The following is a 113,927-nucleotide window of genomic DNA, read 5'->3' on the forward strand; positions in this document are numbered from 1 at the left end:
ACGTTGTAACAACCCGGCCGGATCTCATCGAGCCCCTGGGGCTCCAAACCGTATTCCTCCTTGGGCCGGCCCGCCACCGCGTTCAACGCGACGTTAGGGATCACCACATCGCGGAACTGCCAGGTGTCGCTGCCATCGGGGTTGTGCACCAGCCGCGGAGCGTCATCGAGATACTTCTTGGCCAGGTGATTGGTGAACATGTCAGGCGGCTCGACGATATGGTCATCGACACTGACCAGGATCATGTCTTTCTTATTCATGGGTTTCCTTCCGAGCGGTTTCTGTTGTGGGCGTGAAGACGGGGACGAGGAAGCCGTCGTCGTCTCGAAATGTGAGCGTGAGTTCCATGTCCGCTTTCAAGGCGTCGACCGGACAATTCTGTATTTCCGTCATGAGCCGCGGTCCTTCCTCGAGGTCGACCATCGCAACGATGTACGGGGTCCGATCAGCGAAAGGCGCTGTGTTCTGGTGGATCACCGTCCAGGTGTAGAGTCGGGCCCGGCCGCTGGCCTGGCTCAGCGCGACGTCGGGGCTCCAGCAATGGGGGCAGAACGGGCGCGCGTAGAGCGAGTTGCGTCGGCAGGATCCGCAGGCGTTGACCATCAGGCGGCGGTCTTGCACCGCGTCCCACCAGGCCGCACTGTCCAAGTCGATGGTCGGCTTGTCCGGGCCGGTCGGCACAGTCATCAGTTCGCACCCAGAACCATGGTGGCGCTGTGGGTGAAGAACCCGCCCATCGCGTGCACACAAGCAAGGCGAGCGTCGTCCACTTGGCGTGTTCCGCACTCGCCCCGGAGTTGGCGCACCGCCTCGACCATCAGGAACATCCCCCGCATGCCGGGATGGCAGGATGCCAGACCGCCCCCGTCGGTGTTGGTGGGCAGCGCTCCGCCCGGTCGCAGCACCCCCGACTCGATAAACGGTCCGCCTTCACCCTTGGCGCAGAAGCCCAGGTCCTCTACGGTCAGCAACACCGTCGAGGTAAACGAGTCGTAGAGCTGGCACACATCGATGTCGGCCGGGCTGACTCCGGCCCGGGCGAAGGCGCGAGGTCCCGACTGCGCCGCCGCTGTGGTGGTGAAGTCGTCCCATTCGCTCATGCTCACGTGCGAGGCCGCGTCGGCGGCACCCAGGATCCAGACCGGCTCCTTGGCGCAGTTCTTGGCCACCTTCTCGCTGGCGAGCACGACGGCTCCGCCCCCGTCGGTGCGCAGACAGACGTGTTTTGACGTAAACGGCTCGGCCAGCATCGGCGCGGCGGCGACATCGGCGGCGGTGATGCGTTCGCGCTCAAATGCTTTCTCGTTCATCGCAGCCCACTCATGCGCCGCCACCGCGACCTCAGCCAGTTGCTCCACCGTTGTGCCGTATTCGATCATGTGTCGCCGGGCCGCCATTGCGTACTTCGCGATCAGCGTTGCGCCGTAAGGGGCTTCGTACTGCATCGCGCCCGCGGTACTCATGGCGGCAGCTGACGTCCGCACTCGGCGCTTCACATCGGAACGGGCCGTCGATCCGTACGACAGGAGTACGACGTCGACGTCACCTCTCGCGATCGCGTCAGCAGCGTGGCGGGCCATGACCTCCCACGACGACCCGCCGACGTTGGTGGCGTCGACCCACGTCGGTCGAAGGCCGAGGTACTCGCTCACTTCGACGGGGGGCAGTAGAGCGCCGTGTCCGCCGAATCCGTCGATGTCGTCCTTGGTCAGGCCGGCGTCGGCGAGGGCACGTTGCGACGATTGAGCCATTAGGGCCACGGCGGTCTTGTCGGGCACCCGCCCGCAGTCGGACAAGGCCGCGCCGACGATCGCGACACGGTGCGCTGACATACGTCATGGTTACCACATCGATAATGGCGTTAACGACTTGATGGAATGAACGTTCTCAGTCAGTTACCGTAGGCGTGTGCAGGGATCGCTGCGGGAGGCGTTACGTGGTGACGGACTGGTGCTGTGCCTGGCGTTGATGAACGCGCGAACGCCTGACGTGCCTGCCATTGCAGCGGCCTGCGGGTACGACGCCGTCTATGTCGACCTCGAACACACATCGACCTCGTTGGAGACTGCGTCGATGCTGTGTGCAGGCGCAGTAGGCGCCGGCATATCGGGGCTGGTGCGGGTGCCGTCGCACGACCCCAGCGTCATCGCGCGCGTGCTGGACGGTGGTGCAGTGGGAGTCATTGTGCCGCATGTGAACTCGGTGGGTGAAGCCGATGCGATCGTCGACGCGACGCGTTTTCCGCCGCTGGGCCGTCGCTCGATTTCGGGTCCCAACGCGGTGAGCGGCTACGGGCAGCGGTCGGCGACCGATCTCACCGAGTTTCTCGACGCGCGCACCGTGGTGGCAGTGATGATCGAGACCCCTGAAGCGGTGGCCGACTGCGAGGGCATTTCGGCGGTGGCCGGGGTCGACATCGTCCTCATCGGCGCCAGCGACCTGACAGCCGAAATGGGTATTCATGGGCAGTATGAGAATGCTCATTTCCACCATGCAGTAGAATCGGTCGCAGCGGCTTGTCGCACCCACGGCGTGGCGCTGGGAATGGCCGGGATCAAGTCCCTTGACCTGCTCGAACGGTTCGTAGGCGAAGGTCTGCGATTCATTTCGGCAGGCACGGATGTCGGGATGATGACCGAGGCGGCCACCACCCGCGCACGCGCATTGCGGGGGCTCGAGCCGTAGCACCAAACGATAGCCTCTCCACCGAAACAGGAGGACGGATGCCCACCGCGATCTACACTGAACAAGTCACCGATCCGATGGCGTGGACGGGCGCCGACTTCACCAGCAAGGAAGATTTCGCGTTCGACCTGTCCTCCCGCAATGTTGCTGCGCTGGAATCGATTCTGGCGAAAACCGCTGGCAAGGACCGCGACGAGATCACACCAGAGGATGCGCGGCATCCGGATCTGGACGACGATTTGTCGCGGCTGTACCGGGACTTGATGTTCGGCAAGGGTTTGGCGTGCGTCCGCGGGTTTCCCGTCGAACAGCATTCGATCGAGGACCTCGAGCGCATCTACTGGGCGTTCTGCACCCATCTGGGATACCTGGTGTCGAACAACTCGTTCGGTCACCGGATGGTGCGGGTGCAGGAGGAGATCCTGCCCAACGGCGTGCAACCTGCCAGGGGCACCAAATCACGGGCCGAGCTCGCCATGCACAACGACGCCGCGGACATCTTGTCTCTGCTGTGCGTTTATCCGGCGGCGCAGGGCGGCGAGAGCCAGTTCGCCAGCGGCCCCGCGGCGCACAACCGCATACTGGCCGAACGGCCCGATCTGCTCGATGTGCTGTACCAGGGGTTCCCACATCACCGTCGCAGTGAGCAGCCCGATGATCAACCGGACGTCACGCCCTACGACGTGCCGGTTTTCTCGCAGATCGACGGACGCATCTGCATCAACTTCACGTACAGCAGCATCCTGCCCGCGATGAAGACCATCGGTCGCGAATTCACGCCGAAGGAGGAGGAAGCAGTCGAATTGCTGCGCACCATCCTCGTGGAACAGCAGGTCGAGTTCCGTCTGGAGTCGGGCGAAGCCGCCGTGGCCAACAACTTCGCGATGTGCCACTCGCGATCGGATTTCGTCAGCAGCAACGACCCCAAGAAGGCTCGTTGCTTCCTGCGCGCGTGGATGGAGGTGCCTCGCGAAGACCGGCGACTGCCGATCGGCCGGGAGTACTTCCACATGGAGAACAAGGATCTGCGGCTCGGGTACGACATCGTGGAGGGCAGAGACGGCGCCATTGCCCGCAACGACTACAAGAACGTCGACGCCGCCCTCGCCGACATGTTCAAGGCAGCCCAGGCAAAACCCAAGTTGAAGAAATGACCGCTGGCACCCGCCCGCGGTTGGTCTACGAACGCTGGACCGATCCGGTCGCCGGGGACATCCTCGAGGTCTCCGATATCGACGTCGTCAGGCTCGATCTGAATGCGTCGGACGAAGAGAACTGGGCGGCGTTGAAGTCGGCGCACGGGTATCAGGTCGCGACCCGTACCGACGTTGCTCGACATGCCGGCGGTGCACAGTGGCTCGCCGGCTCGGCGCTGGTGAAGCGCTGCGAGCAGCTTCTGGCCGTGTGTTCGGCCGGTGCCGGCTACGACGTGATCGACGTCGAAGCGTGCACGCGGGCCGGCGTCGCCGTATGCAACAACTCCGGACCCGGTGCTGAAGCCGTCGCCGAGCATGCACTGGGGTTCATGCTCGACCTCGCGAAGAAGATCACAGTGTCCGACCGCGTGCTGCGCGCCGGACCCCTAGCAGATCGACTGGTGCTGCGGGGAACTCAGCTGCTGGGCAAGACGCTCGGCGTCATCGGTCTCGGCGCCATCGGAGGCCGGCTCGTCGAGCTGTGCGCACCGTTTGGAATGGAAGTCTTGGTGTTCGACCCGTACCTGGACGAGGCGACTGCCAAGGCCCGCGATGTGCGGCTGGTCGGCCTGACCGAGTTGGTCGAGCAGGCGGACTTCGTTCAGGTCACCTGCCCGCTGACCGCCGAAACACGGGGCCTGATCGGGGCTGCCCAATTCGCGGCGATGAAGCCGACGGCCTTCTTCATCACGACGGCGCGGGGCCTGGTCCACGACGAGGGGGCGCTACTCGACGCGCTCGTCAGCGGAGACATTGCCGGTGCAGGTCTGGACGTCTTCCACGAAGAGCCGCCGCGCCCGGACAACCCGCTGCTGCATCTCGACAACGTCGTGGCCACACCACACACCGCGGGGATCACCGTCGAGGCGGCCCGCGACATCGCCATTGCCACCGCCACTCAATGGCAGACCATCTTCGACGGAGGCATGCCACCGCGGCTGTTGAACCCGGATGTCTGGCCGCGCTACTGCGAGCGGTTCAACGACATTCTCGGGTTCCGTCCAGACGCCACTTCAGAATCGCTGGGGTCGGAGAACAGGAGCCACGCGACGTGACGCATTTCGACACGATCGAGGTCGAGACGAGGGGTCACACCGCGTGCGTGACGCTCAACCGCCCCGAGGTGCTCAACGCGATCAACGACGAGATGATCGCCGAACTCACGGTTGCCTACGCAGAGATCGAACGCTCCCAGGACGTCTGGACGGTCATCATCACCGGGGCCGGCCGCGCACTCTGCGTCGGGGCGGACGTGAATAAAGCCGCAGACCACGACATGGAGAACGCGCCGGGTATCGACAACCAGGGAGAGCCGATTCTGAGCTCGATGCGACAGTGGGATGCGCCGCAGGAGGCGACGCCGCCATGGTTGCAGATGACGAAGCCGATCATCTGCGCGGTGAACGGAATCGCCTGCGGCGCCGGGATGGATCTCGTGACGACGGCCGATATCACCATCGCGTCCGAGCACGCGACTCTGATGGATCCGCACGTGAGTATCGGCGTGACGTCAGGCCGCGAAGGTGTGCGACTCGCGCGGATTCTGCCGCTACCTGTCGCGATGCGGCTGATCCTGATGGGCAAACACGAGCGACTCGACGCTCAGCGCGCCTACGATCTGGGCGTCTTCACCGAAGTCGTTGCGCATGACTCGCTGATGGACCGGGCGTGGGAGGTCGCCGATGTGGTGAACTCGAATGCGCCTCTGGCGGTGCGTGGTTCGCGCATGGCGGTGCGCAAGGGACTGACACTGCCGATCTACGAGGCCGAGCTGCTCGCAGAGAACTACCGAATGAAGGTCGCGCTGACCAAGGATGCGATCGAAGGCCCCCGCGCGTTTCTAGAGAAGCGCAAACCGGACTGGAAGGCGCTGTAGCTTCCAACCGCGAGCAGACGCAAACGCACACTCTCTACGGCGTGTCGCGATGCACTTGCGTCTGCTCGCGAGGAGAAGCTACGCCAGCCCGAAGAAGTCTTTGGCGTTGGTTGACAGCACCTTGCGCTTGGTCGCCTCGTCGAGCCCCTCGGTCGCCTTATTGGCGACGTCCATGCTGTGCGGCCAGTTGGTGTCGTTGTGCGGGTAGTCAGTTTCGAACATGAGCTGGTCCTCGCCGACGAGGTCGAGAATGCGGAAGGCGACCGGGTCGCCGAACGTCGAGAACCACACGCGACCCGGCACCTGGGTGCTCGGCGGCTCGGTCAGCAGAGGGTGTATGCCGCCCCAGGCGCGCCGGTCCTCCCAAACCTCGTCCACGCGCTGCAGGTAGTAGGGAATCCAACCGGCCTGCGCCTCCGCGAACGCAATCTTGAGCTTCGGAAACTGCTTGAGCTTGGCGGAGAACAACCAGTCCACGAGCGCGATGGTGCAGTTGACCGCCATCAGCGCGCTGGTGACGACGTGCGGAGAGTCGGGCGAGGACTTGGTGAGCGACGAACTGGACCCGATGTGCAACATGATGCCGACGTCGTTGCGCTCACAGGCGGCGAAGAACGGATCCCAATAGCCGCTGTGAATCGACGGTAGGTCGAGGCGAGCCGGTAGTTCAGAGAAGCACACGGCAGGCATCCCCTTGGCTGCCACCCGATCTACTTCTTTGACGGCCAGATCGACATCCCAAAGCGGAATGATGCCAAGCGGAATCAGCCTGCCGTTGGAATCGCCGCCCCACTCGTCGATCTGGAAGTCGTTGTAGGCCTGCACACAGAGCAGCGCGAGGTCCTTGTCCTTGCCGTGCAGGAAGCGTTGGCCGCAGAAGCGGACGAGGGTATTCGGGAAACACGCCGACGCTTCGATCCCGGCGATGTCCATGTCCGCGAGCCGATCCGCGGGACGGTAGCAACCGGGTCGCATCTCGTCGTAGGTGATCGGATCGGTGGTCAGCTCGTCGATCTCGTAGCCGGCGGCCGCACTGATGAGCGGAATGGGGATTATCGAATCCTCGTAATGCCAGATGTCGGCCTCGCGACCACCTTCGTCGTCGACGAACGCAACGTCGGACGTCACCGACGGGTCCATCCGCCCGCGATGCCGGACAATGCGCGGTCCGACGTCCCGGTAGCGCTCGGGCAGCCTGCTGGTCCACAGATCGGCCGGTTCTACAAGGTGGTCGTCCGGCGAAACGATCAGGATGTCTGCACTCAACGCTGCACTCCTTCGAAGACGACTGTCACATCATCTATGTAGAACTTGAATTCCCGCTAGCGAGAATGGCCGTTTCCAGAGTAGCGCATTGCCGTGTGTCGGTGCGCGTCGGTGCTGCGGACGCCGAGCATGTCAACATACGCGCGTAGGTAGGTCCGACGGCGCAGGCGAAGAACGCGTATTCTCAGTCCATCATGACTGCCAAAAAGCGCGCCGGACAAGAACCCAACGCCGAGCTCGAGCTCGTCGAAGCCGAACTTGAGATGCCCACCAGCTGGCAGGAGCGCACGATCGAGCGGCGGCTCAGCCAGGCGCGGGCACGCGCATTGGCGCGCAGCTCGAGGTTCCTGGCCACCGCGCTCGAGCTGGTCGAGGAGTCCGGACGGGCAGACTTCACGATCCAGACGCTGATCGACCGGTCCAACCTGAGCCTGCGCGCGTTCTACCAACACTTCGCGGGCAAGGAAGAACTCTTGTTGGCGCTTTACGAGAACGCCACAAGCCAGTTCATCGAGGCCATCCGGCACGAGGTCGCCGCCGCGGACGGTCCGATGGCACAGCTCGAAGCGTTCTGTCGCGGGTTTCTCTCTCGCGCCGAGTCATCCGAGGCCATTGGCGGCCGGGTCATGACGATCTACAACTTGAGTCTGGAGATCGAACGACCGGCCGATTTCGCCAAGATCTGGGAGCCGCACCAGAAGCTGCTCACCAAGATCCTCACCTCGTGTTCACGGGCAGGGCTTGTCCGCAAGGACATGACACCGGCCCAGCTGACCACGCTACTCAATTCGACTCTCATCGCACTGGCCCAGATCGGTGTGTTCCACTTGGGCGTTAAGGGCGCCGAGCTCACCGAGGACCAATTGTGGGCGTGGTGTCTGCAGGCGCTCACCCCGCCGGCCGGCCCCACCAAGACGAAGGCGGTCGCCGCCAAGGCCGCCCCGAAGAAGGCTGCCCCGCGCAAGCCGCGCAAGCTAACGGGGTAGGCCCAACCCGCGCTGGGCGATGATCGAGCGCTGCACCTCACTGGTGCCCGCGTAGATGGTGGTTCCCAGCGAGAAGCGCATGAGGTGTTCGAAGCGGCCCTGCTCGGGCGCCCTCGGCTCGAAGTAGCTTCGCACAGCGTCGGGCCCGACGAGCTCGACGATGTCCTGGCTGGCGCGCACCAGCGCCTCGGTGCTGAACACCTTGGACATGGGCCCCTCCGCCACCGGCACCCGACCCTCGGAGATCATCCAGACGCATCGGCGTTGCAGCAGTCGCGAAACCTCGTCTTCCATTGCGACTCTGGCGATTCGACGCCGGGTATCAGTTTTAGTGAGTTGAGGCGATCCGTCGTCGGACGGGGTCTTCATGGCCCACCGCTCGGCGTGGTGCAGCAGGCGGGTGATGTGTGGGCCCCACCCGGACGCGTGCTCGTCCTGCAGCGACAGTCCGAGCACCTGCCAGCCGCCGTCGACATCGCCGACGCGCCACTCGTCACCGATGCGGACATCGCTGTAGAAAGTGATGTTCGTCCGCTCACCAGAGAGCGTCCCCACCGCCTGCGCGTCGAACCCGTCCGAGTCGAGCGGAACGAGGAACATCGTGAGGCCCTTGTGCTTGGGTTTGTCGGGATCCGTACGGGCCAGCAGGAACACATAATCGGCGATGTGCCCGTTGGTGGTGAACATCTTGGAGCCGTTGATGACCCATTGATCGCCGTCGCGCACCGCTCGCGTCGATGCCGCCGCCACGTCGGAGCCGCATTCGGGCTCGGTGAAACCGAGGGCGATGGTGAGGTCACCTTTCATGGCGCCCGGAAGGATCCGGTCCTGCATCATCTGCGTGCCGACGGTGCGGATGATGGAGGCCACCATGCGTGTGGTCTCGGACAGATACACCGGGGCGTCGGCGCGCATGAGTTCCTCTTGCAGCACCTGCTCGTCCCACGGGGTGCGGTTCTGCCCGCCGAACTCCGCAGGCCAGCCCGGTGCGAAATAGCCCGCGTCGACGAGTCCCTTCGCGAAGTCGTCGTCGTGAGCGACGCCACTGCGGTAAATCCGCTCCTCGACATCATCTGTCAGGACCGAGGCGAGATGCTCTCGCACGCCGTCACGAAACGCCTCGGTGTCGGCGTCGAGCTGAAAGTGCATGGTTGCGAACCAATCTGTCACCGGGCCCGGCGGACCGCGCGGATGAAAATGTTACTCTCAATAATGAGAGTAACCATATCCGCACGTGATCGGACTCGATAGTGGACTTGAGCCTGTCCGGCGAGCAGCGACAGCTCGTCGAATCTTTCTCGGCGATCTATGGGCGCGAGTCGACATCGGAACGGGTGCGCGCTGCGGAGCCGTCGGGGTTCGATCCCAAGCTCTGGGCTGTGTTGCTATCAACCGGCGCCGTGGAGATGGCCGTCGCCGAGGTCGCCGGTGGCTGGGGCGCAACAGAACTCGAGCTGACGTTGATCGCCGAACAGTACGGTCGGGCGGTCGCGTCCGCGCCTGTCATCGAGGCGCAGGTTGGGGCCAAGTTGCTCAGCGCATGCGGGCAACCGGGTGCAGACCTGCTGGCTGACGTGCTGGCGGGCGACGCGCTCGTCACCTTCACCCCGCGCCCGGCTCGCGGCGATGTGCTCCACGTCGTCCCGGCCGGCGCGGTCGCAGACGTTGTGGTCGCATTCGTCGATGAGGTGGTGGTCGCGGTCCCGGTGGGCGATGATCGTTACGTCATCGACAATCTCGGCTCTCTTCCGCTGGCGGATATTCAAGTGCGCGACGCCGTGGTCCTCGCCGACGGCAACGGTGGCCGACTCCTCTACTCCGCCGCCGTGGACCTGTGGCTGACCTTGACCGCGGCGGCCCTCGCCGGGGCGGCGCGCAAGGCTGTCGAGTTGGGTGTCGAGTACGCCAAGCAACGGCACGCGTTCGGAACTTCCATCGGCTCTTTTCAGGCGGTGTCACATCCGTTGGCGGACAGCGCTACTGCGGTCGACGGTGCCCAGCTGCTGGCCTTCGAGGCGGCGTGTGCGTTCGCCGATGAGCCGGCCCGCGTCACGGAGTTGGCGGCGATGGCTTTCGCCTTCGCCTACGAGACCGCGCGCGACGCCACGAGCCGCAGTCTGCACATTCACGGCGGCTATGGATTCGGCATGGAGGGCGATATCCAGCTGTACTACCGCAGGGTTCGTGGGTGGGCGATGGTCTTCGGCGACGCGGGGGTCGCGCTGGACCGCGTCGCCGATGCCCGTTATGGAACTGTCGCCGGCTGATCGGGCTCGCGCGGTGGGAGTATCGCGAAGCTCAGCGTCGCCCGCGCGGCAATGCGGCTGCGGCCCATGTCTGAAACGTCGACGGCGACCACGATCATCCGCTTTCCCGCGCGAACCAAGGTGGCGGTCGCGCGCGCGGGTCCCTCGACGATCGGTGCGAGGAAGTGAATCGACATGTCAGCGGTGCCTGCGCCCGCGCCCTCGCCGGCGTACTTGACGGCGAGTCGTCCGCCCGCCACGTCGATGAGCGTCGCGACCAAACCGCCCTGGATCGCACCCCGCAGGTTCACCAGATCAGGTCGGTTATGCAGGTCGACGACGACGGTGTCGTCGGTGTCCGTCACGTCATAGAACGGCAACTGGGCGAACAAGTGCCCTGGCAGGGTCACATCCATGGGTTGTGGCTCGGCTGTCATGCGTCCGCCCGCACTTGGTCTTTGACAGACAGCACGATGGGGGGAGCAGTGCGCCAGTTGGGGACCCCCTGCTCTTCGCCCGCGGTCGCGCGCTTGTCTTCGCGCACCCCCACCCAGTGCGAGTGATTCAACTGGTGCAGCGTGAAGCAGGACTGCAGCGCGTTGTAGAAGCCCATGTTGTCGACGGATTGGTTGACCGACTCCTTGATAAGCAGGGCGGCCATGGTCGGGACTTCGGCGATGCGGCGTGCCATGTCGATTGTGCGATCGGCCAACTCATCTCGTGTGAAGATCTTGCTGACCATGCCGAGCCGGTAGGCCTCCTCGATGCCGATGGCATCGCCGGTCAACATCAACTCCTTGGTGCGGCGCGGCCCGAACTCCCACGGGTGGCCGAAGTACTCCATGCCGCACATTCCCAACCGTGTGCCGACGACGTCTGCGAAGCGAACCTCCTCGCTGCCGACGATCAGGTCGCAGGCCCAGATGAGCATGAGCCCCGCGGAGAACACGTCGCCGTGCACTTGCGCAATGGTGATCTTGCGCAGGTTGCGCCACCGCAGGTTGTTCTGGAAGAAGTAGTGCCATTCCTGCAGCATGATCTTCTCGGCGCCCTCGCGGGTGCCGCCGTTGATTGCGGCTGTTGGGTGCTGATCCGGGCCGGGGGTGAACTCCGCACGGGCCTGTTTGGACCCGATATCGTGGCCCGAGGAGAACATCGGTCCCTCGCCGGCGAGGATCACCACGCGGACGGTGTCATCGGCCTCTGCCCTGCCGAACGCGTCGTCCAGTTCGACTAGCATGCCGCGGTTCTGCGCGTTGCGCTGCTCAGGCCTGTTGAGCGAGATGCGGACGATCGTCCCGTCGTCGAACGTCTCCCATTTCAGGAACTGGTAGTCGGTCATCTTGGCCTCCGCGGATCTTCTGAATCGGCAATGGTGTTATCAATAACTGAGAAGGTATGTTCTCACAGTGGTCGGGCGTGATCGGCTGGGAAGGTGCACATGACAGACGGCCAACATATCCCGCGGGTGATCCTCTGGGGACCCGGGCAGGTCGGCGTCGGTGCCCTGCGTGCCCTGATAGCTCATCCTGGTCTCGAACTGACCGGTGTGGTGGTGTATTCCGAGGCCAAGGAAGGCAAGGATGCGGGGGACCTCTGCGGTATGCCCTCCACAGGCGTGATCGCCAGCCGGGACATCGATGCGGCGCTCACGTCGGATGCCGACGTCGTGGCCTACTTCGCCTCCGGTGACTATCGGTACCGCGAAGCCGCCGAGGACATCGCGCGCTGTTTGCGGGCAGGCAAGGACGTCGTCTGTACCTCCCTGGTGCCGATGTGCTACCCGCCGGCGGCCGATAAGGAGACCGTCGATCTCATCGCCGCGGCGTGCAAGGAGGGCGGTAGCAGCTTCTTCAACAGTGGCGTCGACCCCGGGTGGGCGAACGATGTCATCGCGCTGACCATGACCGGTTTCAGCAGTCGAGTCGACAGCATCACCATGCTGGAGATCTTGGACTACGGCCCGATCAATCAGCCGGACATCATGTTCGACTTCATGGGGTTCGGTCATCCACCCGATCATCCGGCGCCGCTGTTCGATACCGAGCGGCTCGCCGCGCTGTGGGCGCCGACCGTCCACCTCGTGGCCGACGGCGTCGGGGTGCCGCTGGATCGCGTCGAGACGACGATCGAAAAGTGGCTGGCGCCAGAGCGATACGAGGTCGCATCCGGCTGGGTGGAGCCGGGCACCATGGGTGGAATGCGGTTCAAGCTCGCCGGCATCCTGGACGACGAAGAACGCGTCGTCCTCGAGCACGTCACCAGGATGGGTGAAGGGTCGGCCCCGGACTGGCCGCGGCACCCTTCTCCGCACGGTGGCTACCGGGTGATCGTGGACGGGTTGCCGACCTACACCGTCGACATCGAGATGCACGGGCGCGGAAGCAACATGCGCGGCCTAACGTACGCGACGGTCATGCGTGAGCTGAACGCCATACCCGCCGTGATGGCCGCGCCCCCGGGACTGTTGTCCACCCTCGACCTTCCCCTCGTCACCGGTCCAGTCCGCGGGGGGACTTGGCGCGGCGTGCTTCCGTCGACGGCCGTGTCATGACACTCGATGTCATCGAAGCGATGCGTACGTCGTCTGCTGTGCGCCGTTATCGCGACGAACCGGTTCCCGATGAGGTGTTACAGCGGTGCCTACTTGCCGCGACGTGGGCGCCGTCGGGCGGCAATCAGCAGCCATGGCGGCTCATCGTGTTGCGATCACCTGAAATCCGCAACGTGGTCACCGCCGCAGCGCAGAAGACCTGGAAGGTCATGGCCGACTTCTACAAATTTCAGCCGCCCGCCGATGACGCCACCGACCCGAAATCGCGAGTGCTGCGTGCGATGGCAGAACACATGAATGTCGGCGGCGACGCTCCGGTCTGCGTTCTGTTCTGCGTGCAACCGCAACGCGGGGCGAGCGATCTCCAGAACGGCGGATCCATCTTCCCCGCGGTGCAGAACTTCCTTCTAGCAGCGCGCGCGCAGGGATTGGGTGCGGCGATCACTCTTTGGCACGACGCGTGCGACGAAGAGTTGCGCGCCCTGATCGGGATACCAGACGATTGGCGGATCGCTACCTTGGTGACTGCGGGCTGGCCGAGGGGCAAACATCACCCGGTGCGTCGCAAGCCCCTAGCCGAAATCGCGGTGGTCGACCGCTGGGACAACCCCTGGGCAGCCGACGACGCATGACCGCGAAACCCGCCGTGATACTTCATCCTTCCGGCAAGGTCGTGGCGTTCGAAGACCTCAATGCCCGCGCCAACCGCCTCGCGCACTTTCTCGGCCGTGCCGGACTCGAGCCGGGGGACACCGTCGCGATCCTGATGGAGAACAACGAACACATCCACGAGGCAATGTGGGCGGCTCGGCGGAGCGGGCTGTACTACACGATGATCAACATCCACCTGTCTGTCTCCGAGGTGGCCTACATCGTTTCCGACAGCGGCGCCCACGCCCTCATCTCGTCGCGGGCCATGCGGGCCATCTGCGAACGACTTCCCGGCGTTCTGGCCGACGATATGCCGCCCCTCAAGTTGATCGCCGACGACCGGCTGGAGGGATGGCAGAGCTATCCTGAATGCGTACTCGGTGAACCAACGGATCCGATCCCTGACGACCGTGACGGACAGCTGCTGCAGTACTCGGCGGGTAGCACGGGACGGCCGAAAGGTATACGCAGACCGCTCAGTCCGGCTGGCGCTGGCACCAAGCTGACGACGCCGGTGTTCGAAGCACTCGGCGTCACAACCCGTTCCGTGTATCTGAGCCCGACACCTACTTACCACACCGCACCTGCGATGTGGACGATGGCGGCCCAGGCGGTAGGCGCAACCGTCGTCATGATGGAACGGTTCGATCCCGAGCAGGCGTTACAGTGCATCGAGCGCTACGGCGTCACCCATGCGCAGTTCGTTCCCACGATGTTCGTGAAGATGTTGCGGCTGCCGAACGCGGTGCGGCAGCGTTACGACCTGTCGAGCCTTCAGAGGGTCGTCCATGCAGCGGCGCCGTGTCCGCCTGCCATCAAACGCCAGATGATCGACTGGTGGGGCCCGATCGTCGACGAGTATTACGGCTCGTCGGAAGGGGCGGGGATCTCATTCATCCGAGCGGAGCAGTGGCTCGAGCACCCGGGTTCGGTCGGGAAGCCGATGTTGGGCGTACCGCATATCCTCGATGACCGCGGAGTCGAATTACCCGCGGGTGAGGTCGGCGAGATCTATTACGAGGGCGGGTATCCCTTCGAATATCACAACGATGCAGCCAAGACTGCGCAGTCGCGCACATCTGAAGGCTGGGTCACCGTCGGCGACGTTGGCTATGTGGACGGGGACGGATACCTCTACCTCACCGACCGTCGCAATCACATGATCATCTCCGGCGGTGTGAACATCTATCCGCAAGAGGTCGAGAACGAGCTGGTTGCGCATCCCCTCATCGTCGACGCGGCGGTAGTCGGTGTTCCAGATGACGTGATGGGTCAGTCGGTGATCGCAGTGGTGCAGCTCACCGATTTCATGCTGGCCTCCGGCGAACTCGCCGACGAGTTGATTGCGTGGCTACGGAATCGCCTGGCGCACTACAAGTGTCCGCGCGCCGTGTATTTCGAAAAGCAGCTACCTCGGACTGACGCCGGAAAACTCTATAAGCGGACGCTTGTGGAGCGATACGCCCGCTCAACCGGTTCTCATAAGTGACCAGTATTTCTGCTCCCGCTCGGTCCACTCGTTCGACGTGATCGCGCCGAAAGTCGCGGCGTCGCGACCGAATCGGACCGCAGCGTCGGCAAGTGCGTCGCGCCCCTGTAGCCGGAAGCAGCTCGGCGCCAGGGGACCGAACAACAGAGCGCGGCGCAGATCCGGCCAGGATTCCAGGTCCGGCTCGATACCGGAAGCTCTCGCAAACATCAACGCCACCAGGTTCATTCGCGTCTTCTGTGTCATGCCGCGTCGGGCGCGGTAGGCGTCGATAGCCTCCCGTTGTTCGTTTAGACTGGGCTGCGGGATCACACCCGACCAGGTGTAAGCAATCCAGCGCGCCTGAAGTTCCAGCGGCACAAAGTATCCGCCCGACTGGTCCCACATGCCGACGAACGCCAGACCAGGCAAATCCGGGTGAAAGGTGTAGCGGTAAGCATCGAGATGCACCGCGTCGAGCCCCAGTATGGAGCGGATGTCGTCGCTGAGGAACGGCAGGTGCAGCGTGAAGCCCGTGCCGAACAGGATCCCGTCGAAGCGGTCGGCGGACCCGTCGGCGAAGGTCACGATGTTTCTGTCAACGCCAGTTAGCCACGGCCGCACTGTGATTCGGCCCTCCGCAACCAGCGGCAGGTAGTGCTGCGCGAGTGTGATGCCCGCCGCGAACAGTGAGGGATCCGGTGCGGGTGCACCGTACTGCTCGGGGCTGCCACCCGCCTCCACCACGATCTCTTTGAGTTGTCGGTCGACCTCCCGCGGAGGTAGGCATTCGTCTGCCAAAACGCCGTACCGTGTGAAGATGCGGGAGTCCGACGGCACACCGGCGGCGAACTTCGGCAGGACGTAGCGCTGCCGCCGTTGGGTGAGGGTGACTGTCGCGCCGAGTTGTGCCAATTCCGAGGCGATTTCGAGTGCGCTGATCGCGCCGCCTGCGACGAGCACCCGTCTGCCGAGATACGGCGACGGGTCCCGGTATCGATAGGTGGACGTGACTCCCGCCGAGCCGGTGAACGTGTCGAGCCCGGCAATCGCAGGCAGATATGGCGATTGAAACCTGCCGCTGGCCACCACTACGCGTTCGAAACGTTCGGTCGAGCCGGAATGCCCAACGAGCCATCGGCCGTCGCTTCGGCTCAATAGATCGACCTGGGTGCCGAGACGGATGCGCGAGGTCAGGCCGAAGGTGTCGGCGTAGCGATGCAGGTAGGCGAGGATCTCGCGGTTGGACGGGAAGACAGCGTCGGTTTCGGGCTCCAGATCGCTGAAGGACGTGAGAATCCGGCTGGTGTTGGTGTGCATTGTGGGCCACACGCCGCTGATGCCATCCAGACCCGTCCATTGGCCGCCGAGCGTCTGGCCCTGCTCGAAGATCGTCGGCTCGAAGCCTTCGGACAACAGCCACCGCGCCGCCACCAACCCTCCGGGACCGGCTCCGATGACCGCAACGTCGTTACGGCTTCCCGTCATCTCCGAACTTTGGCACAGGAGTCAATTACGCTCAATGACGTGCCCGAAACGTCGTACGCGCCGTGCGGTGACCTGAGCCTGGCGTATCAGGTATTCGGCGACGGGCCCATCGAGCTGGTCTGGGCAGGCTCCTTCGCCAGCCATGTCGAGCTGTATTGGTCGATGCCCGAATTCGGCTCGCTGATGGAGAAGTTGAGCGCTTTTGCTCGCATTCTGCTGTTCGACAAGGCCGGCGTGGGCTTGTCGGACCCGGTGCCGGGGGTCCGCACCCTTGATGATCGCGCCGCCGAAATCGAGGCGGTCATGGATGCGGCGGGGTTCGAGCGAGCCGCGCTGCTCGGGGTGAGCGAAGGCGGACCTGCTGCCATTTTGTTTGCCGCGACGCGGCCGGAGCGGACCCGGGCGCTGATCCTCACAGGGACGACTGCTTATCACCCCGCCGTCGGCTGGGACGACATGGAGGCCGATCCGGCCGAACTCCGAGAGCGCGCTGTGAATGAGCTCGGTGAGAATTACGCGCCGTCAACCGAACAGATCGAACGGACTCAGAAGTTCGGTCGCGCAGTCGTGTCCTCATGGGGCAGTGGCGAGGCAGCCAGGTGCCTTCTGTCCTCGGTGCCGTCGACACGCCTTCTGGGTATGTTGGAGCGGATGAGTGCCAGCCCCGGAATGGCGCGGGTGGCACTCGAGGCGACATTTCGGATCGACGTCAGGCCGATCCTGTCCTCGATCAAGGTGCCTACTCTGGTGGTCCACGCCCGCGACGACCCGGGTGTCCCGGTGCAGTTCGGGCGCTACCTCGCCGACCATATTCCGGTGGCTACGATGGTCGAGCTCGACGGCGCCGACCACGCGCCCTGGTTTACCGAGCCGGACCGGATCGCCGCGGAGATCGAAAAGCTGCTTACCGGATCCCACGCTGTGCCGGTGCAGTCGCACCGGGCGCTGCGGACCGTGCTGTTCACCGACATCGTCGCGTCGACCGAACGGGCGGCAGCAACCGGGGATGAACGGTGGCGTGCGCTGCTTCAGCGCTTTGGTGAGGTCACCGAAGAGGCCACGGGTCGCTTCGGTGGCACCGTGGTCAAGAGCACCGGCGACGGCCACCTTGTGACATTCGAGGGCCCGACCCAGGCCATCCGGTGCGCGGAGACGTTGCGCGACGACGCGGAAAAGCTCGGCATCGCGATCCGCGTCGGCATACACACTGGCGAGTGTGAGCTGATGGTCGACGACATCGGCGGAATCGCCGTACACATCGCGGCCCGCATCCTCGGACAGGCAGATGCGAACGAGATCTTGGTATCCCGCACCGTTCGCGACCTCGTCGTCGGTTCAGGGACCGGCTTCGACGACCGCGGCGTCGTCGAACTGCGCGGTGTGCCGGGACGTTGGCAGTTATTGGCGGTCGATCGTCATGGTGCGCAAGCTGGTTCTGCCGAGGCGGAACTCACCTCAGTTGCCACCCCCGGACCTCGCAGCGGCATGCGTCGCGCCGATCGCGCCGTCGCGGTGATGGCCAGGCGGACACCATGGATACTTCGTGGCATGTCCCGAGTTGTTCCGGCAAGACCGGCGCCATGACGCGTAGTTCCACGCTCTCGCTGTACCTCCGCACATTCAGCGACGAGCCGACCACCGAGTGGAATTCGACGCTGCAACTGGCTCGCGCCATGGACGAGGCCGGCGTAGACCGCGTCGTCGTGTCGGATCACCTCGTATTCGGCGAGAATCTCGATGCCTACGCGGATCCGTCCATCGGCGGCACCGCCGGCGGACGTCAGCCGACGGGACCCGACGGGATCTGGCTCGAGCCGTTGATATTCCTGACCGCGGTGGCCGCCACCACGTCGCACATACGGCTAGGAACCGCTGTGCTGCTCGCCGCGCTGAGACGACCGGCCGTACTCGCCAAACAGCTGACCACTTTGGATGTGCTTTCGGGCGGACGCGTCGATCTCGGTGTCGGCGTCGGCTGGCAACGCGAAGAGTACGAGGCCGTCGGTTTGTCGTTCGAGGATCGGGGACGGCTGCTGGACCACACGTTGGAGGTCTGCCGCGCGCTGTGGACCGAACAGCGCGCCGAGTACGCCTCGCCCGAACTGACCTTCGACGGAATCCACCAAATGCCGAAACCCGTTCAACCGGGCGGAATACCGATCTGGATCAGCGGCACCGTGAACAAGCGCGTCGCTCGCCGGCTGAGCGCCTTCGGCACCCGGTGGATCCCGTGGGGGCCGGCGATCACCAACCTCGAGGAATCGATTCCAGCGATGCGTCAGGCCATCGCCGACGCGGGAGGTGACCCAAGCGGGCTGCAGGTACAGGGCACCGCGGTGCTGAAGAAGGGCGCTGACAGCGCCATCGACGTGGAAGCGTCGCTTGCTCCTGCGGCCAGACAACTCGCCGCCGGGGCCACCGACATTCGACTGGGCGGATGGCTGCCGCAGCAGCCCGAGCAGGCGGTTGAACAGCTTTCGAAGCTGGTCAACGCCTTCCGTGCCATCGCAGTCTCGGGCCCAGGGAGGTAGTCGATGCGGGTTCCTCGCGCGGTAGCGCGCTTCAATCGTCGGATCACCAATCCGCTCGCGGTGGCATTCGGCGGATGGGCGCCGACGGTTGGCTATGTCGAGCATGTCGGGCGTAAGTCGGGGAAGCGGTATCGCACGCCGTTAAACATCTTCGACACCGACGACGGGTACGTGATCCTGATTGGGTACGGGACCGAATCTCATTGGGTGAAGAACGTTTTGGCGCAGGGATCGGCGACGGTTCATAAGCACGGTAAGACCGTGCCGGTCACCGAGCCCCACATAGTGAGCAAGGCCGAAGCCGCGCCGCTCGTGACGTCGGCCAAGCTCCTGTACCGGCTGCACCCGTACAACGAGGCAGCGCTGGTGGTGACCGCCGGCTAGAAAAAAATTAGGCCTTGGTGAGGGCCAGCACCTCGGCACCAGGCAGGCCGACCAGCGCGTCCCCCGAGGCGAGCAGCTTCGAGCCCCGGATTCCGCTGCCGATGATGAGCTGCTGCTGATCCGCGACGTTCTCGTCGACCAGAATCGGCCACCCGTCGGGAAGCCCGATCGGGGTGATGCCGCCGTATTCCATCCCGGTCAGCGACACGGCCGTATCCATGGATGCGAACGAGATCTTGCGCGCATCAACGTGTTTGCGCACAATGCCGTTGATGTCGGCGCGCGTGGTCGCCAACACCATGCATGCCACGTGCCAGACCCGGTCGGCACGCTTGGCCTCGGCGACCACGCAGTTTGCCGAGATATCCAGCCCGGCGTCGTAGTGCTCACAGAACGCCTGGGTGTCAGCGAGATCCGGGTCGATCTCGCTGACCCACAGGCCGTCCCCGCCGCATCGCTCGATGTACTGGCGGACGGGTTCACCGACCAGCTCCAACGCCTCGACGACCGGAACGAACACAAGCTTTCCCAGCTGCACTGCGTCCGTGCTACCGAATCGTTGACCGACGTACTCGAGCAGCCGGGGATCGTCGGAGGTGAACCGGTCAACCTCCTCACCGCCGTCACAGCGCAACAACGCAATAGTCACCCGATGCTTGGTGCGCGAGACCAGCGACCAGACCGCTCCCGATTCCTCCCAGCGCTGCAGTTCCGCAACCCGATCGACGTTCATGCTTCTACGATTCCACTTCGATGAGCCGCAACCACCCGATCACCCTCTCGCGGGTGTACGACACCAGCCACGACGATGGCGAACGCATCCTCGTTGACCGGCTGTGGCCCCGGGGTTTCCGCAAGGGCGACCCGCGCGTCGGCCGCTGGCTGCGCGACGTCGCACCGTCGACCGACCTGCGGAAGTGGTACTCGCACAAGTCAGAGCGCTTCGAGGAGTTCGCCGCCCGCTACGAAGCCGAACTGCAGACGCCCGCCGCCGCCGCGGCGCTCGACGAGTTGCGCGACGCGGTACGCGCAGGCCCGGTCACACTCGTGACCGCCACCCGCGACCTTCACGGTAGCCACGCCGCCGTCCTCGCGAACCTGCTCACGTAGGCTGCGGCCGTGAGCCCTGAATCCGCCGTCGCCGTGGCGGCGGACTTCGTCTGGTTGGGCATGGTCGTCGCGATCTCGTTCCTTGAGACGCCGCTGAAATTCCGCGCCCCAGGCGTCACCCTCGCGATCGGTCTGGGCATCGGTCGCCTGGTGTTTCGTGCGCTCAACGCCTGCGAAGTCGTTCTCGCTGTCGTCATCGTGGTCGCGCTCGTCCTCGAGCCGCCGCCTGCGTTGGCGCGTATCGCTGCGGGTGTGGCGGTGCTCGCGCTGCTGATCCAAGTGCTGGCCGTCCGACCTCGGTTGACCAAACGGTCCAAGACGGTGCTGGCCGGCGGGGAGGGCCCGCGGTCGCACGCCCACTTCGTGTACGTCGGCTTCGAGATCGTCAAGGTGGTAGCGCTGCTCGGCGCGGGGGTCGGGCTGCTGACCCCGTGAGACGATCGCTGCATGCAGCTCGGTTTGCACGCGCTGGGTATCGGCAACGGGGCTCGACGTTCCATCATCGACGCGGTTGCGGCTGCGGCTGATAACGCCGGATTCGCCACACTGTGGTCGGGGGAGCACGTCGTGATGGTCGACGAGTCCAAGTCGCGATATCCCTACGCCGAGGACGGCCGGATCGCCGTTCCCGCGGAGGCTGATTGGATCGACCCTCTGATCGGGTTGAGTTTCGCGGCCGCCGCCACCTCCTCGATTCGCCTTGCGACGGGAGTCTTGCTGTTGCCGGAGCACAATCCGGTGCTGGTCGCCAAACAAGCCGCGACGCTGGACATGCTGAGCGGAGGCAGGCTGACATTGGGTATCGGGGTCGGGTGGTCGCGTGAGGAGTTCGATGCGCTCGGCGTGCCCTTCGAGCGGCGAGGAGTCCGCACTGCGGAGTACGTCGAGGCGATTCGCACGTTGTGGCGCGACGATGTCGCGACATTCGATGGTGAGTTCGTCCGGTTCGACGCGGTACGGGTCAATCCGAAACCTGTACTGAGTCGCCGAGTTCCGATCGTGCTCGGTGGCAACAGCGATGCTGCGCTACGGCGGGTAGCGGCTTGGGGTGACGGTTGGTACGGCTTCAATCTGGAGAGCGTCGATGAGGTCGTCGAACGCGTGGCTTTCCTTCGTGACCTGTGTCGGGAGCGGGGTCGCGATCCGGCGAAATTGCGGCTTGCGGTGGCGCTTCGGGATCTGACGCGGCGCGATGCGGTCCACCTGGCCGCTGTGGGCGTCGATGAACTGGTGCTTGTCGAAAGCCCGCCGGAGGACGCACGCATAGCCGCCGATTGGGTGGGCGCGCTCGCCGACCACTGGATGGCAACGCTGGGCTAGCGCTCAGTAGTCATACTGGGCCAACCCAGTGCCACCGCGGCGGTCCTCCCCGTCGATGGACACCGAGGCCGGAACCAGCTCGCTGGTCACCAGCCCGTGCTCGCGGGTCAGCTCGTTGATGATCTCGAAGCTGGCCGCGATGCGCTCAGGGGCGTCGACGACGATTGTCGTCACCGGCACCTGGCGGCCCAGCTGAATCCACTTGTCGCCGTGGGGTTCACGCTCACCGTCAAAACCCCAGATACCGCGTAGCACGGTGGCACCGCACGTCGTCTTCGAATGGCGCAACCGCGCGACGATGGCGCGGTGGATCGGCGCGCCGTCGTGCAGCGCCGCCTCCGAGGTATAGATCATCAGCTTCTGCCACAACGCGCGGCCGTGATCGTCGGCGGCGGGGAAGGCGTACGGGTGTGTCAGCAGCTCGCCGTCGCGTTTGCAGACCTGCGCACGCTCGACGGTAAAGATCGGTTCCCGCAGCAGGTTTTCGAGCTGCGGCAGCACGGCTGAGACCTGCTCGCCGCTTCCGACCGCGATGATCATCACCGGAACGCCCAGATTGCGGCCGAAGAAGCGGGCCCTCTTCCGCTCACCGCGGACCGTGCCGTCGACACCGAGAAACACTGACGCACCGTCGAATCCGGTCGTGTGCAGCAGCTCGCATACGGAGCGATAAGCAGGCCGTCCGTCTGCGCGGTCCTGGCGGCCGACGTACACGGTGAGCTTGGCCGTATCCGCTGGCCGTATCGACCCGCCCAGGTGGGCACGTTCCAGCGTGACGAGACCGCGGGGCACCATCGCCGCGACGCGGTCGCCAAGCCCGGCCATCTTCTCGGCGGTATCCACCGCGGCCACCACAATGGGTGAGTCCTCCGACATGCTCAGCGACTGGTCGGTGTGGAGCACATGATGCGGCCCGAAGCTGGCGATGCCGCGCAACACGACGCTGGTAGCGACGGCGTTGTGGCCGTACAAGTCGAGAATCGCGTCGGACACGAAGCGGTCGTCGCACCGAAGCCGTTCCCCGAAGTACGCGGTCAGCTTCAGGTAGTCGGTCACAGTGATGCTCCCATCGACTGGCCCAGCCAGGCCGCGGCCACGCCCAAGACCACGCTGACGACGATGTTCGCCACCGCGGAGACGACCTGGCGCTCTTCGCCGAGCCGCTGCGTCTCCAGCATCCACGTCGAGAAGGTCGTATACGACCCGGTGAACCCGACCCCAGCCAGCAGCGCCAGGTGCGGACTCAACGCGAGGCCCGCGAGGAAGCCCAGCAGCAGCGCGCCGCTGAGGTTGACGACCAGGGTGCCGAACGGAAATGGCCGTCCGATGCACCTCGACACCGACCGATCGACTAGGAAGCGCGCCACCGCGCCGGCTCCGCCGAGGATTGCCACGCCCACCCATACGGCGACGGTCATCGGCGCACCCCGACCCGCCGCGTCATGGCGGTCGCGACGTGGACCGCCAATAGCCCGACGACGATGCTGGTGACGGTATAGCCGGCGGCAAGGCCGTAATGGTGGTGCTCGAGCATTCTGATGGTCTCAACCTGCATGGTGGAAAACGTCGTCAGCCCGCCGCACAGACCAGTACCCAGCAACGGGCGGCGATAACTCGATGTCGGCAAACGCTCCAACAGCCGGGTGACAAAGTAGCCCAACAGGAATGCGCCGACGATGTTGACGATGAACGTCGGCCACGGCCAGTGACCCGGATCGGCCGCGGCTACCGCCTCGAGTCCCGCCCGCGCCAGCGTGCCCGCCGCGCCACCGGCGAAAACCGCAGCAAGCTCACGCCCGTCGAAATTGAACATGAGCCAAAGTAACGCCGTCCGGCGTGCAGACCGGCGTACGGCGCGGATTCGGGCGGGGCAGAATCGAGTTCATGGCCGCCAACCCCCGCGCCGGTCAACCGGCGCAACCAGAAGACCTCATCGATGTGGCCCAGGTGGTCACCGCGTACTACACCGTGGAGCCGGATCCCGACAACATCGACCAACAGGTGGTGTTCGGCACGTCGGGGCACCGCGGGTCGAGCATGGACGCGGCGTTCAACGAAGCACACATCCTTGCCACCACGCAGGCAATCGCGGAGTACCGCAAGGCACAGGGCACAACCGGTCCGTTGTTCATCGGTCGCGACACCCATGCGCTGTCGGAGCCGGCGTGGGCGTCGGCGCTGGAGGTCCTGGCCGCCAACGACGTCGTGACGATGATCGACTCGGCCGACCGCTATACACCGACGCCCGCGGTCAGCCACGCGATCCTGTCGTTCAACCGCGGCCGTCCGGACGCCCTGGCCGACGGCATCGTGGTCACGCCGTCGCACAATCCTCCGCGCGACGGGGGATTCAAGTACAACCCGCCCAACGGCGGCCCCGCCGATACTGATGCGACGGGCGCAATTGCCAAGCGGGCCAACGAGATTCTGCGGGACGGCCTCACGGCGGTGAAGCGGCTGCCGCTGGCCCGTGCCCTGCAGACGGCGCAGCGCCACGACTACCTCAACGCCTACGTCGACGACCTGCCCAACGTGGTGGACATTCACGCCATCAGCGCCGAGAAGATTCGCATCGGGGCCGACCCGCTCGGCGGGGCCAGCGTCGACTACTGGGGCGCGATCGGCGAGCGGCACAACCTCGAGCTGACGGTCGTGAACCCGCTCGTGGATGCCACCTGGCGGTTCATGACGCTGGACACCGACGGCAAGATCCGGATGGACTGCAGCTCGCCGAACGCAATGGCTGGGCTGATCGCCAACCGCGAGTCGTATCAAATCGCGACCGGCAACGACGCCGACTCCGACCGGCACGGCATCGTCACCCCGGACGAAGGCCTGCTCAACCCGAACCACTACCTGGCGGTTGCGATCGACTACCTCTATGCCAATCGGCCGGAGTGGCCGGCGTCGACGGCCGTCGGCAAGACGGCGGTCAGCTCGTCGATCATCGATCGGGTGGTCGCCGGGCTCGGGCGCAAGCTCGTCGAGGTGCCGGTCGGCTTCAAGTGGTTCGTCGACGGATTGATCAGCGGCACTATCGGTTTCGGGGGTGAGGAGAGCGCGGGCGCATCGTTCCTGCGTCGCGACGGATCGACGTGGACGACCGATAAGGACGGCATCATCCTGGCGCTGCTGGCATCCGAGATTCTCGCCGTGACTGGCTCGACCCCGTCGCAGCGGTACAACGAGCTTGCCGAAATATACGGTGCGCCAACCTATGCGCGCCTCGATGCGCCCGCGAACCGGGAGCAGAAGGCGAGGCTGGCCAAGCTGTCCCCGGAGCAGGTGACCGCGACCGAGCTGGCGGGAGAGCCGATCACCGCGAAGCTGACGACCGCGCCGGGAAACGGCGCACCCCTGGGTGGTCTGAAGGTGACGACGGAGAACGCGTGGTTCGCCGCGCGGCCGTCAGGCACCGAGGACGTGTACAAGATCTACGCCGAGTCCTTCAAGGGTCCGGAACATCTGGCCGAGGTGCAGGAAGCGGCCAAAGAGGTCGTGAATAAAGTCATTGCGTGAGCTCTGAAGCGGAGGCCGACTGTCCGACCGACCGACGGCTGCCGCGGGAAGTCTGGGTGCTTATCGCGGCCAACGTGGTGGTCGCGTTGGGCTACGGTGTGGTCTCCCCGGTGCTGCCGCAGTATGCCCGTCACTTCGGCGTGAGCATCAGCGCGGCGACGTTCGTGATCACCGCCTTCGCGTTGTTGCGCCTGATCGCCGCTCCACCTGCCGGGTTGTTGGTGCAGCGGGCGGGGGAGCGCCGCGTGTACATCAGCGGATTACTGATCGTGGCGTTGTCGACCGGCGCGTGCGCGTTCGCCGAAACGTATTGGCAGCTCCTACTTTTCCGGTCGCTCGGCGGCTTCGGGTCGGCAATGTTCACGGTGTCGTCGCTCGGTCTGATGATCCGCATCTCGCCGCCGGACGCGCGAGGCCGCGTCGCGGGGATGTTCTCGTCGGGCTTTCTGGTCGGCTCGGTCGGCGGCCCAGTCCTGGGCAGTCTCACCGCTGGCCTGGGACTGGCGGCGCCGTTTGTGATCTATGGGCTTGCACTGCTGGTGGCGGCGTTGGTGGTATTCGTGAGCCTGCGCAATTCGCCGGTCGCGGCACCGGAAATCAGCACCGAACCGACCGTTTCGGTGCGCACCGTACTGCGCCATCGGGCGTACCGGGCCGCGCTGTTCTCGAACTTCGCCACGGGGTGGGCGGCGTTCGGGTTGCGCATCGCTCTGGTACCGCTCTTCGTCGTCGAAGGGCTCGGGCATAGTGCGGGCTTCGCGGGCTTGGCCTTGGCGACGTTCGCGGTCGGCAACATCTCCGTCGTGATTCCCAGCGGCTATCTGTCCGACCGGTTGGGCCGGCGCAGGCTGCTGCTCGTCGGGCTCACAGTGTCTGCGGCGTCGACGGTGCTGGTGGGATTGACGACGTCGCTGCCGGTCTTCCTGGCGGCGGCGTATGTCACCGGGGCAGCGACCGGCATATTCGTCGCGCCGCAGCAAGCGGCTGTGGCTGACATCGTCGGCAACAAGGCCCGCGGCGGGACCGCGGTTGCGACGTTTCAGATGATGGCCGATTTCGGCTCGATCGTCGGGTCGCTGGCGGTCGGCCAAGTGGCCGAGCATGCGTCGTTCGCGGCGGCGTTCCTGGTCAGCGGCGGGATACTGCTGCTCGCCGCCGTCGGTTGGGTGTTCGCGCCCGAGACGCGTGGCCTGCCGCCCGCTGTGCCGACGCCGATGCGCGCGATTGGTCCGGAAGCCGGGGGGGAAGTGCCCTGAACTGTGGTTTTGAACCGTTACTGCAGGTTGGTGTAACTTCGATGGGCACAACTTCACGGGGCTATGGCGCAGCTGGTAGCGCACCACACTGGCAGTGTGGGGGTCAGGGGTTCGAGTCCCCTTAGCTCCACTTCAATATCCGCAGGCCATTGCCGTGAATGGGCATTCGCGTCGTCTCTCCGTCAACGTTCCCGTCAACATGGGCGTTAGGCTTTCTAGGTGGCTTCGCTTCGCAAGCGGACGCGGAACGACGGCTCCGAGTACTACGCCGTCCTGTACCGCCACGACGGCAAGCAGACCTCGACGCGTTCGAGGACCTCGGCGATGCTTCCCGGTTTTGCGGTCTGGCGTCCAAGTTCGGTGCAGCCGCCGCACTGGAGACTCTCTCGCCATTCTTGTTCTCGCCGTTGGGGGAGTGCGAATGGTGGCCTCGGCGACGATAATCATCGGTTCGACGACTAGCAGGCCGATTCACGACGCACTCTGGGTTGTGCAGCCATGTATGGCTTGGACAGCGCCTTAGGCCTGGTCGATTTCGGTCCGAGAGGTGAGCGCCTTTTCTAAACGAATAACTGTCTCTCGCGAGTGCTGCCAACGGCGAGCAAGAGTGATCGCTTGGCTGGCAGCCACCGTGTAGAGCCGCATGAGTCCTTCATCGAAGGGGTCGAACGCTAAGACATTGCGGCTGTAAATATTGAGGGAGCCGACTAGCTCACCGTGTTGTCTCGGGTCTGCGGAGTCGACGATTAGCGGGACCGACAAGCTGGCCCGCACGTCCTCCTCGCGAGCAACCTCGACGAACTCTGGCCAGCGCTGCTTATCCAATTTCGTAGTGACGCGGCCTTATTTGCCTTCATCGCATGGCCATGGTCGTTTTTTGCGGTATCGCAGCGTTGTGATCAAGCTAATCGTTCGCCTAAGCTACCTATCGGGGGAAATCTGTTTATCGTTGCTGGTGGGGTGGGATCATGGCGAAGCACGCGTCGAATCTTCTGCGTAACAATGGGGACTATCGCTGGTCGGACACGTTTGCCGGTTTCTCGTGGACAAGTCGACCGTTGGTACCGGTCGCTGGGCGAGGCCGCCCGACGCGTCGAGCTGCCCGCTTCCTGCTCGTTGCCCTGATAGCCGTCGCGTCTGCGTTGTCCCTGGCAGTCGGCCAGACCATGACGGCTGCCGTGGCGCTGGCTGCCACCTACATCGTCAAAGGCACCAACAGCGCCTTCAACCAGATCCCGGACAGCGCTTATCCGGCCTTTGCGCAAAGGTACGACTCCGCGGTCGGGGCACCGACGACAGAACCGATCACCCTCGTGCCGTACCCGGCCAGCTTCTGGCCAATAACACCGCCCGGCTATATCTTTTCCCCGACGTTCGACGAGTCGGTTGCCGAGGGTGTGAAGAATCTCGAGGGTCTGCGTCCAGTGAATTCACCTAACTCGGACCCGAACACACCGGACACAATTTGGGGGTACTCGCAAGGCGCGACCGTGGTCACGCAATACAAGCGCGACTACAACGCCCAACCGAACCCGCCGGCAACAGCGCCCACCTTCGTGCTAGTCGCGAACCCGAACAGGCCCAACGGGGGGATTCTCGAGCGCGGCGTGGCGTTGGGCACGATCCCGATCCTCGGTTTGACGTTCAGCGGCGCTACCCCGACCACCACGAAAGGTCAGCCCGCCGACAAAGTCACCACGTATGACATTGCCCGACAATACGATGGCATCGCCGACGCACCAGTCAATCCGCTCAACCCGGTGGCGGACCTCAACGCCATCATGGGCTTCTACTACCTGCACGGTCACTATCCGGATGCGGACCCAACGACGGCCATCTATCAAGGCCAATACGGGGACACGAATTACTATTTGATCCCGACGTATCCGTTGCCGCTGCTGATGCCGTTGGAGTCGATCCCGGTGGTCGGGTTCCCGCTGGCCGACGCGCTGGACCCCCCGCTGCGGGTCATCGTCGAGTCGGCCTACGACAGAAGCACCCCGCCCGGTGTGCCGACGCCCTTCAATCCGCTCTATTTCCCGAATCCGGCGAGTTTCGGCTCGAACCTGCTGACTGCGATTCCGACCGGACTGGACAACGGAATCAGTGACTTCACCGGGAGTCGTCCGCTCGGCACCCAGCGTCCGGGACCGTATGGCGTTGGAGGTCTCGCCACAGAGGGCATCGACGGAAAGCCGACGCCGCCGCCCAGCACTCCGACGACGGGCACAGGTTCGACCATTCCGGTTCTGTTCAGCTCGCCGAGCGGCGGTTTGCTTGCGCTGCTGATCCCGTCGAACCAGTTGGGAAGCCTCTCTGCGTTCAACAGTGGGCTGCCGGGCTTCGCACCGACCCCGAATCCACTCGATGGCTCCGCCAATCTCGAGTCCGCCGGCCCGACCCCGAGCGGAAATGCCTCGCTCGTTCCTGCCGTCGTTTCGACTGCGAGTGACGCGACCGCGTCCTCGCCGGACGTCGTGGGTCAAAATCAGGGGACGGCACCAGAAACCGTGGGGAACGGGTCACCACAGCCGACCGTGACCAACACTGAACGGCTGGCCTCGACGAATCCGGGGCCGCGGCTCAACGTGCTGCGGACCTCTCCCGTGGCGGGCTCCTCAAAGCCGGTAACCGGCTCTGCGAGCGGTTCGAAGTCCGCGAACGACCCGATCGGGTCTGCGGTCAGCGGAGTGAAAGATTCCATCGCGGGTGTGACGAAGTCGGTAAAGTCCGCCCTCGGCGGACCGTCGAAACCCGACAGCGGAGACACGAAGTAGGTGCTCGTCACGTCGGGAGCCGAGGAGGTCAGTGAGCTTCCGTCATGATGCCGACGCTACGCCCGACACCGATCGCAAAAACGGTACTCGCCGCGATATGGGTCGTGACTACGGCGTGGTCGACAGCATGCTCGAACACGATGCAGAACCAGCACATTGACATCAGCGGCATCTTCGCCGTCAAGTCGACTTTCGGGCCCGAATACAAGGTCGTCACCAACGGTCCCACCGGCATCGACCCACGGCTGTTTGCGCCCCAGAAGCTGCCTGCGAACATGACAATAGATCCCGCTGAGTGCTCGAAGTATGCACAGGGCCAAACCCTGCCCAGCGGGCTCACGGGAAGGATGGCAACCGTTACCGCCGAGGGCGACAACAACCGCTTCGTTGCCGTCGCGGTACAGACCTCCGCGCAGGTGCCCTACGAGTCGATAAGCCACGCCTGTAACCACATCGCATTCACCGGCCAAAGCGTGCGTGGGGCGATTGACGTGGTTGATGCGCCCCACATCCTCGGCGCCGAAACGCTCGCAATCCATCGGACGCTTGAAGCCACCCTCGGCGGCCTCGACCGGTCCGGTGAGTTGTACAACTACACCGCCTATCTCGGTAACAGCGTGGTACTGGTGGTAGTCAATCCGGTGAAAGTGCCCAACGGGCCCCCGGCTGTGGTGGACGTCGAGAAGGCCCGCCGGCTGCTGAGCGACTCCGTCGCGGCCGTCCGCGGGCATCGATTTTGACCCGCGGTTGGGATCACCCTGACGCGCTATGTGGCCACCGATCGATGTAAACATGGGGCCTCCAATCCGCGCGCGAGGCCTGAGCGGCAGACCGCGCAGGTGTGGCGGCAGCCGAAGCTTGCCTTTGTTTCCGCAGCCCAGAAGCTTTTTGCCACCACCGGACCAAGGATTTGGGGTCCCCTCAGCTCCCCTTAGTGAGTTCCTCGAATCACCGGCAAGCAACCGGAACGGCCTCGGGTAATCACATCCTTAAAGACCTGCTGGTCTGGGTTAGACCGGAGTCCGTCTAGCAGGGCGTTGAGCGCCTGAACGCTCTCGTTTCGCGCATCGTGCTGATTGGGTGCATTAGCGATGAACATCGCCGCTTCCTCCGCTGCGGCGAGAAGCACATGAGCGAGGGCAGCAACAGGCTGGTGAGCCGTTAGGTCCCCTTCTTCGATGGCGCGTTGGAGCATGGCGCGGATTGCTCCGAGTCCGTACACGCTTTCTAGTTCGCGCCATCTGGACCAGCCCAAGACGGCAGGACCGTCGATCAGCAGAATTTGCTGAACTTGGGGAGTAAGCGATGCATCGAGGAACCCCATGAGCCCCTGTTGCAACTGGTTGAATGCCCCGTCTGCTGGATCGGCCAGGTTCTTGGCGGCCTCCATAACAAGACCCTCTTCGACCGCTATGAACACCGCCTCGAAGAGCGCTTGCTTGTCGGGGAGAAAGCTCGCCAACCCGAACAACTTCGACGCTGACCGACCGAATGTGCGAGCGCAGATCGCCTTCATCCGCGGCGTCCACTCCTGCCCTGGCGCCCCGTTGGCCAGGGCGGAGGGGCGGATCTCAATGAACCGAATCCTCGACCGGATGGGCGACATCGTGATTTCTGAGGAGCATCACGGGCCCACCGGCCAGCGCCGGTACGATTACGAACCCACCTTCATCTTGCGAGGGATGCGCGCACTCCATGTGACTTTTACGTCGCTCGACTGAAGGCGACCTCTCTCTAGCGGGCGCATATTGTTGACCGCACTTATCCCGGTATGTAGCGGCCCGCTTCCGCAGGGATAAGTAGAAGCGACGGCGGTAGGGGGTGCTGTACCGAGAACGGAGCCACGTGAGCCTCGTGTCTCTCTCACCACGTTGACGCCGTCAACACCCCTCGCGTTCCCGCAGGTAAATCAGCGTCGTTTCGCGTACTTTCACGGCTAGGAATCGTAGATTTGCGCACCTCAGGCGACATTCTGCGTTTAGGTTCAGGATTTCGAGTCCCCTTAGCTCCACTCGTAAGGCGCAGTTCGAAGCGATTTTCAGCGAGACTCGGTGGCGAGCCGAATTATCCCGTTGCCTCGTAGGAACGGCGAGCTAGTGCTGACGCTCATCAGTCGGCGGGAACTGTCGGCCAAGACCGCCGCTCGACTCTGCAGACGCCCGCGAGACGACGAGCCATCGGCCAAGACCGCCATCTAGCTTAGCGAATATCAAAAATGCTAATAAGCGATAAGCGCTAACCGTAATTATCGCACAGTGAGAATGCTAGAGTGCGATAGAGAGAGTGGCGTTCTCATTAGAGGATGGCGGAAGGTGGTGGCCGACTTGCCGGCAAATCGGCTGGAAATTGGCTGTTGGGGCCAAGCCCGACTATGCCGATATCGTGTTTGCATGCTGTCTCTTCACCGTCATGCCGCCGACGGCGGCGCGTGCGCTGGTTCGCAGCGCTCGCTTTCAAGGCGCTTGGACGGTGGGCAGTGAAAACAGGTGAGGCTCCCAAGAATGCGCCGGATGGACGCAATGGAGCCGGAAGCACGTGGCAGGAGCGGGCCGTCGAGCGTCGACTCGGTGACGCGCGGGCACTCGCCGTCGCTCGCAGCACGCAATTCATGGCAACGGCCCTTGAGCTTCTTCAGGAATCCGGCCAGGCGAATTTCACGCTGCAGACTCTGGCCGACCGCGCCAACCTGAGCGTACGGACGTTCTACCAGCACTTCGCTGGCAAGGACGAACTTCTTCTCGCGCTGTACGAGGACGTGACCGCGCGATACACCGAGGCGATTAGGGAGAAGGTCGAGGCTGCCGATGGCCCGATGGGACAGCTGGAGGCATGGTGCCGGGGCGTGCTTTCGCGGCCGGGCGCATCGCAAGAAGTCGGCGGTCGCCTCGTTCTTCTTTACAACTTGAGCCTTGAGCTGGATAACCCGGAGGCATTCGCGAAAGTGTGGGAGCCGCACCGCAAGTTGCTGACAGAGATTTTGACCGCGTGCTCCCAAGCTGGCCTTATTCGAAACGATCTCACTCTGTCGCAATTGACCTCACTCTTGGGCTACACGCTGACGTCTTTTGGGCAGTTCAACGCGCTGCACGAGGGGATGGACGGCGCTAGCCTGACCGAAGAGGTTGTGTGGTCCTGGTGTCGTCAAGCGTTACTCCCTTCCGCGGCGGTGCACGGAGGTAATTCAAACGCTGGCGAGCGGCCACCCGACAGCTAGCTGCGCGCCGGTGGAAATGATTGTTCCACAGCCGATTTCGAGAGCCGCTTCATTGCTAATTCGCGGAGCTCGCCGGACTTGATTTTGTCGCTGCCTGTCAGCGTGATGTCGTCATCGCGGAAGAAAAGCACGTGGCGCGGCACCTTGTAGCTCGCCAGCCGTTCCCGCAAGTACTGGCGGATCTCCTCGGCTTCGAGACTCGCGCCGTCGTGCGGGACCACACACGCGACGACGACCTCCCCGAGCGTCCTATGCGGCACGCCAACGGTCTTGGTCACTTTTACACCTGGATGCTTTGCCAGTAATTCATCGATTTCGAGCGGTGACACATTCGCACCGCCCGTCTTGATGATGTCCGAGAGCCTGCCCTCCCAGAACAGTCGGCCGGCCTCGTCGAGATAGCCGTTGTCGCCGGTGGGGAAGAACCCTTCGGAATCGAGCGTCTCACTCAACGGTGTACCGATGTAGCCCAGCATGAGTGTCGGACCTTTGACGCAGATTTCTCCTCTGCCGCCGCGCGGAAGCACCACTCTGCTGAATGGATCGACAATTTTGAGTGTCACCCCAGGAAGCGGCCAACCCCAACTGTCTCCATGCATCTCGCGAGGCGTGTCGGCCTCGACCATCGTTGAGAAGGTAAATGTTTCGGTGTTTCCGTAAGCGTGATCAGGCACGAACCGTTCGACAGACACCGTGGGGTGACGCACGATCGGTGTGTTGACATCGGCGAATCGCATTGCGCTGAGGTCGACGGTTAGCCAATTGGGTGCGGCTTCGACCTGTGCCCACTGGTGTGGCCACGCAAAGGGGTAGTTGACTCGTTCGGCAGCCATCAGGTCGAGCGCCGCAGTCGCGTCAAACGTCGGCTGCAGGACGAGGCAACCTCCGGCGGCCAACGTTGCTCCCAAAGACATCACGAAATTGCCGGACCAGAAGAAGCCGTTCGCTGACCAACAACGGAGATGATCGTCGGGACTGAAGCCGCACACTCTTCGGAAGCGCCACATCTGTATGGTGACGCCGCGATGGGCGCTGAGGATGCCTTTCGGTTTGCTCGTCGAGCCTGACGAGAAGAACAACGCTCCTGCATCGCTGGGTCGAACCGACTCACCGGTCGCATGTACCAGTGCCTGCGGTTCATCGTGAGCATGGGCAAGGAATGCGTCCCACGTGTCGATGCCGGATGGCGCGTCGCCGATCGTTGCAAGGTAGCGGAGGAACGGAAACCTCTCGGATTGCAGTGTTCCGGGGACGGCTGTGTCGATCTCGGGCGCGAGTTCGGACAGCACGGCCGCGAAGTCCGTCTTGAGCACCCGCCGCTCGAACAACAGCACTGCAATGCTTGATGCATTGAGCAGGTAATCGAGCTCCGCCGGGGTTGAGAAGGTGCTAAGCGTGACGGCCACACCTCCGGCGAGCGAGATGCCGAAAAACGCCGAAAGCCATTCTGGCCGATTGGTCATCAGGATGCCGACCCGGGTGTCTTTGCCGACGCCGCGCGCGCGCAAGGCGCACGCCACCTCGACTGCCCGCTCCCACAGGTCGGCGTAGGACCAGCGGATTTCACCACCTGCCGCATGAAACACGACAGCTTCGCGGCTGCGATACATCAATGTCACTTCACGCAGAAAGCCGGGCAACGTCAGGGGGCCGAGTCCTGGCTCATCGCTCAATAACGGGCCGGAAGTGATCGAAAGCGTCTGGGCGACTTCAGAGTTCATCAACTTTTGCGACCTCGTCACATCGGTAGCTCGACCTCGGCTGTGCAGTCAACGAGTTCTTCGCCGGTCTGGTTGGTCAGACGCAACTTCACCTGGACGAGTGGCACCCCCCACGACGACTCGGCCTGCTTGCCGATGATTTCGGCGTCGAAGTAGGTCACGTCGCCTTCGAAAGCCGGACCACGGAAGTCGGCCTTGCTATGGCGGACCATTCCGTCGTGGCCGGCCCAGTAGGCCAGATAGTCAGTGCACCAGGCGCCCATCGTTGCACCGTAGCCATAGGCGCGTGCCATACCGACCTCACTAGCGCGATCGGCATCGATGTGGCCGCGCGACGGTCCCAGGTAAAGGCCGTCTCGTTTTCGTGGATCGATGAACGCGTCTTCTTCGTCGAAAGCGAAGTCCTTGCCGAAGCCCGGATCCTGGTTGATCCAAGGATCTTCGACGCCGGGTGGTGCGACCCATTCGAATCCGCCCCAGATGTTAAAGACAAACGCGCGGTACTCAGTAGTGAAGGTCGCGATGGTGTGCGGGCCGATCACACGACGTGGCAGCGTGTCGCCCACTTTGACTTCGTCGAAATGCGGTGAGACGCCAAGCCGATTCGACTCAATCCAATCGCGTCGAAGCCTGTCGACTTCCTCCAGTTCGAATTGCGTCCATTTCTTGATCTCGCCGAGTTGGTTCTCGAACATGCCCCGTTTGGTCGCTTCTTCGACCAGGTAGCGGATTCCGGTCGATCTCTCACGCGCGACAAGTACGCCATTCTGGTTGGTGTGGGTGGTGTCACCGCGCGAGAACATCGTAGGACCAGCGAACTTAGTTTCAACCACTTTGTAGTCGTGGAACCGGCGCGCCTGAAACAGCTTGTCTCCCGGCCGCACCGGGCAGCCGTAGAACCACCATTCCTCTCCGCCAAAGATGAGGTGGCTGTTCGGAATGTGCCCGACGCATGCCGGGGCTGCCCCGTGCCCGTAATCGAGAGCGACAGCGATGGACTGTGGTGCGATAAGGCCGCCGAACTTGGAAGCGCGGGCGAACCGCTCATCCCAGTGAAGCGGATTGGGGTAGTCCATCGCCATCACCCAACGGCGAATGTCGGAAGAACTGCATGGGTCCCACAGCTGGCCGCCGCCGATAGGTTTTCCCACCCGGTGATCGACGTCGGACAAATCAAGCTCGACTTGCGACGTATCGGGGACTGGCTTCCTGGCCATGGTCATCTCCTGCTCAGCGATTGACAGTGAAACTGACGACGGCGGCCGGGTTGGCGCAAGACGGACTTCCGTTTTCGGCGGTAGGGCGCTGAGGCGTGCGGGCTGTAGAACCCCCGATCGGCGGCGCATGTTGGTGCGGTTGCACCCGATTGGCGGGCGTCGGCCGCGCGTAGCGTACGTAGCGTTGTAGCAAACTGCATCTAAGCTCCTGCCTGGCTAGTGCGCCGCTACCGCGAAGACGGTGTCGATCTGCGAACGCCCTCATGTCGATCGTGATTCTCACCTTCGGAACCATGGATGTACGCAAACCGTCAATCATGGATGTTGCTATCTGTTTATGATGGTTGTCAAGAATCGCGCACGTTGACTTTCAAGAAATGAGAACGATATTCTCGTTCGACATCTTCGACGACGACGGGACTGGAGTGCTTCTAGAGCTTGACGCTGACCAGCGTCTCTGGCGCGAAACGGTCCAGGACGCCGTGACGAAACAGTGCCCACCGTCGCTCGTTCGGGCGATCGCGGAGGGCGGTTCCGATGATGGTCCCCTGTGGCGGTGGTATTGCGATCAAGGCTGGACGGAGCTCACGAGCGCGGAATGCTTCGTTGAGCTCGCCCTGGTACTCGAAGAGCTGGGGCGAGCGAGTGACCCAACGTCCTTTTTGGCGACCACCACCCAATTCGCGCCCCTGGTGGGTGACCAGTTCGACCCCAAACAGTCGGGTGCTGCGGTCTACAACGGGGTCACCGCGCATCGCGATGGCTTGGGATGGCAGCTCGACGGTGCCGCTCGGTTCGTCCTCGACGCAGACCGGGCGCAACACCTTGCGGTCATCACTGAAGCTGGGGTCTTCGTTGTCGACTCGGATCGTGTCGCATCCCGACGGGCCGCGATATTCGACCCCGGGCTGCACGTGGTCGACCTAATAGTTGATGGAGTTCGGGTAAGCGATGAGGACCGAATTGCCTGCGACACGGAGCGTGCCAAGCATGTCGCACTCACCGGCATGGCGATACACACGGTCGGTGCCTGCCAGCGGATTCTGGAGATGGCGCTCGAGCACGTAAAGGAGCGTCATCAGTTCGGGGTGGCGATCGGATGGTTTCAAGCCATTCAGCATAAAGCTGCCGATATGCACGTGTCAATCGAACGGGCGCGCGCGCTGAGTTACTTCGCCGCGTTGACCATCGCGGCCGATGACCCGAGGCGCCGGATCGCGTCCTTGATGGCGAAAGTGGCTGCAGGAGAGGCACAGTCGCGAGTAGTTAGACATGGGATGCAGTGCTTTGGCGCCATGGGACTTACATGGGAAAACGACCTGCAATTCGCCATCAAGCGCGCCAAGGCGGGGGAACTGATGCTCGGCGGCGCCGCAGAGCATCGCGCGGTCATCGCGAAGGAGTATCGTGCAGCTGACTTTTGATGAAGACGTCGAAGCCTTTCGCGCAGAGTTCTCCGCATTCCTCGACGAAAACCTGCCGACCGAGGCGCAGACGCTCGAACGTCCACAATCGGTGTCCCACATGCCGCAGTGGGCCAGGGATTGGCAACGCCTGCTGTTCGACAACGGCTGGTTGTTACCCGCCCAGTCGCCGGAGTTCGGGGGTCGCAACGCGACTGTATTGCAGCAGTTCGTGCATCTCGACGAACTATGCAGACGGAGAATCTTTCACAGCTTCAACCCGCAGGGCGTGAACATAGTCGCAACATCGCTGATCGCGTTCGGAACAGCAGATCAAAAGCAGCGCTGGGCGGTACCTGTGCTACGCGGCGAAATGACGGCCTCGTTGGGGATGAGCGAACCCAACGCCGGCTCTGACCTTGCTTCGCTCAGCACGAGGGCCGTCCGTGAAGGCGACGAGTTCGTCGTCAACGGTCAAAAAGTGTGGACTTCAGGAGCGCACCACGCCGACTTCTTGCTGACTTTCGTGCGCACCGATCCGGACGTGCCGAAACACAAGGGTATCTCCGCGCTGGTCATCCCCAGGGACACCCAGGGCCTGGTCTGTCGCCCCTTCGCCGACGTGGCAAGCCAAGACAACCTCGACTTCAACGAGGTGTTCTTCGCCGACGTTCGCGTCCCAGCGGAAAACCTTGTCGGCGAGCTCAATCAGGGCTGGCGGGTAGCCAACGCGTCGTTGGGCCACGAACGAACCATGATGTGGCTGTTGTTCGCGGATCGGCTCGACAACCTGATCGCAGACTGCCGGCCACGCACTTCTGTCCAGCGCGACCAATACGCATCGATGATCATGGATTATCACGCTTTGCGCGCTATGGGGTCAGCAGCCCTGGCCCGCGCTGCGCGCGGGGAGGCGGATACGTCGTCTGTGTCGGTGCTAAAGCTGCTCGGCTCTGAGGCTGAAAGACGAGCCGCCGATGTCTTATTGGATACGACGGGGATTCACGGTCTATTGCATCCAGTGACCGGCCGATACCAACACATGAACAACGACGAGTACTTCGCGAGCAGTTTCGAGCGCTACACCCGCGGTATCGCAGCCACCATCGCCGGAGGTACATCTGAGATCCAACGAAACATCATCGCTCAGCAAGTGCTCGGTCTTCCGCGTGGCTGAGAACGGAGCTGAGCGCCTCAGTCGATACACCTCACAGGGAGACGCGTGATGCATGAAACGCACTGGACTGAGATGGCATGTCTCAAGGTGCAACGCCAGGCGGGCATCGTCACAGTTCGCCTGAACCGACCCGAGAAGATGAATGCCATCAATAGCACTATGGAGAAGGAGTTCTACTCCGTTCTCTCAGACTGTGACCGGATGGACGACATCAAGTGCGTCGTCCTGACGGCCGAAGGCCCGAACTTCTCCTCCGGCCATGACATTCAACAGGTCGCGGCCGAAACCATCGGCGGGCAAGAGCCGGCGACGATCCAGGACAAGTACTGGGTTCACACAGGCGATCTACTTCCACCGTGGCGCTTCACAAAGGGTCTTGTAGCCGCGACCAAAGGATTCGTGGGGCCTCACGCCAACACATTCCTGCTCGCGGCCGATGTCGTTATCGCAGCGGATGATTCCCGCTTCAGCTGGGAAGAATCCCGGGTCGGCGTCGGCGCACCATACGGCCCCTATGCGTTGATGCCCTTCCACTTCCCTATCCGCGTCATGAAGCAGCTGTGGATGACCGGGGGTTGGCTGGACGCGGAGACGGCACATCGGTTGTTCTACGTGAACAGAGTCGTCGCGCTCGGCCAGGAAGAGGACGTAGCGATGCGCTTCGCAGAGCAGATAGCACGGATGGAAACCGGTGATCTCGTCGCCAATAAACGCGGAACGCACCGCCTGTACGAAGCGGCTGGCCTGTCCGCGATGGTTGATGTGGGTCGGGATCCATACGTTCCGAGTGCGGAAGCGGCAATCGCAAAGGAGCATCACCTCAGGCTGATTCACGAGAAGGGCGTGAGAGCCGCTGTACAAGAACGTGATATGGGCTGGGATGACGAAGTCAGCAAGGTGTGAACTTCTCATCTTCCGCCGACGGTACTGCTAGAAGGGAACAGAAATGCCAGACACCAACGCGATTGTCGCGGCGATCAACGCGCACTGCGAGACGCTGAGCAATCACGATAAGGATGGCTGGTTGGCTCTTTGGGCCGATGACACTGTTCTGGAAGATCCCGTTGGGGTAGATACGTACACCGGTATCGAGAGTCTGCGGACAGCCTTCTGGCAGTTGGTAACTGACCTTTCGCCGATGAAGCTGTGGCTCGAGCGCGACGTCATAGTGTGCGGTAATGAAGCGATCGCCATCCTGCAGGGCGTGGTGACACGCGAGGGCGCGATGCAGCATGTCGGCCCACTTGTCGATCACTTCACTTTCAATGATGCGGGAAAGATCTCGATGATGCGCGCTTTCTGGAAGTACGCGTGATATCGGCATCATCGGAAACGCTACCCGCCATCGTCAATCGCATGGCGGAGTCGGATCCACATCGGGTGTTCATACGCACAGTGGACGGTGCATCCGCCACCTGGGGTGAACTGAACTCATTGATAAGCACATGGGCGGCACGCTTTTTGGCGCTCGACGTCAGTCCCGGTGACGTCGTCGTCACCATCCTTGACGCAGGCCTGGACTCAATGGCTGCTTGGCTCGGTCTCGCCAGTATCGGTGCGGTCGATGCGGCGACGAACCCGGAATTCCGTGGACGCATGCTCGCCTACGCGATAAACAATTGCGCTCCGGAGTTACTTGTGTTGTCTGCACAGTACGTCGGTGTCGTCGAAACCGTCGCCGCAGACTTGCGGACGGTCAGACGAGTACTCGTACTCGACGGCGTAGACGACGATTTTGCGCAGAGCTCGTCCCTGCCTGGCGTCACCCACCCGGAAGCTCTCAGGCTGGATATGGCAGCTGCGTGCGATCGGATCAGGGTGCCGGCATTTCACGATATCGCCTGTATCACCTACACCTCCGGAACCACTGGGCCTTCCAAGGCGGTCAGGCTGCCGTGGGGCCAACTGCACGCGATCAATTCCGGCACCTTTCCGATCGAGGACCTTACACCGGCGGACATCTTCTACTGCACGACATCGCATGCCCATTTCGGTTCGAAGTCGATTCCTTACAACGCAGCTATGGTCGGCGGACAAGTGGTCATGAGGCCGCGTTTCGCTCTCTTCAGCTTTTGGAACGATGTCGTCAGCTTCGAAATCACAACCGCGATGCTCGTCGGATCGATGGCCGATGCGCTGCTGAGGTATCCGGATAGCCCGGCGGGGCCAACGACTTTGAAGAACTTATTCATGGCGCCCCTCGGCTCCAATTATCAACAGTTCAGCGAGAGATTCGGAGTCCGTATCTGCACTGTGTACAACAGTACGGAGGGCGGCGTCGCTATAAGGTCGGGTTGGAACCCAACGAATAGTCGCACCGTCGGCCGAGTTCGAGAGGGCTATCCCGGTTTCGAAGTTCGCCTGGTGGATGCGAACGACTATGAAGTCGCCGATGGCACAGCGGGCGAATGTGTGGTGCGCTCCCGCGTGCCGTGGGTGATGAACGCGGGCTACCTGAATAATGACAGTGCGACGGCGTCCGCATGGCGCAACGGCTGGTTTCATACGGGTGACGCGCTTGTTCGCACACCGCCTGGTGACTACATCTTCGTCGATCGATTGAAAGACGCCATCCGACGCAGGGGCGAGAATATTTCGTCGTTCGAGGTCGAAGCGGACGTGCTTCGCAATTCGGACATTGTTGAATGCGCCGCGGTAGCGGTACCCGCCGACGGCGTCGAAGATGAAATCCTGCTATTCGCTGTTAGGCGTCCTGAGTCCACGATCGGCCCGCAGGATCTGCATGAGGATCTTGGGACTCGGATGGCTCGGTTCATGGTTCCTCGCTATATCGAGTTCGTGGACGAACTCCCGAAAACTCAAGCGACCCTGCGCGTTATTAAAGCTGAGCTACGTCAGCGTGGCGTCGGCCCCAATACATGGGATGCGAAAGGCCAGCCGTCTTGTACGCGACCGAGTGCAGTTGCCAACAACTGATGGCAGAGGGGTGAGCTTGTGATGACAGAAGGAATGACTGCAGCCAGTGGGTGCCCGGTCGGCGCCGAGCGCCTCGATTCTCTCGACGGGGTGTCGTTCATCGATCCGGCAATTCAAGAAAGACCGTTCGCCTACTACCGCACGCTCCGATACGACGCCCCGGTCCACTTCGAAAAGGACCTCGGGATGTATCTGGTGTCACGACATGAGGATCTCGAAGCGGTGCTGCGAGATCCGGTCGTGTTCTCCCAAGAGCTCGGCTACTACCAACAGATGGCCCATGGGCACCTCGATGAGATGAAGGAGATCCTTGAACAAACGGGCGGCGGTTTCTTCCCCGACGTCGCCAACATCGACCCACCCCGCCACACTCGGGTACGCAGGCTCCTGTCTCAAGCCTTCAGCAGGAAGCGAATGAAATCCCTTGAGCCACCGTTTGAACAGCTCGTTGACGGGCTGATCGACACATTCACCGAGCGTGGCGAAGTAGACGGGTTGCACGAACTGGCGTTGCCGATGGCGATCGCGTTCAGCATGCAGCAACTACAGGTCGACGATCTGGACATGAGCACGATCAAGCGTTGGGGCAGCGCGTACTTATCGCAGTTCAGCCTCACGAATACCCGGGAAGACATGATCCGTGCGGCTCATGAGCTTGCAGAGATGCAGAACTACCTGATCGCGCTTGTTCGTAGACGAATGGACGATCCGGAAGACGACATGCTTTCGGATATCATCACCGCACGAATACCTGACGAGGAGCCTCTGAGTTTCGAGGAGTTAGTCGCAACCGCTCGAGCTCTTCTTATCAACACTCATGATTCGATGTCCACGGCGTTCTCCAACATCCTTTTTCAGGTAGCGACCAACCCGGATATCGCCACGCAGTTTTACGATGCCGCTGAAGATGACTCGCTGATGGGACGATTCGTCGAGGAACTTCTACGTCTCGAGCCGCCGGTGCGAGCGCTCTCGCGGGTGACCACTGAGCCGGTGATGTTGGGACAGAAGGCGCTACCTAAGGGCGCGCACCTACTGGTCCTGTTCGCCTCGGCTAACGACGACGAATCGGTATTTGAATGCCCGCGTCAGTTCGATCCGAGTCGATTCAACATCCGTAAGAGTATGACGTTCGGGGCAGGCGTGCATTTGTGCCTGGGTGTATCGCTTGCGCGCATGCAGCTACTTGTCGCAGCAAAGCAGACGGCGCGGCGCCTGCGCAATCTCAGTCTGGCGATACCGGTCGAGGACATCCGGTACATACCCAACGCTGCCTTGCTGGCGATGGAGAAGCTTCCCCTGACCTTCGTTCCCCGGTCCGAGGGAGGCCGCGCCGATGACATGTGAACCCACGCAGCTGCCGGATCAATCGGATGTCGACATTCCGGCCCTTCGTCAAAGGTATCGCGAAGAGCGGAGCCGCCGCCTGCGTCCCGACGGTCAGAAGCAATACACGCCGGCGGCGGAGGCAACACCAGCAATCGACTACAGCGATCCGCACATGCCGCGCTTGCCAAGGCAGGCAATTACCGACGAGATAGATGTTGCAATCCTCGGTGGTGGTTGGGCCGGCATATTGGCCGGCCATCACATGCGCAAGTTGGGTATCGACAACTTCCGGATCATTGAGCAGGCGGGCGACTTCGGAGGCGTGTGGTACTGGAACCGCTACCCGGGGCTTTCCTGTGACAACGACTCGTACTGCTATTTACCGCTTTTGGAGGAGATGGAGTTCTTCCCATCGAAGAAGTTCGCTGACGGACTCGAAATACGCGAGTACAGCCAGAGAGTCGCAACCAGATTCAACCTCTATGAAGGGGCACTTTTCCACACATGTGTCAATGCGTTGAGCTGGGATGAGTCCATCAATCGGTGGCGTATCGCGACCGATCGCGGCGATGACCTCCGGACTCGCTTCGTTGTGATGGCGCTCGGGCCGATCAACACTCCAAAGGTGCCCCGCGTCGAGGGCCTCGACGACTTCGAGGGCAAGACTTTTCATACCGCGCGATGGGACTACAACTACACCGGTGGAAGCCAAGAGGAGCCAGTCCTCGACAATCTGCGCGACAAACGCGTAGCCATCGTCGGCACAGGCGCTTCGGCTATCCAGGCGGTGCCCTACCTAGGCAGGTTCGCCAAGCAGTTGTACGTTCTCCAGCGCACTGCTTCTACCGTCGACGAGCGTCATAACACGCCTACAGATCCAGCCTGGCTCGCCACGCTGCAGCCTGGTTGGCAGCGCGAACGCCAAATGAACTTTCACCGCGCAGCGATAGACGGCTTGATGCCGGGTGAACAAGACCAGATTTGCGACATCTGGACGGAGATAAATCGCAACCTCTCTGCTGAGTTCAACGAGACAGGCTGGCCGGAGTCGCCAGAGGAATTCCTGGCGAAGCGCGAAATGATGGACTACCGAGTCATGGAGCGGCTTCGGCAACGGGTCGACGCAGTGGTGAAAGATCAAGAGACAGCAGCGATCCTGAAACCCTGGTATCGGCACATGTGCAAGCGGCCAGCTTCGAGCGACGAGTTCTACCCAACGTTTAACTTGCCGAATGTCCAGCTTCTCGACGTATCGCCGACGCGAGGTCTTGAGCGCGTTACCAGCCATGGATTCATCCACGAGTCCACGGAATATGAGATCGACTGCCTGATTTTCGCCAGCGGTTTCGAGGTGACCAGTGACCTTCAGCGGCGGTGGGGGATCGACAAGGTGTCTGGCCGTGGTGGTCGATCTCTCTATGATCAGTGGGCGCACGAGTTTCGGACTTTCCACGGCGTGATGACGCACGGATTTCCAAATCAGTTCTACATCGGGTTCTTTCAAGGTGGCTTCAACGCCTCGACGACCGAGACGTTCAACAATCAGGGCAAACACATCGCCTGGATTATCAGTCAGGCGCTCGAACGCGGTGCATCTGCTGTGGAGCCCAGTTTGAAGGCGCAGGAAACCTATGTCGACCACGTCCGCGATGTGGCTATCGATACCTCGGCGTTCATCCGAGAATGCACGCCTGGATATTTCAACAATGACGGACAGGAGATCGCCGACGAGAAAGGTGAGCTCCGGCCGCGATCATATACCGGCGAGTTGTACGGCCTTGGGTACTACGCCTTCGAGAAGCTGCTGGAAGGTTGGCGATCGAACGACGATCTGTCGGGACTGGTACTTGAAACATGACTCCAGCAATGTGCTTTGGGATATCACGTTCTCGGCTGGCGTCTCGCGCCTTGCGACCATCGAATGGCTGTCGACCAATCTCGCAGTCATCGTCGAAATCTTCTGGTGTGCAGGCTGAAACATTGTTCTCGGCGATTGCTGAACCGACAACGAGCCAGTCATATCGCGATTCGCACCCTAGGCCGTAATCCAAGATTCCTGTACGAGGAGGTTGTATGTCCTACGAGAGCACTGCAGAGCCGATAAAGGTCGGCTATTTGATGGACTTCACGCTTGCGGCGGATTTTCCGAAGGAGTTGCTGGAATCGTTCGTCCAGTCCTTCGACCTGATTTTCTCCGAGGCGGCTGACCAAGGGCTCATAGATCGTCCGGTGCAGGTGATCTACCGTGAAGTGGAGGGACTGCCAAAGGGATCAGTCAAGGCGGTGATCGATGCCTACGGTGAACTTGCTGACGAAGGCTGCCTCGTAGTTTTTGGGCCAAATATCACCGACAACGTCGTTCCGACACGCGAGGCGATCGAGGAACGCTTCAAAGTGCCTGCGATCAGTGTTACGGGGACAGACGACTGGCTGGGCGAGTGGACGTTCTCCTTCCCCCAAGGGTCTATGACCGACGAACCGATCTTCCTCGCCGATCTCATCGCGAAGAAGGGTTTGAGCACGGTCGGCGTCTTAGTTGAACAGAATTTGATTGGCGAGACTTACCTCGGCAACTTACGACGCGCCTGCGCACGCAAGGGAATTCGTATCGTGGCGGAGGCGCCGATTGCGCAGACGGCGCAGGACATCGGTGCCGCGGTGGGCACTCTGTACGAGGCGCGGGCTGAAGCCATCGTGCATCTCGGGTTCGGTTTCGGGATCGTCTTCATCAATCCGGCACTCGAGGCCGTTGGCTGGGATCCGCCGCGATTCACGACTACTGCATTTCAAAACGCGTGGATCAACCCGATCATGTGGAAAGCATTCATGGGTTGGGTCGGTGTCGATCAGTACGATGAGGCCAACCAGCTCGGGCAAAATTTTCTGGACCGCTATCAGGCGGAATACGGCAACCGACCCGAATACTGCGTTTCCGTTGTCAATCATGATGTGGCGTCGACCCTCGTGCGTGCATTCGCCGATGCGCATCCGTTAAGCCCTCGCGGCGTCAAGGAGGCGCTCGAACGGGTGAAGATGATGCCCGCCGCCTCTGGAGCGCCAGGCACTCGCGTCTCACTGGGCAAATGGACGCGCCGCGCGTGGATGGGGTCGGGGTACCTAGTGGCTCGCACGCTTGACGCCGACGGCGTCAATTCGCATCTTGTCGCGCGGTTTGGTGAGGAGTAACGCATGAGTATCGAAAGACCTACGCCGCACTTGGTTGACACCAAGGATCAGGTGCCTGGCAGCGGAGGGGTTAATCGCACTAACTGGGGCTCGTGGCTCGCCGGCATCGGCTTGCTCGCTTTAACCGGCTTGTTCATTGCGGTTTCGCGCACTGAACTGCATCCACGAGTGGCTAACCCGAACACGGAAGGTAGGCCGCGTCCGGTCGAGTTCCTCTTCGGAATCGACTGGATTACTCCGATCCAGGTCGGCACGGTCGTCGGTCTGATCGCGCTGGTTGTCATCTTCGTGCGCGGTTGGCGGCGCAACCCGGGAAGCCCCATCATGCTCATGTTCCTCTGCACCACGTTGATCGTGTGGCAGGACCCGATCATGAACTGGGCTCCGTACGCGGTGTACAACCCGGATCTGTTGCACTGGCCAGAAAACTGGTACTTGATCATGATGTCGCCGACCGTCGAACCGTTCATCGTGTTCGGCTACGTCTTGTTCTACTTCGGCCCGTATTTCCCGGCGGTCTGGATTCTTCGGAAAATGCAGGCCAAGCGCGGGCCGGAAGCATTCGTCAGTCGGCACCCGCTGATCAGTCTGGGCGTGCTGGTGCTGGTGATCGGCTTCGTGTTTGACGCCGCACTCGAGATTGGCGCGGTCCACACCGGCCTGTACATCTACGCCCAGGTGATCCCCTGGGGATCGGTCTTCACGGGAACCACCTTCCAGTTCCCGTTGATCTGGGAGTCACTCTCGGTGACGTTCGTGATGATCCCGGCCGCCATCCTCGTGTACCGCGATGACACCGGAAAGTCGGTGGCGGAGAAGCTGGCTGCCAAGGCCAAACTCTTCCCCACGAAGCCGGTACTCGGGACGTTCCTGGTGATGTTCGCGATCACCAACGTTGCGTACTTCGCATACGGAGGCTGGTTTTGGGCCATCAAGGCCAGCGGTTTGGCGACCTCGGTCGCGTGCCCGTGGCCGTATCCCGAGGCCAAAGTGTATGACCCGCAGGGGTATTACCGTGCCAACGGCGCGGAGGGGCCGTACTCGGTCGGAAAATGGGCCACCTGGCAGCAGGGGCCATTCCGCAACACCGATGTCGAGCTGGGTTCGGAGAGTGATCGCTGTACGTCCGAGAATGCGGACGGCCGATGACTGACCCGCGCACCGTCGTCATCACCGGTGCCTCTCGTGGGCTCGGGTTCGCCTCAGCCGCGCGCCTTTATCGCGAGGGGTGGCGCGTGGTCTCGGCGATGCGCACCCCTGAACGAGCAATGCCGCTGTTGCGCGAGGCGACAGGAGCCGGCGTGGATGACGACCGACTCGTCGGTGTCCAACTCGATCTGATGGACACCGCGTCGATCACCGCTGCTGCCAAGACGATCGAAGAGACCGTCGGAGCCCCATACGCGCTCGTGCACAACGCCGGAATCTCCGCTGCCGGGATGGTTGAGGAGACCGATATTGAGTTGTGGCAGAACATGTTCGCCACTCATGTGATGGGACCGGTGGTACTGACCAAGGCGCTGTTGCCGTCGATGAGGGCCGCTGGCGAGGGCCGGATCGTGTTGGTGTCCAGCGCCGGCGGCGTGCGCGGTCAGCCGGGCATCGCCCCGTATTCGGCGGCCAAGGGTGCGTTGGAACGGTGGGGCGAATCGATGGCGGGTGAGATCGCGCCGTTCGGCCTCGGCGTCACCATCTTGGTGTCGGGGGTCTACGACACGGACATCATCACTGACGCCGGCACCACCGATGATCGTGATCTCAACGGCCCGTATGCGCGGTTGCACAACACCATCAACTCGCGTGGGCGTTTCGCGGTCAGCCTCGCCCGGCCTCCGCAGAAATTCACCGATGGTCTGGTCAAGGCCTTGGAGGACCGTGCATCGTTCCGGCGGCGCGGAGTTGGTCCCGATGCGTCGATGTTGTTGGCGTCTAATCGGATTCTCCCGTCCGCGGGTATGCATCACATATCGCGGTTGGTGATGGGCATCCCTCGGCGGGGGACGATGCGGGGTGGAGCCTACCCATTGACTACGGCCCAGCGGGCGATGGTGCTGGCGATGAAAGTTATTCCGCAACCGATTATGCAGCGTCTGACCGAGCGTGCAGCCCGACGAGCGGCCGCAAAGACAAGCCCGCACGCAGGAAAGTGAGAACGATGGCTGACACAGCGACGGTCTCATTCGAGTCGGTCCGGTACTTGTGGTCATTCCCTACGAGTATGAAGAGGACGCCATCCGTATCGCCAATGACAGCGTGTACGGCCTGGCCGGAAAACGTGACGTCGACCTCGCTGGACCACTCGCTTGCGGTCGCCTGCACAGAACGGCCGCGTCGGCTCCAGCCAGTACACAGAGCGAAATCCGTCGACGGCCCGGCCACTTGAGAGGAGCCAACAATGTCTGATCTTTTCGACGACCTCGAGGACTTCGCGGCGTTCGACGACGTGGTCTCCGGCAATGTCCGCGATCCCTACCCGGAGTTGGCGCAAACAGCCCGCGATACGCCGATCCAGCGGGTCGAGACGTCCGCGATTCCCGGTGAGGAGGGCAAGCCCTTCTTCATCGTGTACCGGCACGAGGACATTCAAACGATGTTGCGCGACCATGAGACCTTCTCGTCCAACGCGGTGATCCAGATCTTCGGTGACGTACTCGGCCACGGAGTGATGCTCGGTATGGATGAACCCGTACACGGCAGGCTGCGGTCCCTTGTGACCAAAGCGTTTACCCAAAAGGCCCTCGCGCGCTGGGAAGACGAGATCGTGGGCCGCATCGGCAACGAGTTGATCGACCAGTTCGCCGCCGAAGGCAAGACGGACTTGGTCAAGACGTTCACGTTCCCGTATCCGGCGCGGATCATCGCCGCGCTGCTGGGCTTACCGGAGGAAGATTTCCCACAGTTCCAGCGATGGTCGATCTCGATGCTGAGTTTCACCATTAACCCCGAACGTGGCAAGGCGGCCTCCCAGGCACTGATCGACTACTTCAATCCAATCCTCGCCGCTCGGCGCACCGAGCCCCGCGACGATCTGATCAGCAGCCTCACCGCGGCCGAAATCGATGGAAGAAAACTCGCCGACGAGGACATCTACTCGTTCATCCGACTGCTGTTGCCCGCCGGCGTGGAGACCACCTACCGCTCGCTTGGCACTCTGCTGTTCGCGCTGTTGTCCCATCCAGACCAACTGGATGCGATTCGAGCCGATCGGTCGTTGATTCCGCAGGCGATCGAGGAGGGTGTGCGGTGGGACGCTCCATTGCTGAACATCACCCGAGTCGCGACCCGCGATACCGAACTCGCTGGGGTGCCGATCCCGCAAGGTTCATCGGTGATGCCGATGCTCGGTGCGGCCAATCGGCAGGAGGACCGGTACTCCGATCCGAACCTCTTCGACATTTTCCGGCAACCGAAGGTCCCGATCAGCTGGGGACACGGCGTACACGTGTGTCTCGGAATGCACCTCGCACGACTCGAAATGCGTACCGCGATCAACCTTCTGCTCGATCGGCTGCCCAATCTGCGCCTGGACCCCGAAGGCGACGACCCACACATCCGTGGCATGGTCTTCCGGTCGCCCACGAGTCTGCCGGTTCTGTTCGATACGAAGTGACGTTATTACCCCCGCTTCGGCCGGTACGAGCGACCCTCTGAACTGGTCGCCAACGATTCGAGACTTTGGAATAGAGGAGAGAGCATATGACCGACTTCGACACAGTTGACTTTTTCACAGATGAATCCCTTGTGTCCGACCCGTATCCATACTTCGACCATCTTCGGTCCAAATGCCCGGTGGCCCAAGCAACCCCGCTCAACGTCATGGCGGTAACGGGATACGACGAAGCGCTCGCGATATACAAGGACTCGGCATTCTCGTCATGCAACTCGCTAGCCGGTCCGTTTTCCGGGTTCCCGTTTGGCCCTGACGGCGGCGATGATGTCACCGAACTGATCGAGCAGCATCGCCACGTTGCCCCCATGGCAGAGCACATTTCGAATCAGGATCCGCCGTTACACACCCGTACCAGAAGCCTCTTGAATCGGTTGATCACACCGAAGCGCCTCAAGGAGAACGAGGAATTCATGTGGCGGCTGGCCGATCAACAACTGGATACATTTATAGAGCGAGGCAGTTGTGAATTCTTGTCGGCCTATGCAAAACCCTTCTCACTGCTCGTTATTGCCGACCTCTTGGGTGTCCCGCAGCACGACCACGAGGACTTTCGGGCAGTATTCGAAGGCCAAGTCGCGGGTGAGCTAGGGGAGGGGACGACAACCCATAATCCTCTCGAGTGGCTCAACGAGAAGTTTTATTCCTACATCGAGGACCGCAGGCGATCGCCGCGTGGAGATGTATTGACGGAGCTTGCGCAGGCGAAGCATGAGGACGGATCGACGCCGGACATCGAGGACGTCATGAATCTGTCCACGTTCCTGTTCGCAGCGGGCACAGAGACCACGACGAAACTCGTCAGCGCAGCAGTACGCGTTCTCGGCGAGAACCCGCAATTGCAAGCTTCGCTTCGCGAAGATCGCAGCAAGATACCGGCGTTCCTGGAAGAGACGTTGCGCATGGAGAGCCCTGTCAAGGCGCACTTCCGAATGGCGCGCAAGACCACAACCGTCGGAGGAGTGGAAGTGCCCGCGGGTACAACTGTCATGCTCCTACCGGGTGCATGTAACCGCGATGAACGAAAGTTCGGCAATCCCAACACCTTCGACCCCGCGCGACCGAATGTGCGAGAACAAATCGCCTTCATCCGCGGCGCCCACTCCTGCCCAGGCGCCCCATTGGCCAGGGCAGAGGGACGGATTTCAATGAACCGAATCCTTGACCGGATGGCCGACATCGTGGTGTCTGAAGAGCATCACGGGCCGGCTGGCCAGCGCCAGTTCGATTACGAACCCACGTTCATCTTGCGAGGAATGCGCGAACTTCATATCACCTTCACATCCCTCAATTGAGCGTGGCCCGAGAAGTGTTCCATCCACGAATTGCGCTAAGCAACGTCCGGACCGCCGTCTCAAAAAGCAAATGACTTAACCGGGAGAATCATGTCAAATACTGTCCTCGTTACCGGCGGCTTTGGCCTGGTGGGCTCGGCAACCGTCCGGAGGCTGGCCGAACTCGGGCGCAATGTGGTTGCCACTGATCTCGATACGCCCGCCAACCGAAAGGCGGCCGCGAAACTGCCGAGCGGCGTCCACGCCCAGTGGACCGACCTAACCGATTACGAGCAGGTGCAGAAGCTCGTCGCTGACGTCTCACCGGACGCGATTGTTCACCTCGCGGCGGTCATCGCACCGGCGATCTATCCCATACCCAAGGTTGCGCGCCGGGTGAACGTCGACGCCACCGCAAACCTGGTTCGCGTCGTTGAGGGGCTACCGAAGCAGCCGAGATTCGTTCATGCGTCCAGCATCACAGTGATGGGTCCTCGAAATCCGCACCGCACGACTCCTCCGCTGAGGGCGGAAGACCCGATGCGCCCCTACGACGTGTACAGCGGCCAGAAGTCTGAAGGCGAGGAGATCGTTCGAGCGTCGAAGTTGGAGTGGGTGGTCCTGCGACTTGGAGCAGTGCTGAGCCCGCACGTGGGGGCACTGCCGGTCACCACCGACGCAATGTACTTCCAGGCCGCACTACCAAGCGATGGTCGGGTGCAGACCGTCGACGTTCGTGACGTCGCTTGGGCTTTCGCTGCGGCGACCACTGCCGACGTCGCTCGCGAAATCCTCCTGATCGGTGGCGATGACTCCCACCGTTTGACATACGCGGAGGTCACCTCGGGCCTCATCGCGGCTCTGGGCATACCGGGCGCCGTGCCGACGGGTCGGCCCGGCGACCCGAACAGCGACGACGACTGGTTCGTCACCGACTGGATGGACACCACCCGAGCCGAAGAGGCGCTGCAGTTTCAGCACCACTCATGGCCCGATTTGAAGGCCGAACTAGCGGAGCGGTACCGACTGTTGCGCTACCCGGGCCGGCTCATCGCCCCGATGGTTCGACTGTTCATGGCGCGACGGTCACCCTATCGGAATGCGCCGGGTCGGTACGCCGACCCATGGGGTGCAATTCGCGCCAAGTTGGGCGAGCCCTTATGGGATCGGCCGAACGGCTGATGCCGACGGCATAGTGTTCGCGCCGAGCACAATGCCGTCATTAGGGGCGGCCCAGAACTGTAACCGGTGAGAAAGGACCTTCATGCGAGTGCCTCGCGCTGTCGCAAACTTCAACCGCCGTGTGACTAATCCTGTGGCCCGCTCGCTCACACCGTGGCTTCCATGCCTCGGGACGCTCGAGCACACCGGACGCAAGTCGGGCAGGCACTACCGAACGCCCCTTTTGGTATTCAAGACCCGGGACGGCTTCGTTGTTCTCATCGGCTACGGGCCTGAATCGGACTGGCTGAAGAACGTATTGGCCGGCGGGCCGACCGTACTGCACAAACTGGGCAAGGATATCGCATTGGCCAACCCGCAGATCGTCAGTAAAGCTGAGGCCGCACCCCTCATCACGCCGGTGCCCCGATTCTTCTATCGTCTTTTCCCATACAACGAAGCAGCATTGGTATTGACGAAAACCGCCTAGACCGACTGACTTTCATTACTCGTCGCGCGTTCACGCAGGACCGCAGTTACAGAGAACTGGCGGGCGATATTCTCCGAATCTCACTATCCCGCTTTGACTTTGTAGCTCTAGCTGGGATGTTACCCACCATCTCACGTTCTCTAGCGCGGTCTTGACCATTCGGTGATTTCAGCCGCAAACGTGCGGGATGGACTGTAAATCCATGGGCGGACATCGCCCTGCGAAGTTGCGCAGATGCATGAACGTGAGGCCCCGGGCCAAACAGCACGTCCCGATGAGTTCGCCGCAGTGGGAATCCGCAAGGGCTTTTCCCGGCGGGGTTTTCGGAGAAGGTCACTCCTTCTGCTCGTACACTGCGATGATGGTTGCGAACCCGCTTCACGCGATCTGGTCCTCGGTTGCACCGGCCTGGAATCAATACGCCGACTTCGTCGACGAACGTGGAGCGAAAGTCGGCGCGGCCATGCTCGCTGCCGCGGATTTGCAGCCCGGTGAGAACGTGCTCGAACTCGGTTGCGGACCCGGCGGCGTCGGGATAGCTGCAGCCGAAGTCGTTGGGGTAGACGGTCACGTGGTGTTGTCCGATGTCGTCCCCGAGATGACCGCGATCGCGGAGGCTAGGGCGCGACAGCACGGCTTGGGTAACGTCACCGTGCGCCAGCTGGACATGGAGCACATCGACGCGCCGGACTCCTCCTTCGATAAGGTACTCGGCCGCGAGGCGCTGATGCTCGTCGGTGACCCGGTCGGAGCGGCACGGGAGGCGATTCGCGTGCTTCGTCCAGGCGGTCGCGCGGTGTTCGCGGTGTGGAGTAAGCCCGCTGCGAATCCCTGGCTCAGCGCTCTGCTCGACGCAGTGAGCACCCAGCTCGGCGCGCCCGTTCCGCCGCCGGGCGTACCGGGGCCATTTTCGTTGTGCGAAGAGGGCGCCCTGGCGGGGATCCTCTCAACCGCGGGCTTCGCCGACGTTGCCATCGACGAGGTCGAAGCCCCGCTACACGCCGAGTCGTTCGACGACTGGTGGACGGTCGTGCCGTCGTTAGCCGGACCGCTTGCCGCGCTTCTGAACTCGCTGCCCGACGAAGCGACTGCGACGATCCGCGCCGACGCCCAGCAGGCGCTGACCAGATACGCCGATGGCAGTGGCTACACGATCCCCGGGGCCAGCCTCATCGGGGTGGGGCACCACAACGAGACATAGGGGTCGTGCGTCGGCCCATTGCTCGATGTAGGCGGCGACCATGAACCCGTTGTCTCGTATTCGTTTTCGTGACTGACGGCGCCACGCACCTTCGTCATACCCCGACCCAGGAGCCGACTTGCCGAACGCCGCTGGGCGGTCGCGCTCAGGCCCCTGATCGGCGCTCAGCCGGGACCATCCCTTCGCTCCCGTCCGGCGACGAGCAGGACGCGTGCCGTCATTATTGCCATCTCGTCACCCACCGTCAGGATCCAGGAGGCTCTGTCTCCGTGTTTCTGCCGGTTCTGTGGTCACTAATCGGTGCCCGTTTGCGTGGGCAAGGCGTGTGCCTGCGAGGCAAAGATGTTGGGTCCCAGTACCCGTGACAGATAGGCCGTGGCACGCTGGCCGCGTACGCTATTGCCGGCTGCGTCTAGGGGCGGTGAGAAGGTGCCGATCCCTGCCTTGCCGGGAGCGATCGTGACAAGTCCGCCGGCCACGCCGGACTTGCCGGGCAGGCCGATCTCGAAGAGCCATTCACCGGACCGTTCGTAGGCGCCGTTGGCCGCCAGGATTGCCAGCGTGTCGCGGCAGACTCCTGCTGACGCGACCCGTCGCCCAGTCACAGGGTTGACCCCGCCGTCCGCCAGCGTCGCACCCATCACCGCCAAATCTCTGGCCGTCACCCGCAGCGCACACTGCCTGGTGTAAACGTCGAGGACAGCCAGGGGATCCATCTCGATACGTCCGTAGCTTTCCAACAAACAAGCGATCGCGCGGTTACGCTGACTTGCCTGCGATTCTGACTGATACACCGTCTTGTCGACCTCTAGCGGTCGGCCCGCGAACTCCGATAGCCCGGCGTGAATCGTATCCCACTGCTCTACCGGCGTCGCACCTCGAACGAGTGCAGTGGTCGCGATCGCGCCGGCGTTGACCATTGGATTCATCGGATGACCCCCATTGAGTTCGATCGCGATCAGCGAGTTGAAAGGCAGGCCGGTGTTGTTCACGCCGATCCGGTCACCCACCACCTCATGTCCGTACTCCTCGCAGACCAAGGCATAGACGAACGCCTTGGAGATCGACTGAATGGTGAACTCGATGTCGACGTCACCCGCAGAGTGCACTGCACCGTCGACATCGGTGACACAGACGGCGAACCAGTCCGGATTGGCCTGAGCCAACACCGGAATGTAGTCGGCGACTTTGCCACCGGTGTCCGATTTGCAGCGTCGATAGGCGGCTTCGACCAGCGACTCGACTTCGGACCCATCCGGTAGGTCACCGGTGTAGGCCTGTTGGGCGACATCGCCGACCTCGACATCCATCGCCGGTCCCCCTTCCCGGCTCAGAAGGCCGCCAGGCAGCGCTGGTTCGTGCGGATATGACGAAGCCTAGGCAACCCGCGGACAAGATGCGACATCTCACTTTTGACGTTCCGCAGGTCATTCGGCGTAGTTTCGCGTAATTCCACGCCGTCACCCGAGCCGCAGCCTTCACTTAATTTTCTCGACTCGAAGGCTATTTCGCAGAGGATATGGACCAAGGATTTCGAGTCCCCTTAGATCCGCAAATACGGAACCCGCTCCGAAGATCAGCTGGGGTGGGTTTCGTCGTCTGCGGGGGATCGGTCGACGACAGGCCGGATGTCCAACTCTGTCCTACGGCTGCCGAGAACACCGCCGACGCGCTGTCGGCCGGTCGTCGGTCACGCTCCCGTAGACGGCCTGAGTCATCCGCTCGGTGTAGCCGTGCCAAGCGGCGACCACATCGGCGGCGTCGCCCGCCGCGCGCATCCGAGAAATGTTGGAGTGGCGCAGCTTTCGAGCGCCGTGCGCAGGCAGTACCGGTTAGCGACAGAATCCCGGGGTGATGAAAATTCGGCCGCCCCACCACTCTTCGGTTACGACGCCCCGATGCTTCTGTGCGGGCCGTTAATTGGACCCGGCGTCGTTGTTCATCGCTTGCGCCGCACGGCTGAGGAGAAACGGGGCGAAGAACCGGTGGCCGGTTCGAATTGCAGGCCATGCTGTTCGCATCATCAGGGCGCCAAAGCGAATTTGCGTCGCAAATACAGCTTGACCCGGCGGCGTCAGCGTGATCAGCCGCACCCCTAGCTTTCCTGCGCCGTCGAGGCCCAGAGCGAAAGCGTCCGCTCGATCAACGATGATCTTGGCGCCGAGGACGTATCCAGGCGCATTCAGCGGTCCTACCCGTGCCCGCATGATGCCCCGCCCGAGCAGATTTATCCAGGGCAGCAGAAACCATCTGGGTGCGTCCTCGATGATCGCCCGCATCCAGTGCTCAGGGGTCCAATGAACGGGTGTCTCAACCACATACGCATCCTGGTAGTCAACACGGTCAAGTAGATTTAGTTCGTTGACAATGCTCGGCACGGGGATTTCGTCTGCCCGGGGAGTCTTCAAGAAGCGCCTCCCGATTCACAATGTGGGAACGTTTTGGAATGTATGCCACGGCAGGACTGTAAGCAACGTCAGCTCGAGCGATGCGCCATCCGTCAGCTGCGAAGGATTTCGCCGCCGGCATCAACTGCACTGAACGTCGTTAGCCGACGGTGCTGGGTGATTGAAGGGTCGAAGCGAGAACAACGATTCCGGCGGTAAGTGCGCCGCCTGCCGTTGCCAAACCGATCAGTCTTTTTGTTGGCGGCATATGCGGCCATGCACCGGCGATTCCTGTGAGATCACTACCGTCCGCGAGGAGGCCAGCGACCAGCCATGGCCGTATCGAGGCGCCTGTTCGAGTGGCGACCCACAGACCGAGCCCGAGCCCTATCTCCCGACCTCCCATGCCCCGCAGAAACGCCTGCGCATCGGGTGCGCTACCCCCAGCGCCCGCCAGTGCCCGCCCTAAACGGGCGGGAAATGCCAGCGATGCGGCCCCGAAGGCGAGACGACCGATCGCATACATCCGGCCGATATTCATGCGGGCCGCCTATTGATCCAGTCGCGTGCCCGCGCGAGTACATCATCGCGGTCAAAGAGCTCGGCGGTCCACGTGGTGGAACGAACGGTTCCACGGCTGCGGTACCGGCGCATTATGTCGATGTGATGCGGCAATTGGATAAACCGATCCAAGGCTTCGGTAGTAGTCCATACCGATACTGACCCGCTACAGCCGGCAGTGGGCACTGACCATAGCCACAGGCCGACTGCACCGGGCATGGCGTACCAGCCCATCCGCATGCGGAGGCCTTTGAGTGCCACTGCGGGGATGTCGCGGCGGTGATGCGCTTGGTACTCAGTGACGCTGACCACGACGGGCGCGTCACCCGGATGCTCTGGACCGGATATCCACGGTGTCAGCAGGGGTGTCGCCTCTCTGGCGGTTGTTTCTTCGTTAAGCATGCGTCCATGCTGGCGCTAGCATTGGTGTGTGTCACGGTCCAATAGTGGGGGCTCCGAACAGACCAATTCTACGGACGTCGGCTTGCCGGCAGATATCCTTCTCAACTTCGATCGGCGCGACCGACGAAAGCTCAGCGAGCACCTCCGCCATCAATTGCGAGCGGCTATTCAGCAAGGCCGACTTTCCGCCGGTACGGTCCTTCCGCCATCGCGAACGCTAGCCAGCGATCTCGGCGTCGCTCGCAGCGTTGTCGTGGCCGCGTACGAACATCTGATCGCCGACGGATATCTTGACGCGCGACAAGGATCAGGCACCCAGGTGTTACCAATTGCACCTGCGGCCGGTCACAACTCCGCGGCTATCGGTGAAACCGGACAGAACGTTCGACTCATTGGCGGATTGCCGGACCCAAGTTTGTTCCCGCGTTCCGAATGGCTCCAGCACTACCGCACCGCGCTACATCTTGTTCCCCATCAGCAGCTGGGCTATCCCGGACCGCAAGGGGCGGCAGCGCTGCGTGAGGCGCTCGCGGACTATGTCAGCCGCGTTCGCGGCGTAGCAGGCTCTGCAGGACGCATGGTCATCACCACAGGCATGACCCAGGCGATCGTGCTGGTATGTCGAGCACTCCAGTCCCGCGGCGCCACCGCTGTGGCCATCGAGGACCCATGCTTTGGCTTTCACCGCCAGGCAATCTCGAGCACGGGCATGCGCGTGGTGCCGATCCCGGTCGATGACGACGGGCTACTGGTTGAGAAACTCTTCGAGCACGAGGTTAATGCGATTCTGCTGTCGCCGGCACACTCCTACCCAAGCGGTGCGGTGTTGAGCACATCGCGGCGAGCATCACTCATCGCGTGGGCGAAACGTCACGATGGCCTAATCATTGAGGACGATTATGACGCTGAATTCCGCTATGACCGTGCTCCCATTGGCGCCATTCAGGGTCTCGACCCCGAGCGAGTCATCTATGCCGGGTGTGCGAGCAAAATGCTAACGCCCGCACTGCGATTGGGTTGGGCGCTTCTTCCCGCCCAGTGGGTAGACCCCGTTGTTGAGCAAAAGCTCGTCGATGACATGGGAACCCCGCTTCTCGAACAGCTCGCACTCGCCCGGTTCATCGAATCGGGCGCACTAACGCGGCACCTTCGCCGCGTGCGTCCCGTATATCGACGCCGCCGCGACAGACTGCTCGACACACTGAAGACGGCGCTCCCCGGAGCCGAGATCAGCGGCGTCGCGGCCGGCCTGCACGTGTACGTGCGACTGCCCCCCTCCTGCGATGAGCGACGCTTCATCAAAGCGGCTCGAGACCGCGGTGTCTTCCTCGAAGGGGCGAGCTGGCACTGGTCTGATTCCAACTCTGCTCCACCAGCGCTTGTACTTGGATACGGCTCGATCAGCGAGTCGGCGATACAGACCGCCATTTCAACGCTCGGTTCTATCGTTGAGCCAGATTCTGTACATGGAGACGCCCCATAAGCCGCGATCTGCGCGCCTACCGGCGCTGCCCTACCACAGCCGCTGTGGTCCTCGATGTTCGGCGGAGCCCGCCGTTGCGCAGTCAGTCGATCATTCGACGACCTTTAACCGATTTGTCACACCACTGCCCTCAGTGCTGTCTGGCCATAGCAACTGATCTTTCAGTGGTGGGGGAATGAAAGCCGTGGTCTTCCTTGCGAGCCCGCCAGCTGATAACTTTTGAGCAAACGCGTGCTCGTGACGTCACCGAGAAAGGCGCATCGCTAGGGAGGTGTAGGGCGCAATGGTGAAACACATGTGGAGGAATCTGGGGGTTGCGGTTGTCGCTATGGGGTCGGCGTTGACCAGCGGGGCTGGGGCCGCAACTGCAGAAACCGACATGACTTCATTTATCAATACGACGTGCACATATTCACAGATGAAGGCAGCGCTGAATGCGATTGCGCCCGATCGAGGCGCTGAATTTGCCGCTGCCCCAATGGCGCAGACGTGGATGCATGCGTTTCTCGACTCGCCGGTTGAGCAACGCCGGCAATTGATTCAACAGGCGCCTCAGGTGATGCAATACGACGATCTTGTTGTCGCCTCTGCCAACACCTGTAAGAACTTTCCGGCTTAAAACGTCATCGGCCCGGGGGAGCAGCTGCCCCCTGTAAGTGGCTAGAGATGACTTACGACGAAGGCTGCTGCGTCGTTCGTCATCCCGTTCATGCCGTAGGTAATGTGCGCGAACCCAGGTTGGCCACCTGGGACGCCGGAGCAGATGTCATCCCCGGGAGCGCACAACTCGATGGTCTTCGGTGCATAGAGCGGGCCGATCTTGATAGGCGGAACGCCATAGCTGCTCAAGAACTGGTCCGAAGGCTTTCCGAACAGGGCAACCGCCGCGACGTGGTTGGCGACCTCCGCAGGCATTGGCTTGGGTACGTACTGGACGTACTCGGCAGGCACTTCTCTCGGTATGGAAGCCGAGGTAACGAAGCCCGCCAACGCCGCGCCTTGCGAGTATCCGCCCAGGACGATCTTCGTATTCGGACAGTTCTTCGCCATGGACTGCACATGATCTCTGGCGTCATAGATTCCATTGATGACGGTGCTGAGGAAGTTCAAACCACCTTGCAAGTCGCCGGGGGCGGGGAAATCGCCGCTGGCGGCGTAATCGACCCCGTATACGCCGATCGACCTGTTGCCGGCCTGCGCTCGCAGTGAGTCGACAAATGCTTGTCCGACGTTGCCCACACCGGGCGGCTCGTAGGTACCGCGGGCGAACACCACGTCGACGTCGGGGCAGGGCTCAGCGAAAGCCGGGCTGATCGTCGACCCCATTACCGCCGCCCAGCACGCGAGTGCGGCAGCAAGTACAGGAGCGATGTGGTGTCCGCGCGCTCGGCGCGGGAATCGGCGCGCCCACCCAGCTTGCCTTGAACCAATGACTCTCATCTGCACCCCACAGCGTCGCAGTCTCCCGACCCTGAACTGATCCAATGCTGCCATGCTTGGCGGGGGTGGGACCCGGTTCTTAGCAAACCCGCCGCACCGGTGCCCGTTCCTGCGTGGTGGCGCTAGGGGGTCAGCATCTTGACGAGCTCTGCAGCCTTGGGGATGTTCGCTATTCCAACGACGTTCGTACCGGCGTATAGCGGTCGCCAATCAACCAGCTCGTCGGGTTCGTCTGCGGTCGGCGGTTGGGCGGCGAGGAACGGCAGCCGCCTCGGCGGTTGTGCCTTGAGCGCACGCTCCTGCACGGCAGGAGGAATCACGGTAGCGAGACGCGTCATGGCCTGATTAGCCTTGCGAACCCAGCCAGGGCCTCGGTCTTCATGGCCCAGCCAGCGACGCGTTGCAGCGTTCGGAATAACCCGATGGGGTGCATCGGGCCAACCCAATCCGAACAGTTCCGTAAGCACGGTGTCATCTGCTTCGACGCAGCGCCGCTTGTACTCGGCATGTGCGCGGCTCTCTTCAGACACGAGGAAGCGAGTGCCGACGACCGCCGCAACTGCGCCAGCGTCGAGCGCGGCCTGCACACCTTCGGCATCGACAATTGCGCCGGCGAGGAGAACGGGGATATTCACCGCGGCGCGTACCCGTTCGAGCAGCTCGAACGCCGGCGTCGCTCCGCGGACGTGGCCGCCGGCCTCGACACCTTGGGCGATCACGGCATCCGCGCCTGCCTTCTCTGCGGCCCGCGCCTCTTCGACAGATCCGCATTGATGGAGCCACGGGGTAGCTGCGAGCCGGCGAGGTGGGCCCCAGAAAGTCACGATGACGTCTGCAGCGGCGGCCGCCTCCGCATCACCGGGACGAAGGAACGGCAGCAGCAGATTAACGGCGATCGGTCGCCCCGTGGACCTGCGAGCGGCGGCAATCTCGGCCGCGATGGGCGCTCGGGCACCACCGATCGTCCCAAGACCGCCCGCCTCCGATACCGCCGCCGCCAATTCGTGTCCCGCGACATAGCCCATGCCGGCTTGTACAACCGGTACTGCGAAGCTCTGCAGATCAAACGCTGCGGCCATTCGCATTAAATTACTTGCCGCATCAGCGGGTGAACCAGACAGAGTCCTCAAATCTTTTCTGTCACTTTGGTTTCGATAGTCACATTCGCAGTCGGGTTTGTCGGTGGGTCGAACTAGTGTTCGATATATGGGTTCGACCCGCGAGGACATCGAGGCGGCGTATGCCGACCTCGATGCCGCGTGGGCGGCGGTCGCCGCGCTGTCCTACGACGCGCTCACAGTCACCGAGAAGAGGGATCTTCTGGTTCGGCTCGAAACTAACCGCCGCCGCGGCCCGGCCGCCGAGCATCGGTTGATCAATCAATTGGCCGCCGAATGTGCTCCGGAGGTGCTGGGCGGCACCTCGCTGGCCGACGTGCTGGCGACGGCGTTGCGGGTCAGCACATCGGAGGCCAGGCGTCGAATCGCTGAAGCCGACGACTTGGGACCGCGCACCGCAGCGTCGGGCGAGCCATTGCAGCCGCGCCTGCCTACCACGGCGTGGGCTCAGGCAAAGGGAACTATCGGCGCTGAACACATCAACACCATCCGCACGTTCTTCCACAAGCTGCCCAACGCCGGGGATCACGCGACCGCGAACAGGCCGAGATTCAGTTGGCCACGCTGGCCGCCGGGCTGGGACCCGCCCAACTCGACAAGGCCGCCGCCCGGCTGGCCCAGCTGCTCGATCAGGACGGACCCGCTCCGACCGACGCCGACCGGGCCCGCAAGGCCTACCTGATGGTCAGCGCCCCCGGACGCGACGGCATGAGCGAGGTCCGTGGCCGGCTGGATCCTGAAGCCCGCGCCTACTGGGAAGCCATCGAAGCCAAATGGGCCGCCCCGGGCATGTGCCACCCCGACGACGACCAGCCCGCCGTCGACGCACCCGCCACCGTGACAGCCCGACAGCGCGATGGGCGCTCCCAACCGCAGCGCAACCATGACGCGTTCAAGGCGATGGCCCGCTCGCTGCTGGCTTCGGGGCAGCTGGGCCGGCACAACGGGTTACCGGTGTCGGTGATCGTGTCCACCACATTGAAAGAGCTCGAAGCCGGTGCCGGGCACGGTGTCACCGGCGGGGGCAGCGTGCTGCCGATGTCTGATCTCATCCGGATGGCCAGCCACGCCTACCACTACCTGGTCATCTTCGACGACCACACCCGCATCCCGCTTTACCTCGGCCGCACAAGGCGCTGCGCCTCACCCGGCCAACGCATCGTGCTGCACGCCCGCGACCGCGGCTGCACCTTCCCCGGCTGCACCGCACCCGGCTACCAATGCCAAGCCCACCACGGCAAAACACCCTGGGCGCGCGGCGGCAACACCAACGCCGACGAAGAGATGCTGGCCTGCCAACCGCACAACCTCCTTGTCGAAAAAGGCGGCTGGACAACACGAATACGCCACGACGGCAAAGTCGAATGGATCCCCCCACCCCACCTAGACACCGGCCAACGGCGCGTCAACGACTACCACCACCCCGAGAATTACCTCCTGCGGGAAGACGACTAGTCACGCCGTGCCGTCAGAGTGCCCGCAAGCCGCGCAGCGTCCGGGTTATCAGTTCACGCCGTTCGTCGATCGTCATCGAGTCGCCAGAAGGGGCGCGCACCCGCACGTAGCCCTTTGTCACCAGGTCACCGACCAGGAACCGCGTCGCACCCAGAGGTAAGGACAGATCAGCGGCGATCTCTGCCACCGAGCGGCCCTGCGCGCAACAGGTCAAGATCTGGTCCCGCACATCATTTCTCGGCCAAGGCGGCCGCGTCACTGACATGTTTACCGATTCGACCGGAGCCTCGAGTGGCAGCTCGACACCGGCGTCGGTACGACCCGCCGTCACTGCGTAGGGACGCACCAGCCTCGGCTCGTCGGAGGGTTTCGGTTCGGTGAACCAGTCGTTGTCCTCCGCCGGTCGGCGTAAGTCGGTGCGGCCCTGCAAGAACTTCAGGGCCTGGTCGGCGTGCACCGATGCGCGTAACTCATTGGAGATGACCTTGAGCACGGTGCGGTCGGTGTCGATGACGAACGTGGCCCGTCGTACCGGCAGCAGCCGAGCGACCAGGCCGCGGCGCCGGGAGTGCCTGCGGCGCCGGGCTGCATCACGCGCCACGACGGAGGTACGCAGTTTGGCGAGCCGGCCTCGCCGCACCCCGAACAGCTCGCACACCACGCCGTCGGCATCTGACAGCAGCGGATAGTCGAACGAGCGTTGTTGCGCGAAGTGGGCCTGCTTGTCGACGGTGTCGGTGCTGATGCCGACCCGCTGGGCGCCCACCGCGTCGAACTCACTGCGCAGGTCACGGAAATGACAAGCCTGGGCGGTGCAGATCGGCGACGACGCCAATGGAAAAAAGAACAGCACGACCGGACCGTCGGAAAGGAGAGTGGACAGTGTCCGAGGCCGACCGCTGTGGTCATACAGAGTGAAATCAGGCGCCTTGTCGCCTGCGATCATCGGCAAAGACTAACGCGGAGTCAGATAGTTCGTACACAGTCAGCTGCAAACCCAGCCGACGACCCGGCAGCCGGGACCGTATTGACTGCATGAGGCCAATGCCTTGCTCTGCGCGCCGGCGGCGGTGAAGTCCTGTCCCCACGCCCAGGACGTATTGGAAGACTGGGTGACCGCACCGCACGCCTTGGTGAAGGCCATGACTGCCCGGCAATCGCGTGCTTTGCAGAGGCCGATGGCCGCTCTTTGTGCCTCGACAGCCGAGTTCATGCCCTTCGAATAGCCCACCGTGCCGGCGCCGGGAGAGATCGCTATCGCTCCCCACCCCAGGGCGCTCGCGATCGGCGCTGTAATTCCGGTACCACCGAACAAACCGGCGGCCACCAGCAAGACCGCAAGCAGACGCCGGAGAGCCACCCGCATGAAAGCGCATCTTATTCTTCCCGGGCTTGCTGAGCGGGTGGACACGCCGCAGTGGAGGCTCGCCGGACTAAGCGGCGCACTTGGCATATCGCCACAGCGAGCGTCCCCGATCCGTCAATATGAACTTATGCGCCTCATGGCCGCGCTCGCCGTTGCTGGCGTCTGCATCCTCGCCGCGGGGTGCAGCGGTGGCACCGACGACGCCAGCAAAACGTCGACTACCACATCCACTACCACAACGAAGCCTCCGCCACCCGTGCAAGAGGCGGCGCTGAACGATTTGTTGCTGCCCCCCGAGCAGATCAACGCCGCCATGGGGGCGACAGACATGGTGGTCACGAAGACCCAAGACGCAATGTCGGACGACAGCGCGACGATGGAGCCAAAGGAGTGCCTCGCGGTCGACGGCGCGTTGCAGGCCGTGGTCTATGGCGGCAGCGATTTCAGCACCGTGCGCGGTCAGACCCTGACGGACGGCGACAACTTCGCGCACTACGCCCTTCAGGCGGTGGTGTTATTTCCAGGCGCCAAACTGGCCAACGCGTTCTTCACCGCCTCCACACAGCAGTGGCCGGCCTGCCACCAATACACCCACTTGCAGACCGGCACCCACTGGACCGTCGGGCCCGTAAACAACGCCTCCGGCATGCTGAGCAGCTCTGCGACCCAACAGGACGCCAAGGCTCCCGGCTGGGGCTGCGGACGTGCGCTGGCGATCAGAAACAATGTCGTGATCGACATCAACACCTGCAGCGCTAATCCTGGCGACTCAGCGGTCAATATGGCCAACCAGATCGCCGCCAAAGTGCCCATACGGTAAGAGAATTGGCTCGACCGCCTTGTCTAGCCGTATTCGAGGTAGTGCCGTATTTCTTCCACGGCCGCTTCCAGGGTGCGGGACGCGATCCCGCGTCCGATGAATTCGATGAACCATGCGGTCACCAAACTGGCCAGCGAGTACGTCAAAGTAAGACTCAGACGGCTACCGTCGCCATCCTCTTCAACCAGCGCCTCGAACGAATGCCGGGTTCCGCGCAGGGAATGCCACGCCAGCCGTCGCGGCTGGGTCGTCGCCAGGATTCGACCACCGAGGAAGATGGTGCCGCTTTGCATGAAGATGTCCCACAGCTCGCCGTCGCTGGTATCGCTGATGAACTGACAGCGTTTGAACGTCGAAACCTTCGGGACCAGTTCGTGCATGTCGGTGATGAACAGGCTTACATCGTCGGCATTACGGCGTATTCGTCGTGTCACCGAGACCGTTTGGGTCATGCGTCACCTGACCATCGGGACGACGGTGCGACTTGCCAGCGATGAAAGGCCGACCTGCATAACGCTTTCAACGTAGCCATAGGCGTGATCCCAGTCGGGCTCCGCTCCGAACTGCTCACGTACGTCGATCGGATCGAGCACCTGCATGCGAATTTTGGCGGGCAATGGAAAGTGCGGAAGCGGAAGCGGCGTTAATCCCCACGGCACACTCACTGACAACGGCAGGCTTTTGACTCGCAGTAACTTGTCGAGTCGCAGCGCCTTTGCGGTTCGGCGCCCATCGTTGAGGACGAACAGTGTGTCATGACCTCCGGTAGCTACGACGGGAACGATTTTGACGCCGCTGCGGTGGGCGAGCCGCAGGAATCCCTTGCGGCGGGAAAGGACGATCTTGTGCCGGTCCCGCCACGGCCGGAGCGCCTCTACGTCACCGCCCGGATAGACCAGGGCTGATCCGCCGCTGTTGAAGATTGTTTCGGCGAGTGGGTTGTCGGCGGCGACGACGCCCAGCTTGCGCGTCATCGGACCAACGAGCGGCGTCTTGGTGATGGTGTCATGTGCTAACGCATACAGCGGTCGCCCTTCCACAGTGAAGTAGGTGTTGTAGGCGAGCAGAAAGACGAACGTGTCTGGGGTCGCCCCGCCACCGCTGTGGTTACCGACGAACAGGACGGGTTCGTCAGGCACCTTCTCGAAGCCCTCCACCTCGGCGCGGAACCACACCGTCGCTGCAAACCAGAATGTGGGCAGTACGTTACGGATGAACTCGGGGTCGCGTCCGCGAAGAGCCTCCGGAAGCTGATCTTTATCCACGTCAGCACGATTAACCGGAAGGTGGTGTTCTCAACCACACCGTCAGCGATCCGGTCAAGTTGGCGCCTTTAGTGACGTCGCAACGTTTCCCAGTCGTGCTCCGTTCCAAGCTCGGCAATGAGACGCGAAGTCCGTTCGCGCATAACCAATGTCAGACCGATGCCGATTACGGCAGCCGCCACGAGCGCGATCCACGAGAACCGGGAAAGCCACCGTTCGGCGGCAATACCCGCGTAATAGACGACGGCTGTGGTGCCGCCGGCCCACACCACCGCGCCACTTGCGTTTGCGGCGAGGAAGCGCGCGTACCGCATCTTCAGGGCCCCGGCCAGTGGGCCTGCAAAGATCCGCAACAGCGCGATGAAGCGACCGAAGAACACCGCCCACACGCCCCATTTGCGGAAGAGATCCCTGGCCAGCGCCACGTGTCCTGGCCCGAAGTGCTTGGGAAAACGATTTCCGAGGCGTTCGAACAATGACATCCCAAATCGACGTCCAATCGAGTATCCGATGGTGTCGCCGATGATGGCTCCGATGGTCGCGGCTGTCGCGACTGCCAGCGCGTTGATGTCAAGAGTGTGACGCGAAGACAGCAGGGCGGCGCTGACCAGAGCTATCTCGCCCGGCAGCGGTATGCCGAGGCTCTCGAGGCCGATGACCGTCCCGACAACGAGATACACCGCCATCGGCGGGATTGTCTGTAGGAAAGCATCGACGTTCATGCGGTCAACAATGCCATTGAGCGAGGTGTCACAAGCCTGAGCGTGCCTCCAACATGGCTGCTCATTTTGGGCGCCGGACGGAATTAATTTGACACATTCGATAAATTAGCCGACTATCTGAAATGCATTCACTGAACTGCGGCCGGTGATACGTTTCCACGCGTGGACGACCCTGCCTGTCAGGATTCCGCCGCATTGGCCATTTCCAGAGAAATGCTGGCGGCGGCTGTCCAGCAACTCGCCGATATCGACGTGCAGAAACCGGTGCTCGAGTCGCTGCTAGACGCTCACATGGCAGTGATCAGAGATATCGGCGCCGGCATGGGTACGGTCACCTTTGAAGAAATGAAATTCATGGGCAAGGCCATTTGGTCGTCGACCGAACTGCAACAGCGGATAGCCGCTCAGCGCGCTGAAATTCTTTCCCCTGTCCTCGCCGACCGCCTGGGAACGTCGAAAACGGATCGACGCGTGCAATACGTCATCAAGCTGTGGTCGGCCGTCCTGGCCGCAACATATTTCGGTGTGCTCGACCGACGCGGCAACTACAAGCCGGGGATCGAGCTCGAGACGCCCACGGACTTCCACGACAGACTGGCCGAGGCCTATCGCATCGTCGTCGGCCGCCCCACGACTGACCGCGACGAATAGCACTCAGTCGCTGAGTGCGACGTCATCGTCGTCGACGAATACCAGGGTGCCGTCGGTGAGTTGGACGGCCCATCGTCGCGCCGCGTCCACAATCTTGTGGTCCCCGATAGCCACGGCCTCACCGGAAATGTCTCCGAAGTCGTCGACCACAATTCCGCGCACCTCACGGGAAGTGCCCGGGTACACCCGCACGGCCGCATCGACTTTGATCCCATCAGAATCGTCGGTCGTCGCTTCATCCGAGAATTGCGTCATCGGTCCCCATTTTCTCCCCAACCACTTTCCGTGGCGTCAATTCTTACACCGTTTTGCAGGCGAACGCGTCGTTAATCGTCGGCATCGGGTAGCCCCTCGGGCGGAGGGGTCGAATAGGCCGGAGACGCCGGCGGTACATCGGTGTCCGAGGGCGCCGGGTCGTTCGGCGCCTCGTCGGGTTCGGGTGTCGTCATGAGATCTGCAAATACCCCGTTTGACGTCGGCTAATCACATTGAGCGCGTCGTCACTGCGCGTAGGCAGGCGGTCCCTGTATATCGGGTGCCGCCGCGGCGAGCAGGGCGGCACGGTCGCCGTCGAGCGGAGGATAGATGCGCTCGCCATTGATCACCCGCTTGGTCGCCTTGGCCTCCGCGCCGCGGCTGACGACCCTGCGGTCCCAGCCCTCGGTGTACACCGCACCCGCCGGGCCGAGATCGAGCACGGTGACATACCAAGGAATCCGCAACGACATCATCGGCGTACCTAATAGGTCTGCGATCACGTTGTAGCCGGCGTATCGGCCCATTGGCCTGCCGTGCTGACACGACATCACAGAGAGGTGGTCGTCATCCATTTTCGCCGCCGCGACGTCACCCGCCGCGAACACGCCGTCGACTCCTTCGACGCGCAGGTAATCGTCGACGAACAGCCGGCCGAGTCGGTCGACGGGAACGCCGAGCCGGGCGGTGAGCGGGTTCGCGCGCATCCCCGCACACCACACGATGGTCGCCGCGGGGATGACCGCACCATCGGAGAGCGTCACGCCTTGCGCGTCGACGGATGTCACGCCCACACCGGTGATCGTCTGTACCCCGTTGTCGGCCAATGCGTGCTCGATGACGGGCCGAGCTGACGCGCCCATGTCCGACCCGATGTGCGGGTTACGGTCGACGAGGATCACCCGCGGCGTGGTGCCTGGTCCCAGCGCGTCCGACAGCCGTGTGGGTAGTTCGCAGGCGGTCTCGATGCCGGTGAGGCCCGCGCCTATGACGACGGCCGCCCCGGTCGTGGAGTCCGCCGCGCGGCTTGCCAGGTTGTGAATGTGGTTCTGCAGCTCGACCGCGGCGTCGTAAGTGTCGACGTCGAAGCCGAATTCCGCCAGACCGGGTATATCTGGCCTGACGACTGTGCTGCCGACCGCGAGAACGAGGCGGTCGTACCCATGCTTCGCTCCGTCGGCCGTCGTCACCGTCGCAGCGTCGGCATCGATCTCGGTGACATGAGCGGTGATGTGCTCAACGCCGACCGGATCGAGCAACTGTCGCAACGGGATTCGGCACGCCGTGAGGTCGGCTTCATAGTTACGGACGCGGATGTCGTGGTACGGCTGTGGACTGACGACGGTGATCCCGACATCGGTACGCGTGCCGCCGAGCTCGTCGAGCCGCCGGGCGGCGCCGAGCGCGGCCCACAGCCCGGCGAAGCCGGACCCAGCTACGAGGACGCGCTTGGCAGACGGCATCGACCTATCGTCACGCCTCGGACGCTGGCGTGACAAGCGCCATGAGTCGGTGCTAGTTGAAGTAGTCGGGGCCGCCGACGTAAACCGTGTCGCCGTTGTCGTGCGGTTCCTGCGTGGCGCCGACGATCGCATCGGCGAACTCCGCTGTGGTCGGCAGCCCGCCGCTGGCGCGCCTGCGTGCATCGATCGCCGTCGGATCCCGTCGCTCGAACAGGCGCACCATTGTGCTTCCTTCGAGCATGTCGCCCGACACGATGACCAAGGTCAGGCCCGCCGCCGTGAACGCCGGAATCATGTCGTGCAGCGCTTTCTCCCCGGCGTGCTTGCTCTCCGCTATCGGAACATAGTCGCGCGGCACGGGTTTGCGACCGTAGAAATGCGCCAGATGGCTGGTGACGAACACGATGCGACCGCCGGCCGGCATCAACGGCAGCGCCAGTCGCGCCAGCCCGACTTGCGCGTCACAGTTGAGCCGCATCGGATAGGCTGGGTCAGCGCTGAGCTCCAAGCCGCCGGATGCGTTGAGCACCAACGCATTCAGGTTACCAATTTCTTTGATGGCGTCGAGCATCGACTTCGTCGCGTCTTCGTCGGTGATGTCGGCTCCGATGGCGTCGGCCGTTCCGCCGTTCGCCCGGACGGCTTCCACGACCGCTGCAGCCCGTTTCGCCTTCTCCCGATAATTCACCAGCACGTGGTGGCGGGGGTCGGCGAGCCGCACCGCGACCTCCGCGCCGACACCGCGGGAGGCGCCCGTGACCAGGACGACCCTGGTCACGACTCGTGACGGGCCATCGTCTCGGTGAGGTCGTAGTCCACCGACACTCCGCCCCAGGCCTCACCGGCTCCATAGGCCACCAACGTCATCCGACCCGTCGCCGGGACCGACTGATCGGCGACGCATGTGCCCAGCGCCAACGGTATCGAGGCCGCCGAGGTGTTGCCGAATTGTTCGACGCTGTCGACGAATACCGCGTCACCCGCATCGACCTGCTCGCGAATCTTCTGCAGAATTCGCGAGTTGGCCTGATGGCCGACGACCACGTTCGGCTTGATCCCATTGTCGTGCAATCGATCCAAAGTCTCGGTCATCATCCGTACGGCTCGGTTGTATACCTGCATGCCGTCGAGCTGGATGCCGCCACCGATTTCTCCCCGCATCAAGTCCACCCGATCGCCGTCACAGCCGGCATGCCACGTGTGCTCCCGGAAATTCGGCCGTGACTCGAGGACGACCGCGCCCACTCCGTCGCCGAACAGGCAGCCGGTATTGCGGTCGGACTTGTCGATCAGGCGCGACATCGCTTCCGCGGCGCAGACAATCACCGCTTCGCCCGGTCTGCATAGCGCAAGCCCGGTGATCAAGCCGTAGACGAAGCCGCTGCAGGCGGCGTTCACATCGAAGGCCAGCACGTCGGTCGGCAGTCCCGACTGTGTCGCAACCCGTTGAGCGATACCGGGAACCTTGCCGCCGGTGGAGCAGCTGACTACAACCAACGCGGTGAACTTCACCCGCCCTCGGTGGCGTTCGACCAGCGGCGCGCAGACAGCCGAGGCGACATCTTCGAGCGGAACGTCGGGATCCATCCACCACCGGGCTGCGACGCCCGTGCGCCGCCGGATCCACTCATCGGTCAGGCCGATCGCGTCGAAATGGCTGTTGTCGATGTGCTTCCCGGGCGTGGCCGTTGCGAGATCGATGATGCCGACGGTCATAAACTGCCGATCAGTTTGCGGAAATAGCTGCCGATGTCGGAGGGCGTATCACAGTCGGCGACGCGGTCCAGATCGGCCTCGACGCCGAATTCCTTCTCCAGCGCCTGGCTGAGGTCGACGACATCGAGAGAATCCATGTCCAGGTCATAAATCGGCTTGTCGAAGTCACCGACGTCGGCGGTGGGCGTGCGCTTGCGAATGATCGTCAGCATGATCGCGTTCATTCGCTCCTCTATGGCCGCCATAGTGTTTTGCCTTTCATCGTCGCTCGTCGAGCTTGTAAAGGACAGCACCTGAGGTGGTGATCGAGCGTGCAGGCACGACGATCTCCACGATTGTTCCCGGCTTTTCGGCCAACAGATCAACACTGCTCTTGTCGGTTTCCAACACGGCGACGACGTCGCCGCGTTCGACGGTGTCGCCGACGGAGGCCAGCCACTCCACGACAAGAGCATCGGTCAGTCCGTGGCCGAAGTCCGGTACCAGGATGTCAATCGGAGCGCTCATGCGCACATCTCCTCGATCGCGCCGGCAATCTCGGATGTGCTTACCAGGTAATGCTTTTCGTAGTCGGCAGGGGGGTACAGCTGCCGCGGGGCGCCCAGTCGGCGCATGGGCGACCTCAGAAAATGTGACCCGTGCTCGGCAATGGTCGCAACAACTTCGGCGCCGACGCCGCCGAATGCGACGGCTTCTTGCACCACCAACAGCCGACCGGTATGAGCGACCGACCGCAACACGCTTTCGGTGTCCATGGGGGCCAGCCAGCGCAGATCGACGACCTCGACGTCGATGCCGGGGGAGAGCCGCTCGGCTGCCGCCAGCACCTCTTCGAGCACGGCACCGTATCCGACCACGGTGATATCGGAGCCTCGCCGCACTATGCGTGCGCTCAACGGCGACGCCGGCTCGGCCAATTCACGCGGCTGCTGCCGTCGCTTCCAATACAACCGTTTCGGTTCGAAGAAGATCACCGGTGATCCCAACGAACTCGAGAACTTCAGCATCGCTGCGGCGTCGACGGGATTGGACGGAATGGCCACATGCAGACCGGGCGTGTGCGCGAAATACGCCTCGTTGGACTCGCTGTGGTGCTCGACGGCGCGGATGCCTCCGCCAATCGGAACGCGGATCACGAGGTTGAGCGAGATGTCACCGTTCCAGCGGCTCGTGATTCTGGCAGCCTGGGTCACGATCTGGTTCATCCCTGGATAGATGAAACCTTCGAATTGAATCTCGCACACCGGCTTCAAGCCACTCAGCGACATTCCGATCGCCTGCCCCACAATCGACGACTCGGCCAGCACGGCGTCGCGGACACGGGCTTGCCCGAACCGTCGTTGAAGGTTTTTGGTCACGCGGAACACGCCACCCAGGCGGCCGATGTCCTGACCGATGAGCACCACCGACTCGTCGCTTTCCAGCAATTCCGTCAATGCATCGTTGAGCGATTCGGCCAGGGGACTCGATACGGTAGCGGTCACCTGGCGAACACTTCCACCAATTCGCTACGGACCTTGGCCACCTCTTCGTCGACAGAGAGCAACCAGCCGGCGTCGACAAGTTCTTCGGCAAGCAGTTTTTCGCGATACTGCGCCACCGGATCGTTTGCCTCCGCCGCGGCGAGTTCCTCTTGCTCGCGGTAGCTGGTGTGGGGGTCGGTCGTGGTGTGCCCGCCGATTCGGGTGGTCCGCAGTTCGATCAGACCCGGCGATCGGGAGGTTTCCACGTATCGCATCGCCTCGAGGCAACTCAGGTAGGTGCCGTCGGGATCATCTGCCGCGATGGACCACGATCGAATGCCGAATCCTTTGGCGCGCTCGGCTATCGAGGTCAGCATCTGTTCACGGCTGGGCTTCGAGATCGCCCAGCCGTTGTTCTGGCAGACGAATAACACCTGAGCGGACTCCACCGCTGCGAGGTTCATGGCCTCCGACATGTCGCCTTCGCTGGTGGCGCCGTCACCGACATACACCACAACCGTTTCGGGCCTGTTCTGCAGTCGCTGGCCGATGGCGTAACCCACCGCGTGCAACGTCTGCGCAGCCAACACCAAGGTGTAAGGGAAGAACCGGTGCCGTCGCGGATTCCAGCCGCAGAACGTGCGGCCCGCCCACTGCGCGGCCAACGACACACCGTCGATGCCCCGAACGACCGCAACCGCGTGCTCCCGGTAGCTGGGAAAGATCACCGCCTCTTCCCCGATGGCCATCGCCGAACCGACTTGCGCAGCTTCCTGGCCGCGGCACGACAGCCACAGGTCGAGCGCCCCTTGGTTCTCCAGTAGTCCGGCCTCGTCGTCGATTCCACGGGCGATCAGCATGTGTCGCAACATTGCACGCCGGATCTCGGCGTCGACGTGCTCGCGGTCCTCGCTCAGCTGGCCCGCGGGTGCGGACCCCCCGATGATTTCCACATCACCAAACTAATGGTAATTACGGGCTTCCCGCGCCAATTACCGTTGCGTTAATGGTTACCGGGCCACATGCTCGTCGTACTGCAGGTCCGGTCCCGGCTCGCCGGGCCTATGGGTTGCCAAGACGCAACCCACGAGGATCAGCACCAGCGCGACCACGTTGACCGCCGTAAGCGCCTCGTTCAGCACCAGCACGCCGCCCAGCAGCGCTACCGCGGGATTGACGTAGGTGAAGACCAGTGCGCGTGCGGGGCCTACCTCGCGGATCAGTGCGAAGAACACGATGAATCCCAGGGCGGTGCACACGATCGCCAACCCCGCCAGGGCCAACAACACTCGCGGAGCGGGCAGCTCGGCGGGCCAGGTCGCTGCGGCGGGGGCGGCGTAAACCACCGCAGCGAAGCCAAGGCACGCCGCCGTCATCGGTAGTGCGGGCACATCCGCCAGGTATCGTGCGGCGATCAACGGAGCGATCGCGTAACAGGTCGCCACCAGAAGTACCTCGACGATCGGCCATGCGGTGCCGCCCGTGAGATGGGGTCCCGCCAGAACCGCGACTCCGGCAAGGCCGACGCCGAGTCCCGCGACGCGCCGGACCCCGAGCTGTTGCTCACCGCCGGTGAAGCGGTCGAGGACTGCCGCGATGATCGGCGAGGCGGCGATCAGCAGGCCGGTCATCGAACTGGTCAGATGGCGTTCGGCGTCCGAGAGCAGGAACCACGCAGCGATGATCTCGAAGAACGAGAAGCCCAGCAGCGCCTTCCAATGTGTGCGGATCATCGCGGGCAGCGACCTCGACAGCGCCATCGGCAGCAACACCGCCGCGCCGACGGCGGTCCGCGCGAGCACCAGCACCGGCACCGAGACGCCTTCGACGGCGACCTTGATCATCAAATAGGGGATGCCCCAGATGACGCTCATCGCGATGAACAGCAGCCATCCGCGGGAGCCCACCTCACCAGCCTACGAAAGCCGCGAGAGGTGCTGCGGCGCTAGCTCGACCGTGACAGCTCTGCGTACCGGCTGATGTGGTGGTCGGTGGTACCGAACTCGAACTGCATGGCCGTCAACCTTTTGAAGTAGTGGCCGATCGCCAGCTCCTCGGTCATGCCCATTCCGCCGTGCAGCTGCACGGCCTGCTGGCCGATGAAGCGGGCAGCTCTGCCCACCGTCGCCTTCGCCGCCGACACCGACCGCGCGCGCACCACGGGATCATCCTGCAAATGCAGGACGGCGAGCAGCACCGCGGCGACGGCCTGTTCCAGTTCGATGTGCATGTCGACCATGCGGTGTTGCAGCACTTGGAAGCTGCCGATGGGCACTCCGAACTGCTGACGCTGTTTACAGTATTCGACGGTGTCCGCCAACACCTTTCGCATGCATCCCACCGCCTCCGAGCAAACCGCGGCGGCACCCTCGTCGCGCGCCTGCTCGATCGACGGCCATGCCTGCCCCGCTTCGCCGAGCAGCGCACCGGCAGGTAGGCGTAGCCCGTCGAGTACCACATCGGCTGCGCGGCGGTCGTCGATGGTCCGGTAGCCGGTGAGCGTGAGGCCGGCGCCTGCGGACTTCACGTCGACGATGAACAGCGACAGGCCTTCAGGGGTGGTCGCGGTGATCAGCAGGTGGGTGGCCAGCGGCGCGCTCACCGCTACGCTCTTGCGGCCGTTGAGGATCCAGCCGTCACCGTCGTGTTGCGCCGTGGTGGCGATGTCGTTCCAGCGCTCGCCGGATTGGGGCTCGCTTGCCGCGAGCGCGACGATGGCGGTGCCCGACACGATCTGCTCCAGCAGCGATGCGGCCAGCTCCCCGCCCCCGCGCTGCAGGAGTCCGCCGGCGACGACGACCGTGTCAACGAACGGCTCGACGACCAGCGCGTGGCCCAGCGCCTCGGTGATGACCATCAGTTCGACTGGGCCGCCGCCGATTCCACCCGCGTCGCCGGGCAGCGTGGCGCCGAGGATGCCGAGTTCGTCGGCGAACGCGCGCCAGATGTCGGGCTGCCAGCCGCTGCCTGTCTTGGCGGCCGAGCGGCTCTTTTCGAGGTCGTAGCGGGTTGACAGGAACTTCGTCAGCCCGTCGCGGAGCAGTTCCTGTTCCTTGCTCAGGTTGAAGTCCATCTAGAGCCCCAATGCTGCCTTGGCGAGGATATTGCGCTGGATTTCGTTGCTGCCGGCGTAGATTGAGCCGGCCCGATCGTTGAAGTAGCGCAGCGGCGCCACGGCCTGCCACGGCTCGCCGGTGACGTACCCGTCAGGTGGTGGCTCGAATTCGGTGATTGGGCCGCCCGGGCGGGTGGCGTGCGGTTGGTATGCCCGTCCCTGCGGGCCCGCGGCTTCCAGCGCCAGCTCGGTCAGCGTCTGGCTCAGCTCGGTCGCCACCACCTTGAGCATCGATGACGCCGTGCCGGGGTTCTTCCCCTCGGAAACCGCAGCCAGCACCCGGTATTCGAGTATTTCGAGTACCTCTGTGCGGATCCGGGCGTCGGCGAGTTTGCGCGCGAACGCCGGGTCGTCGATCAACCGTCCGCCGTCGGGGCCGGGCATGTCGGCGGCCTCCGTCGCGATCTCCTCGGCCATCACCTGCAGGCCCGGCGACGACGCCCCGCCGCCCCGCTCGAACTCCAACAGGTACTTCGCGACGGTCCAGCCGTCGTCGATGTCGCCGATCACATTGGCTTTCGGCACCCGGACCTCGTCGAAGAAGACCTGGTTCTGCACCTCCTCACCGGACGTCATAACCAAGGGGCGGATCTGGATTCCCGGTGAGGTCATGTCGATGAGGACGAAGGTGATGCCCTGTTGCCTTTTCGCGCCGCGAGAAGTACGCACCAGCGCGAACATCCAGTTCGCTTCCCGCGCGTGCGTGGTCCATATCTTGCTTCCGGTGCACACCAGATCGTCGCCGTCGTCGACGGCGGACATCGACAGCGACGCCAGGTCCGAACCGGCCTCGGGTTCGGAGTAGCCCTGACAGAAAAACACCTCGCCGGTCAGGATTGTCGGCAGGAAGTAGTCCTTCTGGGCGTCTGTTCCGAAAGCGATGATGGCATGCGCCACCATGCGAATTCCCATGGGGGACAGGGAAGGGGCACCGGCGAGAGTTGATTCCCGGCTGAAGATGTAGTGCTGGGTCAGGCTCCAATCGCAGCCGCCGTACTCGACGGGCCATGCCGGCGCCGCCCAACCGCGCTCGTGCAGGATCCGCTGCCATTCCATGCTTGCGTCGTGGTCGGCGTAGACGCTCGTCATGAGCCGGCCCGCCGTGCGCAGCTCCGGTGCCAGTTTTTCCCCGAGAAAGCTACGTACTTCGTCGCGAAAGGCGATGTCGGCCTCCGACCAATGCAGGTCCATGGGTTCCCCTCTGCTCGATGGGCACATAGTAAACCTAGTTACTCAACTCCAGGTAATCGGAGGGGCGCTCGCACTGAAGTTCCATCAGGTCTTCCTCGCGATGCGGCCGAAGAATCCGTAGTGGAGGTCGGCGGCCAACGCGCCGATCTCATCGGGGGAATACGCGTTGCTAAAACACGCCCGCATTTTGTTGCTTTAATGAAGACAGCAATCATTCGCATTGGTAAATATCTAATTGAAGGGTGTGTTTATTCCAATCTCTTCCCAATGGCAATTGGAAGGCTAGTTGCTACAAATTGCGATGAGGGAGTCGACATCGTTTGCGCCGCCTCGGTCGGTGGCCTCGCCACCGCGATCGCCGCAGTTGACTCCGGACTGGATGTCCTTGTAGCGAACGCGGCGGGCATCGGCGTGGCCGATGACGGGAGCGATCGCTACTTCTGGGAGCTTTTCCAGGGACGGTCACCGGAGCACCCAACCCGACAATGCCGATTCGGGTGGTCGTCGATCTGATCCCTGCGGCATCGAGCGCGCCGAAAGCACCGCGCGGAATTCTCGGCGGAATCGCTCAACGGGCTGGAGCTGCGGAGAACTGCACCGGTATCCGCCGCTGGGCAAGTAGCGACTCCATCGCAGCGCCTGCGACGGGGCGCGACAGCAGGAAGCCCTGCGCACGATGACAGCCGTGCCGCAGCAGGGTCAGCGCTGCCTCCTCGGTCTCCACGCCCTCGGCGACCAGTTCCAGACCGAACGACTCTGCCAGCGCGATGACCGCACGCACGATCGCGAGGTCGCCGGGGTTGGTCCCCAGTTCGCGGACGAAGCTCTTGTCGATCTTGAGGGTGTCGACCGGCAGCGATTTCAAATGCGACAGCACGCTGTAGCCGGTACCGAAGTCGTCGATGGCTATCTGGACGCCCACCTGCTTGAGCCCAGCCAGCGTGATGCGCGTGGTTTCGATGTCCTGAACGACCACGCTCTCGGTGATCTCCAGGCAGACCGAGCCGCCGTCGAGCCCGAACTCCTCGATGATGTCTGCGACCGCCTGAACGAACCCTTCGGTCACCAGCTGCACTGGTGACACATTCAGCCGCAAGACGGCGTCTTCGCCGATCCCTTTCGCCCGCCACGCGCTGAACTCGGCACAGGCGGCCCGCATCACCCAGCGGCCCAGCTCGCCTGCGAAATTGATCGATTCGGCCACCCCGATGAACGCGTTGGGTGACAGCAGCCCCCGGGTCGGGTGTTGCCAGCGCACGAGTGCCTCGCAGGCCAGAATCTCGCCGGTGCGCATATCGACTTCGGGTAGGTAGTGCAGGACCAGGGCGCCGTTTTCGATCGCGCTCTGCAGGTGCAGCTCGATGTCGTTTCGGAACTCGCCCTTCAGCGACATCTCATCGGAGAACACCGCGATCTTGTTCCCGCCGGCGCTTTTCGCGGCGAGAAGCGCCTGGTCGGCGCGGCGTAGAAGGTCCGAGGTGATGTCGCGCCCGGGAATGCCCAGTGCGACACCGATGCTCACCGTTCGGGTGAGATTCTCCCCGTCAATGGACACCCGCTCCCGCAGCGTCGTCTGCAGCTGGGCTGCCAGCGCTTCGGCTTCGGTGGCTGTCATGGGTTTCGCCGGGACGACGACGAACTCGTCACCGCCGAGGCGGGCAATCAGGTTCGGGCCTTCGACACCCTCGCGCAGCCGTCGGGCGAAGACCCGGATAAACCAGTCGCCTGCGGTGTGTCCCAGGTAGTCGTTGATGGCCTTGAGGCGATCAAGGTCGAGGAACAGTGCGGAGACCGGGCCGGGCTGACCAGGCGCAAGGCGCTCATGGAGGTGAGCGATCAATGCCCGCCGGTTGTTCAGGCCCGTCAGGTCGTCGTGCTCGGCGAGGAAGCGGAGCTGGTCCTCTGCTTCGATGCGCGCCTGCAGCTGTGCGAACAGCGACGCGATCGCCTTCAATGCATTCAGCTCCGCCGGGGACCACTCGCGGTCGCCGAACTTGACGAAGCCCAGGCAGCCGGTGGTGATGTCTCCGGAAAGCATGGGCACTACCGCCATCGTCACGCCGGGGATGTGGCGGGCTTCCTCGATGGTCTTCTGGTAGTCGTCGGTCGCGGGCTCGGGCCGGAAGACAAGGATTTCTTTGGCATCCTCGGCGGCCGCGAACACCGGGTCGGCGTCGGCGAAGTAGACCAGGGCAAGCGGATCGGGGTCGGGAACGTCGTGCCGAACCGGCCATTCGGCGACCAGCTTTGTCGCCCGGATGTTGTGGTCGTTGTGCCTCAGGAAGCTGACGTCGACGCCGAAATGCTCGACGAGGTTGGCCAGCACGCGCTGACTGACTTCTGGCGAGGTAGCCGCATTCACCGCCATCAATTCTGTTGCGACGGCAGTGACGACTTCGTCAAGAGAACGAGCCACATTTGCTCCGGTATCCGCTGTTATGCCAAAAGACTACTGGTAACACCGCCCCGACGCCGACTCCTGACCGACGTGGCGGGCGCGTCGGCGAATCTGAGCACCAGCGCGATCGCGTCGTCAGTCTCGATAGCTGACAGCTTCCGGAAGTCGTCTCTCAAGCGCCGCAGAGCCGACACCCGCGTCGGCGAGAGCTCTTCGAGATCTCGGTCATCGTGGGCGTAGAGAAACACCGGCGAGACCGGTTGCACGGCGATGCCGTTCTGCTGAGCCACCACCCAGACCGCTTCGACGGCCGATCCAGCCCGCGCGTAATCCGTCAGCGCCAAACCTCTGGTCGACACCACGGCCAGACACGAGCTCGCCAGCACGCGGTCGCTGGTGTCCGAACCCAGGGCAGCACCCAGATCCCAGTCAGCCAGATGAGCCATCACGTCGGAACGTCGCAAAACGTCCAGCTTGACCAGGTCGGCCGGGCTCAGCTCGAGGCTGTGGACGTCGATCCCCGAATCCTGATCCGGATCGTCGGGGAACCGGACTTCGGAGATCATGTCGCGGTGCAGCCGGGGGGTCAGGTAACGGATGCGGTCGGACTCGGCCAGAATCGCCGCCGCCTTCGCGACGTCGGCCGTCCCGGTCAGCAGGTGTATCCGCGCGCCTTGCCGCTCAGCGGCGGCGTGGAGTGACTCGACGACGTCGTCGGACAGCGAGAGCGGCTTACCCTGATGGCGGTTGGTCTCCCTGGCGAGCATCGCCGGATACAGCGCGGCGAGCTCGGGATCGGCGCCGTCGCCGAGCCGCACGATGGCCTTGAGCGGGCACGCATCATCGCCGGATTCGAACCACGCCGGTCCGAGGATGCCCTCGGCCGCCGCGGCGACCCGTGCGTTGAACATTGCAGCCCCGATCGCTACGGCGCTGGCGCGATGGCCGACGTCCATGGTTGACGTGAGCTTTGGATTGACCGCGATCGTGATCGCCGCGCCGTCGTTGGAAAGGTGCCAGGGCTGGGTGTTTCCGCCAGATGGCGCAAGAGCCGCGGCCACGAGCACCCTGCCCGCGGCATCGGCGGGAGCAGCGACGGGCGGTTCATCGAGTGTTTGTGAGGACCGCTTGCCCATCGCAGGATCGCGGATGTCGTCAAGGTGGCGGGACACGTCCAGACGCAGCCTGCCGGACGCCAACGGCTGGGCGAGGCCGATGCGCATGACCGCCTCGGCCACCAGCGCGGCGCCCTGGGTGACTTCCGACGCCACTTGCGGCCAAGTCGTCAAGGTGGTGCCGACTTCGACGAGGGAGGCCGCCATCCGTGCCGACAGTTGCGAGCCGTCCATCATGCGCAGCGCGTAGGGCACCTTGTCCTCGTTGGGCAAACCGGACAACTCCGCGAAGTCGACGTCCCCGAGTAGACCGTGCAATATCGGCCGTTCAGGCGTTTCGTCGAACCGCTCGACGTCCAGCGTGCCGCGGTCGCCGGTAGCCATCAGGACGGCAATGCCGCGGTCGCGCGCTGCCTGCCGCAGCAGAACCTTGGCGTCGAGCGAATCGCACACTTCCACGAGGATGTCGATCCCGTCGAGAAACCGGTCGACGCCCTGTGCCGTGATGCCTCTATCGAATACCTCCACCGGGAGATAGGGGTCCAGCTCGGCGATGCGTCTGGCCACCACCTTCGCCTTGTTCAGGCCCAGATCGAAGACTGTGGCCGGCACCCGGTTGAGGTTGGACAACTCGAGGTCGTCGAAGTCTGCGAGGCGGAGCCGACCGCACAGGCCTTCCTGTGCCAGCAGGTGGGCGATCGCGTGGCCGACGCTGAGACCGACGACTCCGATCCGGAGTGAAGCGAGTCGCTCCTGTTCGTCTGCGGTGATCAGGTTGTGGTTACGGTTGAACCGCACCGCGCGATAGCCACGGGGGCCCAGGATGCTGACTATCGAGCGCCGCCACGGGAAATAGGCCCACCTCGACGGTTCGGCGAGCAATTCTGTGTCTGCCGGTGGGCGGAGGCTGAGCAGTTCGTCGCGTTGTTGATCGCACCCGTCGATGCACTCGATCGAGGGGTCGGATTTCAACTCCGATATCAGTTGTCGGTCTGACGTCTGCGTGTCGACGAGGACCGTTGCGGTGAAGGCATCTCCGCCGGCTGATGTCACAGGCCGCTGCCGAGCGCCCGAGCACCCACATGGTCAAGCCGCCGGGACACGATCGCCAACTCGTTGAAGATCTTCGAAAGCTGTTTCGGTTCGGCGTCGTTGGTGAAGGTGCTGCGATCCCACCACATCACCTTCGTACGGTATCGATCGTCCGGATACGGCGTCGCGGGAACCTTCGCCGCCACCACGCCGCCCGAGGTCCGCCACCGGTTCAGCACGTGCACTCCGGCGGTGGCCAAGACGAACTGGGCGTCGAGCAGTGTCATCGCGGTGAACGGCGTGCGCGCCAGCGTGCTGGACAGCGCGCGGCTTCGGCCCGGGTCGTCGCTCATCCAGGCGGTCTTCATCTCCACCACGCCGAAGGGCAACCTGTCGCTGATCATCTTGTTAACGGTGCGCAAACCCGGGCGATCTTGCCACTCGACAAGCGCATGCGAGTCCTCGGGCGACTCCAGCGGGCCTTTGGCGCGGATTCCGCCCATGATCGTTCCGGCGTCGTTGATCACGGCATAGAAGAGCTGAGTATTTGCCTCGTCGGTAAGCGCGTGAATGTCCAGAGCCACCTCGATGCCGTGCATGTGATAGCTGCGTGCCGCGCCGTCGACGAAGGCGGCCCACAGGCCCGGGTCGACGCTCGGAGTGGAGACGACGATAGTGCAGCCTGTGTCTGAATCGAACCATTCGATTCGCTCATCGAGAAAGCTGAAATTCGGACTGTTGGCACTCAGCTGAGGAACGGCCATCTTTTTGGTCCCATCGTCTCGGGTAGCTGTGACCAGAAACGGCGTAGTCGCAGTCACCGGGAAGGTATTCACACGCGGTCTATATGAATACCCAGCATTGAGTATTGCGCTTTTTACGACCGTTATTCCAGCTACCGGCCGATCTTGAACCGGCAGAGAATCCGTTGATCAGCACGGTTGTTTGCGGGCGGTCGAGACCGGTATATCTGGGCAACTATCGCACGCGTCAATAACAGCTGATTGACCGCCTTTTTGTGGTCGGGTGGCGAATGCTGTCGTGAAACTATTGCCCGTGACTTACGTTGCCGTCAACGTCGGCGACGGATGTAGCAGAACCCCTTGGTGACACCGCAGCCGAGGGGTAAGCAGTCTTGTCCGGTGTTTTCCGCCAGTTGTGTACCCACCACCAGCAGAAATGAGAATCTGAAGGTCGGCCGGATCCGGCCGACCGCGGTGGGGAGGTTTGAGGCGATGTCCAGCGGCGACAGCGACGTGGGGGAGCACCCTTCACTCGGTGCGGCCACGCTGCCGACCAAGGACATCGGCCGTCTGCTGCTGCGGTGCGCGGACCGTCCCGGCTTGGTTGCCGCCGTGAGTAGCTTTTTGGCGCGGTCCGGGGCCAACATTGTTTCGCTGGATCAGCACGCCACCGGGCACTCCGGCGGCACGTTCATTCAGCGCACCATTTTTCACCTGCCAGGCTTGAGTGCCGCGCGCGATTCACTGGAGCGCGAATTCGCCGAGGATGTGGCCAGCCGATTCGACATGGATTTCCGGCTGACCGAGGCCGCCAAACCCAAACGCGTCGCGATCCTCGCCTCGAAGGAAGACCACTGCCTCTTGGATCTGTTGTGGCGCAACCGTCGTGGCGAGTTGGACATGTCGGTGTCGATGGTGATCGCCAACCATCCCGATCTTGCCGACGCCGTTCGTCCATTCGGCGTGCCATTCCTCTATGTCCCCTCGACGAAGGAGATTCGGGCAGAAGCCGAACAGCGTCAGCTCGACATCCTGCGAGGCAACGTCGATCTGGTGGTGCTTGCCCGTTATATGCAGATCCTCACCCACGACTTCCTGGTCAACGTGGGCTGTCCTCTGATCAACATTCATCATTCGTTCCTGCCGGCGTTCATCGGCGCCGCACCGTATCGGAGGGCCAAGGAGCGCGGTGTGAAGCTGGTCGGCGCAACCGCGCACTATGTCACCGAGGAACTGGACGACGGACCGATCATCGAGCAGGACGTGGTGCGGGTCGACCACCGGCACTCCGTTGAAGATCTGACGCGGCTGGGCGCCGATGTCGAGCGGGTGGTGCTGTCACGGGCGGTGCTGTGGCACTGCCAGGACCGGATCATTCGTTACGGCAACCAGACCGTCGTGTTCTAGTATCGGCTCGAGCCCTGATCGACCGAGATCTCTTGTGCGGTCACTAATTTCGAATCATCGCTGGCTAACCAGCAGACCGCTGCGGCGATGTCCTCGGGCTGGGCGACCCAGCTCGGCAGGAACGGCGTCAGCATGTTCATCAGCGTCTGATTACCGTAGGACTCAGCCGCTTTCGCCAGCGCAGCCACCATCTGCTCGGAGCCCATGTCGGTGACCACGGGACCGGGGTGGACGCTGTTGACCCGGATCGCATACTTGCCGAGCTCGGCGGCGAAGGCCCGCGCCATGCCGGTGACGGCGTGCTTGCTGGCCGTGTAGTGAACCATGAAGGGCTGCAGTTTGACTCCCGCGGCAGAGCCGATCAGGATGATCGACCCGCCGTTGCCGCCGTCGATGATCTTCTGGGCGCCGGCCATCACGGTGTTCCAGGTTCCCGTGACGTTGACGTCGATCACGTCCCTGAACGCCTCGGGTGTGATGTCGTTCCACGCGGCGGGGGCGGTGATGCCGGCGTTGGCAACGATGATGTCGAGCCGGCCGAAGTCCGCGACCCCGTCGTCGACGGCCTTGCGCAAACCGTCGAGGTCGCGGGTGTCCGTGATTGCGGTGACGACACGGCGGCCGGTCTTCTCGACCAGCCGGGCCGTTTCGTCCAGATCCTCCCGTGTCGCCGAGGGATACGGCGCGCACGCGGGCAGCTGCCCCGCGAGGTCGACAGCGATGATGTCGGCGCCTTCGGATGCCATCCGAACCGCGTGGGCGCGGCCCTGGCCCCGCGCTGCCCCGGTGATGAATGCGACTTTGTCCGCGAGTCTCTGGGGCGTCATGCGCTAGCGCCCTTCATGAGGTTGCCTCCGATGATCAGACGTTGGATCTCACTGGTGCCCTCGTAGAGCCGCAGCAGTCGGACGTCGCGGTAGATCCGCTCCACCGGCACCTCCCGCATATAACCGCTGCCGCCGTGCACCTGGACCGCGAGATCGGCCACTCGCCCGGCCATTTCGGTGCAGAACAGCTTGGCCGCCGACGGCGCGATCCGGCGGTCCTCGCCGCTGAGCCAGCGTTGAGCGGTGTCGCGCACCAGTGCGCGACCGGCGAGGACGCCCGTCTGCTGATCGGCCAGCATGGCCTGCACCAGTTGGAAGCTGCCGACCGGTTTGCCGCCCTGGGTGGCAGTCGCGGCGTAGGACACCGACTCGTCGAGCGCTCGTTGGGCGATGCCGACGGCCAATGCGGCGATGTGCACCCGGCCGCGGGCGAGCGAGGTCATCGCCGCGCGGTAACCGATGTCCTCGCTGCCGCCGACCAGTGCGGCGGCGGGCACCCGGACGTCGGTGAAGTTGACGTCTGCGGTCCACGCGCCTTCCTGCCCCATCTTTGCGTCCTTCACGCCGACCTGGACGCCGGGGGCGTCGGCGGGGACCAGGAAGACGGCAATGCCAGGGCCGTTGTCGTCGGCGGGTCGGCTGCGGGCGAAGACGACGAACAAATCGGCGATTGGTGCATTCGTAATGAAACGCTTGTCCCCGTTGATGATCCAATCGGCGCCGTCGCGAACGGCCTTGGTGCGCAGGCCGGACGGATTCGATCCCGCGCCCGGCTCGGTCAGTGCAAACGACGCCACCTCGCCGGTGGCCAGCCGCTCGAGCCATTGCGCCTTCTGCTCATCGGTGCCGAAGCCGACGAGCACCTGTCCGGCGATGCCGTTGTTGGTGCCGAACATCGACCGCAGGGCCAGCGACGTGTAGCCCAGTTCCATCGCCATCTCGACATCCTGAGCCAGGTTCAGCCCGAGGCCGCCCCACTCCTGGGGGATCGCGTAGCCGAACAGTCCCATTTTCGCGGCCTGTTCGCGCAGGTCGTCGGGAACCTTGTCCTCGGCGAGGATGTCCTGTTCACGGGGAAGGACCACGCTGCGAACGAAATGGCGTGTCTGCGCGAGGATTTCCTGGAAATCCTCGTCGCTGACTTCAGCGGTGCTCATGTGAGACGTGCTCCTGTTCGCCGGAGGGTGTCGCGCGGCGTCGCAAATCATATATGAAATATGATGTCGTCCTGCCGGGGCCCTCGCGGCCCGTAACAGCGGAGGATGAGGTGATCAGGTGTCATTGCTGACGGATCAGACCGCGGTCGTCACCGGCGGAGCGCAAGGCCTGGGCTATGCGATCGCCGAGCGGTTCATCGCCGAGGGAGCCCGGGTCGTGCTCGGTGACCTCGACCTCGCCGCGACTGAGGCCGCGGCCAAACAGCTCGGCTCGGACTCCGCGCTGGCGGTGCGGTGCGATGTGACCAAAGCCGATGAGGTCGAGGAGTTGGTCAGCGCGGCGGTCCAACACTGCGGCGGCTTGAACATCATGGTGAACAACGCGGGTATCACCAGGGACGCCACCATGCGGAAGATGACCGAGCAGCAGTTCGACGAGGTCATCGCCGTCCATTTGAAGGGCACCTGGAACGGCACGAAGGCGGCCGCGGCGATCATGCGCGAAAACAAGAGCGGCGCGATCGTGAACATGTCATCGATCTCGGGCAAGGTCGGCCTCGTCGGGCAGACAAACTATTCGGCGGCCAAGGCGGGCATCGTCGGCCTGACCAAGGCCGCTGCCAAGGAGCTCGCCCATCTCGGTGTGCGGGTCAATGCGATCCAGCCGGGACTGATTCGGTCGGCGATGACGGAGGCCATGCCGCAACACATTTGGGATCAGAAACTTGCCGAGGTGCCGATGGGCCGTGCCGGCGAACCTGCGGAGGTGGCCAAGGTTGCGCTGTTTCTCGCCAGCGATCTGTCGTCGTACATGACCGGCACGGTTCTCGAGGTCACCGGCGGTCGGCACATATGAGTGTCCGTGAGGCCGTGATTTGTGAACCGGTACGCACGCCGATCGGCCGTTACGGTGGCATGTTCCAGTCGCTGACGGCCGTCGATCTCGGGGTAACGGCGTTGACGGGCCTGCTGGAGCGCACCGGCATCGGACCCGATGTGGTGGACGACGTGATCCTCGGCCACTGCTATCCCAACAGCGATGCACCCGCCATCGGCCGCGTGGTCGCCCTGGACGCGGGCCTGCCCGTGACGGTGCCGGGCATGCAGGTCGACAGGCGCTGCGGCTCGGGCCTGCAGGCCGTCATCCAGGCCTGCCTGCAGGTGAGCGCCGGCGATAGCGACATCGTGGTCGCGGGCGGCACCGAGAGCATGAGCAACGTCGCCTTCTATTCGACAGATATGCGGTGGGGCGGTGCGCGATCCGGCGTCGCGGTGCATGACGGGCTTGCCCGCGGACGAACCACGGCGGGCGGCCGGAACTACCCGGTGCCCGGCGGCATGCTGGAGACTGCGGAGAACCTGCGCCGTGAGTACGGCATCTCGCGGCAGGAGCAGGACGAGCTCGCGGTGGCATCACATCAGCGGGCGGTCGCCGCGCAGAAGGACGGCATCCTCGCCGAGGAGATCATCCCGGTCGCCGTGCGTACCAACGCAGGCGAGCAGGTGATCGACATCGATGAACACCCGCGGGCGGACACCTCGGTGGAATCCCTCGCCCGGCTGAAACCCGTTCTGGGCAAGCGCGATCCGGACGCCACCGTGACGGCGGGCAACTCCAGCGGCCAGAACGACGCAGCGTCCATGTGTCTTGTCACAACACCCGACAAAGCGGCCGAGCTGAGGTTGACGCCGCTGGTTCGGCTCCTGGCCTGGGGCTCCGCGGGCGTGGCACCCCACGTCATGGGGATCGGGCCGGTGCCTGCCACCGAGGCTGCGCTCGGCAAGGCCGGCCTGCGCCTGAGCGACATCGACCTGATCGAGCTCAACGAGGCGTTCGCGGCGCAGGCGCTGGCTGTGATGCGGGAGTGGGGCTTCACCGAGACGGACCGCGAACGGACGAACGTCCATGGGTCGGGCATCTCGCTGGGCCATCCGGTCGGGGCGACGGGCGGGCGGATGCTCGCCACGCTGGCCCGTGAGATGAACCGGCGTCAGGTCCGGTACGGGTTGGAGACGATGTGTATCGGCGGCGGGCAGGGCCTGGCGGCGGTATTCGAGAGGGTGGTGGCATGAGCCGGATCGCTCAGACGCTCGGCCTGACCGAGTTTCAGACCGAGATCGTCGCCAACGTGCGGCAGTTCGTCGACAAAGAGGTCATTCCCCACGCGCAGGAACTCGAACACGCTGATACCTATCCGCAGGACATCGTCGATCAGATGCGCGAGATGGGTCTGTTCGGTTTGATGATTTCGGAGGAGTACGGCGGCCTGGGTGAATCGCTGCTGACCTATGCGTTGTGCGTCGAGGAACTCGCCCGCGGTTGGATGAGCGTCTCGGGTGTGATCAACACCCACTTCATCGTGGCGTACATGCTGCGCCAGCACGGGACCGACGAGCAGAAGCAGCGCTACCTGCCGCGGATGGCTAGCGGGGAGACCCGCGGCGCCTTCTCGATGTCTGAACCCGAACTCGGCTCCGACGTCGCCGCGATCCGGACCAGGGCAAGGCGCAACGACGACGGAACCTACACCATCGACGGCCAGAAGATGTGGTTGACCAACGGCGGTAGTTCCACGCTGGTGGCGGCATTGGTGAAAACCGATGAGGGAGCCGACAAACCGCACCGCAACCTCACGGCGTTCCTCGTCGAAAAACCTACCGGCTTCGGCGAAGTCGCACCCGGACTGGTTATCCCCGGCAAGATCGACAAGCTCGGGTACAAGGGCATCGACACCACGGAGATGATTTTCGACGGATACGTCGCCAAGGCCGACGACATCCTCGGTGAGAAGCCCGGGCAGGGCTTCTACCAGATGATGGATGGCATCGAGGTGGGACGGGTCAATGTGTCGGCGCGGGCGTGCGGCGTCGGCATCCGCGCCTTCGAGCTGGCCGTTCGGTATGCGCAGCAACGGCAGACCTTCGGCAAGCCGATCGCTGAACACCAGGCAATCGCCTTCCAGCTGGCGGAGATGGCCACGAAAGTGGAAGCCGCACACCTGATGATGGTCAACGCCGCCCGGCTGAAAGACTCCGGTGAGCGCAACGACGTCGCCGCCGGGATGGCCAAGTATCTCGCGAGTGAGTTCTGCTCGGAGGTCACCCAGCAGAGCTTCCGCATCCACGGCGGCTACGGCTACTCCAAGGAGTACGAGATCGAGCGGCTGATGCGCGATGCCCCGTTCCTGCTGATCGGCGAGGGCACCAGCGAGATCCAGAAGAACATCATCAGCAAGCGACTGTTGGCCGACTATCGGATCTGACGTGTCGGTTCAGGAATTCACCAGTCGGCCACAGCTTTCCGAAGCAGTCGCGCGGTTCGTTCGCAACCGCATCTTCGACGGTACCTATGCCGCAGGCGAGTACGTGCGGCTTGACCAGCTGGCAGCCGAACTCGGTATCAGCGTCACGCCCGTACGCGAGGCGCTCTTTCAGCTGCGCGCCGAAGGCCTGCTCGACCAGAAGCTTCACCGGGGATTCGTGGTACTGCCGGTGACGGGACGCGACATCAGCGACGTGTCCGACGTTCAAGCCCACATCGGTGGTGAGTTGGCCGCGCGCGCCGCGGCCAACATCACCGATAGCCAGGTGCGGGAGCTGGAGTCGATCCAGGAGCAGCTGGAGGCCGCCTACGCCAGCGACGATCATGAACGGGCGGTGCGGCTCAACCACGACTTCCACCGCGCGATCAACGTCGCCGCCGACTCGCCGAAGCTGGCACAGCTGATGTCCCAGATCACCCGCTACGCACCGGAATCGGTGTTTCCCGTCGTCGAAGGCTGGCCGAAGCGATCGATGAAAGACCACCGGCGGGTAGTGGCGGCGCTGGCCAAACGAGACGCCGAGGCCGCGCGCGCCGCCATGTCCGAGCACCTTTCGGCAGGCGCCGCACCGCTCATCAACCACCTCAAACGACGAGGCGTCGTCACTTAACTGCTTGGGCCAAGCCCGGTCAGCATCCGCTTCAACGCCGGAACGTCGACCTTGCCGGTGGCGCCCCTGGGCACCGCATCGTCGGAATCGACTGTCAGCCATACCGTCGGCACCTTGAATGAACTCAACAGCGTTCGCGCGGCGACTCGGAGTTGTTCGGCTGTCATCTCAGTGATGGCCACGGCGCCCACCGCACCGGCCGCTTCGGTGACGAACGCGTTCTGGACACCGTCGATGGATCGCAGCGCCTGCTCGACCTCGCTGGGGTACACCGTCGCACCCCTGACCTTGAACATGTCGTCGGACCTGCCGTGGTAGAACATGAAGCCGTCGTCGTCGAGGTGTCCGAGATCGCCGGTGGGGTAGAAGCCTTCGGCGGTGAACACCTCTTCGCGGCTGCGGCGGCAGATTCCGCGCAACGTGTTGGGTCCGCGGATCTGGATCATGCCGATCGTGCCGGCCGGTACGGGTTCACCGGTGTCCGGGTCGACGATGCGAACCTCTGTGCCCGCGAACGGTTTCCCGCAGCTGCCCCAGGCCGAGCGCGGCATGTCGGTGTCAGCGGGGTAGCCGCAGTATGGGCCGAACGCCTCGGTCATGCCGAACAGCTTGGCGCGCGCGCCCGGCGGTGCCTGCAGGTCGGGCGGCAACAGTGCCTCCAGGCTTCCCGGTCGCAGCGACGACAGATCCGCGCCAACCGACTTCAATTGCAGGGCAAGGGCTTCAGCCTGGTCCGGCCAGCCGCGAAACAGAGTGACCCGTTCCCGCTCGAGCAGGCCCAGTGTGGTTTCGGGCCGCGGTATTGGTTCGGTGATGAGCGTGGCGCCGGAGAGCAGAGCCGACAGGATGCCGCTGCCGAAGCCGCCAACCCAGAAAAACGGCATCGGGAGATACAGGCGGGTGTCGGCGCCGATGCATCGTGCGGACAGTCCCGACTGGACAGCCCCGAGCGCATTGCCGTGCGAGTGAATGACGCCCTTGGGTGGACCGCTGCTTCCTGACGTGAACATGATCACGAGGGTGTCGGCGGGCATCACTGTGCCGATGACCGCGTCGACAGATTCACCCGGCACTTCGGTGTGCGGCAGTTGGTCGGGCGTCCAAAGCCGCTGCAGAGCAGGAAGATCAACTGCCGAATTGCAAAACGACCGCAGATCGTCGAGGTATCGGTGCCCGCGGAATTCTTCGACGGCCACCAGGTGTTGCACCGACGCGACCCGCAGTTGCGCGACGAGTTCGCGTGGAGTGAGAAGCGTGCTCAGCGGAACCAGGACCGCACCGATGCGGGTCAGCGCGACCGCGGTCTGCACCCACCGGGCGCTGTTCGGCATGATCAACCCGACCCGCGTGCCCTTTGTCACGCCCGCTTTTAGGAAATCCGCTGCCATGGCGTGCGTCGTCGCATCGAGTTCGCCATAGGTGAGCCGGGTTTCCGGATCGATCACCATCGGCTTGTCCGGGTGCTCAGCGGCGCGGCGCCGCACCACATGATCGACCGTAGAGGGGAACTCAGCCATCGAGCACCGCCGCGAGGCGTTTGACATCGACCTTGCCGCTGGACAACACCGGGATTTGCGCGGGCTTCACCGCAACGATCCGCCTCGGAACTTTGTATGCCGAAAGCTCGCGTTTGAGCGAATCCCGAAGCGCCGATTCGTCGACGTCGTTGTCGGTGGCGACGACAGCGGCCACCGCCTGTCCGCGGTCGGCATCGGGTATACCGAACACGTAGGCCGTGGATCCGGTGAGCCGCGCGATCACCCTTTCCACTTCCGCGGGAGCGACGTTGGCGCCCGCGCTCTTGATCAGCGAATCGCTCCTGCCGAGGTAGTAGTAGTAGCCGTCGGCATCGACACGCACGAGGTCACCGGTGTGGAACCAGCCGTCGGCGTCGAAGCACTCCTCGCGGCTGCGTTTGTGATACCGCTGCATGACGTAAGGACCGCGGATGCACAGCTCGCCGTGCTCGTCGATCTTCGCCTCGAACCCGGGTGCGGGCTTGCCGAACGAGCCGCGCCGGTGTTCTGGTTGGTCGGATTCGTCGCCGTCGAGCAGGACGACGCTTCCGGCCTCGGTCATGCCGAGCATATTGTGGCGCAGTTCCGAATCGGCCGGTCGCACATCGGGGGCCATGATGGGGTAGAGGTTGCCTCGCCGGATCGACGACAGGTCGCGTGCGCCGAGGCTGGGATGCCGTGCGAGCTGGGCGATACCGGCAACGAACCCGTTGGCCATCGTCGGCCGCTCGGCCTCGAGCAGGTCGAGGGTTCGGCCCGGGTCGGTGGCGTTGGAGCACACCAGCGTCGATCCGGCGACCAGTGTGGCGAGCAGCCCGAACGCGAAGCCGCCGATCCAGAAGAACGGCGAGTTGCAGAACAACTTGTCGTCGGCGGTCAGGCCGCGGATTCCATTGAGGTTGTTCTGATGTCCGAGCAGCGAGGCGTGGGTGTGAATCACGCCCTTCGGGGTGCCAGACGATCCGGACGTGTAAATGATCGCCAGTGGATCGCACCCGTCGACATCTTCTTCCAGCACCGTCAGCAGCGCATCGTCGTCGACGGTAGCCGGCGGTGCGGTATCGATCAGCACGTGGCGCAGCAGCGGCACGGAGTTTTCGATATCGGCGAGCCGCCGACGAAAGTCGTTGCCGCGAAACGCGGACGCGGTGAGCAGCATGGCCACGTCGCTGTGCACGAGTTGCTCGCGGAGTTCGGATGCGGTGGCGAAAGTGGTGAATGGGACGACGACGGCGCCGATGCGGGCAGCGGCCAGCATTCCAATGACGAACTCGGCACCGTTGGGGTACAGCAGCCCGACGTGCGTGCCCTTGCCTGCGCCGAGGCTGATCAGGCCGCGGGCCAGGTGAGCCGACCGCCGCTCGGCGTCGGCGTAGCCGAGCCGGTCGTCGTCACACACCAGCAGCGGGCGGCCGCCTCGTGCGGTCGCTTGTTGACGCAGCAGCGCGGCGACCGTGCCCTCAGCCGGCACGGATGGCACTCAAATCGGGTTTGCCGGACGGGGTCCGGGGGATGGCGTCGACGATCGCGATGTCCGACGGGATCTCGTAGTGGGCCAGCCGATTTCGCAGGAAATCGAGAAGTTCGTTCGGCTCGGTGGAGGCACCATCCCGTAACTCCACCACGGCGACGGGTATCTCGCCCAGCCGCTGGTGCGGCCTGCCGACTACGGCCGCGCCTTTCACCGCCGGATGGCTTTCCAGCGCGGCGCGCACGTCATCGGGCATCACCTTGAACCCGCCGCGGATGATCGCCTGGTCGGCGCGCCCCAGGATCCACAGGAAGCCGTCCTTGTCGATACGGGCCATGTCGGTGGTGCGCATCCAGTCCGCCGACGGCCCGAGCTGTCCCGGCTTGACCTCGAGCAACCCGGGCTGATCGGGACCGAGGGTATTACCGTTGTCGTCGACGACACGCAGCTTCGCGCCGGGATTGGGGCGGCCCACGCTGCCCCGTTTGGCCTTCCAGTACCTTTGGTGGTCGGTCAGGGTCCAGCCTGCGACGCCGCCGCCGAATTCCGTTGCCGCGTAAGAGGTCAGCACGGGGATACCGAACTTCTCCTGAAACGCGTCCGCGTCGTCGGCTGACAGCGGCGCGGTACCCGATGTGACCACGCGGATACCTTCGAGGTCCTCCCGCGTCAGGTCGGAGTGCAGCACCATGCGCAATGCGGCAGGCACCAGTGACACCGCGCCAGGGCGATGCCTGCGCACCGCGTTGGCCCACACGTCGAGCTCGAAACGGTCCAGCAGCGCGAACGGCCGGCCCTCGACGATGCATTGCAGCACCCGGAACACACCGCCGATGTGCACGAGTGGCGCGTTCACGATCGCGACACCGCGGCGGACTGCCTCAGGCGCCGGCGAGCGCTCCGGATCGGGCCCCATCACGCTGTGCGCCAGCATGTCGTAGGTCAGGTCGATTCGCTTCGGTGGTCCGGTGGTTCCGCTGGTCAGCATCCGAACGGCCACACCGGGTTTCGCCGTGTCGTGGCCCGCGCCCGGGGTCACCAGCAGGGGCTCGGCGTCGGCAGCCGAGATGGAAACGACGGTCGAGCGCGAGTCCTTCCCGACCAAGGTCTTCAGATCGGTTGGATCGCCTACGATGGCCGGCAGGTCAAGCGCGGCGATGTCGGCCTTGGTGCGGTTGTCGCCGCGGGACGGGTTGATCACCACGACGGTGCCACCGGCCATCAGCACGCCGAGGAAAGCGGCCACGTGTGCCGGCCGATTGCGCAACAGCATCCCTACTTGGCCGCGGTTTTCGACCAGTGAGGAGACACGGCGAGCCAGGGTGCCGATGTCACCGTAGGTGCACCACCGCCCGTCGTACTCGATGGCTCCCGTGTCGGGCGTGAGGTCGAGGACTGTCATGATGCGTTGGCGCAGAGGGTGGTCGGCCATCACCGGATCCGGGGTTGCGATTTTACGGGGCCACCTCCAGCGGCGAGTTCGGCGGTGCCGATCGGGTTGCCGAGCCGGGTGTAGATCAGGTTCTGGTCGAGCGCGGCGCGGTACGGCTTGTCCAGCGACTCCCAGATGGCCTTGACGGTGCCCTGAGTCGCCGACGGCGGCTTGGCTGCGATGGAGCTGGCGATGGCGTGGGCCCTGACCCAGAGTTGTTCGCGCGGTACGACTTCGGAGACGAGTCCGATGCGCAGCGCGGTGTCGGCGCCGACCCGTTCGTCGTTGCCCATGAGCGCAATTCGCAGCGTCTCGGCGAGGCCGATGCGCCGCATCAGGCCGATCGGTTCGAGTGCACAGATCAGGCCGGCGGATACGTGCGAATCGAAGAACGTGGCGTCGTCGGAGCAGAGCACCACGTCGGATTCGTTGACGAAGTAGAACGCGCCTGCGGTACAGATGCCGTGCACGGCGCAGACCACCGGCTTCCACATCTTCTGCCATTTCGGGCTGAGCAGTTCACCGGGATCCTCGTGGTTCCAGACGTTGTCGGGCTGGCCGTAGGACGCTTTGATGTCCAGCCCGGCGCTGAATGCGCGATCACCCGCCGCACGCAGCACCACGGCGTTGACGCTGTCATCAAACTTCACCGTGCGCCACGCCCGTGCCATCTCCTCACACATCGTGCGGTTGAACGCGTTGAGCGCCTCGGGCCGGTTCAACGTGATCGTGGCGACGTGGTCGTCTGCGTCGACATCGAGGAGAAGGGTCTGGAAATCGCTCATCGGCACTGCCAGCTCGGTGCGCGCTTCTCGACGAACGCTTTCGGTCCTTCGAGCGAGTCCGCGGTGTGCAAGTTGCGTTCCCGAAACGCCTCGGCCAGGATCTCGGCCTCGTGCAATGGCAGATCCAGGGTCTTGTGAATGGCCAATCGGGTGCCGCGAACCGCCAGCGGCGCATTGCTGTTCACGATGTCGGCGATTTCGTGAGCGCGCTCGATGAGGCGGTCGTGTTCGACGACTTCGCTGATCAGTCCCAGTTCATAGGCGCGGTTTGCGTCCATCCGCTCATGCTTGCCCGTCAGCGCCATCCGTAAGGCGACGTTGCGCGGCAGCACCCGTGCCAGGCGCACCATCTCACGGCCGGCGACCAGGCCGATGCTGACGTGCGGATCGAAAAACGTCGCCTTGTCCGAGGCGATCACGATATCGCCGGTGGTGACCCAGTCGAGGCCCGCGCCGCAGCAGATGCCGTTGATGGCGGCCAGCACGGGCTTGGCCATCCGACGAAACGGCGGGGTGCCTTCCTGCGGCGCCTCCCACTGCTCATAAGTCGACAGGTACGGCCGCTCGTTGATCACCTTGCCGTCCTCGGGAATCTGCTTGGCGTCTGCACCCGTGCAGAAGGCACGCCCGGCACCGGTGACGATGAGAAGCCAGACGTCATCGTCGTTTTCGGCATCGTCATAGGCCGCGCGCAACTCGGTGATCATGTACGGGCTGAGCGCGTTGAGCGCCTCCGGCCGGTTCAACGTGATGACGGCCTTGTGTCCGTCGACCTCATAGGTGATGGTGTCGTAGGACTTCGCGGTCATCAGTGTTCCCTTTCTCGAATCGTGGTCATCGCCCGTGGAACTCCGGCGTGCGTCGTTCCCGGAACGCAGCCAGACCCTCCTTGAAATCCGTTGTTCGGCAGGAGAGCTCCAGGTTGTACAACTCCTGGTTCATCGTCTGCGCCAGGGTGGCGTTTTGTCCGTAGTGGATGGCCTGCTTCGCCAACCCGACCGCGACGGTCGGGGCGCTCGCGAGCCTGGACAGCAATTCTTCGACGTGGTCGTCGAGGTTGTTCGGCTCGGCGGCGTCGTGTATCAGTCCCCACTGCGCGGCATCGAATCCGCTGACCTGCTCGCCAAGCAGCAGCATCCGCTTGGCGCGCGCCAGACCCACGAGCCGGGGCAGCAGCCACGACGAGCCAGAGTCTGGGCTGAACCCCCGGGATACGAACGGCTCCCAGAAGACGGCATCGTCGGCAGCCACCGCGAAGTCGGCGGCCAGCGCCAGATTGCAGCCCAGCCCGGCGGCCCAACCCCGCACGGTGCACACCACCGGCAGGTGAATGGTGTGGACGAGTTCGACGAGCCGGTGCGAGGTATGGGGGATGCGCCTGACGAGATCTCCTGTCCGCGGCCTCAGGTCACCGGAATTGGTGGCAACCCAATCCGCGCCCGCACAGAAGTCGTCGCCTTCTCCGTGAAGATGGATGGCCCGCAACGAGTCATCGGTGGCCGCTGTCGTCAGCGCGTCGACGAGGGTCTCGACCATCGAGTGGCTCAGCGAGTTGCGCCGCTCCGGTCTGCCCAGCGTGAGCCGCAGAACCACACCGTCGCGGTGCACGGCCACGGCGCCGTCTTGACTCACTGCCCGGGTCCCTTCTCGAGCCGGTACGGATACCCATACAGTAGGCTAAACCCTTACTATCCTATATAAGATAGAAAGGAAAGCCCGGATGGCGGATGACGATGCTCCGCGGTTCGGCGAGCAACCGCTCGCCCAGACCGTGGCCGCCGCGGGCGCGCTGCGGCGCCTCACGGGGCTTTTGCTGTCGTTGGAGCATCCTCATCCCGCGGTGGACGCCATGCTGGCGCAGTTAAGCGGCTGGGAGACCGAGCTGTCGGCGGCGGCGCCTCCGGACGCCACTCCGCGCATCGGCGACGAAAGCACAGGGGACAAAAGGGTTTACCTTTCGCACGCGTTCGACATCGGCGCGTTCAACCCGTGCTTCCCGGAATACCGCTTCGACCGGATCGACACCGAGTCCGCGGCCGGCGGTGTCACCTTCCCCGTCGTCTACGAAGGGCCGCCGGGCCTGGTGCACGGCGGATTTCTCGCCGTGTTCTTCGACTGCGTCATCCAGCACCAAAACTGTGCCATCGGGTTGTCGGGAAAGACTCGGTCGCTGACCGTGAAATTCAGGCGGCCAACACCGATCCTCACCGAGTTGCGCTTCGACATCGTGCGTGAAGAAGTCGACCGCGGCGTCACGTCGACGGCGCGGCTGGTGCTGGACGACGAGGTGCTGTGTGTCGGCGAAGCGACGACGTTGGCTCTGGCTCCGGACAGGCTCGCGGGGTTCAACTTTGGTAAGCGGCGGGAATGATCGTGGAGTTGCAGGGCATTCGTCAGCCGCGCGTCGCCGAGATCGTGGCATCGCGTCTGCGTGACGAGATCCTCTCGGGGCGTTTGAGAGAGGGCGACGTGCTGCCGTCGCAGGAGAGCCTCTTCCAGCAGTTCGGTGTCAGCCCGCCCGCGCTGCGGGAGGCGATCCACATCCTGGAGACCGACGGCCTCATCTCGGTGCGACGCGGCAATGTCGGCGGTGCGGTCGTGCAACGGCCCTCTGCAGGGCGCACGGCGCACATGATCAGCATGGTGCTGCAGACGCGGGGCTCCACGCCCGCGGATGTCAGCGAGGCGCTGCTGCACCTCGAACCGATCTGTGCGGGGATGTGTGCGTCGCGAGAGGACCGCCTGACCGAGGTCGTGCCGTACCTGCAAGCAGAGATCGACCAGCAGACAGAGCATTTCGACGACTTGTCCGCCTATGTGCCTAACGCCAGGCGATTCCATGAGGCACTGGTGTCGCGCTGCGGCAACGAACCGATGATCCTGTTGATCGGATCCCTCGAGGTGATCTGGTCGGCACATGAGTCGTCGGTGTGGAGCGACGACGACGTGAACACCAAGACGATGCGTGCCGCTCTGCGTGACCACCAGCGGCTGTTGGACGCCATCCGTGACGGCAACGCGCCACGGGCGGTCCGGCTCGCCCAGGACCATCTCGCCGCGGCCCGGCGGAACACGCTCGCCGTCGGCACCGACAAAACCATTGAGGCCAACCTGATTTCGAGGAGCCCGGTACGATGACAGTGTCCACCGATGACCGCGTGCTGTTCGAGGCCGATGCGGACAAACGGATCGCCACGATCACGCTCAACAACCCGGCGCAACGCAATTCCTACGACGCTGCGATGCGTGAGGCGATCGGCAGATGCCTGGACCACGTCGCCAACGACGACGACCTGACCGTGGTGCTGCTACGCGGCGCCGAGGGTGTGTTCAGCACCGGCGCCGACATGAACAACGCCTACGGCTGGTACGGGAAAGACAAGCAAGCCAAGAAGAGCCGGCCCAGCCAACGTCGTCGGCTGACGGTCGACCGCAAGTCGTTTGGCTTCTATCACAACCTGCTGGGCTTCCCGAAAGTCACTGTGGGCGAAATCAGCGGATACGCCCTCGGCGGTGGGTTCGAGATGGCGTTGATGACCGACATCTCCGTCATCGCGCGCGACACCAAGATCGGCATGCCCGCCACCCGCTTCCTCGGGCCGGCGCTGGGAAGCCTGCACATGTTCTTCCATCGGCTGGGACCAGTGCTGGCCCGGCGGTTGCTGCTGACCGGCGACATCATCGAGGCCGGCGCAATCGAGCACCTCGGCGTCTTCACCGAGACATGTGAGCCAACGAAGGTGACCGCACGAGCGCGGTACTGGGCAGAGAAGGCGGCCAAGATGCCCGCCGACGGTGTCGTCATCGCCAAGGAGGCGTTCCGGCTCGTCGAGCAGAGCCAGGTGTACCAGGGCGAGGAAGTGGCCAGCTACCTCTTCCACGCCTACGGGACGAACCTGCAGTTCGCCGAGGGCGAGTTCAACTTTGTGAAGACACGCGCGGAGCACGGCACCAAGGAGGCATTCCGCCTACGTGACGAGCATTTCCACGTGCCCGAGCCGGAGTAGACCCCTGCCATCGGGCAGCGCTACACTATCTGCTAGTTTTGTAACGTCGTTATCACCAAAAACTGAGGTCAATGAACATGGGTACACCCGTCATCGTCGGCGCCGCCAGGACAGCGATCGGCCGGTCCTTCAAGGGGACTCTGGTCAACACGCCTCCGGAAACCCTGATCACCACGGTGCTTCCCGAGGTCGTTCGCCGGTCCGGCGTTGACCCGGCCGCTTTTGACGACATCATCTTCGCCGAATCTCATTATGGCGGTGGCGATCTCGCCCGCTTTGCGGCGGCGGCCACGGGCATGGAGGACATCCCCGGGCAGTCGGTGAACCGGCACTGCGCGGGCAGCCTGACGGCGATCGGCAACGCCGCCGCCCAGATCGGTTCCGGGATGGAGCGGGCATTGATCGCCGGCGGTGTGCAGTCGCTGTCGATGACGCCACTGGTGAACTGGCGCATCCCCGGTCCCGAGTTGAAGTTCGAGGAGCGGTGGATGCCGCCCACCCATCCCGAGACGCCCGACGCGCCGTGCAAGGACATGTCGATCACGGTCGGCTGGAACACCGCACAGGCCGCCGGCATCAGTCGCGAGGAGATGGACGCGTGGGCGGCGCGCTCGCATCAGCGCGCGATCGCCGCGATCGACGCCGGCAAGTTCGTCGACGAGATCGTCCCGTTGAAGGTGACGCAGTTCGACGGATCGGTCGTGGACTTCAGCGTCGACGAGCATCCCCGCCGGGACACCACCGTCGAGAAGCTGGCCGGGCTCAAGGTGCTGCACCCCGAGATCGAGGGGTTCTCCATCACGGCGGGCAACAGTAGCGGCACCAACGACGCCGCCGCCGCGGTCGCCCTCGTCGACGATGACTACGCCGTCGCGGAGAACCTGACGAAGATGGCGACGGTCAAGGCATGGGCCGCAGCCGGTGTCGCGCCCCGTGACTGCGGGCTCGGCGCTGTGAAGGTCATCGGCAAGGTGCTCGACCGCGCCGGGCTCAAACCGTCGGATGTCGCGCTGTGGGAGATCAACGAGGCGTTCGCGTCCGTGCCGATCGCCGCGTGCCGCCAATACGGACTCGACGAGGAGCTGGTGAACTTCTCCGGAAGCGGTTGCAGCCTCGGCCATCCCATCGCCGCTTCGGGCGCTCGCATGGTCACAACGCTGGTGTACGAATTGCAGCGTCGTGGCGGTGGCATCGGTGTCGCGGCGATGTGCGCGGGCGGCGGCCAGGGCGGCGCCGTCGTCGTCGAGGTGTAGCGACTTGGCGTGAATGGTTGCGTGTAGCGCAACACGCCGAAATCGCTATTTGCGGGCCGACTTTTCGATGAGGCGTTCGGCGTGGTCGAGGATGCACTCGAGGCCGTACTCGAAATTGAAGTCGTCGGCCGCCCCGATGCGATGGCCCTTCGCTGTCGCCTTGGCGAGCAGCGGCGCGGTCGCAGGATCGACGACCATGGTCTCTTCGAAGTCGCCCGGTCCGCCGTCGGCCGCCCGGTTCTTGTCGTAAAGACGTTGCAGCACAACGCAACCTCGCACATGGACCGAGACCGCCGAATAGGTGTCGAAGGCGTCCTCGGGGGACAGGCCCGCTTCCACGAGGCCGCTGATGGCCTTCTCGACCTCCTGGACGCCGGCCCGTGCGGCCCGCGGGCTCAGCGCCGAGCGGATCAGGATCAGGTCGCACAGAATCGGGTTGCTGAGAAAGGTCTTTCGCATCGTGCGCGCGTGATTGGCCAAGGTGTCGCGCCAGTCCTTGGCTTCCACATAGGGCGTGGCGAAGACGTACTGGCGCAAGGCGCGATCCGTCATCGCGTTGAGCAGGTCGTCCTTCTTGCGGAAGTACCAGTAGATGCTCGTCACGCCCACGCCGAGATGCTTGCCGAGAAGCGGCATGCTGAGGTTGTCGATGCCAACCTCTTCGGCAAGCTCGAAAGCGCCCTTGATGATGTCATCAGGGTTGATGGAACCGCGTTCGCGTCGCTGACGCTTTTCCGCGGTCGCTTGCTTCGCCACGAAGGGCACCTTTCGTCAAAATCAACGGCCGAAACGAATGTACCCGCGCCGGGCAATCCGGGTTCTCCCTTCTACTGTAAGTCCTATAGTAAGCTTTTCCAGCAAATCTGGTTTCAGCGGCGAAGGGCGACATGGATCTCGGACTCGAGAACGCCACCGCGGTCGTCGTCGGCGGGGGTCGCGGTATGGGACTGGCGGCGGCGCGCTGCCTTGCCGACGACGGCGCCCGCATCGCGATCGTCGGCCGCACCGAATCGGTTCTCGGCGAGGCGGCCGAGGACCTGACTCGACGCGGTAGTCCGGACGCGTTCGGATTGGTGGCCGATGTCACCGATGCCCAAGCCGCACAACGGGTTTTCGACGAGGTGGATCGCCGCTGGGGCGGTGAACTGAACATCCTCGTCAACGTCGCGGGCCCAGGATCGGTGGGAACGTTCGAAAACCTCACCGACGAGCAGTGGCGCCAAGCTGTCGACGAAGGCGTGATGGGCATGGTGCACTGCGTCCGGTCGGCCCTGCCGCTGCTGCGCAAGGCGGAGTGGGCGCGGATCGTCAACTTCTCGGCACACTCCACGCAGCGCCAAAGCGTCATCCTGCCGGCCTATACGGCGGCCAAGGCCATGGTCACCAGTATCTCCAAGAACCTGTCGTTGGCGTTGGCGCCCGACGAGATCATGGTGAACGTGGTCTCGCCCGGAAGCATCCTGTCCGAGTCGCTGGCGGGATGGGCGGATTCGGTCGGCATCGACGGATCCGACCCCTACGCCGTGATGGCAGGAATCGACAAACATTTCGGACACCCCGCCCATTTGCCGCGCGCCGGAAAGCCCGAGGAGATCGGACCCGTCGTCGCGTTCCTGGTGTCACGACGCAACTCCTATATGACCGGCGCCAACATCAATGTCGACGGCGGCAGCGACTTCACCTGACACCGGAGACAGCGAGGCGACATGGCAACCGCACGCGAAGCACGCGACTGGGCGCGAACCGCGTTGCGCGGCATCGGAAACAGCCTCTACACGCCGTTCTGCGGCACCGATGGCGACGACATCGACTGGGACGCCTACCGGACTCTGGTGCGCTACTGCGTCGCTGAACTCAAGCACCCGATGTTGTGGTGCACCAGCGGCATCGCGGAGTTCTGGTCACTGACGCTCGCCGAGCGGAAACAGTTGCTGGAGGTCGCCATCGAGGAAGGGCGCTGTGCGAACCCGGACGTCGTCGTCCAGGCGTGCACGGCGACCACGTCGGCCAAGGACTGCCTGGAGTTGACCAGGCACGCCCAGGGAGCGGGCGCAGACATCGTGTACATCCAGACGCCGATGATGGAGGTTCACGGCGGTGAAGGGGTACTGAACTTCTTCCGTTACATCGCCGACCGCACCGACATCGCGCTGGGCATGTTCAACTCGCCGTCGTCGAGCTACGTGCTGACCCCCGCGGAGGGCGCCCGCATCTACGCCGAGATCCCCGCCGTCTGTGCGACGAAGGAGGGCGCGTTCCGGCCCGCGAGCAGCCGCATCCTGCACGAGCTGGCACCGAACCTGACGATCTGGGAGTGCGATCTGACCGTCTACCGCGCGGGCTGGCTGCGCGCGGGGATCGTCGGCCCGGCGCAGCTCGGCACGGCGGGCTACCTGTACGAAACTCCGGACCAGCCGATCATTTCCGAGTACTGGGAGCTGGTCTGGAACGACAAGCTGGTCGAGGCCACGGATTACGCTGCCAAGTCAGGCCTCGACCAGTTCGGTATCGACATGGGCTCGTGGTTCACGTCTTACCCCGGCAGGCCGGACTACTTCACCCACTGGGGCGGGGCATTCAAATACGCGGCGTCGGTGCTGGGCCTGCCGATCGGTGATTACCCGCATTCCCGGCCGCCGCAAGCCGTGTTCCCTGCCGAGGGCAAAGTGCAGATCGATGCTGCGTATCGCCGGTATGGACTGGTATCGGCATGACGTCGGACCGGCCGCGGAAGCCGCTACCGAAAGGTGTACAGTAAGTGCGTACGACACGTACCCTGAGGAGGCCCGCCCGGTGAGTGCCGACGACCCGGTCCTCTACGAGCTCCGTGACAGCGGTGTGGCGGTCCTGACGCTCAACCGACCCGAACGGATGAACGGATGGGGCGGCGGCCTGGCCGCGAGGTTCTACGCGTTGCTCGACAGGGCCGAGGCCGATCCGAACGTGCGGGTGATCGTCGTGACGGGCGCGGGGCGGGCCTTCTGCGCCGGCGCGGACATGGGAGATCTGTCGTCGATAGAGAAGGCGAACACCAACGGCGACACCGACGTCAGCACGCTGGTGGGCGAACGACACCCGCACTTTGTCGCAACGCTGCGCAAGCCCGTCATCGCTGCCATCAACGGCGCCTGCGCAGGCATCGGGCTGACGCAGGCATTGATGTGCGATGTCCGATTCGCTGCGGCGGGAGCGAAGTTCACGACGTCGTTCGCCCGCCGCGGGCTGATCGCCGAGTACGGCATCAGCTGGATACTCCCGCGCGTCGTCGGGTGGGGGGTGGCGATGGACCTGCTGTTGTCCGGTCGCGTCGTCCTTGCGGAAGAGGCCGCTTCGCTCGGTCTCGTCAACCACGTCGTGCCGCCGGACGAACTGCTGTCCCGCGCAATCGCCTACGCCGAGGACGTCGCAGCCAATTGCGCGCCGAGTTCCCTGGCGGTGATCAAGCATCAGGTGTACGCAGACACCATGCGTGATGTGTTCGAGGCCAGCAACCACGCCGAAAAGCTGATGGGCGAGTCGATGCAGAGGCCAGACTTCATCGAGGGCATCTCCGCCTTCTTCGAAAAGCGCACGCCGAACTTCCCGCCGTTGGAGGAGGTCACGCCATGACGACCGAGCAAGTTGCGGAGCCGATCACCTGTCCGAAGCTGGCCTACAGGGCGATCGACGTCGACAACCACTATTACGAGCCGCTCGACTCGTTCACCCGGCACCTGCCCAAGGAGTTCAAACGCCGTGGCGTGCAGATGCTCACGGAGGGCAAGCGCACTTTCGCCGTCATCGGTGGCGTGGTCAACCACTTCATCCCCAACCCCACGTTCGACCCGATCATCGAGCCCGGCTGCCTGGATCTGTTGTTCCGCGGGGAAATCCCCGACGGTGTCGACCCGGCGTCGTTGATGAAAGTGGACCGTTTGGGCGACCACCCCGAGTATCAGAACCGTGACGCCCGCATGAAGGTCCTCGACAAGCAGAACCTTGAAACCGTGTTCATGCTCCCGACATTCGCGTGCGGAGTAGAGGAGGCCCTCAAGCACGACATCGAGGCGACCATGGCGTCTGTGCACGCCTTCAACCTCTGGCTCGACGAGGATTGGGGTTTCGATCGGCCCGACCACCGGTTCCTGTCGGCACCGATCATTTCGCTGGCCGACCCCGACAAAGCCGTCGAGGAAGTCGAATTCGTCCTGAGCCGGGGCGCCAAGATCGTCTGTGTCCGGCCCGCGCCGGTACCGGGGAGGGTCAAACCGCGCTCGCTGGGCGACCCGCTGCACGATCCGGTGTGGGCCCGGCTGGCTGAAGCCGGCATTCCGGTGATCTTCCACCTCTCCGACAGCGGGTATCTGGCGATCGCGGCGCTGTGGGGCGGTAAGGCGACGTTCGAGGGCTTCGGCAAGAAGGATCCACTCGACCAGGTGCTGCTCGACGACCGCGCCATCCACGACTCGATGGCGTCGATGATCGTCCACCAGGTCTTCACCCGGCATCCGACGTTGAAGGTCGCCAGCATCGAAAACGGCTCCTATTTCGTGTACCGGTTGATCAAGCGGCTGAAGAAGGCGGCGAACAATGCGCCGTACCACTTCAAGGAGGACCCAATCGAGCAGCTGCGCAATAATGTCTGGATCGCGCCGTACTACGAGGACGACGTCAAGTTGCTGGCCGACACCATTGGCGTGGACAAAATCCTGTTCGGGTCCGACTGGCCGCACGGTGAGGGGCTCGCCGATCCGATGGCGTTCACCGCCGACATTCCACAGTTCCCGGAGTTCAGCGCGGAAGACACACGGAAGGTCATGCGGGACAACGCCCTTGCCCTCCTCGGCTCCGACGTACCGGTTTCCTGAATGGAGTGGACCATCGGCGGCGTCGTCGACGCCATCGCCGACGTCATACCGAACCGCACCATGACGGTGTGCGGCGACCGCGTCACCACCTACGGTGATATGGCTGCCCGCACGCGACGGCTCGCGAACTTCCTCGCGGAGCAGGGCTTCGGTGTGCATCGCGAGCGCCAAGAGCTGCAGAACTGGGAGTGCGGCCAGGACCGCATCGCGCTGGTCATGTACAACGACCGCTACCCGGAAATGGTGATCGGCTGTCTGAAGGCTCGCACGGTTCCGGTGAATGTCAACCACCACTACACGCAGCGCGAAGTCACCGAGCTGCTGGAGTATGTGAAGCCGCGAGCGGTCATCTACCACCGCGCCCTCGGGGAGAAGTTCGCCGATGTGCTGGGCTTACTGGACGCCGACCTGCTCATCGCGGTCGACGACGGAAGCGACGCCCTTGAGATTCCGGGCTCGGTCGGGCTGGATGACGCTGTCGCGCAGGGCGCGCAGCACCGTATCACCGGTTCACCGGACGACGTCATCATGTACTGCACAGGTGGCACGACCGGTAGGCCGAAAGGGGTGTTGTGGCGCCAGAGCGACACCTACGTGTCTTCGATGGTCGGCGCTGATCACGAGTCGCCGACCGAAATCCACGACAAGGTGCGTCGCAACGAGGGCCCGCCGTGGTTCGCCGTCTCGCCGCTGATGCATGCGGCGGGCCTGTGGACGGTGTTCTCCGGTGCCTTGGCCGGGCTACCCGTGGTCCTCTACGACGACCGCGCCGGGTTCGATCCGGTGCGGGTGTTGCGCACCGCCGAACGGCATCAGGTGGGCATGATGACGATGGTGGGGGATGCTTATGCTGCTCCACTGGTTGAGGAACTCGACCGCGGCCACTACGATTTGTCGACCCTGTATGCCATCGGAACAGGCGGTGCAGCAACCAATCCCAAGCATGTGAGTGCCCTGCTGGAGAGGTTGCCGCAGCTGACGATCATCAATGGCTACGGTTCGTCGGAGACCGGAAACATGGGGTTCGGGCACAATCAGCGAGGCTCCCGCCGCGAGACGTTCGACCTCCGCGAAGGCGGGACGGTGGTGTCGGAAGACCTGACCAGGTTCGTCGTCCCCGGTGAACCGGAAGTCGGGTGGGTGGTACGTAGCGGCCGTATTCCGTTGGGGTATCTCGATGATGCCGAAGCCACCCTCAGGACCTTCCCGGTGGTGGAGGGCCGGCGGGTCGTGGTCTCGGGGGACCGGGCCTCGCTGGAGGAAGACGGCACCCTACGGCTGTACGGCCGGGATTCGTTGGTTGTCAACACCGGGGGAGAGAAGGTCTTCGTCGAGGAGGTCGAAGGAGTGTTGCGGGCATGTCCCGGGGTGGCCGACGCGTTGGTGGTCGGTCGCGACAGCGAGCGGTGGGGGCAGGAGATCGTCGCCCTGATCGAAGCCCGGCCGGACGCAGCCGTCGACACCGAGGCACTGCGCGCCGTGTGCGTCGAGAACCTCGCTCGATTCAAGGCGCCCAAAGAGTTTGTTTTCGTCGAGCGCGTACGCCGTCTCGGTAACGGGAAGGCCGATTACCGGTGGGCGAAAAGCCAAGCGGCGCAAAGGGCGCTGACATGACGACCAAAGCGATTGATTGCCTGGTCAACGTGCACTTCGGCGAGACCGAACAGCAGCCCACCTGGATGCTGAAGGTGCGAGACGACTACTTCAAGGGACCGGAGTCGATGTTCGCGCCCGTGGACCTGTCGGCTCTGATCGATGAGATGGACGAGCAGGGCGTGGCCAAAGCGATCCTGATGGACAACCTCGCCAAACCGTCGATCACCGCCCGCAAGTTCGTCGAGTCACGGCCTGATCGGTTTTGGCTCGCGATGGGCGGCGTCAACCTGCTCAAGCCGATCACGTCGTTGCGTGAACTCACCGCGGTCGTCAGCGACCTACCGGTGGCGTATACCGTTGTCGGGCCCAGCTTCTGGGGGGACGGACAGTATCCGCCCAGCGACGCGGTCTACTATCCGCTCTACACCAAGTGCGCCGAGATGGGGCTCCCGCTGTGTATCAACACGGGCTTGCCAGGACCGCCGATTCCCGGCGAAGTGCAAAACCCGATCCATCTGGACCGGGTGTGCGTGCGCTTCCCCGAGCTGAAGCTGTGCATGATCCACGGCGCCGATCCGTGGTGGGACATCGCTATTCGGCTGATGATCAAGTATCAGAACCTGCGGCTGATGACGTCGGCGTGGTCGCCGAAGCGGCTGCCCGAGAGCCTGCTGCACTACATGCGGACCCGCGGACAGGACAAAGTGATCTACGCGTCGGACTGGCCGGTGCTGCGGATGCGGCGGGTGGTGCCCGAAGCCGCCGCTCTGGATCTGCCCGCGAAGGTGCTGGACAACTATCTGTACAACAACGCTCAAGAATTCTTCTTCGCAGAACAGGACTGACCTTGGACCGATACGAATTACGCCGACTGGACTACAGCCTGTCCGAAGACCATCAAGCCGTTCAGCAGGCGTACAAGCAATTCTTCAAGACGCACTGCCCGATCGAAACCGTGCGCGCTGCCGAGGCGACAGGCTTCGACAAGAGCCTGTGGGAGCGCCTGTGCGGTATGGGCGCCACCACGATGGCGCTGCCGGAATCGGCGGGTGGCGACGGAGCGACACTGGTCGACCTCACCCTGGTGGCGGAGGAGATCGGCCGGTCCATGGCACCCGTACCGTGGATCGACCACGTCGTTGCGTCACGCCTGCTGGCCCGGCTTGAGTCAGTGGAGCCCGACGTCGTCAACGGCACGCAGCTGGCTGCACTCGACCCGCAGCACGACAGTGCGACGGGGGTGCGGCTGATTCCCGCCGGCTCGATAGCCGACCAGATCCTCGTGCGGGACGGTCAGGACGTATTGCGGCTGACGTTTGGCACCCGACCGGTGAGAGTGGACAACATCGGCAAGCTGCCGATGGCGTGGGTCGACCCGGCGGCGGCCGACAGTCGCACGGTGGTGGCAAGCGGTACAGACGCGCTGTCGGAATACCAACGCGCGCTTGATGAGTGGCGTGTCCTGATGGCCGCCGCACTGGTAGGTCTTGTCGAGGAGACGATGACGATCGCGACCGAGTTCGCCAAGAACCGGTACACGCTCGGGGTGCCGATCTCCACATTGCAGGCCATATCGCATCCGCTGGCCAATATCGCCATCACGGTCCAGGGCGGCCGTAACCTCGCCCGGCGCGCGGCATGGTTCCTCGACAACGAGCCCGACGAACGCAAGGAGCTGGCACCGTCGGCATTCGTGTTCATGGCCGAGGAGGCATCGAAGGCCGCCACTATGGCCGTGCACGTGCAGGGCGGGCTCGGCGTCAGCGCGGAGGCGCCCGCTTCGGCGTATCTGGTTCGTGCCCGGGGATGGGCGCTGGCCGGAGGGGATCCCGGCGCCAGCGCGAAATACATCGCCGAGATCGTCTCCGCCCGCGAAAGCCAGGCGGCGAGATAATGGACTTCTCCCGGGTCGAGCTGTCCGAGGAGGACGAGGAGTTCCTGCACGAGTCACGCAGCTATCTGCGGGAGCTGGTCACCGACGAGGTCATTCGGCGTGACCGCGAAACCGGCGACAATTTCGATGAGGGTGTGCATCTGGCGCTCGGCGCGGCCGGTTACCTCACCAAGGAATGGAGACCGGAGTCCGAAGGCGGTTTCAACAGGGTGCGGCGGCGCATCTGGGAGCTGGAGAAGCGCCGGGCCCATGTGCCATGGGTGACGTTCGGTACCACCGCGATGATCGCGCGGTCGGTGGAGAAGTTCGGGTCGGAAGAGCTCAAGGCCGAGGTGATGCCGAGGGTGTTCAGTGGCCATGTCCGGCTCTGCCTCGGTTACACCGAACCCGAGGGTGGGTCCGATGTCGCGACGTGCAAGACGCGTGCGGTGCGCGACGGTGACAGCTGGATCATCAACGGGTCGAAGATGTTCACCACAGGTGCACACAACTGCCAGTACGTATTCCTGATCACCAATACAGACCCGGACGCGCCGAAACACAAGAGCCTCACGATGTTTCTGGTGCCGCTTGATTCGCCCGGCATCGAGATCCAAGGCATTCGCACCGTCGATGGTGACCGGACGAATATCGTGTACTACACCGATGTCCGCGTCGACGACAGATATCGGCTCGGCGAGGTGAACGACGGTTGGACGGTGGTCCGCGAGCCGCTCAACGTCGAGCATGGGGCGGTGGAGGCCGCACCCGACGGTCTGCAGGACGTGTCGATCATGATGCACCAGGCGGGCTTCATGGCCACCGCGGCCGACACGGTCGCCGCCAAGGTCGCCGAGGTGGGACCGGACGGGCGCAGGTTGATCGATGACGGTTCGGTGGCATATCGATTGGGCCGCAGCGTCGCTCGCATGGAAGCCTCCCTGTCGGCCACCAGCATTTTCGGCCGTGTCGCGTTGGCGCAGACGATGCGCGATATCTCGCCGGACCTGATGGACATTCTCGGTACGGCGGCTTCGCTGCCGGTCGGAACCGACGGTGCGGCCGACGACGGCGCTTCCGAGTACGTCTACCGCTTCGCGCCCCTGGTCGGTATCTACGGCGGCACGCTCGAGGTGTTCCGCAACATGATCGCGCAGTACGTCCTCGGCCTCGGCAAGCCGAACTACTCGCCTCCGAAGACGAAGGCGGCGGTATGACAGCACGCAAGGTTCTCGTCATGGGCGCCACCGGTTTCGTCGGCTCCCATGTCACCCGCAAGCTCGTCGAGCGCGGGGACGATGTGCGGGTGTATCTACGCAAGTCCAGCAACACGGTGGCGATCGACGACCTCTCGGTCGAGCGGTGCTACGGCGACCTGGGTGACGACGAGGCGATACGGGCAGCGATGGCCGACCGCGACGTGGTGTTCTACTGCGTGGTCGACACGCGGTTCTATCTGCGCGACCCCTCCCCGTTGTTCGAAACCAACGTGGAGAGCCTGCGCCGCGTGCTCGATATCGCCGTGCAGGCCGACCTGTTCCGGTTCGTGTTCTGCAGCACGATCGGCACGATCGCGATCGCTGAGCGCGGCCAATCTGCAACGGAGGACATGCCTTTCAACTGGGCGGGCAAGGGTGGTGCCTACATCGAGTCACGCCGCCAGGCCGAAGACCTGGTGCTGCGCTACGCCCGCGAACGTGGGCTTCCCGCCGTCGCGCTGTGCGTGTCCAACCCGTACGGGCCGCGCGACTGGCAGCCGAATCAAGGCATGATGGTGCAGATGGCGGCACTCGGGAAGATGCCGGTCTACGTGAAGGGCGTCGCGAGCGAAGTGGTCGGGATCGAAGATGTCGCCGACGCGTTCTTGCTTGCGGCCGAACGAGGTCGGGTAGGCGAACGCTACATCATCTCGGAAAGTTTCATGTCCATGCAGGACTTGATGAAAACGGCGGCACGGGCCGTCGGCGCCAAGCCGCCGCGGCTCGGAGTGCCGCTTCCGCTCATGTATGCCTTCGGTGGCCTGCTCGGTCTGGCGGGCCGGCTGTTGCGGCGCGATGTGCCGATGAATGTGCACGGGGTCCGACTCATGCACATCATGTCGCCCGCCGACCACGGCAAGGCCACGCGCGAACTCGGCTGGCAGCCGCGTCCTTCCGCCGAATCCGTCGCCAGGGCCGCACAGTTCTACGTCGACCGAGAGAGGGCCGGCGACGGGTTGAGCAGCCGGCTCATGGGCTAGCGGGTCACGATCGTCGCGGCAGCGGTGCCTGGGGCGCCGTATAGCTGGGCGAAGCCGACCCGCGGTTCACCGGCGACCTGGCGATCGCCAGCTTCGCCGCGCAATTGCCGCACCAACTCGTGGATCTGGCGCAGGCCCGACGCGCCGATGGGTTCACCGTTGGCGATCAAGCCGCCGTCGGTATTGACCGGCATCGAACCGCCGATCTCGGTCGCGCCGTCGGCCAGCAGCTTCTCCTGCTCGCCGTGTTCGCAGAACCCGCACTCGGCCATGTGAATGATCTCGGCGCCCGCATCGGTGTCTTGCAGCTGGATGACGTCGACGTCCTCCGGTGCGACTCCGGCCTTTTCGAACGCCGCCCTGGCCGCATACACCGTGGGCGCCACGTCCTCGTCGACCGGTGCGAAGGTCGTGTTCACCTCGTAGGCGCCGTAACGGCGGGTGCGCACCTCGACCGCGCGCAGATAGACAGGTTTAGAGGTATAGCGGTGTGCGATGTCGGCGCGGCACATCACTACCGCGGCCGCCCCTTCGTCGGGTGCGCAGAACATGTACTGCGTCAGCGGGTAATTGAGCATGGTCGAGTTAAGGATGTCTTCCTCTGGAATAGGCCTGCGGCGGAAAGCATTCGGGTTCAGCGCACCGTTACGGAAGTTCTTGGCTGCCACCTTTGCCAGCGTCGCCTGCGAGACGCGGTGGTCGTGCAGGTAGCGGTTGGCCTTCATGCCGAAGAACTGAGTGGTCAGGTACTGACCGTTCTCGGCATACCAGCTCGGCATGCCGACCAACGCAGGGTCTTCGGTGAAGGCGCCGCGCGGATGTTTGTCGAGACCGACAGCGATGCCGATGTCGTAGTCGCCCAACCGAATGCCGTCCGCACAGACCTTCGCGGCGCTCGCCGCCGTGGCGCAGGCATTGAAGACGTTGGTGAACGGGATGCCGGACAACCCCACCATTGCGACGATTGCGTCCGGATTCGCGACGGTCCAGCTGCCGCCGGTCGCGAATTGGATGTCGTTCCACGCGACCCCGGCGTCGGCGATCGCGGCGAAGATGGCCTCGACACCCATCTCCATTGCGGATTTGCCTTCAAAGCGGCCGAATGGGTGCAGCCCAACACCGATGATGGCGACGTCGTTCATCCGGCGAGTGTATCGCAACTGTAACGCTTACAGTATCGCAGACCAAACTTCCGCGAAACGATATTCCAGCACCCCATCACTCGCTTTTCGGTGCTGGAATTCCGTTTCGCGGACAGGGGAGCCGAGCGCTGGCATTCGACGTCTATCGAATGTGGCCGAGATAATCGTCGGCACGGAAGCGGTTTCCACCGGTGTCGTCACGCGGAACGAACTCGCGCGGTGGTATCGCCCGTTCTTTCCGAACGTGCACGCGCCGCGCGGCCGAGAGCTGACATTGCGCGATCGTGCGACCGGAGCCTGGCTATGGTCGAAACGGCGGCAGTCGTCACCGGCGTAGCGGCCTCCGCGATCCACGGGGCGGAGTGGGTGGAGCTGGTACCACGATCGAGCTGATCTACAAGCACACCCATGCCTACCCGCCTACTGGCATCGTCGCGCGAAATGAGCGCATCGCGGATGACGAAATATGTCGGGTTGACGGTTTACCTGTCACGACTGTTGCGCGCACAGCTCTGGACATCGGCCGTCATCTTCCGCGTGATCGAGCCATCGCACGCCTCGATGCATTGATGCGGGCCGCGCCGTTCTCGACCGAAGAGGTGTTGCTGCTATCCAAGCGGTATCGCGGTGCGCGGCGTCAAGAAGCTCAAGGATGCGCTGCCACTCGTCGATGGCGGCGCAGCGTCGCCGCGTGAGACGTGGTTGCGGCTGATCTATATCGACGCGGGGCTACCGAAGCCGACGACACAGATACCGATATTCGATACCGACGGCACGCTGTTGCGAACCGTCGACATCGGTTGGGATGAGTTCAAGGTCGTCTCCGAGTACGACGGCGATCAGCACCGGACTAATCGCTCGCAATACGTCAAGGACATGCGGGTAATTCCCAAAATCGAGCGCCTCGGTTTCATCGTCGACCGCGTCATCAAGGAGGACCGGCCTGTCGCGATCGCCCGCCGTGCCTGGGATGCCTAGGCGATGGCGCCGGCGTTCTTGAGTTCCTCGATGCGATCCCAATTCATGCCCAGCTCCATCAGCACGATCTCAGTGTGTTCGGATGCCTGGGGCGCCCTTGTGGTTTCGAGCGGCTCGTGATTGAACTGGATCGGCCCGCGGACCACCTTGAACGGCTTACCGTCGGCTGACTCGACCTCGACGATCATGTCATTAGCGATCGCCTGCTCGTCGGTCGTCAAGTCGATGAGGCTCTGGAACGGCGCCCATTGGCCCCGCATGGTCTTGAGGTGCTGTCGCCAATAGTCAAACGGCTTGTTACGAATCGAGTCCGCGATCAATTGCGCTGCCTCAGACGCGTTCTCGATCAAGGGCATGACGTCACAGAAGCGGGGATCATCGGCCAGCTCCGGCAACCCGAGGTGCTCGAACGCGTCGCGGATGTAGCCCGTAGGGCTGACGATGCACAGGTTGATCGTGCCGCCGTCGGAGGTCAGGTAGTTGCCCATGAACGGGTTCACCGATGGCGCGGCGGCATCGGGCATCGGTGACCGCATGGTCTCGCCCGTCTCCATGCCCTGGGTCACGCTGGCCCCCGCCGCCCACCAGGCGGTGCTCAGCAGGGACACGTCGATTTCGACAGCTTCGCCGGTGCGTTGACGGTGGAAGAGGGCGGCAGAGATGCCGCCGGCGATATTCATGCCCCCGATGGAATCGCCGAACGCCGGAATGCCTTGCGACAGCGCCCCACCGAGCTCTTCCGGAGTCAACGCATGACCGACACCGCTGCGCGTCCAGAACGCGGTGCCGTCGAAGCCGCCCGTGTCGCGCTCCGGCCCCTTGTCGCCGTAGGCGCTGCCACGGGCGTAGATGATCTTCGGGTTCGCGGCGCGGATGTGCTCCACGTCGAACTTGTTCTTCTGGCGCTGCGCAGGCATGTAGTTGGTCAGAAAGACATCGGAGGCCTTGGCGATTTCGTAGAGCACCTCCTGCCCGCCCGGGGTGGAGACGTCGATCCCGATGCTGCGCTTGCCGCGGTTGGGATGTTCGATCAGCGGGTGGCGCTCCGGATCCAATTGGAAGCCACCCATGTTGATGAATCCGCGCTGCGTGTCACCGCGCACCGGGTGCTCCACCTTGATGACGTCTGCACCCCAGTCGGCGAGGATGGCCCCCGCCGCGGGGACGAAGGTGAACTGCGCAACCTCGAGGACGCGCACCCCCTCCATCACCTTGATCACGTCAACCCTCCGCTTCCGTGAGATGAGTCGAGCATAGACAGACGACAGCTCACTTCGCGGGCGCGAAGGTGACGGGCAGCGCCGTCGGCGAACGGAACGGCTGGCCGTGAATGTGCGGGTCGTCGTCGCCGATCAGCTTGATGTCGGTCAGCCGATCGAGGAGGCACTCCAGCGCCACACGGGTCTCCATCCGCGCCAGGTGCAGGCCCAGACAGGTGTGCTCGCCCGCGGCAAATGAGATGTGCGGCACGCGTTTACGCGAGATATCGAACTCTTCGGAGCGTTCCCAGCGATGCTCGTCGCGATTCGCCGAACCAATGCAGACGTCGATCACCGCGCCCTTGGGCACCGGCACGCCCTCCAGCTCGGTCTGCTCTGCCGCATACCGCTGCACCGTGGTCAACGGGGTCTCGAAGCGCAGCCCCTCCTCGATGGCCGACCCGAGAAGTTCCCGGTCGGCCTGCACCGCGCCGAACTGGTCGGGATGGGTGAGCAGCAAGAACAGTAGGTTGCCCGACGAGCGGTACGTGGTCTCGAGGCCCGCCGGCAGGAGCAGCCGCAGGAACGAGTAGATGGCCTCATCGGTGAGCTTGTCACCGTCGATCTCGGCTGTGACGAGATCTCCGATGATGTCCTCGGTCGGCTTCAAGCGGCGTTTCTCGATCTGGTCGAGGAAGTATTCCTTCAATGCGGCAGACGCTTCGAATGCGCGCGCGTACCGGATGTGATAGCTGATCAACTCGACCGCACGCTTGCGGAACCACGGCAGGTCTTCGTCGGGCAGCCCCAGCA

Annotated in this window: 110 protein-coding genes, 1 tRNA gene and 6 pseudogenes (1 of these 117 running past the window's edge); 63 read left to right on the forward strand and 54 right to left on the reverse strand. The window is 63.6% G+C overall.

What is annotated here, in order from left to right; all coding sequences use genetic code 11:
* The 3 genes and pseudogenes from A5651_RS12440 to A5651_RS12450 form a co-directional block, all read right to left on the reverse strand.
* A pseudogene (locus A5651_RS12440) lies at positions 1-260 on the reverse strand (amidohydrolase); the annotation flags it as partial.
* On the reverse strand, positions 253-687 hold the full coding sequence (locus A5651_RS12445) for a Zn-ribbon domain-containing OB-fold protein (protein WP_066980533.1): 435 nt from the start codon (positions 685-687) through the stop codon (positions 253-255). The pseudogene A5651_RS12440 and the gene A5651_RS12445, both read right to left, overlap by 8 nt.
* Complete coding sequence (locus A5651_RS12450) at positions 687-1,832, reverse strand: acetyl-CoA acetyltransferase (protein WP_066980536.1); 1,146 nt, start codon at positions 1,830-1,832, stop codon at positions 687-689. The genes A5651_RS12445 and A5651_RS12450 overlap by 1 nt, the downstream gene beginning before the upstream one ends.
* 76 nt (positions 1,833-1,908) lie before the next feature.
* On the opposite strand from A5651_RS12450, the gene A5651_RS12455 reads away from it, so the two are divergent.
* Genes A5651_RS12455 through A5651_RS12470 form a run of 4 tightly spaced genes read left to right on the forward strand, consistent with a single transcriptional unit; the run spans position 1,909 to position 5,757 of the window.
* Positions 1,909-2,685 carry an HpcH/HpaI aldolase/citrate lyase family protein gene (locus A5651_RS12455; protein ID WP_066980539.1) on the forward strand — a complete coding sequence of 259 codons (777 nt, stop codon included), beginning with the start codon at positions 1,909-1,911 and terminating at the stop codon, positions 2,683-2,685.
* Positions 2,686-2,723: 38 nt separating this feature from the next.
* Positions 2,724-3,839: a TauD/TfdA family dioxygenase gene (locus A5651_RS12460; RefSeq protein WP_066980542.1), complete on the forward strand. Its 1,116-nt coding sequence runs from the start codon at positions 2,724-2,726 to the stop codon at positions 3,837-3,839.
* Positions 3,836-4,936, forward strand: a complete 1,101-nt coding sequence (locus A5651_RS12465; RefSeq protein WP_066980545.1) for a hydroxyacid dehydrogenase — start codon at positions 3,836-3,838, stop codon at positions 4,934-4,936. The genes A5651_RS12460 and A5651_RS12465 overlap by 4 nt, the downstream gene beginning before the upstream one ends.
* Positions 4,933-5,757, forward strand: coding sequence for an enoyl-CoA hydratase/isomerase family protein (locus tag A5651_RS12470; protein WP_066980548.1), 825 nt, complete (start codon positions 4,933-4,935; stop codon positions 5,755-5,757). Before A5651_RS12465 ends, A5651_RS12470 begins: the two co-directional genes overlap by 4 nt.
* Positions 5,758-5,835: 78 nt before the next feature.
* Here A5651_RS12470 and A5651_RS12475 read toward each other — a convergent pair whose 3' ends face one another.
* On the reverse strand, positions 5,836-7,023 hold the full coding sequence (locus A5651_RS12475; protein WP_066980550.1) for an amidohydrolase family protein: 1,188 nt from the start codon (positions 7,021-7,023) through the stop codon (positions 5,836-5,838).
* A 194-nt stretch (positions 7,024-7,217) separates the two neighbouring features.
* Between A5651_RS12475 and A5651_RS12480 the strand changes: the two genes are divergently transcribed.
* Positions 7,218-8,009 (forward strand): TetR/AcrR family transcriptional regulator, encoded by a 792-nt coding sequence (locus A5651_RS12480; RefSeq protein ID WP_066980553.1) that lies wholly within the window; start codon positions 7,218-7,220, stop codon positions 8,007-8,009.
* Here the strand turns inward: A5651_RS12480 and A5651_RS12485 are convergent.
* Positions 7,998-9,179, reverse strand: coding sequence for an acyl-CoA dehydrogenase family protein (locus A5651_RS12485; RefSeq protein ID WP_231988671.1), 1,182 nt, complete (start codon positions 9,177-9,179; stop codon positions 7,998-8,000). The genes A5651_RS12480 and A5651_RS12485 overlap by 12 nt on opposite strands.
* Before the next feature lie 80 nt (positions 9,180-9,259).
* Between A5651_RS12485 and A5651_RS12490 the strand changes: the two genes are divergently transcribed.
* Positions 9,260-10,276 carry an acyl-CoA dehydrogenase family protein gene (locus tag A5651_RS12490; protein WP_066980559.1) on the forward strand — a complete coding sequence of 339 codons (1,017 nt, stop codon included), beginning with the start codon at positions 9,260-9,262 and terminating at the stop codon, positions 10,274-10,276.
* Here the strand turns inward: A5651_RS12490 and A5651_RS12495 are convergent.
* Positions 10,255-10,671 (reverse strand): PaaI family thioesterase, encoded by a 417-nt coding sequence (locus tag A5651_RS12495; protein WP_066981148.1) that lies wholly within the window; start codon positions 10,669-10,671, stop codon positions 10,255-10,257. The two genes, A5651_RS12490 and A5651_RS12495, sit on opposite strands and share 22 nt — an antisense overlap.
* 17 nt (positions 10,672-10,688) lie before the next feature.
* The gene (locus A5651_RS12500) at positions 10,689-11,597 is read right to left on the reverse strand and encodes an enoyl-CoA hydratase (protein ID WP_066980562.1); all 909 of its coding nucleotides are present in this window, start codon (positions 11,595-11,597) and stop codon (positions 10,689-10,691) included.
* A gap of 126 nt (positions 11,598-11,723) precedes the next feature.
* On the opposite strand from A5651_RS12500, the gene A5651_RS12505 reads away from it, so the two are divergent.
* From A5651_RS12505 to fadD4, 3 genes are read left to right on the forward strand one after another with little or no spacing between them, the layout of a single operon-like run.
* Positions 11,724-12,809, forward strand: coding sequence for a dihydrodipicolinate reductase (locus A5651_RS12505; RefSeq protein WP_066981152.1), 1,086 nt, complete (start codon positions 11,724-11,726; stop codon positions 12,807-12,809).
* Positions 12,806-13,441 (forward strand): nitroreductase family protein, encoded by a 636-nt coding sequence (locus tag A5651_RS12510; RefSeq protein ID WP_231988672.1) that lies wholly within the window; start codon positions 12,806-12,808, stop codon positions 13,439-13,441. Before A5651_RS12505 ends, A5651_RS12510 begins: the two co-directional genes overlap by 4 nt.
* Positions 13,438-14,949, forward strand: coding sequence for a fatty-acid--CoA ligase FadD4 (gene fadD4 / locus A5651_RS12515; RefSeq protein WP_066980565.1), 1,512 nt, complete (start codon positions 13,438-13,440; stop codon positions 14,947-14,949). The genes A5651_RS12510 and fadD4 overlap by 4 nt, the downstream gene beginning before the upstream one ends.
* On the opposite strand, the gene A5651_RS12520 is transcribed toward fadD4, so the two are convergent.
* Positions 14,929-16,416 carry an NAD(P)/FAD-dependent oxidoreductase gene (locus A5651_RS12520; RefSeq protein ID WP_066980568.1) on the reverse strand — a complete coding sequence of 496 codons (1,488 nt, stop codon included), beginning with the start codon at positions 16,414-16,416 and terminating at the stop codon, positions 14,929-14,931. The two genes, fadD4 and A5651_RS12520, sit on opposite strands and share 21 nt — an antisense overlap.
* A 39-nt stretch (positions 16,417-16,455) precedes the next feature.
* On the opposite strand from A5651_RS12520, the gene A5651_RS12525 reads away from it, so the two are divergent.
* The 3 genes from A5651_RS12525 to A5651_RS12535 are packed head-to-tail and all read left to right on the forward strand — an operon-like array spanning position 16,456 to position 19,331.
* Entirely contained in the window at positions 16,456-18,000 is a 1,545-nt protein-coding gene (locus A5651_RS12525) for an adenylate/guanylate cyclase domain-containing protein (RefSeq protein ID WP_066980571.1), read from the forward strand.
* Complete coding sequence (locus A5651_RS12530; protein ID WP_066980574.1) at positions 17,997-18,947, forward strand: TIGR03619 family F420-dependent LLM class oxidoreductase; 951 nt, start codon at positions 17,997-17,999, stop codon at positions 18,945-18,947. The genes A5651_RS12525 and A5651_RS12530 overlap by 4 nt, the downstream gene beginning before the upstream one ends.
* 3 nt (positions 18,948-18,950) lie before the next feature.
* Positions 18,951-19,331: a nitroreductase family deazaflavin-dependent oxidoreductase gene (locus tag A5651_RS12535; protein ID WP_066980578.1), complete on the forward strand. Its 381-nt coding sequence runs from the start codon at positions 18,951-18,953 to the stop codon at positions 19,329-19,331.
* Positions 19,332-19,338: 7 nt separating this feature from the next.
* Here the strand turns inward: A5651_RS12535 and A5651_RS12540 are convergent, their stop codons facing one another.
* Together A5651_RS12540 and A5651_RS26425 are read right to left on the reverse strand one after the other, a co-directional pair.
* Complete coding sequence (locus A5651_RS12540; RefSeq protein WP_066981158.1) at positions 19,339-19,869, reverse strand: YbaK/EbsC family protein; 531 nt, start codon at positions 19,867-19,869, stop codon at positions 19,339-19,341.
* 3 nt (positions 19,870-19,872) lie between these two features.
* Positions 19,873-20,064, reverse strand: a pseudogene (locus tag A5651_RS26425) (hypothetical protein); the annotation flags it as partial.
* A gap of 20 nt (positions 20,065-20,084) precedes the next feature.
* On the opposite strand from A5651_RS26425, the gene A5651_RS12545 reads away from it, so the two are divergent.
* The 3 genes from A5651_RS12545 to A5651_RS12555 are packed head-to-tail and all read left to right on the forward strand — an operon-like array spanning position 20,085 to position 21,761.
* Entirely contained in the window at positions 20,085-20,441 is a 357-nt protein-coding gene (locus tag A5651_RS12545; RefSeq protein WP_066980581.1) for a DUF488 domain-containing protein, read from the forward strand.
* Positions 20,442-20,450: 9 nt separating this feature from the next.
* Positions 20,451-20,876, forward strand: a complete 426-nt coding sequence (locus tag A5651_RS12550) for a hypothetical protein (protein ID WP_156662856.1) — start codon at positions 20,451-20,453, stop codon at positions 20,874-20,876.
* Between the two features lie 12 nt (positions 20,877-20,888).
* A complete protein-coding gene (locus A5651_RS12555) occupies positions 20,889-21,761 on the forward strand; it encodes an LLM class F420-dependent oxidoreductase (protein WP_066980584.1) in 873 nt (290 codons plus the stop codon).
* Positions 21,762-21,764: 3 nt separating this feature from the next.
* Here A5651_RS12555 and A5651_RS12560 read toward each other — a convergent pair whose 3' ends face one another.
* Genes A5651_RS12560 through crcB (A5651_RS12570) form a run of 3 tightly spaced genes read right to left on the reverse strand, consistent with a single transcriptional unit; the run spans position 21,765 to position 23,574 of the window.
* Positions 21,765-22,823: a DUF190 domain-containing protein gene (locus tag A5651_RS12560; RefSeq protein ID WP_066981165.1), complete on the reverse strand. Its 1,059-nt coding sequence runs from the start codon at positions 22,821-22,823 to the stop codon at positions 21,765-21,767.
* Positions 22,814-23,179, reverse strand: a complete 366-nt coding sequence (gene crcB, locus A5651_RS12565; RefSeq protein ID WP_066980587.1) for a fluoride efflux transporter CrcB — start codon at positions 23,177-23,179, stop codon at positions 22,814-22,816. Before crcB (A5651_RS12565) ends, A5651_RS12560 begins: the two co-directional genes overlap by 10 nt.
* On the reverse strand, positions 23,176-23,574 hold the full coding sequence (crcB, locus tag A5651_RS12570; protein ID WP_066980590.1) for a fluoride efflux transporter CrcB: 399 nt from the start codon (positions 23,572-23,574) through the stop codon (positions 23,176-23,178). The genes crcB (A5651_RS12565) and crcB (A5651_RS12570) overlap by 4 nt, the downstream gene beginning before the upstream one ends.
* Positions 23,575-23,645: 71 nt before the next feature.
* Here crcB (A5651_RS12570) and pgm point away from each other — a divergent pair, with 71 nt between their 5' ends.
* The 3 genes from pgm to A5651_RS12585 all read left to right on the forward strand — a co-directional run bounded on the left by pgm (position 23,646) and on the right by A5651_RS12585 (position 26,666).
* The gene (gene pgm / locus A5651_RS12575) at positions 23,646-25,280 is read left to right on the forward strand and encodes a phosphoglucomutase (alpha-D-glucose-1,6-bisphosphate-dependent) (protein WP_066981168.1); all 1,635 of its coding nucleotides are present in this window, start codon (positions 23,646-23,648) and stop codon (positions 25,278-25,280) included.
* Positions 25,277-26,536, forward strand: a complete 1,260-nt coding sequence (locus tag A5651_RS12580; RefSeq protein ID WP_066980593.1) for an MFS transporter — start codon at positions 25,277-25,279, stop codon at positions 26,534-26,536. The genes pgm and A5651_RS12580 overlap by 4 nt, the downstream gene beginning before the upstream one ends.
* A 57-nt stretch (positions 26,537-26,593) precedes the next feature.
* Positions 26,594-26,666, forward strand: a tRNA-Ala gene (locus tag A5651_RS12585).
* A gap of 389 nt (positions 26,667-27,055) precedes the next feature.
* On the opposite strand, the gene A5651_RS26430 is transcribed toward A5651_RS12585, so the two are convergent.
* Complete coding sequence (locus tag A5651_RS26430; protein ID WP_066980596.1) at positions 27,056-27,361, reverse strand: GAF domain-containing protein; 306 nt, start codon at positions 27,359-27,361, stop codon at positions 27,056-27,058.
* Between the two features lie 341 nt (positions 27,362-27,702).
* Between A5651_RS26430 and A5651_RS12595 the strand changes: the two genes are divergently transcribed.
* Both A5651_RS12595 and A5651_RS12600 read left to right on the forward strand, forming a co-directional pair.
* Positions 27,703-29,313: a PE-PPE domain-containing protein gene (locus A5651_RS12595; protein WP_066980599.1), complete on the forward strand. Its 1,611-nt coding sequence runs from the start codon at positions 27,703-27,705 to the stop codon at positions 29,311-29,313.
* 140 nt (positions 29,314-29,453) lie between these two features.
* Entirely contained in the window at positions 29,454-30,053 is a 600-nt protein-coding gene (locus tag A5651_RS12600) for a DUF5642 family protein (RefSeq protein WP_082943735.1), read from the forward strand.
* Between the two features lie 191 nt (positions 30,054-30,244).
* Here the strand turns inward: A5651_RS12600 and A5651_RS12605 are convergent, their stop codons facing one another.
* The gene (locus A5651_RS12605; protein WP_369803944.1) at positions 30,245-30,829 is read right to left on the reverse strand and encodes a TetR/AcrR family transcriptional regulator; all 585 of its coding nucleotides are present in this window, start codon (positions 30,827-30,829) and stop codon (positions 30,245-30,247) included.
* Between A5651_RS12605 and A5651_RS25985 the strand changes: the two are divergent.
* Positions 30,762-31,034 (forward strand): annotated as a pseudogene (locus A5651_RS25985) (cytochrome P450); the annotation flags it as partial. The gene A5651_RS12605 and the pseudogene A5651_RS25985 overlap by 68 nt on opposite strands.
* Positions 31,035-31,789: 755 nt before the next feature.
* Positions 31,790-32,527, forward strand: a complete 738-nt coding sequence (locus tag A5651_RS12615; RefSeq protein ID WP_231988673.1) for a TetR/AcrR family transcriptional regulator — start codon at positions 31,790-31,792, stop codon at positions 32,525-32,527.
* Here A5651_RS12615 and A5651_RS12620 read toward each other — a convergent pair.
* Complete coding sequence (locus A5651_RS12620) at positions 32,524-34,248, reverse strand: class I adenylate-forming enzyme family protein (RefSeq protein ID WP_066981181.1); 1,725 nt, start codon at positions 34,246-34,248, stop codon at positions 32,524-32,526. The genes A5651_RS12615 and A5651_RS12620 overlap by 4 nt on opposite strands.
* 17 nt (positions 34,249-34,265) lie before the next feature.
* The gene (locus A5651_RS12625; RefSeq protein WP_066981178.1) at positions 34,266-35,465 is read right to left on the reverse strand and encodes a MaoC family dehydratase N-terminal domain-containing protein; all 1,200 of its coding nucleotides are present in this window, start codon (positions 35,463-35,465) and stop codon (positions 34,266-34,268) included.
* A 425-nt stretch (positions 35,466-35,890) separates the two neighbouring features.
* Between A5651_RS12625 and A5651_RS12630 the strand changes: the two genes are divergently transcribed.
* From A5651_RS12630 to A5651_RS12700, 16 genes and pseudogenes are all read left to right on the forward strand, one after another.
* Positions 35,891-36,889 (forward strand): acyl-CoA dehydrogenase family protein, encoded by a 999-nt coding sequence (locus tag A5651_RS12630; RefSeq protein WP_066981184.1) that lies wholly within the window; start codon positions 35,891-35,893, stop codon positions 36,887-36,889.
* On the forward strand, positions 36,873-38,045 hold the full coding sequence (locus tag A5651_RS12635) for an acyl-CoA dehydrogenase family protein (RefSeq protein ID WP_066980610.1): 1,173 nt from the start codon (positions 36,873-36,875) through the stop codon (positions 38,043-38,045). The genes A5651_RS12630 and A5651_RS12635 overlap by 17 nt, the downstream gene beginning before the upstream one ends.
* 48 nt (positions 38,046-38,093) lie before the next feature.
* The gene (locus A5651_RS12640; RefSeq protein WP_066980614.1) at positions 38,094-38,948 is read left to right on the forward strand and encodes an enoyl-CoA hydratase/isomerase family protein; all 855 of its coding nucleotides are present in this window, start codon (positions 38,094-38,096) and stop codon (positions 38,946-38,948) included.
* Between the two features lie 43 nt (positions 38,949-38,991).
* Positions 38,992-39,360 carry a nuclear transport factor 2 family protein gene (locus A5651_RS12645; protein ID WP_066980617.1) on the forward strand — a complete coding sequence of 123 codons (369 nt, stop codon included), beginning with the start codon at positions 38,992-38,994 and terminating at the stop codon, positions 39,358-39,360.
* A gap of 41 nt (positions 39,361-39,401) precedes the next feature.
* A complete protein-coding gene (locus A5651_RS12650) occupies positions 39,402-40,982 on the forward strand; it encodes an AMP-binding protein (protein ID WP_082943737.1) in 1,581 nt (526 codons plus the stop codon).
* 21 nt (positions 40,983-41,003) lie between these two features.
* Positions 41,004-42,329 (forward strand): cytochrome P450, encoded by a 1,326-nt coding sequence (locus tag A5651_RS12655; protein ID WP_082943738.1) that lies wholly within the window; start codon positions 41,004-41,006, stop codon positions 42,327-42,329.
* Positions 42,319-44,169 (forward strand): NAD(P)/FAD-dependent oxidoreductase, encoded by a 1,851-nt coding sequence (locus A5651_RS12660; RefSeq protein WP_066980625.1) that lies wholly within the window; start codon positions 42,319-42,321, stop codon positions 44,167-44,169. Before A5651_RS12655 ends, A5651_RS12660 begins: the two co-directional genes overlap by 11 nt.
* Positions 44,170-44,384: 215 nt before the next feature.
* A complete protein-coding gene (locus A5651_RS12665) occupies positions 44,385-45,497 on the forward strand; it encodes an ABC transporter substrate-binding protein (protein ID WP_066980628.1) in 1,113 nt (370 codons plus the stop codon).
* Positions 45,498-45,500: 3 nt separating this feature from the next.
* Positions 45,501-46,646, forward strand: coding sequence for a spirocyclase AveC family protein (locus tag A5651_RS12670; RefSeq protein ID WP_066980630.1), 1,146 nt, complete (start codon positions 45,501-45,503; stop codon positions 46,644-46,646).
* A complete protein-coding gene (locus tag A5651_RS12675; RefSeq protein ID WP_066980633.1) occupies positions 46,643-47,647 on the forward strand; it encodes an SDR family oxidoreductase in 1,005 nt (334 codons plus the stop codon). The genes A5651_RS12670 and A5651_RS12675 overlap by 4 nt, the downstream gene beginning before the upstream one ends.
* A 37-nt stretch (positions 47,648-47,684) precedes the next feature.
* Positions 47,685-47,768: pseudogene (locus A5651_RS25990) on the forward strand (aldehyde dehydrogenase family protein); the annotation flags it as partial.
* A 124-nt stretch (positions 47,769-47,892) separates the two neighbouring features.
* Complete coding sequence (locus A5651_RS12680) at positions 47,893-49,107, forward strand: cytochrome P450 (RefSeq protein ID WP_066980636.1); 1,215 nt, start codon at positions 47,893-47,895, stop codon at positions 49,105-49,107.
* 86 nt (positions 49,108-49,193) lie between these two features.
* On the forward strand, positions 49,194-50,459 hold the full coding sequence (locus A5651_RS12685) for a cytochrome P450 (protein ID WP_066980639.1): 1,266 nt from the start codon (positions 49,194-49,196) through the stop codon (positions 50,457-50,459).
* A gap of 90 nt (positions 50,460-50,549) precedes the next feature.
* Positions 50,550-51,620, forward strand: a complete 1,071-nt coding sequence (locus tag A5651_RS12690) for an NAD(P)-dependent oxidoreductase (RefSeq protein WP_066980641.1) — start codon at positions 50,550-50,552, stop codon at positions 51,618-51,620.
* A gap of 82 nt (positions 51,621-51,702) precedes the next feature.
* A complete protein-coding gene (locus tag A5651_RS12695; protein ID WP_066980644.1) occupies positions 51,703-52,089 on the forward strand; it encodes a nitroreductase family deazaflavin-dependent oxidoreductase in 387 nt (128 codons plus the stop codon).
* A 361-nt stretch (positions 52,090-52,450) separates the two neighbouring features.
* Entirely contained in the window at positions 52,451-53,290 is an 840-nt protein-coding gene (locus A5651_RS12700; protein WP_066981190.1) for a class I SAM-dependent methyltransferase, read from the forward strand.
* 293 nt (positions 53,291-53,583) lie between these two features.
* Here A5651_RS12700 and glsA read toward each other — a convergent pair whose 3' ends face one another.
* The 3 genes from glsA to A5651_RS12710 all read right to left on the reverse strand — a co-directional run bounded on the left by glsA (position 53,584) and on the right by A5651_RS12710 (position 55,668).
* Positions 53,584-54,600, reverse strand: a complete 1,017-nt coding sequence (gene glsA, locus A5651_RS12705; protein ID WP_066980646.1) for a glutaminase A — start codon at positions 54,598-54,600, stop codon at positions 53,584-53,586.
* Between the two features lie 333 nt (positions 54,601-54,933).
* Positions 54,934-55,068 (reverse strand): hypothetical protein, encoded by a 135-nt coding sequence (locus A5651_RS26220; protein WP_255361806.1) that lies wholly within the window; start codon positions 55,066-55,068, stop codon positions 54,934-54,936.
* 138 nt (positions 55,069-55,206) lie between these two features.
* The gene (locus A5651_RS12710) at positions 55,207-55,668 is read right to left on the reverse strand and encodes a hypothetical protein (RefSeq protein ID WP_156662858.1); all 462 of its coding nucleotides are present in this window, start codon (positions 55,666-55,668) and stop codon (positions 55,207-55,209) included.
* Between the two features lie 1,054 nt (positions 55,669-56,722).
* Here A5651_RS12710 and A5651_RS12715 point away from each other — a divergent pair.
* The gene (locus A5651_RS12715) at positions 56,723-58,123 is read left to right on the forward strand and encodes a PLP-dependent aminotransferase family protein (protein ID WP_066980652.1); all 1,401 of its coding nucleotides are present in this window, start codon (positions 56,723-56,725) and stop codon (positions 58,121-58,123) included.
* A 295-nt stretch (positions 58,124-58,418) separates the two neighbouring features.
* Positions 58,419-58,742, forward strand: a complete 324-nt coding sequence (locus tag A5651_RS25995) for a hemophore-related protein (protein WP_231988674.1) — start codon at positions 58,419-58,421, stop codon at positions 58,740-58,742.
* A 41-nt stretch (positions 58,743-58,783) separates the two neighbouring features.
* Here A5651_RS25995 and A5651_RS12725 read toward each other — a convergent pair whose 3' ends face one another.
* Together A5651_RS12725 and A5651_RS12730 are read right to left on the reverse strand one after the other, a co-directional pair.
* Positions 58,784-59,449 carry a cutinase family protein gene (locus A5651_RS12725; protein WP_066980658.1) on the reverse strand — a complete coding sequence of 222 codons (666 nt, stop codon included), beginning with the start codon at positions 59,447-59,449 and terminating at the stop codon, positions 58,784-58,786.
* A gap of 236 nt (positions 59,450-59,685) precedes the next feature.
* Positions 59,686-60,642 carry a nitronate monooxygenase family protein gene (locus A5651_RS12730; protein WP_066980661.1) on the reverse strand — a complete coding sequence of 319 codons (957 nt, stop codon included), beginning with the start codon at positions 60,640-60,642 and terminating at the stop codon, positions 59,686-59,688.
* 127 nt (positions 60,643-60,769) lie between these two features.
* Here A5651_RS12730 and A5651_RS12735 point away from each other — a divergent pair.
* Positions 60,770-62,136, forward strand: a pseudogene (locus A5651_RS12735) (HNH endonuclease signature motif containing protein).
* 13 nt (positions 62,137-62,149) lie between these two features.
* Here the strand turns inward: A5651_RS12735 and A5651_RS26305 are convergent.
* Positions 62,150-63,082, reverse strand: a complete 933-nt coding sequence (locus tag A5651_RS26305; protein WP_066980664.1) for a peroxiredoxin — start codon at positions 63,080-63,082, stop codon at positions 62,150-62,152.
* A gap of 39 nt (positions 63,083-63,121) precedes the next feature.
* Positions 63,122-63,502, reverse strand: a complete 381-nt coding sequence (locus tag A5651_RS12745) for a DUF4189 domain-containing protein (RefSeq protein ID WP_066980667.1) — start codon at positions 63,500-63,502, stop codon at positions 63,122-63,124.
* 136 nt (positions 63,503-63,638) lie between these two features.
* Between A5651_RS12745 and A5651_RS12750 the strand changes: the two genes are divergently transcribed.
* Positions 63,639-64,322 (forward strand): sensor domain-containing protein, encoded by a 684-nt coding sequence (locus A5651_RS12750; RefSeq protein WP_369803945.1) that lies wholly within the window; start codon positions 63,639-63,641, stop codon positions 64,320-64,322.
* Positions 64,323-64,345: 23 nt separating this feature from the next.
* Here the strand turns inward: A5651_RS12750 and A5651_RS12755 are convergent, their stop codons facing one another.
* From A5651_RS12755 to A5651_RS12765, 3 genes are all read right to left on the reverse strand, one after another.
* A complete protein-coding gene (locus A5651_RS12755) occupies positions 64,346-64,774 on the reverse strand; it encodes a hypothetical protein (protein ID WP_066980674.1) in 429 nt (142 codons plus the stop codon).
* Between the two features lie 3 nt (positions 64,775-64,777).
* On the reverse strand, positions 64,778-65,587 hold the full coding sequence (locus tag A5651_RS12760; RefSeq protein ID WP_066980676.1) for a 1-acyl-sn-glycerol-3-phosphate acyltransferase: 810 nt from the start codon (positions 65,585-65,587) through the stop codon (positions 64,778-64,780).
* 68 nt (positions 65,588-65,655) lie between these two features.
* The gene (locus tag A5651_RS12765; protein ID WP_066980679.1) at positions 65,656-66,309 is read right to left on the reverse strand and encodes a DedA family protein; all 654 of its coding nucleotides are present in this window, start codon (positions 66,307-66,309) and stop codon (positions 65,656-65,658) included.
* 162 nt (positions 66,310-66,471) lie between these two features.
* On the opposite strand from A5651_RS12765, the gene A5651_RS12770 reads away from it, so the two are divergent.
* Positions 66,472-66,960, forward strand: coding sequence for a hypothetical protein (locus A5651_RS12770; protein WP_156662860.1), 489 nt, complete (start codon positions 66,472-66,474; stop codon positions 66,958-66,960).
* 3 nt (positions 66,961-66,963) lie between these two features.
* On the opposite strand, the gene A5651_RS12775 is transcribed toward A5651_RS12770, so the two are convergent.
* From A5651_RS12775 to A5651_RS12825, 12 genes are all read right to left on the reverse strand, one after another.
* The gene (locus A5651_RS12775) at positions 66,964-67,215 is read right to left on the reverse strand and encodes a hypothetical protein (RefSeq protein WP_066980685.1); all 252 of its coding nucleotides are present in this window, start codon (positions 67,213-67,215) and stop codon (positions 66,964-66,966) included.
* Between the two features lie 71 nt (positions 67,216-67,286).
* The gene (locus tag A5651_RS26225) at positions 67,287-67,409 is read right to left on the reverse strand and encodes a hypothetical protein (RefSeq protein WP_255361807.1); all 123 of its coding nucleotides are present in this window, start codon (positions 67,407-67,409) and stop codon (positions 67,287-67,289) included.
* 51 nt (positions 67,410-67,460) lie between these two features.
* Positions 67,461-68,678, reverse strand: coding sequence for an NAD(P)/FAD-dependent oxidoreductase (locus A5651_RS12780; protein WP_066980688.1), 1,218 nt, complete (start codon positions 68,676-68,678; stop codon positions 67,461-67,463).
* 52 nt (positions 68,679-68,730) lie between these two features.
* A complete protein-coding gene (locus A5651_RS12785; protein ID WP_231988675.1) occupies positions 68,731-69,456 on the reverse strand; it encodes an SDR family oxidoreductase in 726 nt (241 codons plus the stop codon).
* A complete protein-coding gene (locus tag A5651_RS12790; RefSeq protein WP_066980692.1) occupies positions 69,453-70,394 on the reverse strand; it encodes a 3-oxoacyl-ACP synthase III family protein in 942 nt (313 codons plus the stop codon). Before A5651_RS12790 ends, A5651_RS12785 begins: the two co-directional genes overlap by 4 nt.
* Positions 70,391-70,639 (reverse strand): acyl carrier protein, encoded by a 249-nt coding sequence (locus A5651_RS12795; protein ID WP_066980696.1) that lies wholly within the window; start codon positions 70,637-70,639, stop codon positions 70,391-70,393. The genes A5651_RS12790 and A5651_RS12795 overlap by 4 nt, the downstream gene beginning before the upstream one ends.
* Before the next feature lie 13 nt (positions 70,640-70,652).
* Positions 70,653-70,901 carry a biotin/lipoyl-containing protein gene (locus tag A5651_RS12800; RefSeq protein ID WP_066980699.1) on the reverse strand — a complete coding sequence of 83 codons (249 nt, stop codon included), beginning with the start codon at positions 70,899-70,901 and terminating at the stop codon, positions 70,653-70,655.
* Complete coding sequence (locus tag A5651_RS12805) at positions 70,898-71,878, reverse strand: alpha-ketoacid dehydrogenase subunit beta (RefSeq protein ID WP_066980704.1); 981 nt, start codon at positions 71,876-71,878, stop codon at positions 70,898-70,900. The genes A5651_RS12800 and A5651_RS12805 overlap by 4 nt, the downstream gene beginning before the upstream one ends.
* Positions 71,875-72,810, reverse strand: coding sequence for a thiamine pyrophosphate-dependent dehydrogenase E1 component subunit alpha (locus tag A5651_RS12810; protein ID WP_197496608.1), 936 nt, complete (start codon positions 72,808-72,810; stop codon positions 71,875-71,877). Before A5651_RS12810 ends, A5651_RS12805 begins: the two co-directional genes overlap by 4 nt.
* Positions 72,811-72,867: 57 nt before the next feature.
* The gene (locus tag A5651_RS12815) at positions 72,868-73,764 is read right to left on the reverse strand and encodes a DMT family transporter (RefSeq protein ID WP_082943742.1); all 897 of its coding nucleotides are present in this window, start codon (positions 73,762-73,764) and stop codon (positions 72,868-72,870) included.
* 38 nt (positions 73,765-73,802) lie between these two features.
* On the reverse strand, positions 73,803-74,930 hold the full coding sequence (locus tag A5651_RS12820) for an acyl-CoA dehydrogenase family protein (protein WP_066980707.1): 1,128 nt from the start codon (positions 74,928-74,930) through the stop codon (positions 73,803-73,805).
* On the reverse strand, positions 74,931-76,163 hold the full coding sequence (locus A5651_RS12825) for an acyl-CoA dehydrogenase family protein (RefSeq protein ID WP_066980710.1): 1,233 nt from the start codon (positions 76,161-76,163) through the stop codon (positions 74,931-74,933).
* Positions 76,164-76,283: 120 nt separating this feature from the next.
* Between A5651_RS12825 and A5651_RS25365 the strand changes: the two genes are divergently transcribed.
* On the forward strand, positions 76,284-76,676 hold the full coding sequence (locus A5651_RS25365) for a hypothetical protein (protein ID WP_156662862.1): 393 nt from the start codon (positions 76,284-76,286) through the stop codon (positions 76,674-76,676).
* 55 nt (positions 76,677-76,731) lie between these two features.
* On the opposite strand, the gene A5651_RS12830 is transcribed toward A5651_RS25365, so the two are convergent.
* The 3 genes from A5651_RS12830 to A5651_RS12840 all read right to left on the reverse strand — a co-directional run bounded on the left by A5651_RS12830 (position 76,732) and on the right by A5651_RS12840 (position 81,472).
* Positions 76,732-78,531 (reverse strand): bifunctional diguanylate cyclase/phosphodiesterase, encoded by a 1,800-nt coding sequence (locus A5651_RS12830; protein WP_304441186.1) that lies wholly within the window; start codon positions 78,529-78,531, stop codon positions 76,732-76,734.
* 68 nt (positions 78,532-78,599) lie between these two features.
* Positions 78,600-80,729 carry an Rv1355c family protein gene (locus A5651_RS12835; protein WP_066980718.1) on the reverse strand — a complete coding sequence of 710 codons (2,130 nt, stop codon included), beginning with the start codon at positions 80,727-80,729 and terminating at the stop codon, positions 78,600-78,602.
* On the reverse strand, positions 80,726-81,472 hold the full coding sequence (locus A5651_RS12840; RefSeq protein WP_066980721.1) for a hypothetical protein: 747 nt from the start codon (positions 81,470-81,472) through the stop codon (positions 80,726-80,728). Before A5651_RS12840 ends, A5651_RS12835 begins: the two co-directional genes overlap by 4 nt.
* Positions 81,473-81,943: 471 nt before the next feature.
* On the opposite strand from A5651_RS12840, the gene purU reads away from it, so the two are divergent.
* Complete coding sequence (gene purU, locus A5651_RS12845; RefSeq protein ID WP_066980723.1) at positions 81,944-82,858, forward strand: formyltetrahydrofolate deformylase; 915 nt, start codon at positions 81,944-81,946, stop codon at positions 82,856-82,858.
* Here purU and A5651_RS12850 read toward each other — a convergent pair.
* Entirely contained in the window at positions 82,855-83,685 is an 831-nt protein-coding gene (locus A5651_RS12850; protein ID WP_066980727.1) for a mycofactocin-coupled SDR family oxidoreductase, read from the reverse strand. The two genes, purU and A5651_RS12850, sit on opposite strands and share 4 nt — an antisense overlap.
* The gene (locus A5651_RS12855; protein WP_066980731.1) at positions 83,682-84,842 is read right to left on the reverse strand and encodes an acyl-CoA dehydrogenase family protein; all 1,161 of its coding nucleotides are present in this window, start codon (positions 84,840-84,842) and stop codon (positions 83,682-83,684) included. Before A5651_RS12855 ends, A5651_RS12850 begins: the two co-directional genes overlap by 4 nt.
* A 118-nt stretch (positions 84,843-84,960) precedes the next feature.
* On the opposite strand from A5651_RS12855, the gene fabG reads away from it, so the two are divergent.
* The 4 genes from fabG to A5651_RS12875 are packed head-to-tail and all read left to right on the forward strand — an operon-like array spanning position 84,961 to position 88,775.
* Positions 84,961-85,698: a 3-oxoacyl-ACP reductase FabG gene (fabG, locus tag A5651_RS12860; protein WP_066980738.1), complete on the forward strand. Its 738-nt coding sequence runs from the start codon at positions 84,961-84,963 to the stop codon at positions 85,696-85,698.
* The gene (locus A5651_RS12865; protein ID WP_066980741.1) at positions 85,695-86,915 is read left to right on the forward strand and encodes an acetyl-CoA C-acetyltransferase; all 1,221 of its coding nucleotides are present in this window, start codon (positions 85,695-85,697) and stop codon (positions 86,913-86,915) included. The genes fabG and A5651_RS12865 overlap by 4 nt, the downstream gene beginning before the upstream one ends.
* Positions 86,912-88,105 (forward strand): acyl-CoA dehydrogenase family protein, encoded by a 1,194-nt coding sequence (locus A5651_RS12870; protein ID WP_066980744.1) that lies wholly within the window; start codon positions 86,912-86,914, stop codon positions 88,103-88,105. The genes A5651_RS12865 and A5651_RS12870 overlap by 4 nt, the downstream gene beginning before the upstream one ends.
* A gap of 1 nt (position 88,106) precedes the next feature.
* Positions 88,107-88,775, forward strand: coding sequence for a GntR family transcriptional regulator (locus tag A5651_RS12875; protein ID WP_066980747.1), 669 nt, complete (start codon positions 88,107-88,109; stop codon positions 88,773-88,775).
* Here the strand turns inward: A5651_RS12875 and A5651_RS12880 are convergent.
* The 6 genes from A5651_RS12880 to A5651_RS12905 are packed head-to-tail and all read right to left on the reverse strand — an operon-like array spanning position 88,772 to position 95,612.
* A complete protein-coding gene (locus tag A5651_RS12880; protein ID WP_066980750.1) occupies positions 88,772-90,292 on the reverse strand; it encodes a class I adenylate-forming enzyme family protein in 1,521 nt (506 codons plus the stop codon). The genes A5651_RS12875 and A5651_RS12880 overlap by 4 nt on opposite strands.
* Complete coding sequence (locus tag A5651_RS12885; RefSeq protein WP_066980752.1) at positions 90,285-91,763, reverse strand: class I adenylate-forming enzyme family protein; 1,479 nt, start codon at positions 91,761-91,763, stop codon at positions 90,285-90,287. The genes A5651_RS12880 and A5651_RS12885 overlap by 8 nt, the downstream gene beginning before the upstream one ends.
* Positions 91,753-93,195, reverse strand: coding sequence for a class I adenylate-forming enzyme family protein (locus A5651_RS12890; protein ID WP_066980755.1), 1,443 nt, complete (start codon positions 93,193-93,195; stop codon positions 91,753-91,755). The genes A5651_RS12885 and A5651_RS12890 overlap by 11 nt, the downstream gene beginning before the upstream one ends.
* Entirely contained in the window at positions 93,195-93,986 is a 792-nt protein-coding gene (locus A5651_RS12895) for an enoyl-CoA hydratase/isomerase family protein (protein ID WP_369803946.1), read from the reverse strand. Before A5651_RS12895 ends, A5651_RS12890 begins: the two co-directional genes overlap by 1 nt.
* The gene (locus tag A5651_RS12900; protein ID WP_066980760.1) at positions 93,977-94,789 is read right to left on the reverse strand and encodes an enoyl-CoA hydratase/isomerase family protein; all 813 of its coding nucleotides are present in this window, start codon (positions 94,787-94,789) and stop codon (positions 93,977-93,979) included. The genes A5651_RS12895 and A5651_RS12900 overlap by 10 nt, the downstream gene beginning before the upstream one ends.
* Positions 94,790-94,814: 25 nt before the next feature.
* Positions 94,815-95,612: an enoyl-CoA hydratase/isomerase family protein gene (locus A5651_RS12905; protein ID WP_066980764.1), complete on the reverse strand. Its 798-nt coding sequence runs from the start codon at positions 95,610-95,612 to the stop codon at positions 94,815-94,817.
* 88 nt (positions 95,613-95,700) lie between these two features.
* On the opposite strand from A5651_RS12905, the gene A5651_RS12910 reads away from it, so the two are divergent.
* From A5651_RS12910 to A5651_RS12925, 4 genes are all read left to right on the forward strand, one after another.
* Complete coding sequence (locus A5651_RS12910; protein ID WP_066980767.1) at positions 95,701-96,351, forward strand: hypothetical protein; 651 nt, start codon at positions 95,701-95,703, stop codon at positions 96,349-96,351.
* Entirely contained in the window at positions 96,348-97,118 is a 771-nt protein-coding gene (locus tag A5651_RS12915; protein ID WP_066980769.1) for a FadR/GntR family transcriptional regulator, read from the forward strand. The genes A5651_RS12910 and A5651_RS12915 overlap by 4 nt, the downstream gene beginning before the upstream one ends.
* On the forward strand, positions 97,115-97,987 hold the full coding sequence (locus A5651_RS12920; protein ID WP_066980772.1) for an enoyl-CoA hydratase/isomerase family protein: 873 nt from the start codon (positions 97,115-97,117) through the stop codon (positions 97,985-97,987). Before A5651_RS12915 ends, A5651_RS12920 begins: the two co-directional genes overlap by 4 nt.
* Before the next feature lie 77 nt (positions 97,988-98,064).
* Positions 98,065-99,240 carry a thiolase family protein gene (locus tag A5651_RS12925; RefSeq protein WP_066981202.1) on the forward strand — a complete coding sequence of 392 codons (1,176 nt, stop codon included), beginning with the start codon at positions 98,065-98,067 and terminating at the stop codon, positions 99,238-99,240.
* 45 nt (positions 99,241-99,285) lie between these two features.
* Here the strand turns inward: A5651_RS12925 and A5651_RS12930 are convergent, their stop codons facing one another.
* The gene (locus tag A5651_RS12930; protein ID WP_066981205.1) at positions 99,286-99,996 is read right to left on the reverse strand and encodes a TetR/AcrR family transcriptional regulator; all 711 of its coding nucleotides are present in this window, start codon (positions 99,994-99,996) and stop codon (positions 99,286-99,288) included.
* A 131-nt stretch (positions 99,997-100,127) separates the two neighbouring features.
* Here A5651_RS12930 and A5651_RS12935 point away from each other — a divergent pair, with 131 nt between their 5' ends.
* From A5651_RS12935 to A5651_RS12975, 9 genes are all read left to right on the forward strand, one after another.
* The gene (locus A5651_RS12935) at positions 100,128-100,925 is read left to right on the forward strand and encodes an SDR family NAD(P)-dependent oxidoreductase (RefSeq protein ID WP_066980775.1); all 798 of its coding nucleotides are present in this window, start codon (positions 100,128-100,130) and stop codon (positions 100,923-100,925) included.
* 21 nt (positions 100,926-100,946) lie between these two features.
* A complete protein-coding gene (locus A5651_RS12940) occupies positions 100,947-101,954 on the forward strand; it encodes a dihydrodipicolinate synthase family protein (RefSeq protein ID WP_066980779.1) in 1,008 nt (335 codons plus the stop codon).
* Positions 101,955-102,033: 79 nt separating this feature from the next.
* On the forward strand, positions 102,034-102,849 hold the full coding sequence (locus A5651_RS12945; protein WP_066980781.1) for an enoyl-CoA hydratase: 816 nt from the start codon (positions 102,034-102,036) through the stop codon (positions 102,847-102,849).
* Positions 102,846-104,087: an amidohydrolase family protein gene (locus A5651_RS12950; protein WP_066980785.1), complete on the forward strand. Its 1,242-nt coding sequence runs from the start codon at positions 102,846-102,848 to the stop codon at positions 104,085-104,087. The genes A5651_RS12945 and A5651_RS12950 overlap by 4 nt, the downstream gene beginning before the upstream one ends.
* Positions 104,088-105,701, forward strand: a complete 1,614-nt coding sequence (locus A5651_RS12955; RefSeq protein ID WP_066980788.1) for an acyl-CoA synthetase — start codon at positions 104,088-104,090, stop codon at positions 105,699-105,701.
* Positions 105,698-106,528 (forward strand): amidohydrolase family protein, encoded by an 831-nt coding sequence (locus A5651_RS12960; protein ID WP_066980791.1) that lies wholly within the window; start codon positions 105,698-105,700, stop codon positions 106,526-106,528. The genes A5651_RS12955 and A5651_RS12960 overlap by 4 nt, the downstream gene beginning before the upstream one ends.
* Before the next feature lie 2 nt (positions 106,529-106,530).
* A complete protein-coding gene (locus A5651_RS12965; RefSeq protein ID WP_066980793.1) occupies positions 106,531-107,577 on the forward strand; it encodes an acyl-CoA dehydrogenase family protein in 1,047 nt (348 codons plus the stop codon).
* Positions 107,577-108,773, forward strand: a complete 1,197-nt coding sequence (locus A5651_RS12970; RefSeq protein ID WP_066980796.1) for an acyl-CoA dehydrogenase family protein — start codon at positions 107,577-107,579, stop codon at positions 108,771-108,773. The genes A5651_RS12965 and A5651_RS12970 overlap by 1 nt, the downstream gene beginning before the upstream one ends.
* Entirely contained in the window at positions 108,770-109,795 is a 1,026-nt protein-coding gene (locus A5651_RS12975; protein ID WP_066980799.1) for an NAD-dependent epimerase/dehydratase family protein, read from the forward strand. Before A5651_RS12970 ends, A5651_RS12975 begins: the two co-directional genes overlap by 4 nt.
* On the opposite strand, the gene A5651_RS12980 is transcribed toward A5651_RS12975, so the two are convergent.
* Positions 109,792-110,937 (reverse strand): thiolase family protein, encoded by a 1,146-nt coding sequence (locus A5651_RS12980; RefSeq protein WP_066980802.1) that lies wholly within the window; start codon positions 110,935-110,937, stop codon positions 109,792-109,794. The two genes, A5651_RS12975 and A5651_RS12980, sit on opposite strands and share 4 nt — an antisense overlap.
* A 151-nt stretch (positions 110,938-111,088) precedes the next feature.
* On the opposite strand from A5651_RS12980, the pseudogene A5651_RS12985 reads away from it, so the two are divergent.
* Positions 111,089-111,915 (forward strand): annotated as a pseudogene (locus A5651_RS12985) (hypothetical protein).
* Here the strand turns inward: A5651_RS12985 and A5651_RS12990 are convergent.
* Both A5651_RS12990 and A5651_RS12995 read right to left on the reverse strand, forming a co-directional pair.
* Positions 111,912-113,123 (reverse strand): CaiB/BaiF CoA-transferase family protein, encoded by a 1,212-nt coding sequence (locus tag A5651_RS12990; protein ID WP_066981208.1) that lies wholly within the window; start codon positions 113,121-113,123, stop codon positions 111,912-111,914. The pseudogene A5651_RS12985 and the gene A5651_RS12990 overlap by 4 nt on opposite strands.
* 61 nt (positions 113,124-113,184) lie before the next feature.
* Positions 113,185-113,927, reverse strand: the 3' portion of a protein-coding gene (locus A5651_RS12995) for a cytochrome P450 (RefSeq protein WP_066980805.1). It continues 469 nt past the right edge of the window; 743 of the gene's 1,212 nt are visible here — the last part of the coding sequence; the start codon falls outside the window, past its right edge; the stop codon is at positions 113,185-113,187.

This window comes from Mycobacterium sp. 1274761.0, from assembly GCF_001668615.1.
Classification (GTDB): domain Bacteria; phylum Actinomycetota; class Actinomycetes; order Mycobacteriales; family Mycobacteriaceae; genus Mycobacterium.

Coding starts and splice junctions, on each gene's coding strand:
- A5651_RS12445 (WP_066980533.1), bottom strand. CDS start 687: ATGACTGTGCCGACCGGCCCGGACAAGCCGACCATCGACTTGGACAGT.
- A5651_RS12450 (WP_066980536.1), bottom strand. CDS start 1,832: ATGTCAGCGCACCGTGTCGCGATCGTCGGCGCGGCCTTGTCCGACTGC.
- A5651_RS12460 (WP_066980542.1), top strand. CDS start 2,724: ATGCCCACCGCGATCTACACTGAACAAGTCACCGATCCGATGGCGTGG.
- A5651_RS12465 (WP_066980545.1), top strand. CDS start 3,836: ATGACCGCTGGCACCCGCCCGCGGTTGGTCTACGAACGCTGGACCGAT.
- A5651_RS12480 (WP_066980553.1), top strand. CDS start 7,218: ATGACTGCCAAAAAGCGCGCCGGACAAGAACCCAACGCCGAGCTCGAG.
- A5651_RS12495 (WP_066981148.1), bottom strand. CDS start 10,671: ATGGATGTGACCCTGCCAGGGCACTTGTTCGCCCAGTTGCCGTTCTAT.
- A5651_RS12500 (WP_066980562.1), bottom strand. CDS start 11,597: ATGACCGACTACCAGTTCCTGAAATGGGAGACGTTCGACGACGGGACG.
- A5651_RS12510 (WP_231988672.1), top strand. CDS start 12,806: ATGACACTCGATGTCATCGAAGCGATGCGTACGTCGTCTGCTGTGCGC.
- fadD4 (WP_066980565.1), top strand. CDS start 13,438: ATGACCGCGAAACCCGCCGTGATACTTCATCCTTCCGGCAAGGTCGTG.
- A5651_RS12520 (WP_066980568.1), bottom strand. CDS start 16,416: ATGACGGGAAGCCGTAACGACGTTGCGGTCATCGGAGCCGGTCCCGGA.
- A5651_RS12530 (WP_066980574.1), top strand. CDS start 17,997: ATGACGCGTAGTTCCACGCTCTCGCTGTACCTCCGCACATTCAGCGAC.
- A5651_RS12535 (WP_066980578.1), top strand. CDS start 18,951: ATGCGGGTTCCTCGCGCGGTAGCGCGCTTCAATCGTCGGATCACCAAT.
- A5651_RS12545 (WP_066980581.1), top strand. CDS start 20,085: ATGAGCCGCAACCACCCGATCACCCTCTCGCGGGTGTACGACACCAGC.
- A5651_RS12555 (WP_066980584.1), top strand. CDS start 20,889: ATGCAGCTCGGTTTGCACGCGCTGGGTATCGGCAACGGGGCTCGACGT.
- crcB (WP_066980587.1), bottom strand. CDS start 23,179: ATGACCGTCGCCGTATGGGTGGGCGTGGCAATCCTCGGCGGAGCCGGC.
- crcB (WP_066980590.1), bottom strand. CDS start 23,574: ATGTTCAATTTCGACGGGCGTGAGCTTGCTGCGGTTTTCGCCGGTGGC.
- pgm (WP_066981168.1), top strand. CDS start 23,646: ATGGCCGCCAACCCCCGCGCCGGTCAACCGGCGCAACCAGAAGACCTC.
- A5651_RS12595 (WP_066980599.1), top strand. CDS start 27,703: ATGACGGCTGCCGTGGCGCTGGCTGCCACCTACATCGTCAAAGGCACC.
- A5651_RS12600 (WP_082943735.1), top strand. CDS start 29,454: ATGCAGAACCAGCACATTGACATCAGCGGCATCTTCGCCGTCAAGTCG.
- A5651_RS12605 (WP_369803944.1), bottom strand. CDS start 30,829: ATGAAGGCGATCTGCGCTCGCACATTCGGTCGGTCAGCGTCGAAGTTG.
- A5651_RS12620 (WP_066981181.1), bottom strand. CDS start 34,248: ATGAACTCTGAAGTCGCCCAGACGCTTTCGATCACTTCCGGCCCGTTA.
- A5651_RS12625 (WP_066981178.1), bottom strand. CDS start 35,465: ATGGCCAGGAAGCCAGTCCCCGATACGTCGCAAGTCGAGCTTGATTTG.
- A5651_RS12640 (WP_066980614.1), top strand. CDS start 38,094: ATGCATGAAACGCACTGGACTGAGATGGCATGTCTCAAGGTGCAACGC.
- A5651_RS12645 (WP_066980617.1), top strand. CDS start 38,992: ATGCCAGACACCAACGCGATTGTCGCGGCGATCAACGCGCACTGCGAG.
- A5651_RS12650 (WP_082943737.1), top strand. CDS start 39,402: ATGGCGGAGTCGGATCCACATCGGGTGTTCATACGCACAGTGGACGGT.
- A5651_RS12655 (WP_082943738.1), top strand. CDS start 41,004: ATGACAGAAGGAATGACTGCAGCCAGTGGGTGCCCGGTCGGCGCCGAG.
- A5651_RS12660 (WP_066980625.1), top strand. CDS start 42,319: ATGACATGTGAACCCACGCAGCTGCCGGATCAATCGGATGTCGACATT.
- A5651_RS12665 (WP_066980628.1), top strand. CDS start 44,385: ATGTCCTACGAGAGCACTGCAGAGCCGATAAAGGTCGGCTATTTGATG.
- A5651_RS12670 (WP_066980630.1), top strand. CDS start 45,501: ATGAGTATCGAAAGACCTACGCCGCACTTGGTTGACACCAAGGATCAG.
- A5651_RS12675 (WP_066980633.1), top strand. CDS start 46,643: ATGACTGACCCGCGCACCGTCGTCATCACCGGTGCCTCTCGTGGGCTC.
- A5651_RS12680 (WP_066980636.1), top strand. CDS start 47,893: ATGTCTGATCTTTTCGACGACCTCGAGGACTTCGCGGCGTTCGACGAC.
- A5651_RS12685 (WP_066980639.1), top strand. CDS start 49,194: ATGACCGACTTCGACACAGTTGACTTTTTCACAGATGAATCCCTTGTG.
- A5651_RS12690 (WP_066980641.1), top strand. CDS start 50,550: ATGTCAAATACTGTCCTCGTTACCGGCGGCTTTGGCCTGGTGGGCTCG.
- A5651_RS12695 (WP_066980644.1), top strand. CDS start 51,703: ATGCGAGTGCCTCGCGCTGTCGCAAACTTCAACCGCCGTGTGACTAAT.
- A5651_RS12700 (WP_066981190.1), top strand. CDS start 52,451: ATGGTTGCGAACCCGCTTCACGCGATCTGGTCCTCGGTTGCACCGGCC.
- glsA (WP_066980646.1), bottom strand. CDS start 54,600: ATGGATGTCGAGGTCGGCGATGTCGCCCAACAGGCCTACACCGGTGAC.
- A5651_RS26220 (WP_255361806.1), bottom strand. CDS start 55,068: ATGCGCGCGGCGGGCGACGCCGCCGATGTGGTCGCCGCTTGGCACGGC.
- A5651_RS25995 (WP_231988674.1), top strand. CDS start 58,419: ATGTGGAGGAATCTGGGGGTTGCGGTTGTCGCTATGGGGTCGGCGTTG.
- A5651_RS12725 (WP_066980658.1), bottom strand. CDS start 59,449: ATGGGGTCGACGATCAGCCCGGCTTTCGCTGAGCCCTGCCCCGACGTC.
- A5651_RS12730 (WP_066980661.1), bottom strand. CDS start 60,642: ATGGCCGCAGCGTTTGATCTGCAGAGCTTCGCAGTACCGGTTGTACAA.
- A5651_RS26305 (WP_066980664.1), bottom strand. CDS start 63,082: ATGATCGCAGGCGACAAGGCGCCTGATTTCACTCTGTATGACCACAGC.
- A5651_RS12745 (WP_066980667.1), bottom strand. CDS start 63,502: ATGCGGGTGGCTCTCCGGCGTCTGCTTGCGGTCTTGCTGGTGGCCGCC.
- A5651_RS12750 (WP_369803945.1), top strand. CDS start 63,639: ATGGCCGCGCTCGCCGTTGCTGGCGTCTGCATCCTCGCCGCGGGGTGC.
- A5651_RS12755 (WP_066980674.1), bottom strand. CDS start 64,774: ATGACCCAAACGGTCTCGGTGACACGACGAATACGCCGTAATGCCGAC.
- A5651_RS12765 (WP_066980679.1), bottom strand. CDS start 66,309: ATGAACGTCGATGCTTTCCTACAGACAATCCCGCCGATGGCGGTGTAT.
- A5651_RS12775 (WP_066980685.1), bottom strand. CDS start 67,215: ATGACGCAATTCTCGGATGAAGCGACGACCGACGATTCTGATGGGATC.
- A5651_RS26225 (WP_255361807.1), bottom strand. CDS start 67,409: ATGACGACACCCGAACCCGACGAGGCGCCGAACGACCCGGCGCCCTCG.
- A5651_RS12780 (WP_066980688.1), bottom strand. CDS start 68,678: ATGCCGTCTGCCAAGCGCGTCCTCGTAGCTGGGTCCGGCTTCGCCGGG.
- A5651_RS12790 (WP_066980692.1), bottom strand. CDS start 70,394: ATGACCGTCGGCATCATCGATCTCGCAACGGCCACGCCCGGGAAGCAC.
- A5651_RS12795 (WP_066980696.1), bottom strand. CDS start 70,639: ATGGCGGCCATAGAGGAGCGAATGAACGCGATCATGCTGACGATCATT.
- A5651_RS12800 (WP_066980699.1), bottom strand. CDS start 70,901: ATGAGCGCTCCGATTGACATCCTGGTACCGGACTTCGGCCACGGACTG.
- A5651_RS12820 (WP_066980707.1), bottom strand. CDS start 74,930: ATGGACTTCAACCTGAGCAAGGAACAGGAACTGCTCCGCGACGGGCTG.
- A5651_RS12825 (WP_066980710.1), bottom strand. CDS start 76,163: ATGGACCTGCATTGGTCGGAGGCCGACATCGCCTTTCGCGACGAAGTA.
- A5651_RS12830 (WP_304441186.1), bottom strand. CDS start 78,531: ATGGCGGTGAATGCGGCTACCTCGCCAGAAGTCAGTCAGCGCGTGCTG.
- A5651_RS12840 (WP_066980721.1), bottom strand. CDS start 81,472: ATGGCCGTTCCTCAGCTGAGTGCCAACAGTCCGAATTTCAGCTTTCTC.
- purU (WP_066980723.1), top strand. CDS start 81,944: ATGTCCAGCGGCGACAGCGACGTGGGGGAGCACCCTTCACTCGGTGCG.
- A5651_RS12850 (WP_066980727.1), bottom strand. CDS start 83,685: ATGACGCCCCAGAGACTCGCGGACAAAGTCGCATTCATCACCGGGGCA.
- A5651_RS12855 (WP_066980731.1), bottom strand. CDS start 84,842: ATGAGCACCGCTGAAGTCAGCGACGAGGATTTCCAGGAAATCCTCGCG.
- A5651_RS12865 (WP_066980741.1), top strand. CDS start 85,695: ATGAGTGTCCGTGAGGCCGTGATTTGTGAACCGGTACGCACGCCGATC.
- A5651_RS12870 (WP_066980744.1), top strand. CDS start 86,912: ATGAGCCGGATCGCTCAGACGCTCGGCCTGACCGAGTTTCAGACCGAG.
- A5651_RS12880 (WP_066980750.1), bottom strand. CDS start 90,292: ATGGCTGAGTTCCCCTCTACGGTCGATCATGTGGTGCGGCGCCGCGCC.
- A5651_RS12890 (WP_066980755.1), bottom strand. CDS start 93,195: ATGGCCGACCACCCTCTGCGCCAACGCATCATGACAGTCCTCGACCTC.
- A5651_RS12900 (WP_066980760.1), bottom strand. CDS start 94,789: ATGACCGCGAAGTCCTACGACACCATCACCTATGAGGTCGACGGACAC.
- A5651_RS12910 (WP_066980767.1), top strand. CDS start 95,701: ATGGCGGATGACGATGCTCCGCGGTTCGGCGAGCAACCGCTCGCCCAG.
- A5651_RS12915 (WP_066980769.1), top strand. CDS start 96,348: ATGATCGTGGAGTTGCAGGGCATTCGTCAGCCGCGCGTCGCCGAGATC.
- A5651_RS12920 (WP_066980772.1), top strand. CDS start 97,115: ATGACAGTGTCCACCGATGACCGCGTGCTGTTCGAGGCCGATGCGGAC.
- A5651_RS12925 (WP_066981202.1), top strand. CDS start 98,065: ATGGGTACACCCGTCATCGTCGGCGCCGCCAGGACAGCGATCGGCCGG.
- A5651_RS12935 (WP_066980775.1), top strand. CDS start 100,128: ATGGATCTCGGACTCGAGAACGCCACCGCGGTCGTCGTCGGCGGGGGT.
- A5651_RS12940 (WP_066980779.1), top strand. CDS start 100,947: ATGGCAACCGCACGCGAAGCACGCGACTGGGCGCGAACCGCGTTGCGC.
- A5651_RS12950 (WP_066980785.1), top strand. CDS start 102,846: ATGACGACCGAGCAAGTTGCGGAGCCGATCACCTGTCCGAAGCTGGCC.
- A5651_RS12955 (WP_066980788.1), top strand. CDS start 104,088: ATGGAGTGGACCATCGGCGGCGTCGTCGACGCCATCGCCGACGTCATA.
- A5651_RS12960 (WP_066980791.1), top strand. CDS start 105,698: ATGACGACCAAAGCGATTGATTGCCTGGTCAACGTGCACTTCGGCGAG.
- A5651_RS12970 (WP_066980796.1), top strand. CDS start 107,577: ATGGACTTCTCCCGGGTCGAGCTGTCCGAGGAGGACGAGGAGTTCCTG.
- A5651_RS12975 (WP_066980799.1), top strand. CDS start 108,770: ATGACAGCACGCAAGGTTCTCGTCATGGGCGCCACCGGTTTCGTCGGC.
- A5651_RS12980 (WP_066980802.1), bottom strand. CDS start 110,937: ATGAACGACGTCGCCATCATCGGTGTTGGGCTGCACCCATTCGGCCGC.
- A5651_RS12990 (WP_066981208.1), bottom strand. CDS start 113,123: ATGGAGGGGGTGCGCGTCCTCGAGGTTGCGCAGTTCACCTTCGTCCCC.